The sequence below is a fragment of the Acinetobacter sp. ABJ_C1_1 genome (genome assembly GCF_044684115.1).
In the GTDB taxonomy this organism is placed as follows: Bacteria; Pseudomonadota; Gammaproteobacteria; order Pseudomonadales; family Moraxellaceae; genus Acinetobacter; species Acinetobacter nosocomialis_A.
The window spans coordinates 1-115,343 of sequence record NZ_JBITPU010000013.1 but is presented as its reverse complement, the minus strand read 5'-3'; the positions used below and the strand labels follow the sequence as shown (position 1 = coordinate 115,343).

Below are 115,343 nucleotides of genomic sequence, written 5' to 3'. Positions count from 1 at the left end.
GCCGCTTTTAATTCTCTTAAATATTCATTACGTGCATTTACATTTTGGACCCAATAACTCAAAAGAAACTCTGAGACTTGTTTGTAGTGTCCTGCCAGCCGTTTATCTTGAATATCAAGTTGTACAGGTTTAGTCCAGTCTTGGGCCTGATCATAAAGCTGATTCATTTTTTCAGTCATTACCACATCAAACATTTGACTGCTATCTTTGGCTTGCTGCTGTTTTATATGTTGATAGGTAAAAAAAACAATACTCGTAATAACAACCAGACTTGCAATTGCAATCAAAACTCGGCGCATAAACACCTCCTATTTCCATTCTTATAGTTTTGCTCTTTATAGTTATAAAATAGAGCTTATAGCTCTTTATATGCCATTTATTTCACAATACGCAACACTCTATTCTCCATTCAATGCTTTAAATCCGTGTACATCATCCCTATTATGATGGGTAAATTATATTTATGAGATTCTCCCATGCGTGTTGATGTCTGGTCTGATGTAGTATGCCCTTTCTGCTATATCGGCAAAAAACGCCTTGAACATGTCGCTGCCGAGGCAGGTATCGAGCTTGATATTCACTGGCATAGTTTCGAACTAGATCCTGATGCTCCCGCAAAACATGACACTTCAAATACTGAACGTTTAGCTAAAAAATATGGCCGTACCTATGAAGAGATGGAAGAAATGGAACGCAACATTGCGGCCATGGCTGCTTCTGAAGGTATTGACTTCCAATGGCAAAAAGCCAACTCAGGCAATAGCTTTAATGCACACCGTATTATCCACCTTGCACAAAGTAAAGGTTTAGGAAACGAAGCAAAAGAAGCCTTTTTCCATGCTTATATGACTGAAGGTTTAGCTATTGGCGAACGTGAAGTCGTAGAGGAAATTGCTTCTCGTATTGGCCTTGATAATGCCGAAGTTGAATATGTACTCGATACGAATGAATTGGCTGACTTCGTTCGTCATGACGAAAAAATTGCACACGAGCAGCTCAATGTAACTGGCGTACCTTTCTTTGTATTTGATCAAAGAATTGCGCTTGCAGGTGCACAGCCTCGTGAAGTGTTTTTACAAGTGTTAGAACAAGCACAGCTCAAAGCAAATGCTGAAGAAATCGAGCAAGATGACGCAGCTGTTTGTAATGATGAAACATGTGATATCCCACAAAATAAACAGTCTTAATTGTAAAGTGTGAACAAATCGTATGTTTTATCACCGTTTTAGCAATAGAGCGTTCTAAAAAAAGAACTATTCAATTGTTTAAAATGTGTTTATGATTGCGACTTAGAATATTCGCGCTGTAATGTTCTGTTTTTTATGTGTTTAATGATCGGAATTTGAAGTTTCCTTGATCTAAAATCCCCCTAGTTTGGGGGATTTTTTTTGCTTAAAAATTCTCGCTAATAGCTTAAACTTTTTAACTTATTTCAAATATGTAAGAAAAGTTAAATTTACTTAACTTTTGTGTCGTCCTCTTGATTTTATTAGAAAAATCAACAAAAGTGACAATAACAACAAAACATAAAAGATAGATATGAAAACATTTCACGTTATTACGTATCGGCAGCTTTTCGCACTTGTAACTTTAGGATTTGGTTCAGTATGCATGGCTCATGCAGAAGTAAACTCTTCTTCAACTCAGCAAGTCAAAGGTTCGTCATCTGGAGTACAAACCGAAGAAAATAAAGATGAAAATCTTTTAGATCAAATACCAAGGTGGATTGATGCCACCCCAACGATTTTTCCGGAACAGTCCAATCAACCTATTGTTCCACCCACCGAGCAAACCGAAGATCAGACTTGGTTTGACCGTAAGCAAAAGAAAATTCGAAATTGGGCTGATCATACATCTGAAAAAATTGATAACTGGTTTGGTGAAGTCGACCCTCAAAAACCAGCTACCGCAACCATCCGTGTAATGGTTGATAACTATTGGAATGAGTACGATAACTTTGAAATCAAACCCAGAATACGCGGGAAGATTAAACTCCCTACGCTAGAAAAACGCTTAAGCGTGGTGTTTGGTGATGACTCTTTAGATAACGAATTTAATAATAGTCCAGCCAATATTAACCAAAACCCAAATCAGGATTCAAATAAGAAACTTGATACTAAACGAACACGAGATGACAACAGCTCAATCGCATTACGTTGGTCAAATTTCTCTAAAAAACTGCCGTTTGAAACAGATGCCGACTTAGGTATCCGTTCTGGAGACGACGTGTATGTTCGCTTAAAAGCATCGAGAAATTGGCAACTCCGTAATGACTTTAAGTTTTATGCTGAAGAAATTTATCGCTATGGTATTCATAGTGAAAATTATTTACGTACTAACCTAGAGCTTACCCATGCTCGTCCAAATCAACCGATCTTATCGAACCAGTTCAGCTTAACGTATGCCGATGATCAAGATGATGATTTGACATGGGAAAACCGAGTTTTCCGCGAACATAGTTTCTTTGCAAATAACCGTTTTAATTATGGTATTTATACAGGTGGCTATTACAACGACAACGATTTACGCTTAAACAGTTGGGGACCATTTGTATCATGGCGTCAGCCGCTCTTTCGTGAATGGTTCTTTGTACAAGGCGACGTCAATTACTTTAATGACCACCGTGAAGACCGTAACCATTTTGTCAGCACATTCTTACGTTTAGAAGCACTGTTCTAATTGCTAAGAATCACCTTGGAGGCTGTCTCCAAGGTGGTGAAAAATAAAATACTTTTAAATAAAAATTTAAGCTTTTTCCCTTACAATACTGAGCTAACTTTTGATTCCTGATTTTCAGAAAAATGAATCAATGCTCTTCTTTTTCATTCGAATATAAATCTAAAGCCTTACTTTGTATTTATAGTTTAGGTATGCTGGTTTTAATTCCTCATACGCAACTTTTCTCTACTTCTTTTAAGCATCAACGCTCTACAAGACGATCTCTACATTCGTCCACCCTATTCATAAGAAATAATAGTCATACACTCTCTTTTTCACCTTCACCCTGTGAAGCAGAAACAAATAATGATTCAGATGCCGCACTTATTCAGGACCTGATGGCGGTGTTTGGAAATGATACGTTATGGAGCCGTGCAACTCAGCCCAAGCACCCTTATAAAACCTTGGGTAAGAAAAAGAAGAAAGCTTCAACACCTCATATTTCGGTTAGTAATCTACTTACAGCAAGCTGGGATACGATTTCAACATGGATGCCTTTCGAAAATAATCTTGATTTAGGCTCAAATTCAGACAGTGATGTTTACGTACAATTTCTTGCCAAGAAAAAATGGAATTTAAGACATAACATAAGCATAGATACCGAACAGGTCTTTCGCTACGGTTCAACCAGCCGAAACTATACGGAAACAACGCTCAACTTAACGCAGAAAATGCAAGACAACACCCTATTCGCTAACAAATTTAATGTGAATAAGAGTGAAAATGAAGAATACAACTGGGGTAATTGGACTTTTCAACAATTTGAGTTTGTAAAAGATAATAGTCTGACTTACGGTATTTATAGTGGTGGCGTATATACCAAAAATGACATGCGGGTAAATAGTTGGGGCCCCTATCTGTCATGGCGTCAGCCTATATGGCGAGATTGGATTTTTATGCAAAATGATCTTAATTTTTTTAATCATATTGATGATGACCCTAAGCATCAACTTAGTGTACAAATGAATCTTGAAGCTAATTTTTAACCAAAAATCATTAAATTGTGGATAACTCTTTCTTTATCCACAAAAAAGCCTCTGACAGTTCAGAGGCTTTTTTTATATCAAAAAATTATTTCAACAATAGGCTATTAATACGCTTCACATAAGCTGCAGGGTCTTCTGGTAAACCACCTTCTGCAATCACAGCCTGATCAAAAATCACGTTTGCCAAATCATCAAACTGTTCTGAACCTTCAAGTTTTTTCACTAAAGGATGCTCAGGGTTAATTTCTAGAATTGGCTTGATTTCAGGTACAGCTTGCCCAGCTTGTTTCAGCATACGAATAAGTTGAGGAGACAACTCACCTTCACTTGTTACTAAACACGCTGGAGAGTCTACCAAACGGGTTGTTACACGTACTTCTTTAGTTTTAGCCTTCAACGAGTCACTTAATTTCTCAACCACAGGCTTAAACTGTTCAGCCGCTTGCTCAAGTGCCTTTTTCTCTTCTGCATCTTGCAAGTCACCTAAATCAACAGCGCCTTTAGATACATTCTTCAATGGCGTACCGTCAAACTCATGAACAAAGTTCATTGCCCACTCATCAACACGCTCTGCCATTAACAATACTTCAATGCCTTTTTTCTTAAACAACTCTAGCTGTGGAGAGTTTTTAGCAGCAGCTAAGCTGTCAGCAGTAACGTAATAAATGGCTTTTTGGCCTTCTTTCATGCGCGCTTTATAGTCTGCAAAAGAAGTTACCACTTCATCATTTGTTGAAGTTGCATAACGTAATAATTTTAAAATACGCTCGCGATTACCGAAGTCTTCACCCAAGCCTTCTTTAAGCACTGAACCAAACTCAGTGTAGAACGTCTTGAATTTTTCTTGGTCTTTTGCATCTTCTGATTTAGCCAAGCCATCAAGCAAAGTGAGTACACGGCGTGCGTTACCTTCACGAATTGTCTTAACGTCACGGCTTTCTTGCAACAACTCACGGCTCACATTAAGCGGTAAATCGGCGCTGTCCACGACACCTTGTACAAAGCGTAAATAATTTGGAATTAAATTATCCGCATCATCCATAATGAATACACGTTTTACATACAGCTTAATTCCCGCTTTTGCTTCACGTGTAAAAATGTCATGAGGAGCTTTGCTTGGAATATAAAGTAACTGGGTATATTCCGTACTACCTTCTACACGGTTATGAGCCCAAGCCAGTGGCGCTTCAAAGTCATGCGTTAAGTTTTTATAAAACTCAACATATTGCTCTTCAGTCACTTCACTTTTGTTACGTGTCCATAAAGCACTTGCAGAGTTAATCACTTCCCATTCGTCAGTTTTGACCATTTGGCCACCTTTAGGTTCTTCACCTTCAGCGACTTCCTCTTCTTGCCAAACTTCTTTTTGCATTTCAATTGGCAAACTAATATGGTCAGAATATTTATTAACGATCTGCTTAACTTTATAAGATTCTAAATAATCAAGCGCGTCATCACGCAAGTGAAGAATAATATCAGTACCACGTGAAGCTTTATCAATTTGCTGAACTTCAAACTCGCCTGTACCGCCACTGATCCAACGCACCCCTTCAGAAGCATCTAAACCTGCACGGCGTGATTCCACCGTAATTTTATCGGCAACAATAAAACCTGAGTAGAAACCAACACCAAACTGACCAATCAACTGAGCATCTGCTTTCTGGTCACCCGTCAATTTTGACATGAAGTCTTTAGTACCTGATTTTGCAATGGTACCTAAGTTATCAATTGCTTCTTGTTGGCTTAAACCAATACCGTTATCAGAAATCGTTAACGTTTTATCTTCTTTATTTAAGCTGATTCGTACATGTAAGTCCGGATCATTTTCATAATATTCAGGATGATTAATTCCTTCAAAACGCAACTTATCACATGCATCAGATGCATTCGAAATAAGCTCACGCAAGAAAATTTCAGGGTTCGAATAGAGAGAATGCGTCACTAAATGTAAAAGCTGGGCTACTTCTGCTTGGAAACTATAATTTTGTGATGCTTGTTCACTCATAAATCACTCCTTAAATTTTGAAGTTTGTTTGTTCTCGAATGCTTTATGAATGGAGTACTTCTAGAATTTTTCAATCCTGAATATTAAAAAATTTTTCTTTAACTAAAATGGACCGTGACTTAATACCCTATCTTGTAAGATAGAATCCAACTGTTGTTGTCTCTGTTGATAAGCTTTGGAAATACAACTTACATTAGCTGCGCAAGCATTTCTTTTTTTCAACCACTGCTGCTGCGTATCTTTTTGATTATCACGACCACCCATTGGCAAAGCATGTAAAACAATTTGATAAGTCGTTGCCATTTTGACATCTGCATCATTTAAAGAACGGTTTTTACAAATACTGAGTTCCGTCTTGGTTTTTGCTGCATCGCAAGAGAAACTAGCAGCCTGCACACTGTGAGTAAAAGCCATACCACTTAAAAGTACTAGGCCTATGGCGAATTTTCTATTCATGAGGTTATTCCTTTAAAGATATATAAAAAATAGTTTAAAAATAAAGGTTGAAAGAATATGTAGAAAACTGTCTGTTTTATGCTTTTTTTAGTGAGAACAATAAAATAAAAAACCTCACATAAAATCTATGTGAGGTGCCTGAGTCTAGGTTTGTTATTATATTTTTTCTATTTATTATTATGCTTAAAATTTATAGCTATAACCTAAAGTGTAAACAAACGGGTTAATATCCAAGTCGAATTTAGCACCATTTGTTAAAGTAACTTCTGGGCTAATATCCGCATAGCGAACATCTACAAATACACCCCAATTTTTTGCATCAGCAGGTTGAAAGTTAAAACCAACTTGCCCAGCTACACCAAAATCTTCTTTTACTTTATCAGCAACACCTTGTTCATCCCAAGGAATAAATGCTGTCGCCCCGATACCAATATACGGTGTAAAACGAGTCGAGTTTTTAAAATGATATTTCGCGGTAATTGTCGGTGGTAATTGTTTAATACGCGCTACTTTCTGACCATCTAATAAAACATCATGATTAACCGGCGTTGCTAATAATAATTCTGCCGAAAAAGGAGATTCGCCAAAAAAGTATTCAACTGATGGTGTAAATGCATATTCATTATCAGCCTTTACCACACCTAAAGCAGTTGTTGTATCTTCAGATGGAGCAATAACACTACCACCAAATTTTACTTGCCAATTACCAGCAAAAGTAAATGAAGACATCCCCATTAATGCAATAACCAACGCTTTTTTGAACACTTTAATATCTCCAACCTTATTTATATTTATAATAAACATTTATTTTAAATTGATGCAACACCCATTATAAAATTATTTTTATATTTATTTTTAAATAACTGTTTTAAATAAAATTATATATTAACCAACCATTTTAATTGGTTTTTATTCCAACTTAATTAATCAGAATTATTTTATATAACCAACCTTTTTAATATACTTTAAATTCCGAGTATTTTAATATAATTTATTTTAAATGCATGTTTTATTTATAACATAAAAAAACCTCTTTAATGCTTATCTTTAGATAATTGTTAAGGAGGTTTTAATTCAATATATTATAAAAACTTATAAAACCATGGCTGCAATCCAACCAAAAACGAGTAGAGGAATATTAAAGTGGATAAATGTTGGAATCACAGTATCCCAAATATGATCATGCTGCCCATCTACTCCTAAGCCAGCTGTAGGTCCTAAAGTTGAATCGGAAGCTGGAGACCCTGCATCACCTAAAGCCGCTGCTGTTCCAATCAGTGCAATCGTTGCTAATGGCGAGAAGCCAAACTGTACACATAAAGGCACATAAATAACTGCTAAAACAGGAACACTTGAGAAAGATGAACCGATACCAATCGTGACAAATAAACCAATACAAAGCATTAAGAAAGCTGCAAGCGCACGATTATCCCCAATGATTTCAACCACACCTTTTACCAGTTGATTGATATCCCCTGTATGCGTCATGACTGATGCGAAACCCGCAGCGGAGATCATAATAAAGCCCACTAGAGCCATCATTCGCATGCCTTGTACAAAGACATCATCTGCATCTTGCCACTTAAAAATGCCTGCTGTAGACAAAACTGCAAAGCCTACTAAACCACCCAAAATCATTGAGCCAGAATAAAGCTGTGCAACTAAAGTGAGGCCTATCGCCAGTAAAGCCATGAAAATTGTTTTCTTGGCAATTACAGGGCCTTGCTCTGCTTCATGTTTAAGTTCTTCTGCATCTGCTTTTAGATCTGCTGTTTCATCTTGCGCTGTTGCACGCAGAGGTTTATCTAAATCGATGGTGGTTACAGGAGTAATGGTACGATCTGCATAAATTCTTGGCTTACGATAACTAATAAACACCGCGACCAAAGTACCTAAAACCATTCCTAGAACTGGAATTGCCATGCCAATTGGCATCATGCCTCGTTCTACATGCAAACCATAAGCAGCACCAATTTTGTTGATATTTCCCATTAAGATTTGTTCAAGGAAAATCGCACCAAAGCCGACAGGTAGAAAAATATAGGTACCCACTAAACCTAAAGTCAAAACACAAGCTGCTGCGCGGCGGTCTAGTTTTAAATGATTCATGACTCGTAATAATGGCGGTACAAGTACAGGAATAAATGCGATATGAACCGGTATCAGGTTTTGAGAGAAAATGGCAGCAATCAGTAAAATACCTAAGAGTAAATATTTTACTTTGGTTTCACGGCTTTTCCCCGCTTCCATTCCCAAAAGACCAATAAGCTTATGAGCAAGTAGGTCGGGTAAACCTGATTTAGAAAGAGCAAGTGCAAATGCGCCTAATACGGCATAAGCGAGAGCAACTTCGGCACCATCACCTAGCCCTGCATTAAAAGCTTCAACCGTTTGAGAAAGACTTAAACCCGCGACAAGACCACCAACAATGGCAGAGACCACTAATGTCAATACGACAGAAACGCGTGCTAGTGAGAGTAAAAACATCACAGCAATCGCCACAACAACAGCATTCATGAACAAATTCAGAACAAAACAAAAGGCGATATTCTATCAGATTCGCATCTACGAAGCCGAAAATATCGCCGAATGAGCAGTTTCGTATATTAAACAGTCACTTATTTGCTTTGTGATTCAATAAACTGACGAATGTGGCCTGCCACTTTTTCAGCCTGACTCAAAATAGCCCAATGGTTTGCTTCAAGCTCAACATACTCAAAGTTTTCAACCCATTTTGGCATTGCTTCCGTAATATATTCAGGACTCACAAAAGTATCGTATTTTAAAATTATTGCTTTGACTGGACACTGTGCATAACGCTGGCGAGGAGCTGTTAAGCGAGGAATAAAATTAGCACGGTATAAATTAATCCCATATTTACCGTCAGCAGAAATATTACTATTTAACGGTAAATTATCTTTTCGCTCTAAGTCTTTTAATATTTTGCCCCATTTTTCTGGACTAAACAGAGACCATACTGTTGGAGCAATTAATGGTAAATGGAACGCACCGATATACCATGATTTCGTTAATATTTTTAAGATTTTTGCAGGATCTGTTTTAAATTTATCTCTTAAGAACAGTGCAGCGTGATCTAAACAAGGACCGGAGATGGTCGTGTACGATAACAAGCGACCTTTAAATTTAGGTTCAGTTGCAGACTCCCAAGATTGAATTGAGCCCCAATCATGTGCGGCCATATGGAACTGTCGGTTTGGGAGTACTTCATCGACAATTTCTTGTAAATCTAAAGATAAACGCTCTAAACGATAATCTCGTATTCGTTTAGGAATAGATGACAAGCCCGCTCCACGGACATCATAAGTAACAATATAAAAATCATTGATTAAATGCTCAACGACCGATTCCCATACTTCCTGATTGTCAGGATAACCATGTACTAAAACTAATGGAGTATTTTTCTCATCACCCCAAGCCTTGGCACATAGAGTTTGTTGATCACTTGTTGTTACTGTATAAATCTTTGGCTGCATAATCATTTCCTATTTTGTTTTTCAATCGATCATGTCGTTAATCGGATAAAGCATTGCCATCAATATAAAAAAGATGATACTTATCTAGTATGACCAGTGTTGCAATAAAAAAAATTGACTATTATGGCTATTTTAAAAAAACTTCAGAACATTCCTTCAATTTCTAAATTCTTATTTAACCACTACCCACCTTATCGTGGAGCAGGGATTTATATTGAAGTCATGAACTTAGAACTTTGTCATGTTCGGGTAAAAATGCCGCTGACCTGGAAAAATCAAAATCTGGTAGGTACTCATTTTGGTGGAAGTCTTTACTCGATGGTAGACCCGTTCTATATGCTGATTCTTATGCATCACTTAGGATCAAAATACATTGTCTGGGATAAAGCGGCTGAGATTAATTTTTTATCACCTGGCCGAAGTACTGTTTATGCCGACATCCGAGTTGATTTAGCAGAAATTGAACAGATTCGAGAACTCGCCGAAAACTATGCTCCTGTACTCAGAACATATCATCTAAATATTTTTGATGAATCAGGTGTGAGAATTGCTGAAGTACAAAAGACTCTCTACATTCGCCGTAAAAAAGCAAAAGCTTTTCAACAATAAAATAAGCGCTCTAAGGCGCTTATTTTATTTCAGTAAATTTTATTTCTTTTCTTCAATCGCAGCGCCAGCACCACCCCCAATTGCGCCACCAATTGCAGCACCAGAGTCACCACCCAATATTGCTTTACCTACCACAGAACCGATACCAGCTCCGATCGCACTCTTGGTCGTGGTTTGCTTACTGCCGCCTTGGCTATTTGAACCTACACCAGCACCTGCTGCTGCACCGACACCCGCACCTATACCACCCCCCACATGGTTACCAACTCCACCACCAACAGCACCGCCTAATGCAGCTGCGCCAATACGCTGGTCAGATGGACTCATATTCTGACAACCAGTGAACATAAATGCAGATAACATTAAAGTAGAAATTAAACCAATTGTTTTTTTCATGACCGTACTCACTCCTTTGTGCTCTTATCAAAGCATAATCTTCTTTTATGAGTAATTTGATCAGTTTGTGTTATCGCACTGTGGCAATCGATTGATATTTTGTAAAGGCCTTCAATGTAGAGTTAATTATTTAAATTTCAATCTACTAAGGAGACAAAAAAGAAGCTCTTATTTAATGAAGAGCTTCTTTTTTAAATATCTTAAAGGGTAATTTTAGTATTTCCCTTTTTTCTCTTCATAAGCCGCACCTGCACTACCACCAAGCGCCCCTCCTGCAGCAGCGCCTGAATCACCACCAATGATTGCGCCACCTAATACAGCACCCACACCGGCACCAATCGCACTATTACGTACAGTTTTACTACTAGACCCTTTTGCATTGGCTGCCACACCTGCGCCAAGCGCCGCGCCTAAGCCTGCACCAATATTACCGCCCACATGTTTACCTACAGCACCACCTGCACCACCGCCAATAGCGGCTGAACCAATACGTTTGCTTTCTGGACTTGCATTTTGACAACCCACAAATAGAGTGGTTGACATCAAACCCACACCTGCAATCATCATCATTTTTTTCATTCGATTTACTCCAGTCTTCATAAGCAGGTAGCCTAATGGGTTTTTGTGGAGTCTTTATCCTGCTTAAGTAATAAAATAATGGCTCTTTAATGTGTTTATGTAATTACAACTTTTAATTGTTAAAAATGAATATAAATAAAAAAGGCACCCTGAGGTGCCTTTTTTTATTGTCAGTCTAAACTTAGAATTGCTCTGAGTTTAATGCTTGGCTGAATGCTTGGTCTACTTCGCTGAAGTCATTATGAAGCTCATGTTCTGCAGCTTCTGCTTCTTGACGACGACGCTCTAAGTGGTATGCAAGACCAGTACCAGCTGGAATCAAGCGGCCCACAACAACGTTTTCTTTCAAGCCACGTAAATCATCTTCTTTACCTGTTACAGCAGCTTCAGTTAACACACGAGTTGTTTCCTGGAACGATGCAGCAGAGATGAACGAGTCAGTAGAAAGCGATGCTTTCGTAATACCCATCAATTGACGTTCAAACTTCGCAGGGAACTTGTTCTGAGCCAAGACAGCTTGGTTCTCTTGAACAACACGGATGTAATCCACTTGTTCGCCTTTAATGAAGCTTGTATCACCACCATCGATGATATCAACTTTACGCAACATTTGACGTACGATAACTTCAATGTGCTTGTCGTTGATTTTTACACCTTGGAGACGGTAGACGTCTTGAACTTCGTTCACGATGTAGTTAGTTAAAGCAACTTCACCTTTCAAGCGTAAGATGTCATGTGGGTTTTGTGGACCATCAGAAATGGTTTCACCACGGTTCACATGTTCACCTTCAAACACGTTGATTTGACGCCATTTTGGAATCAACTCTTCGTAAATTTCAGAACCGTCATCTGGAGTAATTACTAAACGGTTCTTACCTTTAGTCTCTTTACCAAAGCTTACGATACCAGATACTTCTGCCAAGATCGCATGTTCTTTCGGCTTACGTGCTTCGAACAAGTCAGCAACACGTGGAAGACCACCGGTAATATCACGAGTACGTGAAGATTCTTGTGGTACACGACCAATAACGTCACCCACACCAATTGTTTCGCCATCACGAACGGTAACAATCGTGTTTTGTGGTAAGAAGTAGAACTGTTCACCACCATCAGCCGTATCCAATACGATTGCTGGACGTAAATCTTTACCAGAAGCAGGACGTGCTGTTACAGGCAAGATTTCAACAGTTGTCATACCAGTTGCATCATCAGTTTTCGATGTTGCAGTTACACCATCAGCGATTTGGCTGAAACGTGCTTTACCAGCAACTTCTGTTACTAATGGATGTGTATGCGGATCCCAAGTTGCAACGATACCACCTGCCTCAACGACTTCACCATCTTTCAACAAGATGCTTGCACCGTAAGGAAGTTTATAACGCTCACGCTCACGGCCTAACTCATCAGCAATACCAATTTCACCTGAACGTGAAACTGAAACCAAGTGACCTTTCGCGTGTTGTACAGTTTTCACGTTGTGGAAACGTACAGTACCTTTGTTACGTACTTGAACACTGTTTGCAGCAGAAGTTCGGCTCGCAGCACCACCTACGTGGAACGTACGCATCGTTAACTGTGTACCTGGCTCACCAATTGATTGCGCAGCCATTACACCTACTGATTCACCTGGGTTCACCAAGTGACCACGTGCAAGGTCACGACCATAACAACGAGCACATACACCGAATGTAGATTCACAAGCGATTACAGAACGTACTTTAACTTCATCGACACCAGCTTCTTCAAGCTGAGCTGCGATTTTCTCGTCAATTAACGTACCGCGAGGTAATACAACTTCATCATCAGATGCACGACGTACATCTTCAGCAGTTACACGACCTAATACGCGGTCACGTAATGGCTCGATGACATCACCACCTTGAATGAATGGAGTCATTACTAAACCACCCGCTGTACCACAGTCAGGCTCGGTAATTACTAAATCTTGCGCTACATCTACAAGACGACGAGTCAAGTAACCAGAGTTCGCAGTTTTTAATGCTGTATCGGCCAAACCTTTACGCGCACCGTGTGTTGAAATAAAGTACTGAAGTACTGTCAAACCTTCACGGAAGTTCGCTTTAATCGGTGTCTCAATAATCGAGCCATCCGGTTTTGCCATCAAACCACGCATACCAGCAAGCTGACGAATCTGTGCCGCACTACCACGGGCACCAGAGTCAGACATCATATAGATGCTATTGAATGATTTTTGCTTCTCGTCTTCACCTTGTTTGTTTTTAACAACAGTGTAAGACAAGTTATCCATCATCGCTTTCGCAACTTGGTCGTTTGTACGCGCCCAGATATCGACAACTTTGTTATAACGCTCACCAGCAGTTACGAAACCTTGTTCGAACTGTTGTTCGATTTCACGAACTTCTGTTTCCGCTTTATCAATAATTGTGTGTTTCGTAGGTGGAATTAACATGTCTTCCATACCTACAGATACACCTGAACGAGTCGCTTGACGGAAGCCCAAGTACATTAACTGGTCAGCGAAGATAACAGTATCTTTCAAACCAAGTTTACGGTAGCAAGAGTTGATTAACTTAGAGATGTTCTTTTTAGTCATCTCAAGGTTGATCATGTCAAAACTTAAACCTTGTGGAACAACTTCCCAAAGTAAGCAACGACCTGGTGTTGTATCAACGATAATAGTTTGGTGTTCACGTTCACCATTTTCATTGATAACAGTTTGATGCACACGCACTTTAACACGCGCATGAATCGCAACTTGACCAGTTGCAAGTGCACGGTTTACTTCGTGAGTATCCGCAAACACCATGCCTTCACCTTTCGCATTTACTGCATCACGAGTGATGTAGTAAAGACCCAAGACAACGTCTTGAGATGGAACGATGATTGGCTCACCGTTTGCAGGTGACAAGATGTTGTTCGTTGACATCATCAATGCACGAGCTTCTAACTGTGCTTCAAGTGTCAATGGAACGTGTACCGCCATTTGGTCACCGTCGAAGTCGGCGTTGAACGCAGCACAAACGAGTGGGTGAAGACGGATTGCCTTACCTTCAATAAGAATAGGTTCAAATGCTTGAAGACCTAAACGGTGAAGTGTTGGCGCACGGTTCAACATCACTGGATGTTGACGAATTACAGATGCAAGAACGTCCCAAACTTCCGGAGTCTCGCGCTCAACCATTTTCTTCGCAGCTTTAATGGTTGTTGCCTGACCTGAAGCTTGTAATTTCGCGAAAATAAATGGTTTGAATAATTCAAGTGCCATTTTCTTCGGAAGACCACATTGGTGAAGACGTAAAGTAGGACCTACAGTAATTACCGAACGACCAGAGTAGTCAACACGCTTACCTAACAAGTTCTGACGGAAACGACCTTGTTTACCTTTGATCATGTCTGCCAAAGATTTTAATGGACGTTTGTTAGAACCAGTGATTGCGCGACCACGACGACCGTTATCAAGCAATGCATCTACAGACTCTTGTAACATACGTTTTTCGTTACGTACGATAATGTCTGGCGCTGCAAGGTCAAGAAGACGCTTCAAACGGTTGTTACGGTTAATCACACGACGATATAAATCGTTCAAGTCAGAAGTCGCGAAACGACCACCTTCAAGTGGAACTAATGGACGTAAATCTGGTGGAAGCACCGGAAGTACATTCATTACCATCCATTCTGGCTTGTTGTTCGAGTCTTTGAATGCTTCCATCAATTTCAAGCGTTTAGATGCTTTTTTCAACTTCGTTTCAGAAGTTGTTTGAGGAATTTCTTCACGTAAACGAGCAATTTCAGCTTCAAGGTCAATGTCTTTCAACAAGTCTTGAACTGCTTCCGCACCCATTTTCGCAACGAACTCGTCACCGTGCTCTTCTAAAGCTGTAAAGTATTCTTCGTCATTAAGAAGTTGATACTTTTCAAATGGTGTCATACCAGGATCAGTAACAACGTATGATTCGAAATACAATACACGTTCGATATCACGAAGTGTCATATCAAGTAATAAACCGATACGGCTAGGTAACGATTTTAAGAACCAGATATGCGCAACTGGAGAAGCAAGTTCAATGTGACCCATACGTTCACGACGAACTTTCGCTGTAGTTACTTCAACGCCACATTTTTCACAAATGACGCCTTTGTATTTCATACGCTTGTATTTACCACACAAGCATTCGTAATCTTTTACTGGACCAAAGATTTTGGCACAGAATAAACCATCACGTTCTGGTTTGAACGTACGGTAGTTGATTGTCTCAGGTTTTTTAACTTCACCATGAGACCATGACTTAATCATTTCTGGTGACGCAAGACCAATACGGATACGGTCGAACTCAACTGGCGCATGACCATCTGAATCCGTTTTCTTACGCATGATATCGAGCAAGTCTTTCAATTTTTTTCTCCGTGTGTCGGGAAGCCTCGCTTACCCGACTGGGTCACAAATATTGTTTTTTCCTAAAAAATCGTGAGTCTTACGACTTAGTCACCATTTTTCAGTTCAATGTTGATACCTAAAGAACGGATCTCTTTGGTCAATACGTTGAACGATTCAGGCATACCCGGATCCATATAATGGTTACCATCTACAATATTCTTATAGATGCGAGTACGTCCTTCAACGTCATCCGACTTCACTGTGAGCATTTCTTGAAGTGTATATGCTGCACCGTATGCCTCAAGTGCCCATACTTCCATCTCACCGAAACGCTGACCACCGAATTGTGCTTTACCACCAAGCGGTTGTTGTGTAACTAATGAGTAAGAACCAGTTGAACGTGCATGCATCTTGTCATCAACCAAGTGGTTCAACTTCAACATGTACATGTAACCAACAGTTACTGGACGGTCAAACTGTTCACCTGTACGTCCGTCAAACAATACTGTTTGACCTGTACGTGAAATGTCAGCCAATTCAAGTAAATCTTTAATTTGACTTTCTTCAGCACCATCAAATACAGGAGTAGCCAAAGGAACACCAGCACGTAAGTTGCCTGAAAGTGCTAGGATTTCATCATCAGTCAAGCTATCAAGATCTTCTTGCTCGCCACCGACTTTGTTATAAATCTTGTCTAAGAATTCACGTAGCTCTAAAACTGTACGCTGTTCTTTCAACATTTTTTCGATTTTGTCACCAAGCCCTTTAGCCGCCATACCCAAGTGAGTCTCAAGAATCTGACCCACGTTCATACGAGATGGTACGCCCAACGGGTTCAATACGATATCTACCGGTACACCATTCGCATCGTGTGGCATGTCTTCAACAGGTAAGATGTTAGATACAACACCCTTGTTACCGTGACGACCAGCCATCTTATCACCAGGCTGAATACGACGTTTAACAGCTAAGTAAACCTTAACAACTTTCAATACACCAGTTGTTAACTCATCACCTGTTGCAAGCTTACGTTTCTTCTCAGCGAATTTCTCATCAATTTCTGCGCTCTTCTCTTTCAAGAACACTTGAATTTGAGTTAAACGCTCAGCGATTGCTTCATCTGTCGGTTGAATTTCAAGTAAATCAACAAGCTCTAAACCAGACAATAAATCTTCAGAAAGTTTATCACCACGTTTAGTTGAACCACCGCCATTAGACTCTTGGCCTTTAAGTAAACGAATTACACGCTCACGAGCCGCTTCTTCGAAGATTTTGTATTCTTCTTTCAAGTCTTTACGGTAAGAATCAAGCTGTGCTTTTTCAATCGCTAATGCACGGTCATCTTTCTCTAAGCCATCACGAGTGAAGACTTGAACGTCGATAACTGTACCTTTAGTACCAGATGGAACACGTAAAGATGAATCTTTAACGTCAGCAGCTTTTTCACCAAAGATTGCACGAAGCAATTTTTCTTCAGGAGTTAACTGAGTTTCGCCTTTAGGGGTTACTTTACCAACTAAGATGTCACCAGCAGTAACTTCAGCACCGATATAAACGATACCTGATTCATCAAGTTTAGAAAGTGCAGCTTCACCTACGTTAGGAATATCGGCAGTAATTTCTTCTGCACCTAACTTAGTATCACGTGCTACACATGACAATTCTTGAATATGAATAGAAGTTAAACGGTCTTCTTGAAGAACACGCTCAGATAACAAGATCGAGTCTTCGTAGTTGTAACCATTCCATGTCATGAACGCTACACGCATGTTTTGACCAAGCGCAAGTTCACCCATGTCTGTTGATGGACCGTCTGCCAAGATGTCACCACGAGCAACTTTGTCGCCCAAATTCACGATAACATTTTGGTTAATACAAGTATTTTGGTTCGAACGTGTATATTTGATGAGGTTATAGATATCTACACCTGCCTCACCTGCAACCATTTCATCTTCGTTTACACGAATAACGATACGAGAAGCATCTACATATTCAATTGCACCACCACGGTTTGCGATTACACACACACCTGAGTCACGTGCTACGTTCGCTTCCATACCTGTACCGACAAGTGGCTTGTCAGCACGTAAAGTAGGAACAGCCTGACGTTGCATGTTCGAACCCATCAATGCACGGTTCGCGTCATCGTGTTCAAGGAATGGAATAAGTGATGCAGCAACAGATACAACCTGCTGTGCAGAAACGTCCATATGCGTCACTTTTTCAGGTGGCATACGTACAAATTCACCTTGGTGACGAACAGAAACGAATTCTTCTGTTAAGTTGCCATCTTTATCTACAGCAGAGTCGGCCTGTGCAATAACAGTACCTACTTCTTCAATAGCAGATAAATATTCAACTGCATCAGTTACACGACCATCTACTACTCTACGGTATGGTGTTTCCAAGAAACCGAAGTCATTCGCTTTTGCATATACAGAAAGCGAGTTGATCAAACCAATGTTTGGACCTTCAGGAGTTTCAATTGGACAAACACGGCCATAGTGAGTTTGATGTACGTCACGTACTTCGAAGCCTGCACGCTCACGTGTTAAACCACCAGGACCAAGCGCAGATACACGACGCTTATGTGTAATCTCAGATAATGGGTTGTTTTGGTCCATGAACTGAGATAACTGGCTTGAACCAAAGAATTCTTTGATTGCAGCAGCAACTGGTTTAGCGTTAATCAAGTCTTGTGGAGACAAGTTATCTGTTTCTGCTTGGCTTAAACGTTCTTTAACAGCACGCTCAACACGAACCAAACCAACACGGAATTGGTTCTCTGTCATTTCACCAACAGAACGTACACGACGGTTACCCAAGTGGTCGATATCGTCCACTTCACCTTTACCGTTACGGATTTCAACCAATGTACGTAATACATCGATAATATCTTCGTGCGATAAAATACCTTCAACTTCACGTGACTTCTGGTCAGTACCAACTTCGTAAGGACGACCTAAACGACGGTTGAACTTCATACGACCTACTGGAGATAAGTCATAACGCTCAGAAGAGAAGAACAAGTTATTGAATAAATTTTCAGCAGCTTCTTTTGTTGGTGGCTCGCCCGGACGCATTACTTTGTAGATTTCTACTAATGCTTCTTCACGTCCCGCTGTTGTGTCTGCACGTAATGTATCAGCAACAAAAGAACCACGGTCGATGTCGTTCGTGAACAGGATGTTAAATTGCTTAACACCACCTTCTGCCAACTTCACCATTACTTCATGGCTTAACAACGTATTCGCAGCAATCACTTCACCATCACGTAAAGTAATGTCTTCAGCAGTAATACGCTCATATAAGTATTCATCAGGAACTGAAAGTTTAGTTAAACCTGCAGCTTCCATTTGACGTACGTGACGCGCATTAATACGTTTACCTTGCTCAACAATGACTTTACCTTCATTGTCAGCAATATCAAATTGAGCCATTTCACCACGTAAACGCTCAGGAACAAGGTCAATTTGATAACTGCCCATGTCAAGATACACAGGTACTTTTTCGTAGAACAAATTCAAGATTTGTTCATTGTTATAACCTAGTGCACGTAACACAACAGTAGCAAGTAATTTACGACGACGGTCAATACGTACGTAAACAAGGTCTTTTGCATCAAATTCAAAGTCTAACCATGAACCACGGTAAGGAATGATACGTGCTGAATACAACACTTTACCACTTGAGTGAGTCTTACCTTTGTCATGATCGAAGAACACGCCTGGTGAACGGTGTAATTGAGATACGATTACACGCTCAGTACCATTGATAACAAAGGTACCATTTTCAGTCATCAGTGGGATTTCACCCATATAGACTTCTTGTTCACGTACGTCTTTAATTGATTTAGTTTCGCGATCTTTAATAATCAAACGAATTTTAACGCGCATTGGTGCCGCATAAGTCGAACCACGAAGAATACATTCGCGTACATCGAACTCAGGTTTACCAAGGCTATACTCAACAAATTCTAAAGCAGCATTGCCAGAATAACTTTCGATAGGAAAAACTGAACGAAATGCGGCTTGGAGACCGATATCTTCGCGGTTTTTTGGAGTTTTGCCATCTTGCAAGAATGTTCTGTACGAATCGACCTGGATCGATAATAAGTACGGTGCATCCATTACTTGGGGCAATTTACCAAAATTCTTACGGATCCGTTTCTTTTCGGTATATGAGTATGCCATCTGGAGTCCTCGGAAAGTAAACTAAGCCCGCCTGCAGAACGGGCTCAGAAGGAATTACGCAGGCCGATATGGCCACCACTGTTTACAAATGCTGCAATTTTTAGTGGTATAAAAACGCTTAACAATATTTTTAAAAATGAAAAATATTGGTAAACATTTGAAATTTCTTGTTTTATTTAGATTTTTCTAAAAATCAAACAAAACTAACAAAAATCGAGCCGATTATTGTAACGCAAAAAGGCTGATGACCCAAGAGCCATCAGCCATTTTATGGAGCCGATTTAAAAACCGACTCCTTTTACAATTACTTAAGTGTAACTGTAGCACCAGCTTCTTCAAGTTTCTTCTTAAGTTCTTCGCCTTCTTCTTTAGAAACGCCTTCTTTAAGAACTTGAGGAGCACCTTCAACTAGGTCTTTAGCTTCTTTAAGACCAAGGCCAGTTGCTTCACGAACTGCTTTAATTACAGCTACTTTGTTAGCACCGAAAGAAGTCAACTCAACGTTGAATTCAGTTTGTTCTTCAGCAGCAGCAGCAGCGCCACCAGCTGGAGCAGCAACAGCAACAGCTGCAGCTGAAACGTTGAATTTCTCTTCGAAAGCAGAAATTAATTCAACAAGTTCAAGAACAGTTTTTTCAGCAACTGCGTTTAAGATTTCTTCGTTAGTTAAAGCCATGAGAATAACTCCAAATGGATATTGAATGGTGTGTAAAATTGATTAAGCAGCTTCTGACTCGTTTTTCTCTTTGAGCGCTGTAATGAGGCGACCCAATTTCGAAATAGGAGCTTGAAGAACAGAGGCAAGCATAGTAAGCGCTTTCTCTTGGTTTGGAAGATTAGCAATAACGCTAACATCAGCACCTTGATAAACTTTGCCGTCAAATGCAGCAGCTTTTAATTCAAATGCTTTGTTAGTTTTTGCAAATTCTTCAAACAAGCGTGCAGCTGCACCCATGTCATCTTCAGAAGTTGAAAAACCTAGAATTGTTGGACCAACAAGGTTGTCGTTCAAGATATCAAATTGAGTACCTTGGAATGCGCGCTTAGCCAAAGTGTTACGTACGATACGTGTAGTTACACCTAACTTACGAGCTTCAACACGAAGTGTTGTTAATTGCTCTACGCTTAAACCTTGATAGTCAGCAACAACGGCTGCAAACGCTTTAGAAGCAACTTCACTTACTTCTGAAACGATCTGTTTTTTGTCTTCGATAAGAAGAGCCATTGTAAAACCTCCTAAGGTGATTTATGCACCCAATGGGCACACTCCCAATTCGTAAGCCTTTCGACTTACACGCGGAGGAGGAACAAATCACACCACCGCGTCTACGCAGGCTGGGTTATTAAGAAAAGTCGCTATTCGAAAATAACACCTTCTCGCCTGAGGTCTTTGACGCTGATAAATTCTCATTCATCAATTCAAAGTCCGCCTGATAAGCAAGAGTCAAAGCGTTGCTTTGACTGCGCAAAAATAGAAACTTATTTCTATTTTTGCTACCTACTCAATCAGGACTTTAAAATTCTGTACAGAACTAAGTTAAAACTTAGTTAGAAACGTTGTTTACATCAACAGTAAGACCAGGACCCATAGTTGAGCTCAAAGTGATCTTTTTGATGTATACGCCTTTAGAAGTTGCAGGTTTTAACTTTTTCAAGTCAGCAACTAAAGTTTCAACGTTTTGACGGATTGCAGCAGCATCAAAGCCAACTTGACCAATCGCAGCGTGGATAATACCCGCTTTGTCTACACGGTAACGAGCCTGACCAGATTTTGCGTTTTTAACAGCATTCGCAACATCAGGAGTTACAGTACCTACTTTAGGGTTTGGCATTAAACCACGTGGACCAAGAATTGTACCGAGCTTACCAACAACACGCATAGCGTCTGGAGCAGCGATTACAACATCAAAGTCAAGGTTTCCACCTTGGATGCTTTCAGCAAGGTCATCAAAACCTACAACATCAGCACCAGCTTCTTTAGCAGCTTCTGCTTGAGCGCCTTGAGCAAATACAGCTACACGTACAGTTTTACCAGTACCTGCAGGTAATGTAGTAGCACCACGAACAACCTGATCAGATTTACGTGGATCTACGCCAAGGTTTACAGAAATGTCTAAAGATTCTTTGAACTTTGCAGCAGGTAAGCTGTTAAGAACCTGTACTGCTTCTTCCAAAGTGTAAACTTTGTTTGCTTCTACAGCAGCAGCAATGGCTTTTTGACGTTTAGTTAACTTTGCCATGTCTTATAGCTCCACTTCCAAGCCCATAGAACGTGCAGAACCAGCGATGGTACGAACACGCGCGTCTAAATCAGCACCAGTTAAGTCTGGTTCTTTAGTAGTCGCGATTTCTTCTAATTGAGCACGAGTCAACTTACCAACTTTAGTTTTGTTAGGTACAGATGAACCCTTTTGGATACCAGCAGCTTTCTTAAGAAGAATAGAAGCTGGAGGAGTTTTCATGATGAATGTGAACGACTTGTCGTTGTACACAGTAATCACTACAGGAATTGGAAGACCTGGTTCAACTTTTTGTGTAGCAGCATTGAATTCTTTACAGAATGCCATGATGTTTACACCACGTTGACCTAGTGCAGGACCAATTGGTGGAGATGGATTTGCTTTACCAGCTGGAACTTGCAGCTTGATATAGCCGTCAATCTTCTTAGCCATTTTAAAATACCTCTGGGTACAGGCGCCGTTAGGCTCCCCAATTTCTACGTAACAATACTGTTACAACAACAATGCCCGATAAAATCGGGCGCTTTTCAACCAATTAAGATTAAATCGTTTTTTCGACTTGGCGAAATTCGAGTTCAACCTGAGTTGGTCGATTAAACACGTTAATCGTCAACGTTAAACGTGACTTGTCGTATTGAACCTCTTCCACCACACCTTTAAAGTCTGTGAATGGACCGTCAATAACGAGTAATTCTTCACCTGGTTCAAACATCGTCTTAGGACGTGGAGCTTCACCAGTATTACGTACACGCGCAAGAATCGCATCTGCTTCACGTTGAGTGATTGGCGCTGGTTTTTCAGGTGTACCACCGATAAAACCTAATACTTTTGGACATTCTTTAACAATGTGCCAAGTATCATCATTCATTTCCATTTCAACTAACACATAGCCAGGAAAGAATTTACGCTCAGATTTACGTTTCTTACCATCCTTCATTTCTACCACTTCTTCGGTAGGAACCAGGACATCACCAAAGCTATCGGCAACAGCGCTACGCTGGATTCGTTCTGTAAGTGAACGCATCACTTGTTTTTCATAACCAGAGTAGGCATGAATAATGTACCAACGTTTCATAGCTCTTTTACCCGATAATCAACTTAATTAACCAACCCAAACCATAGTCAAAGCACCATAATACTAACGATGCAACAACTACAACCAATAGAACCTGCCACGATGTAGTGACTGTTTCTTGTTTTGTTGGCCAAGTTACTCGACGCAATTCGACTCGTGCATCTTTCAGCAAACGAACGAAGCCTTTACCTTGATGGGTGGCGTATAATAAACCTAAAGCCACAACGATACAAGCAAAAATTACCCCAACGCGCACCCATACATTATTTGCAGGGGCCCAATACGCTGGTAAATGCTGATTCACCATGGTAGCTGAGAGCAATAATGCAATTGCTATCACCCATAGAACAATATCTAAAGGCGAACCAGTACGAACAACTTCAGCAGAATTATTTCTTTGAGGAATTGGCGCGTCGCTCAATGCGTCACGCGATTTATCATTCGACATTTTTGTACTCGTCGTAGAACTCGCGACTTATTATATGAACAACTAAGCCAGCATCAAGCTTTTTATTTCAAAATATGGCAGGTCAGGAGGGACTCGAACCCCCAACATTCGGTTTTGGAGACCGACGCTCTACCAATTGAACTACTGACCTATAAAGCAAGTTGAGAGCCAAAGCTCTCAACTTGAGACGTAATTCGTCACTATATTATGCTTATGCAGTTACTTTCGCAACAACACCAGCACCTACAGTACGACCACCTTCACGGATCGCAAAACGTAGACCTGGGTCCATTGCGATTGGGTGGATTAATTCTACTGACATTTCAACGTTGTCGCCTGGCATTACCATTTCAACGCCTTCTTTCAACTGGATCGCACCAGTTACGTCAGTTGTACGGAAGTAGAACTGTGGACGGTAACCATTTAAGAATGGAGTGTGACGACCACCTTCTTCTTTAGAAAGTACGTATACTTCTGCGTCGAATTTAGTGTGCGGCTTGATTGTACCTGGTTTAGCAAGTACTTGACCACGTTGTACGTCTTCACGCTTAGTACCACGAAGTAATACACCACAGTTCTCGCCTGCACGGCCTTCGTCAAGAAGTTTACGGAACATTTCTACGCCAGTTACAGTTGTTTTAACTGTATCTTTAATACCAACGATCTCTACTTCTTCACCAACTTTAACGATACCAGATTCTACACGGCCTGTTACTACTGTACCACGACCAGAAATTGAGAATACGTCTTCGATTGGCATTAAGAATGCTTTATCGATAGCACGTTCTGGTTCTGGGATGTAAGAGTCAAGAGCTGCTACAAGAGCAAGAACTGATTCTTCACCGTAAGGACCTGCTTCACCGTTAAGAGCAGCAAGAGCTGAACCACGGATTACTGGAGTGTCATCACCTGGGAAGTCGTAAGTAGAAAGAAGTTCACGAACTTCCATTTCTACTAATTCAAGTAATTCTTCGTCGTCAACAAGGTCGCACTTGTTTAAGAATACGATGATGTAAGGTACACCAACCTGACGAGAAAGAAGGATGTGTTCACGAGTTTGTGGCATTGGACCGTCAGTCGCAGCACATACAAGGATCGCGCCGTCCATCTGAGCAGCACCAGTGATCATGTTTTTAACGTAATCGGCGTGGCCCGGGCAGTCAACGTGTGCGTAGTGACGAATTGGAGAATCGTATTCTACGTGTGAAGTATTAATTGTAATACCACGTGCTTTTTCTTCAGGTGCTGAGTCGATTTGTGAGTAATCTTTCGCTTCACCGCCGTAAGTTTTTGCACAAATAGTTGCAATCGCAGCAGTTAAAGTTGTTTTACCATGGTCAACGTGACCGATTGTACCCACGTTTACGTGTGGTTTATTACGTTCAAACTTGGCTTTAGCCATGATGATCTTCCTCGTTTACGTCGAACCAACTACAAATGGCACTGAGCTAACTCAGCTTATCGACATATCGCCTAAAAAACAGACACCCAATACTTGAAAAGCAGACTATATAGCCTGCTTTTTGAAAACTTTGTGGAAATCCACTCAAACTTTAATATCTGGAGCTCTTATCGAGATTTGAACTCGAGACCTCTCCCTTACCAAGGGAGTGCTCTACCACTGAGCTATAAGAGCGACTATCCTTCGATGGAGCGGGAGACGAGGATCGAACTCGCGACATGCAGCTTGGAAGGCTGCCGCTCTACCAACTGAGCTACTCCCGCAACGTTGGTAATAACCACTTCATTCGAAGTTTAGGATGGTGGTGAGAGAAGGATTCGAACCTTCGAAGCTTTCGCAACAGAGTTACAGTCTGCCCCCTTTGGCCGCTCGGGAATCTCACCAATATCGCACTTATCTACAGTGCTGTTCTTTACTCATTCAACTTAACACTTTAAAATGGTGCCGGCACACGGATTCGAACTGTGGACCTACTGATTACAAGTCAGTTGCTCTACCAACTGAGCTATGCCGGCGTTTCTTAGTGTTTCGTACGTTTCGTATCGGAACGGTGTGCAGTTTAGCAAAACTTCCAAACGATGCAAGCGGTTTTTTAAAAAAAACCGCTAAAAACTCATAAAATCAATCCGTTTGATGATAATTCAACCGCTTTGATCACTGCGCGAGCTTTTATTTGGGTTTCATTCCACTCAGATTCTGGATTTGAGTCAGCAACGAGCCCTGCTCCAGCTTGCACATACACTTTTTTATCACGGATAACGCAAGTACGGATTGCAATCGACATATCCATTTCACCATGCCAACCTAAATATCCCACTGCTCCACCAAAGACACCTCGTTTCACAGGCTCTACTTCATCAATAATTTCCATTGCACGAATTTTTGGGGCGCCCGATAACGTTCCTGCTGGGAATGTCGCTTTAAACACGTCAAGCGCGTCGATATCATCACGCACTTCGCCTTGTACATTTGAAACAATATGCATGACATGTGAATAGCGCTCAATCACCATTTGATCCGTTACTTGGACCTTACCTATTTTTGATACGCGTCCCACATCATTTCGACCAAGATCAATCAACATTAAATGTTCAGCAATCTCTTTTTCGTCAGAAAGCAAATCTTTTTCTAGTGCAATATCTTCTTCTTTAGTTTTGCCGCGTGGTCTGGTTCCCGCTAAAGGCCGAACTGTAGCAATGCCGTTTTCTAAACGAGATAAAATTTCTGGTGAAGAACCAACAATATGAAATGGTTTCTTATCAGTAATCGTTTGCCCTTGTACCAAGAATAAATAAGGCGAAGGATTTAAATGACGTAATGCACGGTAAACCTGTAAAGCTTCACCATCAAAATCAGAAACCATGCGCTGCCCTGGAACAACTTGCATCACATCACCAGCACGGATGTATTCTTTAACTTTTTCTACTGTCTCTAAGAATTTTGCTTTACCAGTAATAGATTCAAAATGAGGAGGTGTATGTGGCTTCGCTTGTAAACTGACTGGTGTAGCCAACAGTTGTTCTAATTGATCTAATTTTTGCTGTGCATCAGCATAGGCATTACTCTGCTCTGCATCCGCATGAACAATTAAAAATAACGTATCTTTAAGATTGTCAAAAACGATAACTGTTTTTGAAAGCATCAACCACAAATCTGGAAGCGTAATTGGATCGGCTGTAGGAACATTCTTTAAACGTGGCTCGATATAGCGGACTGCATCATAACCCAAATAACCTACTAATCCGCCAGTAAAGGTTGGCAAATCCGGTAAGAGCTCGGCTGGAGGTACTTTAAATTGTTTTTGGAATTCACGAATGTATTGGAACGGATCTAGACAATCTTGTTGTGTAATTGACCCATCAGCATGCTGTATAGATAAAACACCAGCATTGCAGGAAAAAACTGTCGATTCACCCAATCCGATCATAGAGTAGCGCGCCCAATTCTCTCCACCCTCAACCGACTCAAATAAGTAAGCTTGTGTTTGGTCTTTAAAGCGGGCAAAAACTGATAATGGGGTTTCTGTATCTGCCAAGCGTTGGCGATAAACTGGAATAGTGTTGTAGCCAGCAGCCTTAAGTTGCTCAAATTGCGCTAATGTTGTCATGAATCATCTCTAATATGGTTTCGATTTAAAAGTGTGTTTTTCTAGATTCGATTTAGACACGCCATCGAAAAACCATACGCTTATTCATTCTTATCTCCATTTTCTTCATTAGACAATTAACTCAGCAAGACTATCAACAACTTGCTGAGGTTGGCAATCATAGATATTTTCTCCATGATTATAGCCATAGCTAACCACAATACAATCAATTCCGGCACGGCGTGCAGCTTCAATATCATTACTTGAGTCACCAATCATTAACGATTGTGAAGCAGATGTTTTTAGGCTTTCCATGCAATGTAATAATGGCAGTGGGTGTGGTTTTCTTTCAGGTAAGCTATCTCCTCCAAGTACAACTTGGAAATAAGGAGAAAGCTCTAATGCATCTAGTAACCCTTGAGCAAGTTTGACAGGCTTATTGGTCACACATGCCATTTTAATATTCAAAGTTTGGCAATGTTTTAAAAATTCAGGTACACCAGGGTAAATTTGAGTATTCACACAAAGCTCTGCACCATATATGTCTAGAAACTTTTGCAGTAAAATTTTATGTTGTTCAGCATCTAGTTTCCCAAACAAATGAAGCAAGACACTTTCACAAAGTTTTGAAGCACCCTTACCTACCCATTCACGTATTTGTGCTTCTGTTACTAATGGCCAACCGAGTGTTTGCAGACTTAAATTCATAGACCGATATAAATCGGCAGCGGAATCCACCAAGGTTCCATCCAGATCAAATAAAATTAAATCGCGCTTACTTAGTTGTGCAACAGACATTTTCTTCTACTCAAAATTAAAAAGGCATGCGTTTAGCATGCCTTGATTGTAAAAGCACCAACGAATTATTTAAAGAATAACCATGCTAATACAGCCAAAATCACTAAAATAATAATAGTGATTAAACCAACCGAAGCATTCTTCTGCTGCTCTTTTTCTTCAGCAACACGAGAAACAGGCTCATCAAAAGTAACAGGTGATGGTTGTTTTACATTGACATCCACACCCTCTGGAATAGGTGCAGGCTTTGGTATAGAAACATTCTGCGGCATACCATCGCGGCGAACTTCTGTTTCTGCAGCACGCTCTGCAAGGCTTGGCATTCCTTGATCACTTAAGTCTTGTGTTGGTGCAGCGGTTTGCACTGGTTCTGCTTCAATTTCAGGTAAATCGAGATTTTCTTGAGCAGGTGCTAAAACTGAGAATTTAAAACTCGCAAACTGAACAATATCGCCATCATGAAGCTGCTTTTCTTGCTCAATACGAATATCGTTTACAAACGTACCATTTGATGAATTAAGGTCTTGTACCCATAGCAATTGGTCTTTTAAAAGCAATGCTGCATGGCGACGTGAAATTTCAGCGGCTTGTAATAGCAAATCGGCATCTTGGTGACGTCCCACCAACATATCACGATCAACACTAATTTCTTGACCAGTAAATTCACCAGTAATTGCTTGTAGTTTCCAAGTCATGCCTATGTCCTATTCATTTTTTATCAATCATAACATGCTACTACGGCACTGTGCTTGGACGCAGTGTCGTAGTTGTTACTGTATTTTTAGTTCGATTCACTTCTGGATCAGGTAATTGCAAAGTTTGCTTTTGAACTGCTGGCTCTACTGCTACGGGGGTTATTACTGTCGTCGTTTTTCCGCCTGAAGGAACTTGTTGATAATTTTTTGGCTGAGAAATAATACCTGGAGGTGTCATTTTTTGATTGTAAACATCATCAACCTGCTCAGGTAGTTTTGCAAAATTACCGTTCTTATCCATAGCTAATTGCAGGCTATACAGCTGGTTATAGCGCTGCTGAGTCAAACGACGTACATCATTTGCGTCACCAACAATCGTCGGGTGAATAAAGACGAGAAGATTACGTTTTACATTACTTCTGTTATCTGATCGGAACAATCGTCCAACATAAGGGATACTGCTTAATCCAGGTATGCCTTGTCTTGAAAGTGATGTGTCATCTGATACCAAACCACCAAGCACTACAGTTTGTCCATGTTCAGCTAAAACAGCCGTTTTAATAGCACGCTTACTCGTCACCAAGTCAGCTGCTTGTCCACGACTATCTTGAACAGCAGAGACTTCTTGCTCTACCTCCAGACGAACCGTACCGCCTTCACCAATATGTGGAACAACTTTTAATGTCACACCAACATCTTTGCGTTCAACAGTTGTATAGGGATTGATACCTGTACTATTGGTAGTGACCGACCCAGTGACAAATGGAACGTTCTGACCTACAACAATATAAGCCTCTTCATTATCCATCGTCACGATAGATGGTGTAGAAAGTAAGTTTGATTTTGTATTGGCTTTGAGAGCCTGAATTAATGCACCATAGGCCTTACGAGAGTTATCAAAATTACCCAATCCTAAAGTTGCACCATTACCTTTATTAGCTCCATTAGCGATAGCAGATGCAGCTCCAGCCGAACCACCCGATAAATAACCAGCAGCGATAGAAGATAAACTCGCCCCTACATTACTAAAGCTAAGTAAACCAATCCCACTAGATAAATCACCGAGTGCCCATTGAATTCCAAGTTGATCTGCATCATCTCCAGATACTTCAATAATTGCGGCCTCAATAAGCACTTGTTGACGACGAACGTCTAGTTGTTGAATCGCTGATTCAATTTCACGCATTAATTGTGGATCAGCCTTAACAACCAATGAGTTTTGAGCACTATCTGCAATGATGCTTACACCATTTTGGCTAAAGCTAGAGATATTGTTCTGATTATTATTGTTTGAATTACCATTTAGGTTAATTGATGGAGTAGATATTGAACTGCCATTTGAACCTGATGTGTTTGAACCAGAGTTCTGATTATTCCCAATCAAATTATTCATCGTATTCGATGAGTTAGATGAATTCTTGTTATTACTCGATGAAGATACTGCCTGACCAGTGACTAAACCTTGCAAAATTTCTGACAGGCTTTTAGCACTTGCGTATTTCAAACGGAAAACTTTTAAACCACCTAAACGGTCAGCAGAAGGTACATCCAGCATTTCAATCATGTGGCGAATACGCTTACGTGTTCCTGGATCGCCTTTGACTAAAATACGGTTGGTTCGATTATCAGCAATAATACGAATACGAGCACCACTGAAATCTTTCGATGCTCCTGTTGCACTCATCGCTTCAAGTTGAGTGATAATTTCTTCTGCTTGGCTCGACTGAAGGTTGATGGCTTCAATATCGTTCTGCCCAGTTCCGTCTAAGTTACGGATAATATTTTCAAGCTGATAGATATTTGCCGCACGGTCCGAAACAATTAGTGCATTAGTCCCTGCAATCGCAGCCATATGCGCAAATTGAGGCATTAAAGGGCGCAGTGCTGGAATTAAGTCATTTGGATTGGTATTTTCAAGCCAAATCACTCGTGTAACGATTTGATCACCGCGAACTTTATTTCGAGAATCGTAAGGAATTCCTGAGTTTTTAACATTGCTATCTGGCACAAGCTTAATCGTATTACCAGAAGGAATCGCAACAACCCCATTTACATTTAAAACCCCAAGAAATAGGTCATAAACCTCATCTTTATTTAATGGTTTATTCGAAATGACTGTGACATTACCACGCACTCTTGGATCTACAGCGAAGTTCTTTCCTGTAATGTCTGCAACTTCATTAATAAAGGCAGTTAAGTCAGCATCACGTAAATTGATCTTCCATGTTTGGGCATAGGCACTGCTACTCACTGTCGCAATCAATGGGGCTGCTGCAAGTAATGCCCAAAGTGGACGTTGATGATTCAATAAAGCCATAACTCGCGATATTTCCTAACTCTTATGGTGACGTGTTATCACTAAAAATTTTGTTGTATGGTCATCACTTGATCACCACGTTTTATTTCTATTTTTACTTGTCCTGCTCTACGAGCTTGTTCAAGTAATTGCACATCCGTTTGCCCTTGCCCAACCGTTTGACCATTTAAAGAGACAATTCGATCGCCAGGCCTTAAACCTAACTTATTTCTAAGCGCAGACGGTGTACGTTCTGTAACTTCATAACCTTCACTTGAGTTGCCACTGACCCCCATATCTTTGAGGTACTGCTCTCGGTTACCTTGCATCTGCTGAATCGCTTGCCCTAGAGCCTGTTGAGTCGTATTTACAGATGCCGTAGGTTGAGACGGTGTAGCAGCAGGTTGTTGTTGTGAAGCATCTGGCGTCATAGGTTGATATAAACCATTTGGCAAACCTTTAAACTCAAGTTCGCGACTACTGCCATTTCCTTGACGCAATACCACATGATCCCAATAAACTTCTGCCAGTTGGTAAGAAGTAGAACCAATAGTTTCACCAACTCGATAACGCTCAGCAGTATTATCAATTTTAATAACAGCTGAAGAAAAGCGGTTTGGATAACCCACCATCACGCCTTGTAATTCTAGATTCACATTTTCCTGAGCCGCATTGGCAGAAGGTTCATTAAAAAGTGAAAAAGTACTAATGTTTGGTATTTGTGGCTGCTGGGAACCGAGTTCTACCCGATCAAACTGCATCATTTGTGGAGGAGCAATCACCAACCAAAAAAATGAAGCCAATTTCCAACACAACCATAAAATTAAAATGGCTAAGACGACTACACTGAGTCGATCTAATTTTTGCCATTGTAATTGCTGTAATTTATCAAGCCATGCTTTCATTAGTTACCACCTTGTAATAATGGTTGGCGAGAACTAATGACAAAAGTATCTAAACCAGCTTTTCCGTCATAAGATGGAACATTAAGCAATAAACGCTGTGTGAGTTGAACATCAAGCATCATATTGGCATCAAGTAAAAGATTCGCCATTTTTTGATTTCGCTGATCACGGATGTCAACTTGTAGCTGTCCATTGTGGTCAGCCAACTGCCCACTTAAAGAAGGCATGTTCATACGATCTTGACGATCACCAATATTATAAACTAGTGCTCCGCCACCCCAATGCAATTGCCCATCAACCGCTGCAAAGCCCTGCTCTTTTTTATAATTAAGTTGGATATCTTTAAGTTGAATGCTGTTTACAGGCCATTGCCAGTTCACAATCTGCTTCAGTGTTTCTGGAGCAACTTGACCATTCATATTTCGTACAATTACTTTTTTGCCAAAACCATATGCCATGATTCCTGCTAATTGCGTATTACCACTATGAATATCAACATCTGCAGCAAAGCGTAATAAAAGTAAATCTAGCGGTCTGGTTTTCCAGTGGATGGTTCCTCGTAAAGCACCACGATGCCAGTCAGCTTGCCCCTGCCAGATATTGCCACTTACATTATGGACAGTTTGATTATTCTTTGAAAATTTAGAGATAAGCCAAGTCGCCGGAATCTGTAAAATAATAAAAATTAAAAATGCAATGAGGGCAAAAAACCACCACTTCCATTGCTTAGACTTTTTCTTCATTCAGCCTTACCAACATGCAAATTATCGTCCTTATATGAGAGTTCCTCTCTAGTCTGACATTATGCATACTTTTTCAACATCGCCAATTCACTTCATATAAAAAAACCAAGCAATCAGGCTTGGCGTCTTCTTAAAGACTATAAGTTGTACGTATGACAAAATCATGAAAATTGACGATTGATCTTACTAAATGCAAATTTAGTCTCAACAATGTATTTATTTAGGAATTTAAACACTTTATTGAATACTTCATTTTTAAAATAAAAGTTTTAATTTTTTTTAAAATAAAAAAGCCAAACTAAATCGCTTGGCTTTTTAAGAGGCAATACAATTAGATTAAGAAATCTTCAAGTTTTGCACCTTTTTCAATTTCAGCAACTAACCAACGTGGTTGTTTACCGCGACCAGTCCAAGTCTCTTCAGAGTTGTTTTTGTTACGGTAGCGTGGCTCTACAGATTTACGTGTTGTTTTCTTACGTTTTTGAGCACCAAACTCAAGAAGTTGTTCAACACTAAAACCTACATTTTCTGCAATCTCGATAATTTGATTATAAGCATCTTCGATTGCTTGATCTTTTTTGCTTGCAATTAAAGCTTCTGCTTCTTCTTGTAAGCGTTTTAACTCTTCAACAGATAATTCACTAATATCCGGTTTCATTAATAAATACTCCAGTCTTACAGACAATTCAAATAATACAGACAAAATTTAAAAACATTAAATCATAACCAATAGTATTTATAATCTATTCAATAAGCAATAGTTTGAAAGACAAGTTCGTCAGAATAATGCTATAAATTTACTTTTTAATTACATTAATAATTATAATTGAAATATATTTTCTTAATATTTATTTAAGCTAAATGTATTAAGTCATGTCCTACTGATTTTTCTAATTCAATAATTTTACTTTTTACTTCATTTGGTATTTCACATTTTAATCCTGTCATTTTATCTATACAGACCATTACAGCTTCACCTGTAGCAACGATTTGCTGTTGTGCCTCACTCCATAATATATAAGCCATACGGAATGCGCTATTGCGCATCTCCTCTACGCGAACCCCTACTTTTAATACATCTGGATAAAACACGGGTTTTAAATATTTGCACTGACTTGAAGCAACAACAGTATATATATTTGGGGTCAATATATTTACATTTTCCATATATAAAATACGTGAGCTTTCAATATATCTATAATACTGTACATTATTGACATGACCAAAAGCATCCATATCTCCCCATGCTACTTTCTGGTCGTATATTACAGGGTAGACAGACAGTTCTTTCATTTTTACCTCAAATTTTAAATTTTAAAAAATTCGCATCATTTTCAAAGATTAGGTTTAACTGTTTGATTAACTCATCATCTTCTTTTAAGGTTGATTTAATACGTAAATAGCTCATTAAAATATTATCTGGGTATAAACTTAATAATATTTCTGCTTCAGCTTGACGCTCAGTTGCCATGTAAACATGCCATTTTGCAAATGTTAAAACCGGCAAACTCATATATTGAGATTCAAATTGATTAATCTTTTCCTCAACATCCGCATAGTCAGGAACCTGCTTAAGCAATTGCTGCTGAAACCACAAATAAAACACTTCTGGATCAAATTGCTCTTTGAGAAGATGCAAAGTTAATGTTTCATGCTGAATACTCATTTCCGGCATACGCGCCAAGAGTTTTAGCCATAGTAATTTACTGCTATAAGGTCGAGTTTGAATTTCAGACTCTAAATCTAGATAGCGCTGTTGCAGAGCATGTAAGTCATCAACTGAAGCTTGATCGAACTGTTGAAGAAGTTGCTGTAACCATAAATCACGATGCTCAGCGTCTAATAATCCATATTTCATCGAACGCAAATATAACCATGGTTGCTGTAAAGCAAGCTGCCCCCATAACGCAGTTAATCGCTGTTGATATGCGGTCTCGATTTCTTCAAGCCATGGTGATAATTGATGCTGATATAAGAACTCAAGATGAGTTAATGCACGCTCAGCTTCATTTTGGGCTAAAAATATTTCAATACGCTGTAATTCTGCCAATTCAAAAGCCATAGGTGGAGACTGATCCAAAGCATCTAATGCTTTTTGATAATCTCCACTTAAAACCAAGAACTTGGCATCAATAATATTTTTTAAAAGTCCTGACTGGGTAAAAACCCGTTCGATAAAGACGCGTTGGTCTTCGGCAGCTTCTAATAGCCAGACGATACCTAATTGCTCATAAGGATGAAGATTTTTAAACTGAAAAATATTTTCTCTTTTTCTTTGTTCACGAGAAGAATAACGTTTAATCCACAGCCATATTAACTGAGCAATAAAACTCATTACGACAAAAGTAAGGACTAATCCCCACACATTTGTTTGCAATTGCAATTGGCGCCAGTAGATATAGACATAACCCATACCGTAGCCATAGCTCAATAAAGCTAAGGCCGCAAAAAGTACCAAGCTAATGACAAGATAAACCCATAGGAGATGTTTCATATGTCCTCCTTATGAGCCAAGCAGGCCAAGAGTCGATAATTTAGGCACAGGCACGATAGATAAGTGAGACACTTTAGCAATACGATTTTTCAACTGCTGACTGGTCGCATCTGGCATTTCATTTAATTTCTGCATTACTGATTGCAGCTCATTTTGATACTCTGCCATTTTTCCTTGATTTAATGCCTGCTCAGCAATTAATAATCTTAATTGCACCTCTTTCAGCACCACACTTCGATTCATTAAATTAATAGACGGCGTTTCTACTTTTTCAATGCGGAACCACTTCTTCCACCAAGATACCGACTCGGATTGGTCCATCTCAAGTTTAGGCCGAGCTAATGCTTGCTGGATATTTTTATCAATAGTTTGTAATAAATCATCAATCAATTGATGACGCTGGTTTTGAGCAATTACGTATTGTTGTATAGCCTGTTTATCCTGTTCAATTGCCTGATTTAAGCTGTGTTGCAATGCTGGGGCAATTTCATATTGAGGCAAGGATTGTTGTAGCTGAGTTAAATGATCTACCGCATAAATAAACTGCTGTTGATCAATCGCAAACTGAATTAAATCTAATTTTTGCTTAATGACTACCGTTGGCGTAATACCTGAATGAATAATCTCATTATTTGTTGAAGGTGCTGTTTGAACACTACTACTCGGCTGGGACTGTATTTGTCTTTTTAAAGCCACCAATTGATCATTCAAATTGGCATATTGTTGTTCCGATTGCAGTAAACTTTGCTGAAGCTCTGGAACAGTACGAGAAATTTGCCACATATCGTAACTGAGCTTAGCCAACCAAGCGATGCTCAGCAAAATGATGATAGAAACAAGTTTTCTCATACAAATCCTTATAATGCCTGAATGTGATGAATCATCCCCGAAGGCGATAAATTTTCAAGTTGAATAATGTGAAAATGAGCCTGTTGCTGATCGCGATATTTTTTAACAAGTTGAAAAAGACGTGGTCCTAAAACCAAATATACACAATCAGGTTGTACATTATTTTTTAAACAAAGCTCTAACCAATATTTCCAGCTTGCCTCACTGGTAATTAAGACAAGCCATTTTTCTAAATTATAATTTGAATTCTGTGTCAGATGTTTGAATGTTGAATATGAAACTTCTGGACACTGCCGATGATATAAAACAAAATTTAAAATCTGAATCCCTTGCTGCTGCAAAGTATCCATCATAAATTGGCGGCCGCCTTCTCCTCTCCAAAAAGCCAAACTACCCATCTGCTGCATATTATAGAGAATAGGTAGTGTGAGCATGCCTTCGGAAGTTTCTACATCTGGAACATGCGCGTCAATTCCATATTCATGGAGACGATTCGCCGTGGCTTGTCCGACCGCAATCCACTGAATATGTTTTAAGTCATCTAGCTTTAAACCACTTTGCGTTAAGTACTGCATACCTACTTCAACAGCAGTAGGACTCACAACGACTATCGCTTGTGCCCCGACTAGCTGTTGATAGAGTTGAAAGAGTGAATCTGAAAAAGGTTGAGCAACCAGCTCTAAAAGCGGTAAAGACTCGACCTGATACCCCTTATTTTGCAAAGCTTCCGTTAATTCAGCTGCACGTGAGTCAGGTCGGGTATTAATAAACAACATGGCGTTAGTAAAGAGCCTTTAATAAATCGCCCGCACCTTGTTCAAGTAAGTTTCGAGCAAGGTTCTCACCTAACTGCTGAGCATTGTGAGCTTCATCTGTCATTTCAGCACGTAATAATGTTTGCCCATCAGGACTTCCGACGCGACCTTCAATATGAATTTTGCCATCTTGCAAGGTTGCATAACCTGCAATCGGTACCTGACAACCACCTTCAAGATAGGCATTAAATGCACGCTCAGCACGTACACACACATCAGTCTCTGGGTGTAAAAGAGGTTGTATTAAAGCTAATACTTCTTTGTCATCTGCACGGCATTCCAAACCAAGAGCACCCTGCCCAACAGCAGGTAAGCTTACATTTGGCTCGATACAATGACGAATACGTTGTTCCAACCCTAAACGTTTCAAACCAGCGCTCGCCAAAATAATCGCATCGTATTGACCATCATCTAGCTTAGATAGACGAGTTCCAACATTGCCGCGCAAATCAATAATTTGTAGATCTGGACGTTGTTTTAAAATTTGTGATTTACGACGTAAGCTTGATGTGCCAACTCTAGCTCCTTGCGGTAAGTCAGCAAATTTTTCAAAAGTATTTGAAACAAAAGCATCTAATGGGTCTTCACGTTCGCAAATGACTGCCAAAGTTAAACCTTCTGGTAGTGCCATTGGCACATCTTTCATTGAATGTACAGCGAGGTCCGCACGACCATCTAAAAGAGCAGCTTCCAACTCTTTAACGAACAAGCCTTTACCACCAATTTTTGCTAAAGGTGTATCTAAAATTTTATCGCCCTGCGTGACAAACTTGACCAGCTCTACCGTTAAATCCGGGTGAAGCTCCTGTAAACGGGCACGAATATGTTCTGCCTGCCAAAGAGCAAGTGGGCTTTGTCGTGTAGCAATTTTCAAGGTTTTCATAAATTCAAGCATGGGCTGGTCAAACAATACACCCTAAACTTAACTTGATCCCTTAAAATTGCAAGTAAAATCTCACCAGCAGAAATAAGATAGCTACAGGTTAAAGCTGATGTATCCGCTCTCTAAGCGTAGATAAATGGCGACGGCTAACGGAAAGTCTTTCATCAAGACCTCGCAATCGAACCTGATATTGGCCTGAGCTGACAAGCTCTAAACCATCCAAATAAGCAATTGAGACCAAAGCGTTTCGATGAATACGGATAAATTGATCTGCAAATTCAGTTTCAAGTTCTTTCAGTGTTTCATCAATTAACACACTGCCATTTTTATGACGTATCGTGACATATTTCTGATCTGCCAAAAAGTAATAGATATTTTCAACAGGAATCAGTTCAACCCCACGATAGGTTTTAGCAGCAATTTGATGTCTTTGTGTTTTTAAATCCTGTAAAAGTTCAGGATTCGGCAAAGCATTAAGCTGTGCTTGAGTAAGTTGGGTTAACTGCTTAAAAACTTGCTCAAGTTCTACTGGATCAATTGGTTTAAGAAGATAAGCTTGTGCTTGTGACTTAAACGCCTCTAAAGCATGCTGATCATAGGCTGTGCAAAATACAATAGCAGGTCGAGGGTTAAGCTGACTTAGCTGCTCCGCACAGACGAGACCATTCATACCCGGCATTTGGATATCAAGTAAAATCACATCCGGTTGATGAAGCCGTGCCTGTTCCAAGGCATCTTGGCCATGATGAGCTGTTGCGACAACCTCATGTCCCATCTTTGAAACTAAACGTGACAATCGTTCCACTGCAAGTGGCTCGTCATCACAAATTAGCACCTTCATTCATCCTCCTTGTCACCGTTAACTTGGTCCATTTTTTTATGGTTAACTCTGACTGACTTATTATTTTGATTGGTATTGATAGCTCATAATAGTGGTATATAAAGTTTCACCCTTATACACCTGGAACCTAACTGAATTCCCATAATACGCCTTCAAGCGCTGCTTAACATTTTCAAGAGCGATTCCATGCCCTTTCCGTGATTTTATTGTATCGTCTGTATAAGGGTTGGTAATGACTATACTGACCTGATTTTGCAATATTTCAACCAATACCCCAATGGTCGCTTTACCCATCATTGGTTCCACCCCATGAAAAATACTATTCTCTAACAAAGGTTGTAATGTCAATAAAGGAATCGTGACCTGCTTTAATTGCAAAGGATCAAGCTCCACTTTCCACTCGACTTGTAAACGCTCACCTAAACGTATTTGTTCAATCATTAAATATTGTTTACTGAGCTCAATTTCTTCATGCAAGCTTACCAATTTTAATTCTTGAAAACTCGCTCTAAATAAACGCGACAGGCTAATCAGCATACTTTCTGCTTTATCTGGGTCTATCGTAATTAAACTCACCACATTATTTAAACTATTAAATAAAAAGTGAGGATGAATACGTGCCTGCATAGCCTGAATACGCGCATTTAACTCAGCATATTGTTGATGTAACCATTGTTCCCGAACATATAAATAGCGCAGACAAAATGCACCGAGTAATATTCCATAACTTAAATATAAAGGGACATTGGTAAAATAAATGCTCCAGTCCTGCGCTATAAAAGTTGTTCTTTTCAAAATTCCAAATTGAAAAAAATTGCTTATTAGGGTAGTCACCACCACAATCGCTTGCAGCATAACAAAGCCAATTGCCAAAGCATATTTTTGCTGAAGCTGACTAAAAAAATTTTGAAAATATTCAACTAAGGCAAAAAAAGACAAAATCACCCAGTTAATAAAAATCATATACTGTAAAAGGCGTAACCCGCTTAAAGCATGCCAAGATTGCGCTTCAGCCAATGCTAAAACCAGTGCCAAAACATTACTTGCGATAATTAATTCTAATAAATGTTGCCAACGATCAATTTTCGTAAAAAAATAGGAGGAATTTTGATTTCGATATGCTGTAGAAAACAACTTTGTTTGTTGAGCTTCGGCAAGTGATATACTCTTTTTTATTTTACTGAGCCACCATGACCACATCTTCAAATCCCCCTAATTCAGCAGCCCCAAACCAAACCTCTGGTATGTGGGGTGGTCGTTTTTCTGAAGCGACAGACGCTTTTGTAGCAGAATTTACTGCCTCTGTTCAGTTTGACCAACGTTTTTATAAGCAAGACATCGCTGGTTCGATTGCGCATGCTACCATGCTTGCGAAAGTTGGCGTACTGACAGAAGCAGAACGAGACGACATTATTGAAGGTTTAAGCACCATTCGCGCAGAAATTGAAGCTGGAAACTTTGAATGGCGTATCGATCTTGAAGATGTTCACATGAACATTGAATCACGTTTGACTCAACGTATTGGCATTACAGGTAAAAAACTTCACACTGGTCGTAGTCGTAATGACCAAGTTGCAACTGATATCCGTCTTTATCTACGCGACGAAATTGACGACATTTTGGGCTTATTAGAGCGTTTACAAAAAGGCTTGTTAGGCTTGGCTGCCAAAAATGTAAATACCATTATGCCAGGCTTTACACACCTACAAACTGCTCAGCCTGTAACTTTTGGCCATCACTTATTGGCATGGTTTGAAATGTTGGTTCGCGATACTGAACGTCTTCAAGACTGCCGTAAGCGTGTTAACCGTATGCCTCTTGGTTCCGCGGCTCTTGCAGGTACTACCTACCCGATTGACCGTGCTTACACAGCAGAATTACTTGGTTTCGAAGCGGTATCTGAAAACTCTCTCGATGCTGTATCTGACCGTGATTTTGCCATTGAATTTAATGCAGCCGCATCTTTAATCATGATGCATTTATCACGCATGTCTGAAGAACTGATTCTTTGGACTTCTGCACAGTTTAAATTTGTGAACATTCCTGACCGTTTCTGTACTGGCTCGTCAATCATGCCACAGAAGAAAAACCCAGATGTTCCAGAACTCATCCGTGGTAAATCTGGCCGTGTATTTGGTGACTTAATTAGCTTACTTACGCTCATGAAAGGTCAACCATTGGCGTACAACAAAGACAACCAAGAAGACAAAGAACCTTTATTTGATGCAATCGATACGGTTCGTGGTTCACTCATGGCATTTGCAGATATGATTCCTGCATTGGTTCCAAATATTGAAATCATGCGTGAAGCTGCGCTTCGTGGATTCTCAACTGCAACTGACCTTGCTGACTACTTAGTGAAAAAAGGCGTTGCGTTCCGTGATGCGCATGAAATTGTAGGTAAAGCGGTTGCATTAGGTGTTGCTGAAGAAAAAGATTTATCTGAATTAACACTTGAGCAATTACAACAATTCTCTGACTTAATCACAGCAGACGTATTTGATAAAGCATTGACACTAGAAGCTTCGGTAAATGCACGTGATCATATTGGCGGAACTTCACCAAAACAAGTTGAAGCTGCAATTGCTCGTGCCCATACACGTCTAGAACAGTTATACGCTTAAGGATACAAAATGAGTCGACAAGTATTTTGCCGTAAATATCAAAAGGAAATGGAAGGATTAGACTTTGCTCCGTTTCCTGGTGCCAAAGGCCAAGAATTTTTTGAAAATGTTTCTAAGCAAGCATGGCAAGAGTGGCTACAACACCAAACTACGCTGATTAATGAAAAGCGTTTAAACGTGTTTGATCCAGAAGCGAAAAAATTCCTTGAAGAACAACGTGAGAAGTTCTTCAATAATGATGAAAGCGTTGAAAAAGCAGAAGGTTGGAAGCCGGAATAATTCGTTTTTTCTAAGCCCATCATCATTGAAAAGGCAGGTTTATATACATAGACCTGCCTTTTTTTACGTGAAACTTACACAAACATATAAAGCCTTACATAGAGCGCACAGGACTCTACATGACATGAATTGGTTGCAACCTTATTATCAATTCATAGCAAGTGAGACATGATCCCTGTCGTGTTTTCTCTTAATGCACTTGATTTTCTGTCCTGAACTTCCCCCCAAAGTTCGGGACATTTTTTTTATCTATTATTTTAAAAAAATAAAAAGGCCTTGTTTCAAACAAGGCCTTTAGATATTTCAGCTCAATTATTACTTTTCGTGAACTTTCGCTTCAATTTCTTCAATTTTAGTATGGCGAGCATCAAAGCCTTTTGCCATATAAATCACTTGTTCAGCAATGTTACGTGCATGATCGCCAATACGCTCTAATGAACGTAAAACCCACATCACGTTAATCACGCGAGCAATATGACGCGGGTCTTCAATCATATAGGTCATTAATGTACGTGTTGCTGATTGATATTCACGGTCAATGTCCGCATCAGCTAAAAGTACACGTAAAGCTTGATCTGCATCTAAACGTGCAAAAGCGTCAAGTGCATCGTGAATCATGACACGTACTTGGTTACCAATATGACGGGTTTCCATGTAACCGCGAGGTGATCCACCCTCTTCACAAAGGTTCTGTGCAATACGAGCAATTTTTGCAGCTTCATCCCCAATACGTTCAAGGTCAGTATTGGCTTTGCTCATAGCAATCACCATACGCAAGTCAATTGCGGCTGGATGGCGACGCGCCAAGATGAGTGTCAGACCTTCATCAATATCACGCTCATATTGATTGACTGCATTGTCTTTAAATTGAACATCAATTGCTAAATTCGCATCTGTATCAAGCAAAGAATGAATTGCATTGGCAACCTGTTGTTCGACCAAGCCACCCATGGTCATAAACTTTGTGTTCACATCTTGCAAATCTTCATTAAATTGAGAAGAAATATGATGGCTTAACACCGGATTACTCGGACTCAAGGGAAGCCTCCAACATGATGGCGCAGGGATAAAATGATTGAGCATTAAAACACATCAATCATTAAATTTTTATGACAAAATTAAATTTCAGATAAAAGCATTTTTTATTACTGATACGTTAACCAGCTGTTTAATTCGACCAGATCTTTTTCACCTAATTGACCTACAGCAGCTTTTAAACGCAGTACATTTAATAAATAGTCATATTGAGCATTAAGATAATCCTGTTTTGCAGAAAAAGCATTACGCTGCGCCAATAAAACATCGACCATACTTTTTAAGCCTTCGTTATAACTTGCTTTTGAAGCTTGAGAAACAAGTGCTGATGAGTCCATTGCCGCCTTTCTTGCTTCAAGTTTTGCTCGATCGGTATCTACCTGCATAAAAGCACTTTTTACATCAACATTGGCACGGCGAATGGCTGCATCGAGTTGGGCTTGTGCTTTATTTAACTCTACACTGGCTTTTTTAATAGAGGTTCGGGTCTGTCCTCCATTAAATAAATTCCAGTTCATCTCTACGCCCACCTGGTCAAACTTTCCGTCAGTCGAAATCAGCGTTTCTGGGGTTTGTTTGGTATAACCATAACTCGCAACTGCGTCTATCTGTGGATAAAGTGCAGCTTTTTCCACACGACGTTGATCTTCAGCATATCGTCGTTGTAAACGTGCTTGCTGAATCTTTAAATTTTGTTGTTGGGCTAAACTTAACCAATCATCAAGCTGGGCTGGATAAGGTTTTTGAAAAGTAAAATCACTTCGCAGTACGGCAAGCTTATCCTGATAAGGGCCAATATATTCAGATAGTTGCTCTTGAGCTAATAAAATCTGTACATTGGTCGCAATACGGTTGGCTCTGGCACTTTGATATTGGGCATTTGCTTCACTGACATCGCTACGTGCTACCAAACCTTCTTTAAGCTTGGCATTCATCATATTGAGCTGTTCAAGCAAAGCTTTTTCTTCTTGTAAATATGCAGCAGTAAGTGCTTGCTGACGAAGTACATTAAAATAAGCTTCTGCGACATTTAAAACATGATCTTGTTTTTGCAGTCTTAAGGTAATTTCACTTAAGGCAACCGAGGTTTTAACCTGTTTATAACCTTCCCATGCATCCATACGAAAAAGAGGCTGACGAGCAGATAAAGTTGCTTGTTTGGTGGTCGATGTATTACTCACCAAAGCATCTGACAACCCTTCTTGATCAACACCTGGAAAATTTGAACGTTTTACGGTTTGGCTATTACGATTAATTTTTCCAGACAAGGTAACTGTAGGTAGTAAAGCACCCGTTGCTAAGCCTAAATTGAGCTGATCTGCTTCAAATTGTTGTTGATTCGCTTGCCATGTCGGATCATTTTGTTTCGCGCGCTCATAAGTTTCAACTAAATCTAGAGCAAAACTCGACGAGGTAAAACTCCATAAACCCGCCACAAGCATTAATTTTATTTTCATTGTTTAAATCAACGATAAAACTTGGCTTTAAGACTAAGAAAAATTCGAATCAAACTCAAGCCATTAAAAGTTTTAGTTTTTTTAAGTGTTCTGAGTTTTTGATAATATTAAAATACAAATAAAAATCAAAAACATGCCTATCCAACCCAACCATGAAACATGCTCACCTACCAACACAATGGCAAAAATCGCAGCAACTAAAGGTTCAAATAAAGTTAAGGTGGTCGCTTTGCTGGCATTTACCGTTTTTAATCCAAAGCCAAAAAGTAAATAACCCAAAAACATAGGAATCAGCATCATATAGCCAGCTACAAGTAAATTGGTTGAGCTTTCTAATAACCCTCCACCTGTAACCAACAAAGTAGGAAGCAAAATAACCGCCCCGCCGCCCATAATCATGCCCATTGCAGCTTTAGAGGCAACACCCCGATCTATTAATCTTTTTGCAGCCCATGAATAAAGCGAATAAGTTGTAGCTGCGACAAGCCCAAGAAAAATACCGAAGTATTTATTCCATTGATTTGTACTATCTTGAACTGCATGACTTTCACCCATCGACAACATCGTTACGCCAAGTACACCGCAAATAAAACTCAGAAACCAGATGGCAGACAAAGCTTTGCGATCAAAGAATCGTTCTAAAATTGCTGCGATCAGTGGAGCAGAACCAATTGAAACCACAGTACCAATCGTAATGCCGGCATAATGCATTGAGGAATAAAAAGCCAAAGGGTAAATACCAACCGCCGCTACCCCCAAAAGCAGTATTAAAAGATTTTTCCTTATAAATTGTCGGTTTTCACGTATCGCTCGGGATGCAACTAAAGCTTGTAAAAGCCCCCCTCCACCCATCGCTGCGGCACCAATAGCAAGTGGGCCAAGTGTCGGTGCAAATGCGGCCGCAGTACCTGTTGTTCCCCACAAAACAGAGGCAACTAAAATCGCAATTGTGCCGCCATAACTACTATTTTTAATGAGGCTAATCATGTGGGCATTCTCGATCTAAAATATCTTCTGCCATTTGCTTTGCTAATAGAAGTTGACGACTGTTACCTTCTAAGCCTGCTCTTGCCATAGAGCCTTCTAAAAGAAATGAAAGCTGCGTAGCCACATAGTTAACACGCTGTGAGTCTGGTATTAATTTTTTTAAATGCTCAGCAACAATAGCCTCAACTTCTTCTTTATGTTGTCTTACCGAACTTCGCCCTGAACTATTCGCAGGAAACTCTGCAGCAGCATTTAATAGCCCACATCCTCGAAAGCCTTTTTCATAAGCAAATTCCGCATGATCTTGATAGGCATCAAATACGGCCAAAATAGCTTCTTTAGCTGTTTTTGTTGTTGCTAAACGGTTTTGGTAAAGGTCTAGCCACTCTTGATGTCGCGCAGCAATATAGGCATCGACCAACTCACCTTTTGAAGCAAAATTATTATAAAGCGACATCTTGGCTACATCTGCTTTAGTCGTAACTGAGTTAATGCCAGTTGCAGTAATGCCATCGTTATAAAACAAAGTTGAAGCGGCATCGAGAATTTTCTGTCGTGCTGTTTTATCATTCATAGCTTTTTAATTAAGTAGACCGACCTACCTAATAATAAAGATTTCTAACAGTGATGCAATCTTTTTAAGCGTTATAATTTGAGCAATGTTTACTTTGATAAAAATATAAAGATGAAAAAAGTTCTAATGATGAGTATGTGCAGCGCACTACTTTTAGCTGGATGTAATAAAACATCAGAGCAAGATCAAGTTGTATCTAAAGAACAAAAATCAACTGAGCAAAAGGCCACTCAAAAACAAGACAGTAGCTGCTTACAAATTATGGTAGCTATGTACACGATTAATCAAAATAGTAAAATAGAGGACCTAAATCAAATTAATGAAAAACTCAAAACCTGTGTCCCATTATTAAAAAATGATGAACAACTGAAGCTGATTAATGCTTCAACCGCCATGTATCAGCGTTTTCTAAAACAAGAATATAATGAAAAAACAGCAAAAGCGTTTGAAGCTTTTGGCTATGCCATTTTAGAAAAAGAACCATTAGATGCGAAAAAAACAATGAAAACCAAGAAAAAGTTATTCGATCAGCTTAGTACTCGTGATCAATATCTGATTCAACATGAAGGCCAAGCCTATATTGAACTACTTTATCAAGGTGAAGGTATGTTTACTTATCGCCGTCAGCCGAACTATTTAGTTGATGTTTTTGCTAAAGCCCTACCCGCTGACCAAAAAGAGTTCTTAACGCGTATGGCAAAAGACAATAAAGACATTTTCTATGACGATGGTGCTTTGGCTATTTCATGGAAAGAGCTCACCGAACGTGCATTGTTTTGGGAAAAATTTATTCAAAAATATCCAAAGAGTTATTTTATTAGTGATGCAAAATTATTATTTAATGAGTACCGATATTTTATTTTCTTTGGTCTAGATAATACGCCTGTGTCCGATGAGTTTGCTCCAAACACATGGATTGATAAAGATGCGCTTAAACAAATCCGTTTCTTATCTACACAAAACCAATCTAGCTTAGCAAAACCCGCCCAACAATTTTTGAAGTTTATTGCCACTCCTGTAGATGAGCGTAATACTCAATTTAAGACAGATTTAACTGATGAAAATGGGCAAAAGAAATCTACCTATCAGATTGTGCATGAACAGCTTGAGCAGTTATTAAAACTAGAGTCACCATGGAATACTCAAAGCTACCGCGACTGTCACATGGATGCGGTTTGTATAGATACAAATTGACAATGCCAGCCAACCTAAAACATGTTAGTCTTTAAATCGCTTGACGGAGCGCGAGTAATAGCTCGCTGAGATTGTGTAAATTCCGTGTTATCGCAACACAAGTTTGATCACAAGTACCGTTGAACCTGATCAGGTTAAGACCTGCGTAGGAATCAAGCCATCTGAAAACTTACAGCCCTTAATTTATCTCGTAAAGATAAATCCGCCATCGTTTTTGGTCGTGCTTGATTCGTTGATGTTATTCATAAGGATCATGTGATGAACCAGTTAACGAATCTTTCTTCTGCTGAAATTTCAGCACAACATGAACAAGATGCAAAAGATTTAACCCGCATCTTACCCGCTTCAAAAAAAGTTTATATTGAAGGCTCTCGTCCCGATATTCAGGTTCCAATGCGAGAAATTTCTTTAACCGATACCCCTACTGGTCTTGGCGGTGAACATAACCCTCCTGTTATGGTGTATGACACTTCAGGTGTTTATACCGACCCGAATGTTCAAATCGATTTAAATAAAGGTTTACCTTCAGTTCGCCAAAAATGGATTGAAGAACGTAACGATACTGACGTACTTGCTGGTTTAACTTCAAAATTTGGTCAAGAACGTTTAAAAGATATTCGTACCGCTGACATTCGTTTTGCTCACATTCAAAACCCACGCCGTGCTAAAGCTGGCAAAAATGTCACGCAAATGCACTATGCCAAGCAAGGTATTATCACGCCTGAAATGGAATATATTGCGATCCGTGAGAATCAGCGCCAACGCGAAGCTGTAGATATGCGCCAGCACCCAGGTCAAAACTTTGGTGCAAAAAATTTAAAAGAAATTACGCCTGAATTTGTTCGCCAAGAAGTTGCTGAAGGCCGCGCTATTATTCCTGCCAACATTAACCACCCAGAACTTGAGCCAATGATTATTGGCCGCAATTTCTTGGTTAAGATTAATGCCAATATTGGTAACTCAGCGCTTGGCTCTTCAATTGATGAAGAAGTTGCAAAAATGACTTGGGCAACTCGTTGGGGTGCAGACACCATTATGGACTTGTCGACAGGTAAAAACATTCATGAAACACGTGAATGGATTATTCGTAACTCACCTGTTCCAATCGGTACCGTACCAATTTATCAAGCACTTGAAAAAGTGGATGGTGTTGCAGAAGACCTAACATGGGAAATCTTTAAAGACACGCTGATTGAACAAGCCGAACAAGGCGTTGACTACTTCACGATTCACGCAGGTGTATTGCTTCGTTATGTTCCACTTACAGCAAACCGCTTAACAGGTATTGTGTCTCGTGGTGGTTCAATCATGGCACAGTGGTGTTTAGCGCATCATGAAGAAAACTTCTTATACACTCATTTCGACGAAATTTGTGAAATCATGAAAGCCTATGACGTGTCATTTAGTTTAGGCGATGGCTTACGTCCGGGTTGTATTCAAGATGCAAATGACGAAGCGCAGTTCAGCGAACTTAAAACACTGGGTGAGCTGACTCACCGCGCATGGGAACATGATGTTCAAGTCATGATCGAAGGTCCGGGCCACGTACCAATGCATATGATTAAAGAGAACATGGACTTGCAGTTAGAAGTGTGTAAAGAAGCACCATTCTATACGCTTGGGCCTTTAACTACAGACATCGCTCCGGGTTACGACCACATTACATCTGCGATTGGTGCAGCTATGATTGGTTGGTATGGCACAGCAATGCTTTGCTATGTAACACCTAAAGAACATTTAGGTTTACCAAACAAGAAAGATGTGAAAGACGGAATTATTACCTACAAGATTGCAGCACACGCAGCCGATCTTGCCAAAGGTCATCCGGGTGCACAGGTGCGTGATAATGCCTTGTCTAAAGCCCGTTTTGAATTCCGTTGGGACGATCAGTTCAACCTAAGTCTAGACCCAGATACAGCGCGCAGCATGCATGATGAGACTTTACCAAAAGAAGCACATAAATCTGCACACTTTTGCTCAATGTGTGGTCCGAAATTCTGTTCAATGAAAATCACTCAGAATGTCCGCGACTATGCCAACAATCTCACCAATAGCGATTCAGAGGTTGAAGAAGGCCTCAAAGCGATGAAAGAGGTTTATCAAGAGCAAGGACAAAAACTGTATCATAAAGTGTAAATATTCAAAAAAAACACTTGCCTAGCCATGATTCTCGGTTAGGATGAAATAAATAGATTTCGTCCTGATCGAATCATGAGTATTGTCGAGCGTCCAAGTTATACATCTAAAGATGTCGAAGTAACATCACGTGAATCTCTGTTCCGTGGTTTTATTCAAGTTGAAAAAGTCAGCCTTCGACATCGTCTATTTAATCAATCTGAATATACTCCTGTATTGCAGCGCGAACTTGTACATCGGCCTGAAGCGGCTGGAGTACTACTCTACAATGATCAAAAACAACAATTTGCCCTGATTGAACAGTTTCGTGTTGGTGCTTTAGACGACTCTCAATCGCCGTGGCAACTCGAAATTATCGCGGGTGTGTTAGATGGCAATGAGTCACCAGAAAGTTGCATTCGACGCGAGAGCCTTGAAGAATCAGGTTGTGAAGTTCAGGATTTAGAACATCTATTTAGTTTTTATCCATCAGCAGGCGCATGTTCAGAGCTATTTCATCTGTATGTTGCCGAAACCAATTTACCCGCTGAAGGCGGTGTTTTTGGAGTAGATGATGAGGGTGAAAATATTCAGCTGCATTTGTTTAGTTATAGTGAAATTCAAACACTACTCGACAGCGGACGTTTAAGAAATGCCCCTGTTATTATGGCATTACAATGGCTGGCTCAACACAGCAAAACGATAATAAATCCGAAGAGGTAGGACGGTGACTTTTCAAGTCTCAACACTTTCACAAAAAAATCATGTCATCATACAAATTACCGATACACATTTATTGGAGTATCCACAGCTAGAATTTGTGGGGATGAATCCTGAAGAAAGTTTCCATGCCATTATTCAACAGATATTAAAACAACATCCCGAAGCTGATGCGATTATTCATACTGGAGACCTCGCGCAAGCACCAACACCTGTTACTTACAAACGTTACCTCAACTTTATGCAAACCTTGGGCCTGCCATTTTTCCAGACTCTCGGCAATCATGACAATGTTGACCACTTTCCATTGCATAACGAAAACCATCAGGAACCTGTGGTTGTCGGTTTAGGCAACTGGCGGGTGATTATGCTTAATAGCGCGGTAAAGGGAAAAGTGGATGGTCATTTGTCTTCGGAGCAATTAGAAAATTTAGCAAATCTACTTGAGGAATTTGCAGATCATCCAGTTTTACTGGCTTGTCATCACCATCCATTTGCAATGAAATCAAAATGGATTGATCACCATAAGCTTCAAAACTCGAATGTTCTTCTTGATACGTTAAGCCCATTTAAAAATGTAAAAGCTTTAGTTTGCGGACACGTCCATCAAGACTCTCTTAATATTTGGCAAGGCATCGAATTTTTCTCGACACCTTCCACAAGTGTACAGTTTAAGCCGTTTAGTAATGATTTTGCACTCGATCAAAATGCACCGGGTTATCGTTACATTCGTCTGAATAACGATGGTAGTTTTGAAACAAAAGTGTTTCGACTTGAAAATTTTAAAACCCGTATAAATACTGATATTTCAGGCTATTAGCCCTATTTTTTATATGCTTATATAGAATTATGACTAGTGCAAACACGTTTTGAAAATATTTACGGGTCGGAATGACTATCATCTTGCAGGAAAAATCTATATGATGACGACCCGATGGAAAAATCCATCGATGGTTTTCTATAAAAACACTTGCATATCACCATATTTTTTGCGTATAGATAATACGTGTATGATGAGGAATGCCCTATTATGGCGAATGACAACCACAACCAAGTTTTGGATGAACATACAGAAGTTGTAGTAGAAGGTGATAAAGCTTCTGCAAAACGTGCACGTAAAGTGAAACCTAAAACTTCTGACGTAGGCACAACTGCAAGTTTATTTGGTATTGCACCTTATCAACCTAAGAAAAATGAAGAGTACATGTCTGAAGGACAGCTCGAGCATTTCCGACAAATTCTGCAAGCATGGAAAGCTGAATTAATGTCTGAAGTTGATCGTACTTTAAATACGATGCAAGACGAATCAACTGCATTGCCAGACGTAAATGACCGTGCTACCCAAGAAGAAGAATTTGCAATTGAATTACGTACACGTGACCGTGAGCGTAAATTAATTCGTAAAATCGAACAATCTATGGAAGCGATTAAAAATGAAGACTACGGTTTCTGTGAAACTTGTGGTATCGAAATCGGTTTACGTCGTTTAGAAGCACGTCCAACTGCAACGTTATGTATCGACTGCAAAACTTTGGCAGAAATTAAAGAGAAGCAAAATAACGGTTAATATGACCGCTGTAGCTACTCAAGAAAAGCCCAGCTTTTCGTATTCAGGCCGGTTTGCGCCCTCGCCAACCGGCCCTTTACATTTCGGATCACTCATTACAGCTGTTGCCAGCTATTGTGATGCCAGAGCTCATCAAGGGCGATGGGTAGTTCGTGTTGAAGACACCGACATTCCCCGCATCTACCCCGGTAGTGAAGACCATATACTCGCATCACTTGAAGCTTTTCAGTTCGATCCAGATGCCGAGATTATCTTTCAGAAAGACCGCCTAGACATTTATGAAAGTGTATTAGACCAACTTAAAAAAGAGGGTCTGGTTTATGCTTGTCAGTGCACCCGTAAAATGCTCGGTTCAAATGCAATCTATGCAGGTACCTGCCGTGATCTGAATCTTGATTTCCACGGTCAAGCGATTCGGGTAAAAGTACAAGATCAGCAAATCTGTTTCGATGACCGCCTACAAGGACGTCATTGCTCCAATCTGCAATACGACCTTGGAGACTTTGTTCTTAAACGCCGCGACGGCATTATTAACTACCAACTTGCTGTAGTTGTAGATGATTATCTACAAGGTATTACACACGTTGTTCGCGGCGCAGACCTCTTAGATAACACCGAACGTCAAATCTGGCTGGGTCAGCTCCTTGGTTATCCTAAACTCAGCTATATGCACCTCCCACTCGCTATGAATGATCAAGGACAAAAGCTTTCTAAACAAAATCTTGCTCAAGCACTCGATTTAACTAAAGCTCCTCAATTACTACAACAAGCCATACAAGCACTAGGCCAACCAAACGTTGATTTAGATCAGCCTAGACTGATGCTCAAGCAAGCTGTAGCTCAGTGGAATGTAGATTTAATTCCTCACGGACAAGAGCTTGGCGGAATATATCTATAAATAAAAAGCCCGATTTGATATCGGGCTTTTTATAACAACTGAAATACTTTAGAAGTTTGATTCTTCTCTTTCAGGGTTCACTTCTTGAGTTGATGCATCAATCTTTAAGATCAAGCTAATCATAGCTGCACACATCATTAAAGACGTACCACCATAACTAATAAATGGCAGAGTTAAACCTTTGGTTGGCATTAAGCCCATATTCATACCCGCATTTACCAAAATTTGGAGTAAGAAAATAATACTAATACCGTAAGCCAAATAGCCTGCGCGAAGATAATGATGTTTCAAAGCACGGTGACCAATTTTGATACAACAAGCCAACATCAAGAAAGACAAGCCAATGACAATCGAAATACCAAAGAAGCCAAACTCTTCGCCTAACACAGCCAACATAAAGTCAGTATGCGCTTCTGGTAAATAAGATAGCTTTTGAACACTATGCCCTAAACCTGTTCCAAACCATTCACCACGGCCAAAAGCCATGAGTGCATTTGATAACTGATAACCCACACCTAATGGATCTGCCCAAGGGTCAGTAAACGAAATCAAACGTTGGAAACGGTAAGGCTCAAATAAGATCAAAAACACAATACCCGTGACAATCGCACCAAGCATAATCAAGAACTGTGTTGGCGGCGCACCTGCTAAAAAGAACACCCCAACCATCATCATGACGATAACGATCGTAGCACCCAAGTCAGGCTCGGCAATAATCAAACCGACCGTAATTGCCATCACACCACTTAAACGCAGTAAACCTTTCCAGTGCGTACGTACTTCTTTGGCACGGCGTACCACGTAGTCTGCTGTAAAGATTGCCATCATGACCTTGGCAACTTCTGTAGGCTGCAAGGTAAAACCACCGATTTTAATCCAACGAGTAGAACCATTGACTTCCGAACCCACCGCCAGAGCAGCAAGTAACAGCACCATAGTTAACAACCACAGCGGGAAAGTGTTTTTAAACCATGTATTGAGTGAGATTCGGTAGGTCAAATACGCCACTACCCCAGCAACCGCAATAGAAATTGCATGGCGGATGACATAGTGAAACGGGTTCTCATGCATATATTCTGCATAAGGCATCGAAGCAGATGCTACCATCACCGAACCGATACATAACAATGCAACGACACAGAAAATCAAGACATTACGTGGCGTCACTTCCGTTGGCCATTTCGGCAATATCCGTTCATACCAATGATTGATTTTCTGGATTGTGGTCTGAGCTAAGCCTGCCATACTACATTCCTAATCATATTTTCTTTAAACCAACGAATTGACGCAGGCAACAAATTGCTGACCACGGTCATTATAACTTTTAAACATATCAAAACTTGCACATGCTGGTGATAGCAATACCACATCTTCAGCTTGTGTTTCTCGTTGACACAGCTCTACAGCTTCTTTAAGCGTTGCTGCATGTAAAATTTTTGTTGCACCTTGAATGGCTTGCTCGATGACAGGAGCATCTTCACCAATCAATACCACAACTTTGGCATACTTTTCGATAGAAGAACGTAAAGGAGCAAAGTCTTGACCTTTACCCTGCCCACCTAAAATTAGGGCAACTTTACCTTTTTTCACTTCAATCGCAGCACCTAAACCATCAATTGCTGCAAGGGTCGCCCCAACATTAGTTCCTTTAGAGTCATTGTAATAACGTACATCATGCACAGTCTTTACATACTCACAGCGATGCTCTAAACCTTTAAAGTGTTTTAAAGTTTCAAGCATAGAGTCCATAGGTAAACCAATTGCTTCACCTAATGCTAAACACGCTAAAGCATTGGCTACGTTATGCATACCTTGAATATATAAGTCTGAGCTTTTAATTAAACGCTGCAAGCCACGAGCAAGCCAAAGTGTACCGTCAGCATCTCTTAAAACGCCGTACTGATTTAAGTCAGGTGCATTTAGACCAAAGCTTTGCATTGGAGTTGTATCAGGTACTAGAGGACGGCTCAAAGCATCATCACGGTTAAATACAACTTTTTTAACACCTTGGAAAATACGGTGTTTTGCTTGGTGATAACCCAACATGTTGCCATGACGATCCAAGTGATCTTCACTCATGTTCAATACCACAGCCACCTCAGCATTTAAGTGAGATGTGGTTTCTAACTGAAAACTTGATAACTCAAGTACCAATAACTCTGGTTGATCTTTTAATAAATCTAGAGCTGGGCGACCAAGATTGCCACCAACGGCAACTTTCTTACCTGCATCTTTCGCCATTAAGCCCATTAAAGTAGTAACCGTACTCTTCGCATTAGAGCCTGTAATCGCAACAATCGGCACATCAGTTGCACGGCGAAGTAACTGAATATCCCCTACTACAGAAATACCCTGAGCAATAGCGGCCTGAATCTCTGGTAATTGTGGTGCAAGGCCCGGGCTTAAAATAATTTCTTCTGCTTGTAGTAATAATTCTTGGTCGAGTTGACCAAAACTGGTCTTCACATCTGCAGGAATTTGATCATGACCGGGAGGTGTGGGGCGAGAATCCGTTACTGCAACTTGGTAGCCTTGTTCATGCAGGAAATTTACAGCAGAAACACCTGATATACCCAAGCCTGCTACAACTTTTAACCCACCACGTTGTATTAACATTTTTGCCCCACAATTTATCAATCGACAGAATGGCAAAAATGTTAGCACTTTGCTGTTTTGAATACTTTTTCAGTTTGACTTTTATTCTACTTTTTTTGTGTCAGTGCGTAAAAAAGCCATCATTCGATGGCTTTTTATACAGAAAAATTAACGCCACTTCACCGTTTGTACTGGAGCGGACTTTTGTGCAGGAGCATCATCCCTAGAACAACCACAATTGCCGCCACAACCAGCAACTTGTTTAGGCTTCAGCCATGTCGCCAAACGCTGCCAGCCCAACCGTTGACACTGAGTTGATAGGGCAAGAAATACTGAAGCGGAAGTTTGAGGAAATACCTTTTTAAAGACAACAATGGCACTCCACAACACCAATACAGCAACAATAAGGTAATCAAACATAAGCGCCTCCTATTAACCCCAAATGCGTGATGCAATTTGGTAAGTTAAAAATGACATGAGATAAGCCAAACCAAATAGATAAGCTGTCATGACTGCCACATGTTTCCATGAACCTGTTTCACGGCGTACCGTTGCCAAAGTTGCTAAACAATGTGGTGCATAAACAAACCAGACCAATAAAGACAAGCCTGTAGCCAGTGACCAGCCTGTGCCATTTGCACTAATCAAATGGGCAAGCCCTTGTGCAACAGCATTATCATCAGCACCAGACAACGCATATACCGTACCTAATGCTGCGACCACAACTTCACGAGCAGCCATCGCAGGAATTAAAGCCACCACGATTTGCCAGTTAAAGCCAAGCGGTGCAAATAAAGGCTGAATAAAGTGTCCCGCCATACCCGCAAAGCTATAATCAATTGCCGGTAGCGTTGCACCTTCTGGTGCTTGAGGGAAAGTACACAAGAACCAAAGAATAATGGTTAATGCAACAATAATCCCACCTACACGACGCAAGAAAATCTTTGCGCGTTCCATCAACCCAATAGCAATACTTTTTGGGTCAGGAAAACGATAGCTTGGCAGCTCCATTAATAAGGCATGTTGTGATTTGTCTTTACGCAAGAACTTCATCACAAAGGCAACACAAAGCGCACTTAAAATACCCGCCATGTATAAACCAAACAGCACCAGACCTTGTAAGTTAAAGATCCCTAAAACAGTTTGACTTGGAATAAATGCACCAATTAACAAGGCATAGACAGGCAAACGTGCCGAACATGTCATAAGAGGTGCAACCATGATCGTGGTAAAACGATCACGCGAATCACTGATACTTCGGGTTGCCATAATGCCGGGAATCGCACAGGCAAAACTCGACAATAATGGAATAAAAGAACGGCCACTCAAGCCAGCTTTAAACATTAATTTATCGAGCAAGAACGCAGCACGCGGTAAATAGCCTGATTCTTCGAGCACCAGAATAAAGAAGAAAAGAATCAAAATTTGTGGCAAGAATGCCAATACTGTACCCGCTCCCGCCAGAACACCATCTACCACTAAACTGCGTAGCACAGGCTGATGAATAGCTCCATTTAACCATTCACCTAACCATGGGATTACGCCGTCTTCAATTGCAGCTTTAAAGGGTTCAGCCCAAGCAAATACCGCCTGAAAGACAATAAACATCATCACTGCCAAGCTGAGTAAACCCAACACAGGATGCAAGAAAATTCGATCCAGAAAATCAGTACGCTTATCATCATGATCAACAAAATTGACCACATCTTTAAAAATCATTTCGATTTTCTGATGATGCCCACCACTTAAACCACTCAGTTCAGTGTGCGGTACGGTATATTTCTCTTGGTCAAGCGCATGCAATAAGTTTTCAATGCCTGAGTTACGTACGGCAACTGTTTCAACAACAGGAACACCTAAACGCTCAGAGAGTTTCTGCGTATTGATCTGGATACCACGACGACGCGCTTCATCCATCATGTTCAACACAACCAGAACTGGACGACCTAATTCAATAATTTCAAGCACCAAACCCAAGTGCAGTTTTAAGTTGGTCGCATCGACAATACATAAAAAAGCATCTTGCTGTCCCTCTTCGGCAATTTTGCCTTGGCAGACATCACGGGTAATTTCTTCATCTGGACTGGTTGCCTGCAAACTATAGGTACCTGGCAAATCCAGTACACGAACTGCACGACCTGAAGGTAACTGAAAGTTACCGACTTTACGCTCTACAGTTACGCCCGCATAGTTAGCAACTTTTTGTCTTGTTCCAGTTAGATGGTTAAACAGAGAAGTTTTACCGCAGTTCGGGTTTCCCACAAGGGCAATACGTAGCGCATCACTCATGCGGGTACTCCTTCTAACTGAATCTCGATTTTTTCCGCTTCCGCCTTACGTAAAGCGAAACGAGTAAAGCCAATTTGGATTAAGATCGGATCACCACCAAAAATACCCTTGGTAATCACTTCCACTCGAGTACCTGGTACAAAGCCCAAGCTTTCCAAACGAATTGCGACCAAATCTTGTTGCTCGGACGTTTGTGTCATCCGATCTACTTTGGTGATGGTAGCCGCTTGCTTCACTTTCAACGCTGATAAACGCACCGCATCCGATCCTAAACCTTTTCTTCTAGTATACATATAAATGAGAATAATTACCAAATAAGGTTAGATTTCAATTCTCACCTACTTTAATCGACAAATCTTAAAGTTTCTTTTAAAGTACAGTGGTTTAGAGGATATTGTTTATGATAAATAAAAAACCGCGTATTCCAAGCCCTGTTCAAATTCCTGAACATTTGAGCTTTTTACAAGGTTTTCGCGACTATTTAGTTGCACAAACAGTGAGTCCGCATACGCGAAATGCCTATTTATCTGACCTTATTCAATGCAGTGAACTTCATAAAAAAAATAGTTTGCCGAAATGGTCGAGCGACGACATTTCTGATGTGCTGATTGAACTTACCAAAATAGGAAAAAGTCCACGCTCAATTGCACGTTGTTTATCTGCCTTACGTCAGTTTTATAAGTTTCTACGTGAACAAAAATTACGAAGCGATAATCCTGTAGCGACTCATCACTCACCCAAAATTGGCCGAGCTTTACCGAAAGATTTATCAGAAGAAGACGTCGAAGCACTTATTCAAGCACCTGACATTACCACAGCCTTAGGCTTACGTGACCGGGCAATGTTTGAAGTCCTTTACGCTTGTGGTTTACGTGTTTCTGAGTTAATCAACTTACGCTTAGAGCTGATCAATTTAAAACAAGGTTATTTACGTATTACAGGCAAAGGTAATAAAGAACGTTTGGTGCCTTTAGGGCAATATGCTTGTGACTGGGTAGAGCGCTACTTGCAGGATGCTCGGCCTCAACTCTATAAAAGCTCTACTGACTATCTCTTTTTAACCCAACATGGCGGAATCATGAGCCGTCAGAACTTTTGGTATGCGATTAAACGTTACGCCTTACAAGCCAATATTCAGGCTGAGCTGTCGCCTCATACCTTACGCCATGCCTTTGCAACGCATCTACTTAATCATGGCGCCGATTTACGCGTAGTACAAATGTTACTGGGTCATAGTGACTTATCTACCACCCAAATCTATACCCATGTAGCACAAGTCAGAATGCAACAATTACATGAAAAACATCACCCTAGAGGTTAAAAATTTTTAAACGAATTATTTGAAACTCATCAAACAATCGTTTGATTTCGTTCACAAAGGTTAAGAAAGTTTTAACAATACATACTAGATTTTTTGTTATGCTTAGCAGCTTCTGACTATAAATACTGATGAAATAAGGGTTATCTATGTCCTTTACCCGATCTCAAATTTTTCTTGCCTGTGCTTTGGCTTCTAGCTTGTTGTTCAGTGCTTGTTCTAAAGAAAACAAACCACAAAAAGAAGATGCGCTCACAGCGACCGCACCTGCTACTGGGGAAGCTTCAACTATTATTGAACGTAATGCTAAACAGCGTTTAATTGAAACTTTGCAAAAACAATTTAAGAATGCAAATATCAACGCCAAAATTTTAGACATTAAGCCTACTGAAGTTCCTAATTTATATTGGGTAAATCTCGAAGGCATGACGTCGATTTATACAACTAGTGATGGTAAATACCTTATTCAAGGTGATGTCATCCGTTTAGGCGGTAAAGAGCTACATAATATTGGCGATAACCTGCAAGCTTCAGAAAATAAAAAGCACCTTGCTGCTTTAAAAAATGAAGATTTGATTGTTTACCCAGCCAAGGGTGGTAAGGCTAAACATGTGATTTATGTGTTTACCGATGCAAGCTGTCCTTATTGCCATAAACTACATGAGCACATACCTGAAATTAATGAAAAGGGTATTGAGGTTCGTTACATTGCTTGGCCACGTGGCGAACAATTCATGCCAACCATGGAAGCCGTTTGGTGTAGTGCAGACCGTAAAGCTGCATTTAACCAAGCTGTACAAGGCGTTAGTATTCCACCTGCGCAATGTAAAAACCCTGTTCGCGAACAATATCAACTTGGTTTAAACATGGGCGTAAATGGTACTCCTGCAATCTATAATGTTGATGGCGAGTACTTGGGTGGCTACTTAACACCAGATGAATTGGTTAAAAAACTGGATAAATAACATCCATTAAGCTGATGAATGATTAATCAGCTATCTCTTCAACAAAGCGCTGCTCTTATCGCAGCGCTTTGTTTTTCCAATAATTAATACTTTTTCTATCAGTGTTTAAAGACTGATCTACTCTGCTTTTCCGAACATCGCACTCTAATTGATTGAACAGGCACGAAAAGCGCTAGAGTCTGGCGTTTTTTTTAGCTATGATCTAGCTTCAACTAAATGATTAAATGATGATATGGAGTGTGACGTGAAACCAGTTCGCCTGGCAATACTCGGTTTAGGAACCGTAGGTGGAGGAGCCCTTAAACTATTACAAGAAAATGCCGCTGAAATTAAACGTCGCACCGGTCGAGAAATTCAAATTACCCACGTTGGAACACGCCGCCCTCGTCCAGATCTTGAATTAGAAGGGATTAAACAAAGCGCAGACTTACTTGATATCGTTCGTCAACCCGATGTAGATGTGGTTGTAGAAGTGATGGGTGGTATTCACCCTGCTTACGAAGTCATCATGGAAGCAATCAAACACGGTAAGCAAGTTGTTACTGCAAACAAAGCGTTACTCGCTGAACATGGCAATGAACTATTTAAAGCAGCTGAAGACAATGCTGTGCAAATTGCTTATGAAGCAGCAGTAGCTGGCGGTATTCCAATTATTAAAGTAATCCGTGAAGGCCTTGCTGCAAACCATATCGAGTGGCTTGCAGGCATTATCAATGGTACAGGTAACTTTATTCTCACTGAAATGCGTGAGAAAGGTCGTGCATTTGATGATGTATTAAAAGAAGCTCAAGAACTCGGTTATGCAGAAGCAGACCCAACTTTTGACGTTGAGGGTATTGATGCTGCACACAAGCTTACAATTTTAGCGTCTTGTGCTTTTGGTATCCCTCTTCAATTCGATAAAGTTTATACCGAAGGTATCAGCAAAATTACTGCACAAGATGTGAAGTATGCCGAAGAGCTTGGCTTCCGCATTAAACATTTAGGTATTGCCCGTCGTGCTGAACATGGTATTGAATTACGTGTTCACCCAACACTTATTCCAGATGAGCAACTTATTGCTAACGTAAACGGTGTTAAAAATGCTGTTTTAGTTCAGGCAAATGCAGTTGGTCCAACGCTGTACTACGGCGCTGGTGCTGGTGCAGGCCCAACAGCTTCTGCAGTTGTTGCCGATGTGATTGATATTGTTCGTGACATCTCATATACAGAAGATGGCGCAGGTACAATTCCTCAACTTGCTTTTGAAGCATTAACAAATATGCCAATTTTAAGCCGTGAAGAAATGACCACAGGTTATTACATCCGCTTAAATGCTGAAGATCAGACTGGTGTACTTGCAGATGTAACGACCATCTTAAGCCGTGCCGGAATCAGTATTGATGCCATCATGCAACAATCACGCTTAAAAGACCTCATTCCAATCGTAATTTTGACCGATCCAATCGTTGAATCAAAAATGGATGACGCTCTTGCGCAAATTCAAGCATTACCTGCAATTCGTGGCGAAATCGTAAGAATTCGTTTAGAATCGCTCGATAGTTAATCAGGTTGAGGGAAAGATTCCCTCTCCCGCTTCACCTCATAATTGGAACACCATCATGTCTAATGCCAATCGTTATACTGGTCTTGTAGATCGTTATCGTGACCGTTTGCCAGTTTCGGCAACTACTCGTGCTATCTCTTTGGGTGAAGGCAACACCCCTCTCATTAAACTTGAGAATATTCCACGTATTATTGGCAAAGACGTTGAAATTTATGTGAAATATGAGGGCTTAAACCCGACTGGTTCATTTAAAGACCGTGGTATGACCATGGCTGTAACCAAAGCAGTTGAAGAAGGTTCTAAAGCGATTATCTGTGCATCTACGGGTAACACTTCTGCTGCTGCTGCCGCATACGCTGCGCGTGCTGGTATCAAAGCATTTGTTTTGATTCCAGAAGGCAAAATTGCGATGGGTAAAATGGCTCAAGCCATGATGTATGGTGCGATCACTATGCAAATCCGTGGTAACTTCGATGATGGTATGCGTCTAGTAAAAGAAGTGGCTGATCAAGCTCCTGTAACGATTGTAAACTCAATCAACCCTTACCGTTTGCAAGGTCAAAAAACCATTGCTTATGAAATCGTTGAAGCTTTAGGCCGTGCACCTGATTATCACTGCTTACCAGTAGGTAATGCAGGTAACATCACCGCTCACTGGATGGGTTATACAGAAGCTGTAGCAAACCAACCTGCTGATCAGTTCGAACAAGTTGTTTATGATGCTGCGACTGATCAATTCACTGGTCCTAAACCAGAAGGCTTACCAACAATGGTAGGTTACCAAGCTTCTGGCGCAGCTCCATTCTTACGTGGTGCTCCAGTTGAAAATCCTGAAACAGTTGCAACTGCAATCCGTATTGGTAACCCACAAAGCTGGAACCATGCAAAAGCTGTAGTACGTGACTCTAAAGGCTGGTTTGATGAACTTCAAGACAGCGAGATTTTAGAAGCTCAACGCTTACTTTCTATGTATGAAGGCGTATTTGTTGAGCCTGCATCTGCTGCTTCTATCGGCGGTGCAATCCGTGACATTAAAGCAGGTAAAATTGCAGAAGGTTCTGTCATCGTATGTACAGTAACTGGTAATGGCTTGAAAGATCCTGACACTGCAATCAAACAATGTGCTGATGCAGTGATGTTGTCAATTGATGCAACAATGGACCAAGTAAAAGATTCGATTTTATCTAATATGTAAGATCTGAGTTTTTATAAAAAACGGCTGTTTAATACAGCCGTTTTTTTATGCTTTTTTAAATGCTATAAAAAAACGCTTCTTAGTAGAAGCGTTTTTAAAATATTGAACTTAAATACGTTTTGGCAAATTACTCAACCAACCTAATAAGTTAGTTGCATCGTTATTACGCGCCTGTGTACTTGGCTCACCAAGCAATACAATCACTGCTGGACGTGAGTTTACAGTCGTGTGCATCACAACACAGCGGCCTGCTTCATTAATATAACCAGTCTTAGATAAGTTGATATTCCAACCACCATTACGCACTAAAGCATTGGTGTTGTTTGACTTAAGAACACGGTAACCTAAATTAAAGTCATAGGTTGGTGTTGTCGAGAATTGACGGATCAAACCATACTGAGATGCTGTACTCGCCAAAATCCCTAAATCACGCGCAGAAGAAACATTGCGTGGGTCTAAACCAGTTGATTCATAATAATGAGTTGCACTCATACCCAAAGAACGTGCTTTCGCATTCATCGCTGCTACGAATGCAGGACGACCACCCGGATAAGTACGCGCTAAAGCTGCCGCTGCTGGGTTTTCAGACTTCATTAAAGCAAACAGAAGAACTTCTGCACGGTTCATCTTGTCGCCAACACGTAAGGTTGAGCTTGAGTTTTTACCATTTGCACCAGCAAAATCGATTTGCTCAAGTGTAATTTCTTCTGACATGTTTAAACGCGCATCTGCCGTTACAACTGCTGTCATTAATTTGGTAATAGACGCAATCGGTACCGATGCGTTGGTATTTTTACTATAAAGGACCTCACCTGTTTGTGCATCCATCACAAGTGCAGCACGTGCACTGACACTCGGCTGGGCGTTATAACCCCCAGTATCACGGATTGGAGCAACTCTAGGTGTAGAGCTAATAACTTTTGGCGCATTACCGCCACGCAAAGTTGTAGTTACGGAAGTTGAACCTTGCGGCGTCGGCTCATCATCTTCATCATTTAAAAGTTGACTAGCATCCGCTGCTGACCAATTTAAACTTGCAGTACCAGTACTCCCTGAGGACGGGTTATTGACGAGTTCTGCAAAGCTTGTTGAACTCAAACTAAGCAAAATTGACATGCTTAGCACATGCATTAAAGACTTTTTAGAATTTTTCACGGCACAATACTCGACTCAGGGTGACACACATTTGCGCTTACTATCATTATGCCTTACATTTGGGATATAAGGTATAAAGCTTTACCGACACAATTGTGCACAACTATTCGCTCACTATAGAAGAATAGGATTGCTAATTTTGTCATTCCATTGCAAGCTTATTTTGCTTTATGTAACAAAAAACTTGTTTTTTGAAAGAAAGGAGGTCTTCTTGATTACAGTTTTAGTTGTCGATGACCATGAACTGGTACGTACGGGTATTTGCCGTATGTTAGAAGATCATGCAGATGTTGAGGTAATTGGACAAGCCGAATCTGGGGAAGAAGCAATTGCTATCGTTCGCCAGCAACATCCGCAAGTCGTACTACTTGATGTCAACATGCCGGGCATCGGTGGTGTAGAAACAACTCGTCGTTTATTACAAACAGCCCCAGAGACCAAAGTCATTGCTGTAAGTGGCCTTGCAGAAGAACCCTACCCATCTTTATTGCTAAAAGCTGGTGCAAAAGGCTATATCACCAAGGGTGCGCCAATTGCCGAGATGGTACGAGCAATTAATAAAGTCATGCAGGGCGGTAAATATTTTAGTGCCGATATTGCCGAGCAGCTAGCAAGCTCTTATTTATCCGATACTCAACAATCCCCTTTTGATTCTTTATCGGAGCGGGAAATGCAAGTTGCAATGATGGTCGTCAACTGTATTAGCGCACAAGAAATTGCCGATAAACTTTTTGTGAGTGTGAAAACTGTAAATACTTACCGTTATCGTATTTTTGAAAAGTTAGGAATTGATAGTGATGTAAAACTCACACATCTTGCGATTCGTTACGGTCTGATCAAACCCTAATCAGACTTACATGCACTCTCCTTTAAATTCATCCCTGTCCCATACGATTTTTCGTTTGGGCACTTGGTATGGTTTATACCGTCTTATTATTGCGGTTAGCCTGACTATTATTTTGGTTTCAACCAATGCGCAAACCGACAATAGCTTGCAGCACCCTGCTTTATATTCTTACGCACTACTCGGCTATTCGCTCTTAAGCCTTGTCCAGTTGTTATGCTTTAAATTGGTTGCGACTCAGGCAACACGCCAGCTTGCTTTATTTTTTATTATCGATGTTATTTGTTTGAGTTTACTGACTTTTTCTGTTGGCGAACCAAATTTACAGCTTAGTCTACTTTATGTAATTGCAATCTTTACCTCGGCAATTTTGCTCAGCGCAAGAATGTCTTTGATCATTACCTTACTTGCGATCATTGCGGTTATTTACCAGCGCTTCGTGGGTAGTTTGTTCGACTACAATAATCTAAACACGATCGGTAACAGCGCCCTACTGGCCTTCTTATTTTTTGTGGTGCATGGTATTGGGCAAATTGCCGTGCAGCGTTTTAAATTACTTGAAGCACTCACCTTTCACCAATCAATAGAACTTTATCAATTACAAAATATTAACCGTTATATTTTAGAACAAATTGAAGAAGGCTATTTAGTTTTAGATGAAAACTACGACATCGTTGTCAGTAATCCGGCCGCTTGCTCACTGCTTGGCATTCCTCCCCAGTTTGCCAATGAAAAATATCCTTTGGCTAAATGGCATGCTGATTTATTTGAAATATTGAAGTTTGGTGACTTACAAGAAGGTGACCGATTTATTTTTGAGTCTCGGCTATCAGCCTATTCTATTAACATTAAAGTGCAGCATCTTTTAGTTCCGCAACAAGCGCTAACACTGCTTATTTTACAAGATGCCCAGCAAATTAATCAGCAAGCACAGCAGCTCAAACTTGCCGCTTTAGGGCAACTCTCAGCAAGTATTGCGCATGAAATTCGCAATCCCCTTGCTGCAATTGTTCAAGCAAATGAGCTACTTAAAGACAGCGACCCAGAACAACAAAATACTTTACGCCATATGATTGGCAAACAGACCAAACGCATTGATAGTATTGTTCAAGACACCTTAGGACTTGCTCGTAGTGAAAGAACACACCCCATTCAGATTGACTTAAACTACTTTATAAATACATTACTCGATGAAGATTTATCTGACGTTAAGCATTCTATTCAGCTCAAAATTTCTGATCGCTCTTTAAAATTTTTATTTGACGAAAAACAATTAAGACAAGTCATGATCAATCTGGTGCGAAATGCTCTACGGCACAATGCCCCCGACTCACCGAATGTCATGATCGACATTCATTCACAAACAAATAAAATTTATATTGATGTGATCGATTACGGTGAAGGTGTTTCAAAACGTGATATATCTCAATTATTTAAACCATTTTTTAGTACCGAAATTAATGGAACTGGTTTAGGATTATACTTGTCTCATAGTTTTTGTGAGGCAAACCATGCAAAGCTCACCTATGTAGAGCAAAAACAAGGGGCATGCTTCAGAATAGAATGCCCAATAATATATTGATTTTTTTATTAGGTTTTTGGGGAAATGGCAGAACAGCAACCACTCGTTTTGCTTGTAGACGATGAAGAAGATTTGTGCCTTTTAATGCAAATGACACTTGCACGAATGGGGATTAAAACACATCTTGCTTATCGGGTTGAACAGGCCAAACAACTCTTCACACAGTTTCATTACGATGCATGTTTAACCGATTTAAACCTACCCGATGGAAGTGGGTTAGATTTAGTCAAACATGTCTCTCAAAATTACACCAACACACCCATTGCGGTTTTAACTGCCTACGGCAATATGGATATTGCAATTGCAGCATTAAAAGCAGGTGCTTTTGATTTTGTAAGCAAACCCATCAACCAAGTACATCTAGATCAGTTATTACAGAAAGCCTTGAATCGGCAAAAAGCAGAGCATGATTTTGCCGAGAGTGCTTTAGAAAACAAATTATTAATCGGTCGTTCTCTACCTATTCAACAATTACGCATCGCAATTAAAAAAATTGCTCGCTCTCAAGCACCGGTATTTGTTACGGGTGAGTCTGGAACAGGTAAAGAAGTCGTTGCTAACCTAGTTCATCGACTGAGTAACCGTAGTGAAGGTCCTTTTATTGCGATTAACTGCGGCGCTATTCCAACCGAACTCATGGAAAGTGAGCTGTTTGGGCATAAAAAAGGGAGCTTTACCGGTGCCACGCAAGACAAACAAGGCCTAATTTTATCGGCTCATGGCGGTAGTTTGTTTTTAGATGAAATTGCCGAATTACCATTAAGTATGCAGGTTAAACTACTCCGTGCAGTACAAGAGAAAAAGATTCGTCCTGTCGGTTCCGATCAGGAAATTGATGTTGATTTTCGAGTAATTAGTGCGAGTCATCAAGACTTAGATTTATTGGTTAGACAAGGCAAATTCCGTCAGGATTTATTCTTCCGTATCCACGTTATGGACCTGATGTTACCGCCTCTACGTGAACGTGGTGAAGATGTCTTGTTACTTGCAAATCACTTTATTCAGAAAATTTGTATGGAGTGGGAAACCCCACCTAAGCAATTAACCGAAGCAGCTGAAACTTACTTGTTACAGCAGCACTTTCCGGGCAATGTTCGCGAATTAAGAAATATGATTGAGCGAGCAATTACCTTAAGCGACGATGCCAAGATTGATATACCACATTTGCATCCTGCACCTTTAAGAGCAAATATTCCTCATCCAATAACATCGGCATCTCAAAGCTTACCGAGTCCGGTAACTGCTGCTCCACAGACTGTAAAGAAATTGCCTACTGAGGGCTTGGAGCGTTATTTAGAAAGTATTGAAAAAGATATCTTGCTCAATGCACTCAATATGACCCATTGGAATCGAACCTTAGCAGCTAAAAAACTAGGAATGACTTTCCGTTCTTTACGCTATCGTTTGAAGAAATTTGGATTAGATACTGAAACTGAACAGGAAGTATAAAGCTTACTTCCTTTTTAGAAGTAGATCGGCAACACGATCTAAATAAACTTCTTCTTTCATTTCTGGAGGTAAGGGATAGGTCTGATTAGGCTGAATACCTTGCCCTTCAATCATATTACCGTTCGGTGTGTAGTAATGTGAGACCGTCATTTGTAAGGCTGCCCCACTTGGTAAAGGGAAAAGCTTTTGTACAACGCCCTTTCCATAACTTTTCTCACCAATGACCCAAGCACGTTGATGCTCTTTCATTGCAGCAGTAAAAACTTCTGCTGCTGATGCAGATCGGTGATTAATTAAAATACCAACTTTTATATTTTGAAAATCATTCCCGGGTAAAGCCTGAAATTGCTGATTGCCTTCCGAACGACTTTTTGTAGAAACAATAATGCCATGATTTAAAAATAAATCGGCTGACTCAACAGCAGCAGATAACAGCCCACCTGGGTTATTTCGTAAATCAATTAATACGGCTTTTAAACGCGAAGAACTATTTTCTTCAATTAAACGTTTAATCTCATTGGCAGTATCTTGCTGGAATACTCTAATTTTTAAGACCAATACCTGATTATGTAACATGACAGGTTCAATATCGGTTTCAATCTTTTTATTACGAACCAAACTGATTGGGGTATTTGACTCTTCTGTCTGTACTTGAAGTGTTGACCCTATCGATCCATAAAGCAAACCAAATACTTGATCTTGCGTCAGATTCTTAAGCTCTTGATTGTCGATCTTTAAAATAGTTTGGCCATTTCTTAAGCCTAATTTATATGAGTCTGAACCCACCTTCAGGTCACGAATCATCCATTTATGAATATGTGCTTCTGGACTTAACGCGAAATCAACCGAAGCAAGATCACCTTCGGTATATTGAATGAGTTGACGATATTCTTCAGCTGACAAATAACGGGAGTAACGGTCTAGACCACTAACAAGGCCTTTAATTGCTTGTAAAAATAAAGCGTCGTCCGACTTTTCATCGACATAGTTATCGCGAACAATTCCGTAAATTTGTACAAACTGCTGAATCGACTCAATAGGGACTTCTGCATAACTTTCTTCAGATTCTTGTGAATCAGCATGCTGAGGCGATAATTTTTCTTTTACAACAGGAGCAGCAAGAGCGAGGTGGCTGCAACACATCAATACACTACCAAAAAAAGCTTTATATATATTGTGTTGCAGCATTTAGTCACCTATCGCTTATGCAGATAATGTAATCAGATTACGACCTTGCATTTCCGCAGGTACAGGAATCTGCATTAGATTAAGGATGGTCGGTGCAACATCTGCAAGTACACCACCTTCTGCAATAGTCGCTTGTGTTGGACCAACATAAATAAACGGTACAAGCTCTGTTGTATGTTGAGTATGAACCTGACCACTTTCGTAGTCCTGCATTTGCTCAACGTTACCATGGTCAGCAGTAATAAGCATGTGGCCTTTTTTCGCCATCACAGCTTCGTATACACGACCTAAACATGTATCAACTGCTTCAACGGCTTTAACCGCAGCATCAAATACGCCTGTATGACCTACCATATCACCATTGGCAAAGTTCACAACAAGTAAATCGTACTCACCTGAGTTAATTGCCTTAACGAGTTCATCAGTTACTTCATAAGCACTCATTTCAGGCTTCAAGTCATATGTTGCAACGTTTGGTGATGGAATTAGAATACGCTTCTCACCTGGGTATTCATCTTCACGACCACCACTAAAGAAGAATGTCACATGAGCATATTTTTCTGTTTCAGCAATACGTAATTGTGTTTTGCCAAGAGAAGATAAATATTCACCAAGTGAGTTTTTCAACTCTTCAGGCATATATGCCACAGGTGCATCAATACTTGCCTGATAACGCGTCAGCATGACAAATTTAGAAAGGTTCGGTACAACTTTACGCTCAAAGCCAGCGAAGTCTTTTTCGACAAATGCACGAGTAATTTCACGAGCACGGTCAGCACGGAAGTTCATGAAAACAACGCTATCGCCGTCTTGAACTTTGGCCACATCACCAATACGAGTTGCTTTTACAAACTCATCATTTTCATTAGCTGCATAGGCAAGCTCTAAACCTTCAACTGCAGTATTTGCAGTACGAACTGCTTCACCTTCAGTCAATAAACGGTAAGCCTGTTCTACACGGTCCCAACGATTGTCACGGTCCATTGCAAAGTAGCGACCAATCATGGTTGCAATGCGCCCTTTGCCTTCATATTGAGCAAATAAAGCATCTAATTTTTCTAATGAAGGTTGAGCACTACGTGGAGGAGTATCACGACCATCAAGGAATGCATGAAGGTAAACTTTTGCACCACGTTTTAATGCAAGCTCACACATTGCCACAATATGGTCTTCGTGTGAATGAACACCACCTTCAGAAAGTAGGCCCATAATATGAACTGCACCACCTGCCGCTTTTGCTTTTTCAACAGCGTCAATCAACACTTCATGTTTGAAAAAGTCGCCAGTACGAATGTCTTTAGTAATACGGGTAAAATCTTGGTACAACACACGGCCAGCGCCAAGGTTCATATGGCCAACTTCGGAGTTACCCATTTGTCCATCAGGTAGACCTACATCTTCGCCAGAACCAGAGATCAGACTATTTGGATGCTTTGCTTTCATTGCAGTTAAATTCGGGGTTTTTGCTGCAAGAAAAGCATTATCTTCAATCGCTTCACGGTGTCCAACACCGTCCATAATGACCAGAACGTGAGGGATCTTGCCAGCAGTTGCATCCGTCATAATCAATTTCTCTTTTGTCTACAATTTCATCGCAATATCTTACCGAATTTTCGGTGAAGACTCTATTTTTTCCTATGGCTTTCACCAATGCAGATCATTGAGAAAGCCATTCATATTCTTTCAAATTAGCGGGCACGGTAAAGTAAGTAACTTCCGGCACCAAACATTAAAATAATAGGTACAAGTACAAACCAAGCTGGAGAAGGTGCATATACCAAACTTGCGTAACCCAAGAAATCTTGCAAGTAATAGAAGCCTAAACCAATAAAGAGTGCGATCACCAAACGGAAACCCATTGACTGTTGACGTAGTGGACCAAAAATAAAAGAACACGCCACTAATACAAGCGTAATCAATGAAAATGGAGAGGCAACTTTTTGCCAGAAAGCCAATTGGTAAGTTTTAGGAACTTGGCTATATTCCTCCATATAGCGCATAAAACTAATGAGCTGACTTGGAGATAAGTCTTCAGGGTCTAAAGTCACCATGTGTACATATTTAGGTTGTAAAGCCAACCCTAAAGACTGCTGATCATGGTTATTTTGTATTGAATTACCATCTGTAAGAATGTCGGTCTGGCTGGCTTTTTGCAAAGACCATTGACCATCTTTGATAAACTTTCCTTGCTCTGCATTAATTACTGACTGCAAGTGATATTCTTTATCAAAGTCGACAACCTGAATATCTCTTAGATTCCCTTGCGAGTTTGCATAATCAATATAAATAAAGCGCTGCCCTTCTCGCGACCAATAGCCTTTCACTTCGCCTAAAGCCGCTACTGAACGATGGCTTTTGATACTTTGTGCTTTCTCATTGGTATAGGGAACAACCCACTCGCTTAGCGCAAAAGATAAAACAATGAGTAGCAAAGCTGAACGCATCACCCAGCCTACAATACGCCATAAACTAATCCCGACTGAGCGCATCACGATGAGTTCACTGTTGGATGCTAAAGCACCCAACCCAATCACAGCACCAATTAAGGCCGAGATAGGCAAAATTTCGTATAGATAACGAGGAGCGCCCCATAATACATAGATAAAAGCTTGCCATGCATTATAGTCAGGCTTTAACTCACCCAACTCACCCAAATAGGTAAACAAGACTTGCAAAACAGATAAGACAATGGTGGTACCAAACATTGCAAGCGCAGTGGTTTTCGTCACATATTTGGCGACTATTCGACGTGCTAACATTATAATTTCACTCGCTTGATCTGTTTCTTGATTTTCGGCCCTAATTTCTGTTTACGTGAAAATAAGGCAGCTGCAATTGCATAAACCAATAAAGCCGCTGGATAAGCCCAAATATCCAATTCACCTTTACTAATACGAGTCTTAATCGCAATCATAAGCACAATCAGGCTCGCGAAAATAAAAATAGATGGAATAAGACGATAATAACGACCTTGTCGAGGACTCACCTCAGACAATGCAACCGACATCATTAGGGCAACAATAATGGTAAACGGACCAAATAAACGCCATCCCAATTCACTTCTAATGACTGGATCATTAGTTTTAGCCAATAGCTTAGAAGTTGGAAGTGCTTCTACTTCGCTACTTTCAAATTTGACGTCTTTATCATTTTCTAAACGCAGACGATAAGACTGGAACTCTGCTTGCGTATATTTAGGTTGTCCCGGATATATTTCATAACGGCGACCTTGAACCAGATCGACAACATTGGCTGTATCATTAGCCATCTCAACACGTGTTGCCTCTTTTGCCAAAATCATGACATCTGGCTTGCCTTCTTTGGTCGCACGTTGATAAAAGAAAATATCCTTGAGGTTTTTACGGTCTTCCGACAATGAGCCTGCATAAATCGTATAAGGCCCTGAAGAAATAAACTCTCTTGGTCGAACCAAGTCAAAGCCTGTCCGTACAGCTTGGGTCGTCGTTAGTTTTTCAAATTCACGTAGTCCCCACGGCGTCATCCATAGCATAAGTACAGACTGACAAACCATATAAACCAGTGTCATTGGAATGAGTAAACGCGCTAACTGATGACGGCTTACCCCACTACCATTCAAAACAGCCATTTCATGGTCAACATATAAACGACCAAACACCAACATTAAACCAATAAAAAATCCCAGTGGTAAAATGAGTGTTAAAAATTCAGGTAAACGGTATCCAATGATGCTAAATAAAATACTTGCATCTAAACGCCCCTGTGCCGCCACACCAAAGTATTTGATCAGACGACCACCCATCATGATTAGGGTCAATAATGCAATGACCACCAATGAGGTAGAGACAACTTGCTTGACGAGATAACGCCGAATAATCAAATTAATACTTCCAAAAGGCTAAACGGGACGAACGCTAGTTTACCCGAATGTTAAAAATATAAAACCGCACATTGCAACGCTATGCTTGAAAGTGTTTCAATGTTTTAATCCAACATAACTTTCTATAGGCAATCACGGCAGCCATGAAATTTACAACTTATACAACTTTTCCTGAACAAACATCTAATGAATCTTTGTGGGTTTTAGTTGATTCAGAACAGCTACAAAGCAACCTCAATACATATCAAATCAATAACCTAGAAAGTATTCTTACGGCGACTCAATATAAAGCTAACTTCAATGAGACACTGCCATTATTTGGTCAGCTTAGCACTCAACCTCACAGCCAACTACTTGGTTTAGGAAAAGCAGCTGAACTTCAAGCAGTTAAGTTAGCTAAATTGGCACAAACCATTATCAAATCGACACAAAATAAATTTAAGCATATCGCAATTGATATTGCTGCATTACCTGTCGAATACCATTATTTATTCGCCTTAAGCTTAACTCAAGCAGCTTATGGTTATGATGAGTTTAAATCGAAAAAAAATGAATTTGTGTTACAACAAGTTGATTTAATTAGTCCACAAACCAGTCTTGATGAAAATCAACTTGCGTTAGTGCACGCAGTACAATCTGGTCAGTCTTTTGCTCGTGACTTAGGAAACCGTCCAGGTAATATCTGTTTCCCTGAATATTTGGCTGAACAGGCTTTAGCTTTAGCTGCCGAATTCCCTGATTTACTCAAAGTGACTGTCTTAAATGAGCAGCAAATGGCTGACTTAGGCATGTATGCTTTCCTTGCAGTCAGCAAAGGATCTGAGCGTCCAGGTCGTATTGTTACTCTTGAATACCAAGCACAGCTTGAACAAGCCCCTGTCGTACTTGTCGGTAAAGGCGTTACTTTTGATACAGGTGGTATTTCTTTAAAACCAGGCCTTGGCATGGATGAAATGAAATTCGATATGTGTGGAGCAGCCTCTGTACTCGGCACAATCCGTGCATTATGTGAAGCACGCCTTCCAATCCATGTGGTGGGCGCGATTGCAGCAGCAGAAAATATGCCTTCGGGTAAAGCGACTCGTCCGGGTGATATCGTAACGACCATGAGTGGTCAAACTGTTGAAATTTTAAATACGGATGCAGAAGGCCGTTTGGTTCTTTGCGATACGTTAACCTATATCAAACGTTTCAACCCGGCAGTCGTTGTTGATATCGCAACATTAACTGGTGCTTGTGTAGTTGCATTAGGTAAAGTGCTAAGCGGTTTATTCTCTCCTGACGATGCCTTAGCAGCTGAGCTTCAACAAGCAGGTGAGCAGTCATTTGACCGTGTGTGGCGCATGCCAGTGATTGATGATTATCAAGAACTATTGGACTCACCTTTTGCAGACATCGCTAACATTGGTGGACCACATGGTGGTGCAATTACAGCGGCCTGCTTCCTTGAGCGTTTTACTCGTGACTATCGTTGGGCTCACCTAGATGTAGCAGGAACAGCTTGGTTATCAGGTACAGCAAAAGGTGCGACTGGCCGTCCAGTACCACTACTTATGCAATTCTTGGCTAACCGTGTAAATACGAATGGCTAAAGTTAGCTTTTATCTGTTTGAAACCAGTGAAGAACGGCAAGTCGATAGTGCTTGCCGTTTATGTCGGAAGATTTTGCTGAAGCATTCAAACATCTGGTGGTATTGCCCAGATGTACAGTTACAACAAACACTTGATGAAAAATTGTGGAGCTTTGATCCGACCAGTTTCATTGCACATGGGATTGATCAGGCAGACGCCGCCGTATGTATTTCGGCTAAACAACCATCTGAACAAGGCTGGTTGGTATTTAATTTTAACAATCATGCACTTGAACAAGTGAATCATTTTAGCCACATTATAGAAATTGTTGAAAATAATGAAGCAGCCAAGCAAATTGGCCGAGAAAAATTTAAAATGTATCGTCGTTTAGGTATAGAACCTCGAACCTTTAAATTATAACGCGCTAAAATGTAGATACTGTTGAACAAAGGAGAACTGTGGTGGCATTAAATGTCGGGCAAGATTTTAAAAAAAGATGGTTAAATGCGCCTGAAGCTGTCCGTCATGCCTATCAACAGGATTTGGCACGTATTTGTGATTTATTAGAGCCTCAGACGCCTATTCAACTTTGGGTACTCAATGACGAGAAGGCCCAACTAGAGTCACAGCAAAACATTGAACAAGCTTATGCTGACTTAAAAGCAGAGTTAATCGAACAGGCACGTATTCGTCGTCAGCTTGCTTTAGAAAAGTCTCTTGCAGATAAGCGCGCAATGGAAGCAGCTTATGCTGCTGAATTACAAGCAGACGAAGTTCGTAAATTTAGTGAACAAACAGAAGCTCTACAAGCTTTCCGCAGTCACCTAGAACAAGAAGTTGCAGAACAAACTGCGCGTTATCAGAAAAATCCTGAAACACCAGCAGTTAACTACTCTTCTGGCGTAAAACTTAGTATTACCGATGATCAAATCTTATCTGAGCTTGAAAGTTTACGCATTCGTTTAGAACTTGAAGCTGAGAGCTTAATTGAACAATCTGTAACGGCTTTCCGAGCTAAGCTAAATTCGGCAGCTCAAGAAGAAATTGAGTACATTTTAAAGAATTCTAAGTTTTCTGATGAAAAAATAGAAAAGTAAAGTTTGTAAAACCCTCTTTGTCATCAAAATGACATTTAATTGTCACAAAATGGTCATGCATAATATTCTTTTAGTTCAAATAATTATTAGAATAACGCATGGTTATTTATGAAAATTAATGAGGGTAAAAATGGACATTCCACATCAGATTTCAACGCAACTTGAGCAGCTTAATCAGGGTGAGCAATGGACATTTTCAGCACAAGAACTTTATATGAGTCACAACGACTTTAATTCACTTTCAATCTTGCTTACACGAGCGTCAGAAAAAGGTGAGTTTTCAATTACACGCACCCAGCACAATAAACCATGGGTCGGTACACATTCGGTTACTCTCACCAAGCATTAATTTTTAAAATAAAAAAACCGGAACAAGCGTCCGGTTTTTTTATTTTGGCGATTTAAAATTTTATTTTAAAAAACCATTTTCAGCCAAGAAAGCCATACTAATATTTGACTCGGTCTTCTGTTCAGCAGCTTTATCACCCAGTAATAAACGCTCGATATAACGTGCTAATACATCGACTTCAAGGTTAACTTTGCTACCTACTTGCCATGTTCCAATATTGGTACGTTCTGCTGTGTGTGGAATTAAGTTCAAACTTAAAATATTACCGCGCAAATGGTTAATGGTTAAACTAATACCATCTACAGTTACAGAACCTTTCTCTGCCAAATATTTAGCAAGTTCTACAGGCGCTGTCACTTCATAATAAATTGAGCGAGCATCTTCACGTACTACGGTAATTTCACCTACGCCATCAACGTGACCACTAACAATGTGTCCACCAAAACGGGTTGTCGGCAGCATCGCTTTTTCAACATTGACACGTTGACCCACTTTCCAGTTACCCAAAGTAGTACGGTTTAAACTTTCGCGAGAAACATCTGCTGCGTACCAATTGTCACCCCACTCAATCACGGTGAGACAGATTCCATTGGTTGCAATTGAGTCACCCAAATGTACATCAGACATATCCAAATCGGTTTGAATACGTAAACGCACATCGCCACCTACACTTTGCAGGCTTTCTACTTTACCTAAACTTTCAATAATGCCTGTAAACATGGCTCAATCTCCAAATCTTTTACACTGCTTAAATTGCAGCGCTTACCAAAGTGCGAGCTGCGTACTGTTACCTGAAGTATCTACACCACCTAGCTCGGCAAAGTGGTAAAGCTGGCCTAACAATTGACGTAATGGCGGTCCTGGTTTGGCATGAGTATCGGTAATCACAATAAACTCAAGCACACGTGCGCGCTCTGACTGTCGTTGTTTACTTACGCGATAACGTGGAACATCTTGAGTCAGTAAAGTGACTTTTCCACGTTCCAAATTGGCCATCAGTAAATCTTTTGGCTCAATGTTACCATCGGTCGAATAACTGGTCAGAATATAACGTGCATTGATGGTTGAAAGTAATTTTTCATACGCATCTTTTGCATGTTTAGACGAGTTGTACGGACTTGGACGCTCTTTACGCCATGCACGGTCAATACCACTCTTATAGCCTTTGGTATCTGGCGGTGGTAAATCGACTTGATCCCATAACGTCAATGCATTTAAAACGTGGTAGTTACTACTATAAGCATGCTGGTTATAAGGTGGATCAAGATAGGCTACATCTACTTCAAAACCACTCATCTGATTTGCTAGATGCTGAGCATCTACGCACCACATTTCAGCAGCTGGGCGTTTACGGTCACCGATCTCACAAAAACGGCTAGGTGTAAGCCACAGCAATGATTCAATACGTTCTAGTGCCGTTTGTGTACGTCCGCCCCACCCTTGATGGAAGCTTTTAAATACACCACTGGTATTACTCACAAAACTTGCTGAGTAGAGTAATGGTGCAAGTAAAGCACTCATTTCTACATCATTGATTGCGCCTTGGGCCTGCCATGTTGCAATTTGCTGGCGAATCGCATCGATGCGCATACCATTACGACGCTTAAAGAACAAACGGTCACGCGACGGATCATAGACATCATCGTTACGAGGGCAAAGGTTATGCGTTACCCAACCTTTAACCTCAGGTAAGCGATTTAAATAATCGATGGCTTTCTGATACCCACCAAGCTCTTTAAAGGCTGGTGCATCGACACAAGCTAAAATCGCATGATTTAACGCATGGCTATAAGGTTCCCAGTCATTTGCAATCACACGGTAACCATTTTGACGTGCCAAACGAGACACTACACCACTACCAGCAAAGAAGTCGGCAAAAATCGGAGGATTCTTTTTCTTGCTATTCAGCGTCCCTGTAATTTCCAGAGCTTCTAAAATCAAGTGGAGCAATCGGCGCTTGTTACCCAAGTATGGTACAAGCTGATGAAAAAGATATTCGTCTGTCGTGCGGGCTGCATGACGACGTTTGTGGTAAACCGAAGGCTCTGAATTCATACTTTCTCTTGCGTAGGGATTAACCTTAAGCGTATATCTTGATCAAGTTGTATTACATCAAGAAGTTTAAAACGAAGTTGCTGTGCCATATATTCAAAATCTGCGTTGAACATGGCTCTTGCACTTTGCCCCAATAAAGTCGGGGCAACATAACTGATCATTTCATCCACCAAACCTTCTTGCAAAAAGGCGGTAGACAATGTTGCGCCAGCTTCAACCAGCACATCATAAATTTGGTATTGCTTAGATAAGGCCTGTAATAGTGTTTTTAAAGGCTGAATTTCTAATTGTATCACGCCTAAGTCAGCAAGTTCCTGACGATATGGCCCCATCACCATGACAGTTTCAGGATTTTCTAAAATTTTAGCGGTGAGCGGTAAACGCCCTCTCCGATCTAGAATTACTCGTTTTGGCTGAGCAACCGTCTCGATATCAATATTATGGAGTGAACGTACATTCAGCTGGCAATCATCAGCAATTACAGTATCAATGCCTGTAATCACTGCACCTGAAATGGCACGCCAATGTTGAACATCTTGACGGGCAGCAGAACCCGTAATCCACTTCGACTCACCAGATGCCATTGCAGTACGCCCATCTAGACTTGAGGCGACTTTTAAACGTACATATGGCATGCCCGTAGACATCGCTTTTAAAAAGCCTTGATTAAGTTTGGCTGCTAAGTCTTCACAAATACCGATTTCTACTTCAATACCAGCATTTCTTAAAATTTGAACACCTTTACCTGCAACAAGCGGGTTTGGGTCGGGACATGCCACAACCACTTTTTTAACTTGTGCCTTTACAAGTGCCTCAGCACACGGAGGTGTTCGTCCATAATGAGCACACGGTTCAAGCGTTACATAAGCGGTTGCGCCTTGTGCCTGTTCACCCGCCTCGCGTAAAGCAAAAACTTCAGCATGGGGCTGACCAGCTTTAGGGTGAAAACCTTCACCAATCACCTGATTATCTTTGACGATGACACAACCAACATTTGGATTAGGCTTGGTCGAATAGAGTCCTCGTTTGGCAAGTTCAATGGCTTGCTGCATCCAGTATTGATCTTGTTTTAACTCAGACATAAAAATCTCAAATGATTAGTGCTCACGTTGTTGCATTTGCTCAATTTGGCGGCGAAACGCTTCAACATCCTGAAAGTCTTGATAAACCGAAGCAAAACGAACATAGGCAACGTGGTCAAGTGCAAATAAAGATTGCATGACAATCTCACCAATCGTTCTGGATTTCACATCACGCTCACCCAAACGGCGAATTTGCAATTGAATATCACTTAAAACTGTTTCGATCTGCTCTTGTGTCACTGGACGTTTTTGTAAGGCATGCATAAGCGAACGACGTAGCTTCGCCTCATCGAACGGTTCATTTTTTCCATTCGATTTGATCACACGGGGCATCACCACTTCATAGCTTTCAAAAGTGGTAAAACGTTCACCGCAACTTACACACTCACGACGTCGACGAATCTGACAGCCTTCTGCGGCTAGACGCGAATCGATGACTTTACTATCTGCGGCGTTGCAAAATGGACAATGCATAGCGGACTTAATAGGGTCAATTACTTTGACCTAGTGTAGCAAAATTTCTACACTTACAGAACCAGCATTCTATGAGACAAAAAAACAGTCCTGAGCCAGATCAAAGCATCGCTTTGATTACAGCGCAAGACTGTTCTTTTTAAGACAGCAGATATATTACGAATTATTCAATACGTTCGCCATGTTGGCTTAAATCCAGACCCATACGTTCATCATCGGCATTAACACGCAGACCAATCACAATATCAATCACTTTAAGAATAATGAAGGTTGCAATACCACTGTAAACCATAGTTGCAAGTACACCTTCAACTTGTACCCACAATTGACCTGCAAATGTTGGAGCTAAAGTCACACTAGCTGCTTTGATGATTTCATCACTATAGAACACGCCAGTTAAAATTGCGCCGACAATACCACCTACCGCATGTAAACCAAAAGCATCCAATGCATCATCTGCTTTAAGTAAACGTTTAAGTGCTGTAATACCCCAGAAGCAGACCACACCACCAATTAAGCCCATCACTAAAGCTCCGCCGACACCGACGAAACCAGCTGCTGGTGTAATCACAACCAAACCAGCCACAGCACCAGATGCACCACCTAATACAGAAGCTTTACCACGAATCATACGTTCTACAACCAACCAAGAGAACGCAGCAGCAGCGGCAGCAACTTGAGTAACAAGAATTGCCATACTTGCACGAGCACCAGCGCCTAACGCACTACCACCATTGAAGCCGAACCAACCCACCCAAAGTAAGCTTGCACCGATTACAGTTAAAGTTAAGTTATGCGGTGCCATAGATTCACGGCCAAGGCCAATACGTTTACCAAGCATGTAAGCTGCGACTAAACCAGCAACACCAGAGTTGATATGTACAACTGTACCACCAGCAAAATCTAATGCACCTGCTTTAAATAACCAACCATCTGTTGCCCACACCCAGTGAGTAATTGGCGCATAAACCACAAGTACCCAAATTGTAATAAAGGCCATGAAAGCTGAATATTTCATACGATCAGCAATCGAACCACTCAAAATTGCGACAGTAATGATGGCAAAAGTCATTTGGAAAATAACAAACAAGCTTTCAGGAATTGTTCCACTTAGTGCATTAAAGCCTACACCATTGAGCATAGCTTTAGACAAGTCACCAAAGTATGCACCTGTGCCAGAGAACGCGATTGAATAACCCGCAATCACCCAAAGCAAACTTACCAAAATTGCAGCAGAAAGGCTGAACATCATGGTACTTAAGACGTTTTTCTTACGGACCATACCGCCGTAGAATAATGCCAAGCCAGGAATCGTCATCAACAGTACTAAAGCTGTTGACACTAAAATCCAAGATGTATCGCCGGTATCGAGTTTTGGTGTCGGTGTTGGAGCTGCCGGAGTTACTGCGGCGGCTGGTGCTGCTGCAGTTGTTGCAGGAGCTGCAGACGTTGATGTTGCTGTAACCTCAGATGTCGGTGTTGTTACAGTCTCTTCTGCCCAAGCGGCAGTACCACCCAAAAGTGCGCCTGTTAGACTCAGCGCCATAAGCATTTTTTTCATTCGTGTCCCCCAACCTCATTTGCGAGCTATTTATTGCTCAGCAAGCTTTGTGCCAATTTAGACAGCATCTGGTCCTGTTTCACCCGTACGGATACGGATGACTTGTTCCAGGTTAGTCACAAAAATCTTACCGTCGCCGATTTTCCCAGTGCTTGCCACACGAGTAATTGACTCAATTACTGCGTCGACCATTTCATCGCTAATCGCAATTTCGATTTTTACTTTAGGTAAGAAATCAACCACATACTCCGCGCCGCGGTAAAGTTCTGTATGCCCTTTTTGACGACCAAAACCTTTAACTTCAGTTACGGTAATCCCTTGTACACCAATGTCAGAGAGTGCTTCACGCACATCATCCAATTTAAACGGTTTTACAATTGCAGTTACAAGCTTCATGTTTGTTTCCTTCGGCTTCTTTTCACCAGTAAGGTTTTATGTTCAATTTTCATGCCAATATTTCAAAGGTTGGAGGAGATGAATCTTTTGCATGAGCTTTCTTTATAACCTATTTAGTTATCAAGATGTAGATGAGCTACTAAAAATAAAATGAATTTGCAGTCCTGTTTTTATTTCGTTTTATCGTTATCCAATATGGAAAAGCCGAGAAGCCTATATCCGAGGTTCAAGCAGTGTTAAACTGGCAAGCATAAGGTAATACAACAGTTTGGATATCTCATGCTAGAAACTCTATTACAGGCTATTTTGGAACAAATTGACGAGCCTAAAAAAGATTTAGAAAAAAACTTACGTGCATTATTAAATGAAACTGTCGAGAAATTAGACCTCGTGTCTAAACAAGAAATCGAAAGACAAAAAACCGCACTTCATTTAGCCAACCAACGTTTAGAAGAGCTACAAAAACAAGTGAGTCTATTAGAAGAAACTTTAAAAAATAAAAAATAAGCACCAATGTAGCGCACTTACACTTTACAACGATTAAAAATTAAGCACCATAATGGAACAATAAGATGTCTTTTTCTAAAATTTATACTCGGGGACTTTTAGGTTTGCATGCCCCTCTCATAGAGGTAGAGGTGCATGTGAGTCAAGGCTTACCCTCTCTGACGATTGTCGGGCTAGCTGAAGCGGCAGTGAGGGAAAGTAAAGACAGGGTTCGCTCAGCCATTATTAATAGTGGATTTCAGTTTCCGACTAAACGGCTGACCATTAATCTTGCTCCCGCAGATTTGCCCAAAGATGGTTCACGTTTAGATTTACCGATTGCATTAGGGATATTAATTGCCTCAGGTCAGCTTCCAGAGAACTGCACAGAAGACTTTGAATTTATTGGAGAGTTAGCACTAGACGGTCATGTAAGACCTGTATCAGGCGCCTTAACTTTAGCAATGGCATGCCAGCAAGCCCAGCATAAAATTGTTTTACCAGTCGATAATAGTCAGGATATTAGTCATTTACCAAATCTTGAGTGTTATCCGGTGGGCCATTTAAAAGAAGTTTGTGAACACTTTTTAGGAAATACCAAGCTATCTCAGGTGCAATCATCTTCCCGCTCAAATGACATGCCGTATAAATTTGACCTTGCAGATGTAAAAGGTCAGCTACGCCCACGTCGTGCACTAGAAATTGCAGCCGCTGGAGGGCACTCCTTGCTCTTTAAAGGGCCACCGGGCACAGGTAAGACTTTACTCGCCTCACGTCTTCCTTCAATTTTACCGCCTCTCTCTACTCAAGAAACGCTTGAAGTTGCTAGCATTTATTCTATCTCAAATACGCCTCATACTTTTGGACAGCGTCCTTTTCGTGCACCCCACCATACAGCATCAGCAATTGCACTAGTTGGGGGCGGTTCTCACCCTAAACCGGGTGAAATTACATTATCGCATTTAGGTGTTCTATTCTTAGATGAATTGCCCGAGTTTGATCGCAAAGTATTAGAAGTCTTACGCCAGCCGCTCGAGTCAAAAGAAATTATTATTTCACGAGCAGCTCGGCAAATTACTTATCCTGCAAACTTTCAACTCATTGCAGCGATGAACCCCTGCCCATGTGGTTACGCATTTAATCAAGACAGTCGTTGTCAGTGTTCACCAGAGAGTATTAAACGTTATCAAAATCGTATATCAGGACCTTTACTTGACCGTATCGATTTACATATTGATGTACCACCTTTAAAAGCTCAGGAACTACAAGATCCAACGCCTGTTGAAGGTTCTACGGCTGTAAGACAGCGTGTAATTTCAGCTTATGAACAACAAATGCAAAGACAAAATTGTTTAAATCAAGCGCTTTCGCCTAAACAATTAGAGCAGTTCGCTATTCTGGATGACACGTCACAGCGAATGATTGAAATGGCTCAGCAGCGTTTAAATTTATCTGCACGTGCTTATCATCGGGTTTTACGAGTAGCACGGACCATTGCCGATTTGGCTCAAAGTGAGATGATTCAAAGTCCTCATCTCACAGAAGCACTCTCTTATCGAGGCAATCATTCTTAAAATAAAAAAGCGGATCGTGTATCCGCTTTTTTAATATGTTATGAGTTGTTCATTAAAGAATTTATTAATGCCTATATAAAAAGGCAAAAAGAGGACGCTATGAAAATTTTGGCTATCTCCGGTAGTGCAAGAAAAGTATCTACCAATACAGCGCTATTAAAAGCAATGAAGGATATAGCACCGTCCATTATTGAGTTTTCAGTTTTCGATCAAATTAATAGTCTTCCTATCTTTTCTCCAGATAATGAAGGAGAAAAAACGCCTACTGTAGTGGAAGATTTCATCAAATCGGTTTCTGACGCAGATGGCATTATTATCTCAAGTCCTGAATATATTCGTTGTATTCCGGGCGGTCTTAAAAATGCAATTGATTGGATGGTTTCCCGTACCGAAATCATAGACAAGCCCATTGTTCTAGTTCATGCATCTAGTCGCGGTGACGACATGCTAATCTCTTTAAGAAGAGTACTTTCGACAGTGAGCAGCAACTTCTTTGAAGATTTATTTTTACGCTTCTCTCTTCTTAGCAAATCGCCTGAACAAATTTTTGAAATGCTACATACTGAAGAATATAAGTCACAAGTTACACCGTTCCTGCTTAGCTTTGTCTCAGAAATTCAAAAGTATCACGATCAATTAGAGTGAACTTTCTTAAAATGAAATAGCGGATTATGAGTTCATTGTTCTTTTATTAAGAATCTCATTTAGCTTCTCGATTAAAGCAGTAATTTCTTTCTCTGATAAAGCAGCAAAACCCAAGCGAATACAACAATTAGAAGACCCAATTTGTTTAAACTTATGCTCTGTATCAATATTGAGTTCTTTTAACTTTATAAGCTGATCTTGAGTAAATGGTTTCTGGAACTTCACCCATAAAGCCATTCCGCCCGCAGGTAGTTGTATCTGAATAGACTCAGCAAAAACTCGCTGAAACTCAGCTAAGGCATGGTCACGGCGTAGTTGATATATTTTTTTCATTTTACGGATGTGTCGTTTGATCTCCCCTCGCTGCATTAAATCTGCTAACGCAAGTTCCGTAATGTTATTACCTTGCCGATCAATCAATAAAATATCTTCAGTAATGGATTGAATGATTGGTGAAGATGCCACGATGTAACCCAAGCGAATACCGGGTGCAAAAACTTTAGACAATGAACCCACATGAATGACTAATTCAGAATGAGGCAAACTTGCTAAGGGTGGCATAGGCCGGCTGTCATAATGGAATTCGTGGTCATAGTCGTCTTCAATAATATAAACCCCCCATTTTTTTAAAAGCTCTAAGAGTTGAAGACGGCGAGACATGGTCATGGTGACAGTTGTAGGATATTGGTGATGCGGAGTTGTATAAATGGCAGCAACTGAGTGCTCTTGTAAAATCCGTTTTAGGTCGTCAATGACGATACCTTGTTCATCTAATTTGACAGAAACCACTTGAAAGCCATTTGATTGAAATGCTTTAAAAGCAGATGGATAATACAATTCCTCAATAACGATAACGCCCTGCCGATTGGGTAATGCTCGAGAGGCAAGAAAAATTCCCATCTGGCTACCACGTACAATACAAATCTCATCTTCAGCAACATTCATAAAACGTTCCATTGACAACATTTGTTGTAAAGCCTGTCTTAGCTCAACCATACCTCGTGGGTCACCATATCCCATGTACTGGTTTTGCGTAATTTTAATCAGTGCATGTCGATAGGCCCTCGAAAATAATTCGTAGGGAATAAGCCGTGGATCTGGCACACCATCGTTATGTGGGTATAAGGCAGCTTCTTGAATAATCGGCTTATCATTAAATTTTCGCTCAGATACTAGCTCTATTTGAAACTGTTTTTCTGGCAAAACATCTGCCACAAATGTGCCTTTTCTGGGACGAGTCACCAGCCATCCTTGTGCTTCTAATTCTTCATAGACTGCTTGTACTGTTTTTCTATTAATCCCTAGTTCTTTTGACAAGCTACGAGACCCTGGCAACATAGTTCCTTGCACCAAACGGCCACTTAAAATTTCCTGACTAATCAAGTTAGTAAGCTTTAAAAAAACTGTTTTTTCTTCTCTTTCATCGATACGAAAATGTACTTGCCAAGGTCTTAGCATATTTGCCCCATCTGGACCATATAACTTATAAAAACTGGATGTATTGATTCATCCAGTTATTTTCTATTCTGCCTTCACCTACTTAATTTGGTCAACTGGACTGGAGAAGAGATGAAGACTGCTTCTATAAATAAACAAGAGCTGATGCAACACGCACAGCAAGACATGCAAAAGTGGATTAGCGACTCAGATTTAACTGACCGCCAAAAGCTTGCACTCACTTGTCGTATTTTATTTGACCATGGCCATGATGCTGGCTTAGCAGGTCAAATCACTTGCCGCAGCCCAAATAAAGATTCCTTTATTACCCAACGTTTTGGTTTAGGTTTTGATGAAATTACTGCCTCAAACTTACTTGAGGTAAATCAAGATTTAGAACCAATCAATCAAGAAGGAATGGCAAACCCAGCTAACCGTTTTCACACATGGATTTATAAAGAACATCCCGAAGTGAACTGCATTATCCATACACATCCTACCCATGTAGCTGCTCTTTCCATGCTTCAAATGCCGCTCATGATTTCTCAAATGGATGTCTGTGCACTTTACGAAGATTGCTCATTTGTAGGCCATTGGCCGGGTGTTCCTGTAGGCAACGAAGAAGGTATTTTGATTTCTTCTGCTCTGGGTAAAAACCGCGCTGTTTTGTTGTCTCACCACGGTCAACTGGTCACAGGAAAAACTATCGAAGAAGCCTGTAACTTGGCTCTTTTAATTGAACGCGCAGCTCAACTGCAACTTTTAGCCATGTCTGCCGGGCAAATTCAGCCGATCCCACACGATTTAGCCACAGAAGCTCATGACTGGGTATCTACCGATAAACGCAACAAAGTCAACTTTGCTTACTACGCACGTAAAGCTTTGAAAAAACATTCTGACTGTATTTAAAAAGAGATTTCGACCATGAAACTAAACGGCATTATTGGCTACCCTGTTACTCCATTTTTTGATGACAACACCATTAACCTTCCTGTTCTAAAACAGATGCTCGACTTGCTTATTGAAAATGGCTGCGACGCGATTGCACCTTTAGGCAGTACAGGCGAAAGTGCTTATCTTGAATGGGATGAATGGTGCTTAGTCGCTAAAACTTCAATTGAAAGCATTAATAAACGTGTACCTGTCATTATTGGAATTTCAGAACTCACGACGGATCAAACCATCAAAAAAGCGCAGATCGCGCAAAGCTATGGTGCAGATGCACTTATGGTGATTCCTGTATCTTATTGGAAGCTAACAGATCAAGAGATTTTTGAATATTATCAATCGATTGCACAAGCAACGACTTTGCCAATTATGGTGTATAACAACCCTGCAACGAGTGGTGTTGATATGTCTCCAGAATTAATCGTGCGCATGTTTAACAACATTGCAAACATCACGATGGTAAAAGAAAGTAGCGGTGATATTCAGCGCATGCATAAAATTTATGAGCTCTCAAAAGGAGAACTTCCGTTTTATAACGGATGTAATCCTCTAGCTTTAGAAGCTTTATGTGCTGGAGCAAGTGGTTGGTGTACAGCAGCACCAAATCTGTTAGGTCAACAACCTCAACAACTTATCGACCATGTAAAAAATGGTGAATTAGAACAGGCCCAAAAATCATTTTATCAACAACTTCCTCTACTACGCTTTATCGTAAATGGTGGATTACCAAAAACAATTAAAGCAGGTTTACAGCTACAAGGTATTTCTGCTGGTTTACCACGTAAACCTTTATCTAAAGCCACGGATGTTGAACTTAATCAGTTAAAACAACTACTTTCTGAAATAGAAAATTAATTAAAAAAAGCGGGTTATTTACCCGCTTTTCTGCAGGATAAACTTAGAAAGTTTTAGTTAAACTAAACACTAAGCCAGCGTCATAAGGTTTTTTCTGAGCGTCTGTCATACCAGAAGTACTCACATCAGTACCCACTACGTCTAGCTCAGCCAAAATACCTAAGATGTTACGATTTACACCAACTTTATAATCGATATAGCTGTCGTCCGTACCAGGACCACCCGCAACTACAGCTAAAGCTTCTTTATTTTTAAATTTGTTATAACCAACTGATGCAAGCCCAGTAAATCCAGTGTTTGCAATTGGCGCTGAATAACCAACATTAAAATACCAGAACTGTTTAGAGTTAGCCCAGTAATCATTTGAATAGTTAACGCCTACACTAAGTGCATCGCCTTTAAATAAAGAGTCGGCAAACGTTAACTTACCGTACACTTCATTAAAATCTAATCCGTTTTTGCCATCGTAACCGATACCGTTACGGTCAAAACTATGGCCCGAACCGATGTAACCATAATGGATTACACCTACATCATAAGTTGGTGCAAGTTTATCGGATAACTTTAAAGTATTGGTATAACCCAAAGCGACATCTGTTTCAGTTGAGTTGCCTGTTACGCCAAAATCAACACTCGAGCCCCAAAGTGATAAATAAGCACCTGATTTATGAGTAAAAGTAAAACCACCTTGAATGGCAGGGTTATTTGAGGATTGAGTAACACCACGGAAGCGATAGTCTGTGGTCGCTGCTACACTACCCGTTGTCGTGATTCCGTAAAAAGATGATGGAGCATTTTCAGCCATAACCATGGTTGAACCTGCCGTGAGTACGCCGAATGCTACTGCTTTAAGTGCAAATTTCATCATTTTGATCTCCCCCACAATGAACGCACGATTTAATTGAATTAAACAAATTTTGTTACTTAAGCTTTAGCAATTGCTGTGCCAAGTCCATATTTCGTATCGCCCTGTTGCATGAGTTTTGAAATCAAATTCTTTTTAAAGTGAAAATATCGCCTAACGCTTATAAAAATATATTTATAAAAAACAATGCAATAAAATAAAGTTATTACAAAGCTAAAAATGCTCAACATAGAAAAACCCCTTATCGGAAATTATTACCGAGCTTAGAAGTATTCATTTGATGTGCGTAAATTTTCTATTTAGATCTAAAGCCGAAATATAAAAAGTACGTAAATTATTGAGGACCGCACTTGTAATGATCTGTGAGTGAGCATTTTTACTTACTTCATTTCTTTATTTATTTCTGAGTTAAAACTGGTGAACTATTTTGGGTCTTTTTTAAGCGATAATATAAACAAAAAGAGTACTGCACAGAATTTATGCAAAATATCGCACTAATTTTGATCAGCTTAATTAAATTGTATTGGCTTTTTATAACAATCCACTGTTATACATTGCGCTTTAAAAATAATGTTATATTGTAACAATTTAAAGGATGTTTAAAATAAATCGTTGAAAAAATCAACTCAAAACAAGGTTAAAAAGTAAACATATCCAGTAAAAATGGATAAAAAACGAACACAAGAATCAACTATTTTTTGAAGTTTGAATATAAAATAAATGGTAAAAATCAACTAAAAAATAAATTACTTTTTTTATTTTAAACAATAGATTAAGTATAAAAGACTAATGGTAAATTTACTAAATAACCAGTAGCACATTAATCAATTTCTGCATAGCATATATAAAATAAAATCAACAAAAATATATCTTTTTTATAGATTACTTATACAATTGATGGAAATCCTAGGCCCTGAACTATAACAAGGCACAGGATTTATCGTTTTTATGAGGTTCTTTAAATATGCTAAATGCACAAAAACTTACATTAGCAGTTCTCATTTCTGCGGCAATAATTTCCTCAGCTCAGGCAAGCGAGCAAAGTGAGGCAAAAGGATTTGTTGAAGATGCGAACGGTTCTATTCTCTTCCGTACAGGTTATCTAACTCGCGACAAAAAACAGGGCGCGAAAGATACTAGCTCAGTTGCTCAATCGGCAATTGTAAATCTTGAATCTGGCTTTACCCCTGGTATTGTTGGTTTCGGTGTAGGCGTTGTTGGTGACGGTTCATTTAAAATCGGTGAAAATAATCATGCTGGCAACCAAATGATTCCTAAGCACAATGATGGTTCAGCTTATGACCATTGGGGTCGTGGTGGCGGTAGCGTTAAAGCTCGTTTCTCAAATACGACTGTACGCTACGGTACTCAAGTACTCGATTTACCAGTTTTAGCAAGTAATACTGGCCGTATGGTTCCTGAATACTTTACAGGTACTTTATTAACAAGCCATGAAATCAAGAATCTTGAATTAGTTGCTGGTAAATTCACTAAAGACCAAATGTCTGATCAAATTAATACCGATGCTGATGTAAACGGTAATGGTCTTGATCGTGCAATCGTTTGGGGTGGTAAATATAAGTTCAATGACAACTTAAATGCCTCTTACTATGGCTTAGACAGTAAAAATGCGCTTGAACGCCATTATGCTAATGTGAACTTTAAGCAACCTTTAACAAATGACAGCTCATTAACTTATGACTTTAGTGGTTATCACACTAAGTTTGATAAAGATGCTATTACTTACTCAGCAACTGGAGCAGTAGCACCAAATTATGGTAAGACTGGTGTAGCTGGCGAAGAAAAGACCAATAATATTTGGGCAGTTTCAGGAACTTATGCAACTGGCCCACATAGTGTTATGCTTGCTTACCAACAAAACACTGGTAATGTTGGTTATGACTACGGTCAAAATGCTGATGGTTTCCAAAGTATTTATTTACCAAACTCTTATATGTCTGATTTCATCGGTAACCACGAGAAATCTGCACAAATTCAATACAACGTTGATTTCGGTAAATTAGGTGTATTACCTGGTTTGAACTGGACAACTGCATTTGTATACGGTTGGGACATCAAAGTTCGTAATGTAACTGACGATGCTCAAGAGCGCGAATTCTTCAACCAAGTAAAATACACAGTACAAAGTGGTTTTGCTAAAGATGCAAGCCTTCGTATTCGTAACTCTTACTACCGTGCAAGTGATGCTTACCAATCTAATGCGTACATCGGTGACACAAACGAATGGCGTATCTTCCTTGATATTCCTGTGAAATTATTCTAATTCATAGATCTATCAAGCATAAAAAAACCTACCTCTGGCAACACAGGTAGGTTTTTTATTGAGCCTAGAATATCAATTGTGACACTCTAGGCTCATAAAATCAGAGCTTATTTAGCAGCTTCGATTGCTTTCAATACTTCAGCTTTAGCAACGTCAGCACCTTCCCAACCACTGATTTTTACCCATTTGCCTGGTTCTAAATCTTTGTAGTGGCTGAAGAAATGCTCAACTTGGCTAATCAACAACGGAGGAAGATCTGTATATTCCTTCACGTCTTTGTAAAGTGGAGATAATTTCTCGTGTGGAACTGCGATTAATTTCGCGTCGATACCACCGTCATCTTCCATGTTTAATTTACCAACTGGACGGCAACGAATTACAGAACCAGCAGCAACAGGATGTGGAGTTACAACAAGTACGTCTAATGGGTCGCCATCTTCAGACAAAGTATTTGGTACATAACCATAGTTTGCTGGATAGAACATTGCTGTGCCCATGAAACGGTCTACAAACAATGCATCAGAATCTTTGTCAATTTCATATTTAATTGGCGCTGCATTTGCAGGAATTTCAATGATGACATAGATGTCATTTGGTGCATCTTTACCTGCTGGGATATTGCTGTAACTCATATCAATACTCTTTCGTTATGAAGTCAGATGTAAAATCCACTCGATTATAACGTGGATATCATCAAAATGATGCCGATTATACAATGCACACACGCGAAAGTTGATATGAATGGCGACAGAATGACACTCAAGTCAGCTTAATTGTCACGATCAATAAAAATATTGGGCATAACAATGATAAAAACCAGACAATCGAACGCAAAGTTGCCCAATTACTTAAGTAACAAATGCCATAAATCACGCGCAAAATAATATATGCCCAGCCCAATCTCAAAATAAAGTACTCAGGCACCACCATATATTCAGCCATCAAAATAGCTGTTAAAAATAAAGGTAAACTTTCAAAACTGTTTTGTTGTACTGCATTTGCCCGAGCAGCGATACCCTTTGTATTAGCAAGAAAATCTCTTGGGTTATGATTATCCGAGGGCTGAAAACCACCCTTAAATTTTGCAATTACGGTAAATGCGTATGGCAGCAAACATGCCACTAAAATAATATAGATAATGCTGCTGATGCCGTGCATAGTGCCATCCATCACTGAAAATACTGTTGATCATGCTATCATAACTCATCGTTTTTACCTGAAATTTTATGCAATCGCATGTCATCACTGATTTATAGGGCTATGTATGCAACAACCTGATCAAAAAGAATTGCTCGAGGTCTTAGAAAAGCAAAAGAAGAACCAGCTTCAGGTAGATCTTATATTCAAAATTGTATTACCCATCGTCGCTTTTTTACTGAGTGTAATTTGCGCGAATTTTAATTGGCAATCGACATTAGGTACTTTTGTCATTTTGACAATTACTTTTATTGCGGTGGGTGTCAAAAGACTTCCTTTATGGCATTGGCTCATTGTAGTTACCGTATACTGTCTTATAGATAATTACCTCAGCTATGGCCAACTTGACTTATCTCACTTGCGCTTACAACTTGGCACAATGATTGTTTTTGTGGGTATGGTTGGAATCGGCCGTCCTTATGTAGACCGCTGGTTTATGAAAAGCCACTAAATAAAAAAGCGCCCTACGGCGCTTTTTTATTCACTAACGATTAAGCAGGTTTACGTAAGTCTTTACGTAAAATTTTACCTACATTTGATTTTGGTAATTCATCCATAAACTCAACATAACGAGGGCGTTTGTAGCCTGTTAAGTTTTCTTTAGCAAAGTTCAAAATTTCTTCTGTGGTTAAACTTGGATCTTTTTTCACAATAAAGAGTTTTGGCACTTCACCTGATTTTTCATCAGGAACACCAATTGCAGCAACTTCCAAAACTTTTGGATGTTTAGCAATAACTTCTTCAATTTCACTTGGGTAAACGTTAAAGCCTGAAACCAAAATCATATCTTTTTTACGATCTACAATTTTTGTATATCCACGGCTGTCCATTACACCAATGTCACCAGTACGGAAGAAACCATCGGCTGTCATCACTTTAGCGGTCTCATCTGGACGGTTCCAATAGCCCTTCATGACTTGCGGACCACGGATTGAGATTTCGCCTTGTTCACCTAAAGGTACTTCTTTACCGTCATCATCTAAAATAGCAACTTCTGTTAAAGGTAATGGAATACCAATCGTGCCACTAAATTCAGTAGAAGCTGGAGGGTTTGCAGTCGCTACCGGAGAAGTTTCCGATAAACCGTAACCTTCAATAATGGTTGTGCCCGTAATTTTCTTCCAAGCTTCTGCTGTAGAAGGCAGAACTGCCATACCACCGCCCATCGCCATTTTTAAATTGCTATGGTCAAGCTGCTTGAACTCTTCATTATTCACTAAGGCATTAAATAACGTATTTACTGCAGGGAAGAAAGAAGGTTGATATTTACGTAACTCCTTAATCACGGCTGGTAAATCACGTGGGTTTGGAATCAAGATATTTGCCTGCCCTTTGTACATACCGTACATCGCACAAACCATGAACGCAAAAATATGGTAAAGAGGTAATGCACAAACAATACGATCGCCTTTAGCACCCTCATTTACACCAAATTTACTTTGGAAAATACCGTCACACTGTAAAAGGTTAGCAACTAAATTACGGTGAGTCAGCTCAGCACCTTTTGAAACACCTGTTGTACCACCGGTATATTGAAGCACGGCAGTATCACTTAGAGTTAAAGTCGGGCGCTTATAATTGCTTGGATTTTCTTTATTCAATGCGCTATTAAACTTAACATGACCAGGAATGTTCCAAGCTGGAATTTGTTTACGCACTTTGCGTAAAACAAAGTTCACTAAAGTACCTTTCAGTGTTCCTAGCATATCTCCAACAGAAGCAACCACGACGTGTTTGACCGGAGTTTTTCCTAAAATACTTTGGTAAACACTCGCAAAGTTCTCAATAATGACAAGAACTTCCGCACCTGAGTCGTTTAACTGATGCTCAAGCTCACGCGCAGTATACAGCGGGTTAACATTCACTAAAATCAAGCCAGCACGGAAAACCGCCAATGCCACGACAGGATACTGCAATACGTTTGGCATCATTACTGCAACGCGCGTACCTTTTGCTAACCCCAAATTTTGCAAATAGGTCGCGAACTTACGGCTTGCAAGTTCCAACTCGTTAAATGACATGGCTTTATCCATAAAGATAAAGGCATCACGAGAACCAAATTTTTGGAAATTACGCTCAAAAATATCAACAAGTGAGGTATTTTCTGCAGGCAATGCTACTGTTTCTGGAATCCCTGTCTTTTGGTATTCTGCAAACCAAATCTTTTCCATAATGCCATTATCTCCGATTCGTAATCCTTAGTAATAACTGTTATTCAATGCCCCAGCTATTCTTTAGCTTCTTGGTGCCAGAACATATTTAAAACTTATTGGCACATTCATGACACTTTCGAACAAGATTATGAGACAGAAGTTTTGACAATTTGACCCTGCCAAATTTTTTGCATGGAGTACAAATTATGTACTCCAAATTGCTGCCCTTTTAATCATTATTCCATACCAACAAGTTCAGTTCATTGCTTGAACTTGTTGCCATATATAGCGTATTTATGTTGCCAGACGCTAGCTTTATCTCTGAATCAACAGTTTATTTGCTTTTTGATATCCACGTGGTAAGAGCTGACCTTTCGAAGCACGTTTACCCATGTATTTTTGTAGATCATCACCTTTTAATTTTAGATGTTGTTGACCTGCAACCACCTGAATTATTTCATCTAAGTTCAGGGTTGTCATGGATAAAATCTGCTCTTTGGCTTCAAGTTGTATCAACTTATTACCTTTACCTTTATTTAAATTTGGTAGTTCTGCCAAATCTAAAATTAACAAACGTCCTGCCGAGCTCAGCACAGCCAAATGCGTCATGTTTTGGGCGGAGATGAGCGGTAACGCTTTTGCCTTATCAGGTACCGTTAAGAATGTCTTACCAGCTTTAGCATTGGTATCTAATTGTTTGACTTGAGTTTTAAAACCATAACCCGATGAGCTTGCAGCAATCAGTTCAGATTCTTCATCATCTAAATAAGCCTGAATAAACGCTACGCCACTTGCTGGTGACAGTTTCGAACTTAATGGATCGCCTAAACCTCTAGCCGAAGGTAAGCTGCTAATTGGTAAGGCATAACTACGCCCTGTTTCATCAAGGAAGTAAACCCGTTGATTGGTTTTACCTACAGCATGACTTAAATATTGGTCCCCTGCACGGTAGTTCAGGTTTTCAGCATCAACATCTGCGCCTTTTGCCGCACGAACCCAACCTGCTTCAGACAACACAACGGTTACCGTTTCAGCTGGCATTAGATCTTGTTCTTTAATTTGAACCGCTTCAGCACGTGCAACAATTGGAGAACGGCGTTCGTCACCAAACTTTTTCGCGTCTTCTTTTAATTCACCAATAATCAGATTTTTTAGAGATTCAGGATTTTCCAACTGTTCACGAATAATGGCAGCTTTCGCAGAAAGCTCATCTTGTTCTTGACGGATTTCCATCTCTTCAAGCTTTGCCAAGTGACGTAATTTAAGTTCTAAAATCGCTTCAGCCTGTATCTCATCAATATTGAAGTGTTCCATCAACACTGGTTTAGGCTGATCTTCTTCACGAATAATACGAATAACAGTATCAATATCGAGATAAGCAATTAAAAGACCTGCCAAAATATGTAGGCGCTTTTCAATACGGTTTAAATGATACTGCAAACGACGAGTGACCGTATTTTTACGGATCTCAATCCATTCAAGCAAAATACGACGAATTGATTTCACCTGAGGGCGACCATCTTCGCCAATCATGTTCAAATTGACACGATAGCTTGATTCTAAATCGGTGGTCGCAAATAAGTGACTCATCACCGCTTCAGCATCGATACGGTTAGAGCGCAATACAATCACGAGTCGTGTTGGGTTTTCATGATCCGACTCATCACGTATATCCACCACCAAAGGCAGCTTTTTCGCCTGCATCTGGTCAGCAATTTGAGTAATCACTTTAGAACCAGAGACTTGATATGGTAGCTCAGTGATTACGATTTCATGCTTTTCAACGGTATAAACCGCTCGCATGCGGTAACTACCACGACCAGTCGTCTGGATTTTAAGTAGCTCTTCTGGTGGAGTAATAATTTCAGCTTTGGTTGGTAAGTCTGGCGCCGGAATATATTCAGCTAATTTTTCGTCTGAAGTTTGTGGGTTACGGATTAAAGCAATTGTCCCCTTCACAACTTCACGCAAATTATGCGGAGGAATATCAGTCGCCATACCCACAGCGATACCCGTTGTACCATTCAAAAGAATATTCGGTACACGTGCAGGTAAAGTAATTGGTTCTTTTAACGAACCATCAAAGTTATCTTGCCATTCACTGGTACCCTGACCTAACTCACTCAGCAACAACTCACTATAAGCCGAGAGTTTGGCTTCGGTATAACGCATCGCAGCAAATGACTTAGGGTCATCGGGTGAACCCCAGTTACCTTGACCTTCAATTAAAGGATAGCGATAACTAAATGGCTGAGCCATGAGTACCATGGCTTCGTAACATGCCGAGTCGCCATGTGGGTGGTATTTACCAAGTACATCACCCACTGTACGCGCTGATTTTTTTGGCTTGCCACTATTTTTTAAGCCTAGCTCGCTCATGGCATAGACAATACGGCGCTGTACAGGCTTTAAGCCATCACTGATATGCGGCAATGCACGATCCATAATGACGTACATGGCATAATTCAAGTAAGCCTGTTCAGTAAATTCGGCTACAGAGCGGTTTTCTGTCGCATGATGCGCAAGGCTGGTCATAGTCAGCTTATCTTCCAAATCAGTCGTTATTTTAAGTGTGTATTATGCTAAGTGGGCTATGTTACAGACACAAGAGGGACTCTGTCACCTGAGCGTCAAATTATGTCTTATCTCTCTATATTTTTAGTTACTTGCTATAAAGTTAGGCAGAAACTATAGCCCAATCGACTCTAGTCTTTTACCTTGAGTCTCTTCACCTAATATCAAAATTACTAAGGCTACAGCAAGTAAAACAACAGTAAACATCATAAAAACGTGATTAAAGCCGTTTTTGGCAACCATCATATGGGTCACAACCATTGGCGCGACAATTCCACCAATACGCCCCATTGCCGATGCCCAGCCCGAACCAAAGGCACGAATATTGGCTGGATATTGTTCAGGTGTATAAGTATATAACACGCCCCATGCACCCAAATTAAAGAATGACATGAGACAGCCCCAAAACATAATGCTATTTACGCTGTCGGCTTGTCCAAAGAAATATGCCGACAAAGCACAAAAACCGATAAATGCCGCGAGTGTAATTTTTCGACCTAAACGTTCAACAAACCAAGCCGCCGCCAAGTAGCCCGGTAGCTGTGCCAAAATCATAAGCAATACATATTCAAATGATTTAACGATATCGTAGCCTTGTTTCACCAATAAACTCGGCAACCATGTGAAAATACCGTAATAGGAATACACAATTCCAAACCAGATCAGCCAGAGCATTAAACTTCTACGAGCAAATTGACCACTCCAGAGCTGTTTAAATGAAACTTTTTGTCGCATCGCCACAGGCACGACTTCGATATGATGCACAATTTGTACGCATGCTTCGGCTTCTAGTTTTTGTACCAGTGCATGTGCTTCTTCAATACGACCACGGTTAATCAAATACGGTATCGACTCAGGGACTTTTTTCCAAATGACTAAAATATAAATAAGTGGTAGACCACCCATAAGAAAGGCAATATGCCAGCCAAATTTAGGAATAATAAAATAAGAAATAAGCGCTGCGACTAGCCAGCCTAATCCCCAAAAGCTTTCAAGAAGAACGATAAATCTTCCACGAACATGAGCAGGAACATATTCACTGACCAGTGTGACTGCTACAGGTAACTGACCACCGAGTCCTAGCCCAACAATAAACCGAAAAATTAATAGCCACTTTAGATCTGGAGCGAAAGCACATAAAGCTGTAGCAATACTATAGATTGCCATCGTGATCGCAAATACAGTTTTCCGGCCAAAACGATCTGCCAAAGCACCAGAACAAACTGCACCAATAGCCATGCCTACAAAGCCAATACTGACAATCCAACCGCTTTCAGCTGGTGTTAATGACCAGTCTTTAACAAGGGTTGTCATAATAAAAGCGATAATGCCGGTATCCATCGCATCAAACATCCAGCCTAAACCCACTACCCATAAAAGTGTGTAGTGAAATTTGCCAATTGGAAGATTTTGTATACGTGAAACCAGATCCATAGCAGTAACTCTACTGGAAAGAATAAGTGGACAAGACCATATATAGAATTGTTATATCATGCCCACATGAAATTCTGCATGATTAATGTTCGTCGGTTGAAGAAGCCGACTCTGCATCATCATCTTTATAAATAAATTTAGGCATTTCTAAACCAAAATAAATGGCAATTAAACGAAGCGTAAAACCAAATACTAAGGTTGAAATAACGGTAAGTTCTAAACTCAAACCTAAGTCTAGACAAACCCAATAGCAAATGACTGCAACAAAAGAAATACTTGCATACAGCTCACGGCGGAAAACAAACGGGACATCGTTACATAAGATGTCTCGTAAAATACCACCCGAAACTCCAGTCAAAACACCTGCTACAGCCGATACGACAAAACCATGCCCCATTTGTAAGGCAATCTGGCAACCAATAATGGTAAATCCAATCAAACCTAAAGCATCGAGCACCAAGAAAATGTTATGTAAATGACGCATCCACTTGGCAATGATGATGGTAACAAAGGCAGCACAACACGTTAAAACTAAGTATTCAGGATGCTTTACCCACGTTAAAGGATAGTGCCCAAGTAGTACATCACGTACAGAACCACCACCCAAGGCCGTTACACAGGCAATCAGTACGACACCGAACCAGTCCATACTCCGTCGCCCAGCAGACAATGCTCCTGTCATGGCTTCAGCAGTAATCGCAATAATATAAATAACGGTGAGTAACATTGCCCTTTCCTTCAGGCCAAACGGTGGGCGTATTTTAAGATAAAGTTATAGGAATTGTGCACAGCATTGCTTAAATTTTTTTCCTGAACCGCATATGCACGGCTGTTTCATGGTGACCTGCATATCGACTGTTGGATCAAGGAAAAACCATTGCTGCTGGTGATATACAAAATGTGAAACTTCATGATGGATTTGAGCACTTTTTCCATCATGATAATGAGCCTTAAACTCCACCTGTGCATGGGCCTTATCCAATTTTTCTTTGGCTTGGATGACTTCCAAACCGAGCCATTGATTTTGTTTACTCCAATCTGTAATCGCCTCTTTATCAAGAGCAACTTGTTGACCTAAAGCCGTGGTTTGAACAATATAATCGATTTGTTGCAATGCAAATGCGCTATAACGCGAACGCATCAGCTGCTCCGCCGTGAGAGCTTTTGCTGTGCCTAAATGTAAAGGCTCACAACATTCTGAATAGCTGCCTTTTCCACATGGACAAGTGTGTTGAGTCATTCTGTGTTTCTCAAATAAAAAAATAGCTCAGAGTTGAGCTATTTTATGATGTTTCTAGACTTAAAATGTCATTTAATCTTTTGATTCATCTTGTTCGATAGAAACAATATGAACTTTCTCGATTTTATGGCCTTCCATGGTTACAACTTCAAAGCGATAACCATCCGCTTCAACAGTTTCACCATTTTCAGGTAAACGACCTAAATGGAATAACAAATAACCCGACAAAGTAGAATATTGTTCACTTTCATCTACCAAATCACGACCAAGTAAAAGAGATACATGGCGAATATCGGTTGAACCTTCAAGTATTAACGAACCATCTTCTAAGCTTTCAGCTGCTGCATCTAGTTCATCTTCATCAGGGAACTCACCAGCAATTGCTTCTAAAATATCAATTGGTGTCGCAATACCTTCAATTGAACCATATTCATTTAGAACAATCGCCATTTGCAAAGGAGCCTGACGTAATTGTTCCATTACCATAAGCACTTGAGCATTTTCATGCACAATGACTGGCTCACGTAAGTACTTTTGAAAATCAACAACGCCTGTTTCAATGAAGCCATTTAAAACTTTATGTGTAAGCGCGATACCTTCAATATTATCAAGTTCACCACGAGCAACGATTAAACGTGAATGTGTCATCGACATTAAACGTTCTTTTAAAACTTCCGGTTCATCGTCTAAGTCAATCCATTCCAGCTCAGGTCGTGGAGTCATTACCGACTTTACTGGACGTTCAGATAACCCCAGTACGCCCTGTACAAGTACACTGTGGTAAGCACCATTTTCTTCATCAAAGACTTCATCGGCAAAAGCTTGAGTAGCCAATACATCTTCTTTATCAGCCGTTTGGGCATCTGAAGTAGAACCGCTATTTTTACTGCCTAACATACGTAAAACAGCAGAAGCTGTGCGATAACGTAAATCTGTAGTAGTCACTAGCTTTTCTTGATTGCGGCGCATGGTTTGGTTGATCATTTCGACTAAAATCGAGAAACCAATCGCAGCATATAAGTAACCCTTCGGAATATGGAAACCAAAACCTTCCACCACCAACGAGAAACCGATCATCATTAAGAAGCCAAGACACAGAATAACGACTGTTGGGTGCTTATTTACAAAGTCCATGAGTGGTCTTGAAGCCCACAACATGATACCCACAGCAATCACAACAGCAACCATCATGATTGACAGCTCTTTCACCATACCCACAGCAGTAATTACACTGTCTAATGAGAATACGGCATCAAGCACTACAATCTGAACGATAACCATCCAGAACGCAGCATGGACTGGATTATCTTCTTTATGAAGCTGTTTACCTTCCATCCGCTCATGTAATTCCATGGTGCCTTTAAATAACAAGAACACACCACCGAATAACAAGATCAAATCACGGCCAGAGAATGGATGGTTAAGAATATGGAAAAGTGGTTGGGTGAGTGTCACGACCCAAGCAATTGAAGCTAAGAGGATAAGACGCATTCCCAAAGCGAGTATTAAACCCACTATACGTGCCTTAGTACGTTGTTCTGGTGGCAACTTTTCAGCCAAAATGGCAATAAAGACGAGGTTATCGATCCCTAGTACGATTTCAAGAACAATTAATGTAGCTAAGCCTACCCAAGCAGACGGATCAGACATCCATTCAAAGATCATTGATCCTGCTCCTGTGCTGGGTGGATTTTATCTTTATTGGACAACGCAACAAGCGTGCCTAGACAAAGGGGGAATAATGTTTTTTTAGGACAAGAAATTAAAACGGAGCGACTACAACCACTACCCATATTTGTTCATATGTTGTTAAACGAATTTTCAGTATAGGCAAGATTTAACATAAATTCATCATTTTTATTTGATCATTATATGTATTCACCAAACCCATACAAAACATGAATCTTTCCTATAAAACTGCTTATAAAGTTGTCATATTTTTTGCTTAGTGTAGACAAGAAATATGAACGTGATAAGGTGAAAATAAAGCAATGAATAGCGTATTAACAATGGCAGTAAATGATTCACCAATAACAGCTGTAAAAACAACACAACCTCTTATTGCATTATATTGTGGCTCACGAGCAGGAAATAACCCGATTTATCGCGAAAAGGCAATTGAATTAGCTAGCGGAATTGCTGAACAAGGTTTTGGTCTGGTCTACGGCGGTGCCAGCATTGGTTTAATGGGTCAAGTCGCTGAAAGTGTACTTGCACATGGTGGAGAAGCTGTAGGTGTCATTCCTGAATTTATGCTTGATTATGAAGTCGCACATGCAGGGCTGACCGAATTACATGTGGTAGAAACCATGCATGAGCGTAAAGCCATGATGGCAGAGCGCGCGAGTGCGTTTATCGCGCTACCTGGCGGTTTAGGAACATTCGAAGAAATTTTGGAAATTGCGACTTGGGGTCAACTCAATCAGCACCAAAAACCCATGATTTTATATAACGTAAATGGTTTTTATAATGCATTAATTGCTCAGTTAGACCATGCAGTTCAAGAAGGTTTCCTTCCTCTTCAGCACCGAGCTAAATTAATTGTATGTGAAGAAATCGATCAAATTTATAACGTCATTCGAAACTTAAAAATGCCAAAGAGATTTGTTGTGTAAAATCCCCTATCTCAATAAAAAAGCGGTTCTTCCGCTTTTTTTGTTTTAACTATTTTCACCGATGCCTTCAAAAGCAATTAGATTTAGTAAAGGGGTACTCAACATTGCCTTACTCTTTTTACTTTCAATTTGTTTTACACTAAGCGAAAACGTTAATTTTCAAATGTTATGAATGCCACGCCGACTCATCAAGCTTTGCAACCTGAATATCGCCTATTGGTTCTTTTGGTTTCCATTGGCTTTTTTATGCAGGCATTGGATACCACCATTGTAAATACTGCTATTCCTGCAATGGCACATCATTTAAATGAAGATCCATTACGTATGCATAGCGTGGTGGTGGCTTATGTTTTATCTGTGGCGGCCTGTATTCCTTTAAGTGGATGGCTAGCCGACCGCTTTGGTGTCAGAAATACGTTTTTATCAGCAATTGTTATTTTTACACTTGCATCTTTAGGTTGTGGTCTTTCTCAAAGCCTTAATGAGCTTTTATTTTTCCGTGTCATTCAGGGTGTTGGGGGCGCGTTATTACTCCCCGTTGGTCGTTTATCACTTTTAAAAATTATTCCCCGAACTCAGTTCTTAGCTGCCATGAGCCTCATGAGTCTGGCAGGTTTACTTGGTCCTTTAGCGGGTCCAACTCTAGGTGGCTGGCTCGTTGAAGTGGCAACATGGCACTGGATTTTCCTGATTAATATTCCAATGGGTATACTCGGTATATTAATGACATTGAAGGTCATGCCAAATGTAAAAGAGCCTACCGTTAAAACCTTTGACCTTATTGGGTTTGTGCTTTTGGTTGTTGCAATGATTGGCTGGTCATTGGGTATTGAACATCTTGCCTCACGTGAGTATTCAAAATGGTTCAGTATTTCACTGTTAGTTGTCGGTGTAATCGCAACGCTCTGGTATGCCTATCATTCACATACCCATCAAAATGCATTATTCCGCAGCCGATTGTTTAAAAATAAAATATTTGCCATTGGTATTTTAGGTAATTTCTTTGCCCGTTTTGGTGGCAATGCCTTGCCTTTTGTTTTACCGCTTATGTTGCAAGTGGCTTTTGGTTTTGAGCCATTCATTGCGGGTTTAATGATGATTCCACTGGTATTAGGATCGCTTTTTTCTAAGCCGATTGTTAGACCTATTATTCAGAAAATGGGTTATCGCCGCTTTCTGTTAATTAACACCACATTAGTCGGTCTATGTATTGCATCTTTTGCCATTATGACGGTCGATACACCTACTTGGTTTAGAGCCCTACACTTTTTCTTATTTGGTACATTAAACTCATTACAATTTGTAGGTATGAATACACTTACCTTGAAAGATTTGCCTCAACAAGATGCGAGTAGCGGGAATAGTTTCCTATCAATGATTATGATGCTTTCAATGAGTATTGGTGTTGCACTAGCAGGTACCCTCATTAATGTATTTACCGATTACTATGGTACAGCACATGTGACTACCGCCTTCCATGTCACCCTTATTTGTTTAGGCTGTATTAATGTCATTACTGCGCTTATCTTTTGGCAAATTCCAAAAAATACGCCTGTGTAAGCAGTTGCATTTTTAGCATGGTTTCTCGCTCGCGAATCACGCTATGATGTGAGCTTCATATTGATACTGAGTTTTGCATGACCAAGCTGGCAAAAACCTTTTCTACACCACGCTACAACACCCTCATTGGGATTGTTTTAGCTTGTGTTATGGGGGTTCTCACTTACTTCGGTCTGTTCTACCAACAAAAAGCAATTGCTCAAGATTATCCGGTTCAAGGCTTTGATGTTTCTCATCATCAAGAGGATATTAACTGGAAAAAAATATCACCCAAAAAATTCCAATTCGTCTATTTAAAAGCAACGGAAGGCGGTGATTATAAAGATCCAAAATTTCAAGAAAACTGGTTAAAAGCACGCGAACATGGCTTTCATGTTGGGGCTTATCATTTTTACCGTTTATGCCGTGATGGCAAAACACAAGCTGAAAATTTTATTGCAACCGTACCCAACAAAGCTGATGCCCTTCCTCCTGTTATTGATCTGGAATATGACGGCAACTGTATTAATGCACATACCAAAGAACAACTACTTAAAGAAATAGGCATTATGCATGACCGCCTAAAACAGCATTATGGCAAACAGCCTATCTTTTATATTTCCAAAACTTTTTACCACATTGTGTTAATAGGAAGTTTCCCTAATACCCCACTTTGGGTCAGAGATTACGAAGGAAAACCTGAGCTGAAGGACAAGCGAAAATGGCTCTTTTGGCAGCATAGTAATCAAGGTAAAATTGAAGGCATGACCAAGCCAGTAGACTTAAATGTCTATGAAGGTTCAGTCAAAGAATGGCACCAATTTTTACAGCAGCAAGGCATCGTGAAAGCACAATAATATGCGCAAAATCATTCATATCGATATGGATGCCTTTTATGCATCGGTCGAATTGCGAGAGCGTCCTGATCTAAAGCATCTTCCCGTCGTTATTTCTTCGCATCATCCGCGTGCTGTAATTGCGGCAGCTTCTTACCCTGCCCGTGAGTTTGGCTTACGCTCTGCCATGTCCATGAGCCAAGCAAGAAAACTATGCCCTCAAGTTGTTATTATTGAGCCTAATTTTGAAAAATATCGTGCCATCTCGGCTCAAATTCATAGTATTTTTCAACAATACACCACTCTTATTGAACCTTTATCACTTGATGAAGCATACCTTGATGTTACTGAAAATTTAAAACAAATCGCAAGTGCAACCGAAGTGGCTATGCATATTCGGGAAGATATTTTCAGGTTAACAGGACTAACTGCCTCGGCTGGTGTAGCACCCAATAAATTCTTGGCAAAAGTCGCATCTGACTGGAATAAACCGAATGGCCTGTTTGTTATAAAGCCCTCTCAGGTGGCCAGTTTCATTCAGGACTTACCCTTAAAAAAAATTCCGGGGGTCGGTAAAGTTACCCAAGAAAAACTCCAACAGCTTGAGTTACATACGCTGGGTGACTTACAAAAAATTGAAGAAGCTGTTTTGGTTCACCACTTTGGTAAATATGGGCAACAACTTCATTTATATGCTCAAGGTATTGATAATCGCCCTGTTCAAGCTGAACGTGCTCGTCAGCAAATTTCAAAAGAAACTACATTTGATAGTGACTTTACCCTAGCACAGTGCCAACCCTACTGGCATGGCTTAGCCGAAAAAGTCTGGCAAAGCTTAGAGAAAAAGCAACTTAATGCTCGTGGTGTAAATATTAAGCTCAAACTTAAGAATTTCCAGACACTCCAACACAGTAAAAGTTTTAAAAACCCAATTCATTCTCAACAAGACCTGATTCAAGTTTTATTCTTGCTTTTAAATGAGATGCATATTCCCGAAAACTTCCAATTTCGGCTGATTGGTATTGGCGTTTATCAATTACAAACTAAAGCTGACGACTTTCAGTTGTCCTTATGGTAAGTGTTGTTTTTTTATCCAAATGAGCAAGTTTTAAACAAAAACAGTTCCCTTTTGATCAAAATTTGAAGTAATCTAATCAACGCATATTCATTACCCATGTATTTGCAACGTGCCAAAGCAACCTTACTTTCGGCATATCGTCCTGTGATTGGCGTGACGACCAAATCCGAATATTACAGGGCACTTAAAGTACATGGGACTCTACCCATTCTTATAAATCACAACAATAATCTACCGAAATTCCTTTGCACTTGCTTGCGCCTGCCTAGTAACTCTTCATAAAATCAAACTATTCAATAAAGACACTTTAGAGCATTTTTATGACGGTAAAACGTTTACACGTGACTTCACGCTACTGCGAAGTGGCGATTTCAGGTAATTTAGTCCATTTAGCAGGACAACTCGCTGATGACACCAGCGTAGACATTACGGCGCAGACTCAACAAACTTTAGACAATATTGATCGCTTACTTGCTGAAGCAGGAACCGACAAAAGTCATATTCTTTCTGTCATGATTTTTCTAAAAGATATTGAAACAGACTATGCAGCCATGAATGCTGTATGGGACGCATGGATTAGCAAAGAGCATCCACCTGCTCGTACTTGTGTCGAATCTAAACTTTATGCACCTGATGTACTTGTAGAAATGACTGTCGTTGCGGTACTTCCTTAATTCTTATTGATTTTAAGCAATAAAAAACTGAGCAATATTGATCAAGATAGTGCTCAGTTTTTTATGTTTCTAGAAGTTTTAATTTCAGCATTTTATTCAAATCTTCTTTAATGAGTCCTAAAATTAAATTGCTATAACCTCTATTTATAACTTCTAAGACTTCACAAAAGCATTTGAGATTCTTTCTAACTGCGGCGTGGCAGGTAAAGTTGCCATCTCTGATTCAGGGGTTAATAAATCTCTTCTTAAATCATGATAATCAGGCACACTACCATAGCGAAGCACACGATAACCTGCAAGTTGCAATAAACGGCGCTCATATTGCTGATGTGCTCGGCGTAAACCATTTTCCTCAAGCATAACCACCACAAAAACTTGGTAATTTTGATCAAGTACAACAAAATCAGCCGTCATATTTTGATATTTGCGACGTGTGTGAGCATATTTAGTTGTTAATAAAGCATCAAATGAAACATGGGCTAATACGGTAAATTTAGGTAATACTGTTTGTAAACGAGTAAGTGTCATTTGTTCATGACTGCTTAATACGGCGCGGCGCTTTAAAGCACTGTCTTGTTGATGCTTTCTGGAGAGACTTTTTGCCGCCATAACGACAGTCAAAAAGAGTAATAAGATCGTAATTAAATAATACATGGGCCTAATCCTTTAAGTTTTTTATAATGATTTTGCTAGATCACACTTTGTTTTAATTGATAACGACACAGCCGTTTTTTTAAAAGGTTCACTTAGTAATTTCACTTGTAGTTATCAAGCTTGGCTTAAATTTAGCCACCCTCACATTATTTATAATCATAGAATCAATAACAATCAAGTGCAGCTCGTCAGATTTTTAGCATTTATCATTTTTCATTACATTTTTTAGGCTAAAAATTTCAAAAAATCTCACTATACGATTTAAACAAGCTCGTAAAAAACAAAAAAGGCTCTGTTTAAGAGCCTTGTTTATCATTATTTGTGAGCTTTTGACTTTGGTTTACTTTTCCCACCAAACGGTCTCTTCTCACCTGTTTCACGAGGAGGCAAGCCCGTATGCTGAGTAAGTACTTGACCTTTTTGTGGACGCTTCTGATTTGAATGATTATTCGTTTGCTGGTTATTTCGTTTAACCGAATCCCCTGCTACAGACGAGTTTTTCTTACGTGCAGATTTATATTCCCCTTCTGTGTCTTTTGGCTGATAAGTCGGAATTAAATGCTGCTTTGAATTACCAATCAAATCGGCACGGCCCATTTCTTTTAAAGCTTCACGAAGTAATGGCCAGTTATTTGGATCATGGTAACGTAAGAATGCTTTATGCAGACGACGGCGTTTCTCACCTTTTACAATATCAACCTTTTCAGTATAACGAGCGACTTTAGCAAGCGGGTTTTTGCCCGAATAATACATGGTTGTTGCAGTTGCCATTGGTGATGGATAGAAAGTTTGTACCTGATCGGCCCGGAAACCATTCTTTTTCAACCAGATCGCAAGGTGCATCATGTCATAATCTGAAGTACCTGGATGCGCAGCAATAAAGTAAGGAATTAGATATTGCTCTTTTCCTGCTTCTTTACTAAAGCGATCAAACATTTGTTTGAAACGATCATACGTACCAATACCCGGTTTCATCATCTTAGATAACGGGCCTTGTTCAGTATGTTCAGGCGCAATTTTTAAATAACCACCCACGTGGTGTTGCACCAGCTCTTTGACATATTCAGGGTTGAGTACAGCAAGGTCATAACGTAAACCTGAACCGATCAGAATCTTCTTCACACCTTTAATTGCACGTGCTTTACGGTAAAGCTGCACTAAAGGCGCGTGATCGGTATGTAAGTTTTGACAAACGCCCGGATAAACGCAGGAAGGTTTACGACAGTTCTTTTCAATTTCAGGGTCCTTACAATGCAAACGATACATGTTTGCCGTTGGACCACCTAAATCTGAAATAATGCCGGTGAAGTTTGGTGCGGTATCACGGATTTTTTCAATCTCACGTAAAATTGAGTCTTCCGAACGGTTTTGAATAATACGACCTTCATGTTCCGTAATTGAACAGAATGTACAACCACCAAAACAGCCACGCATAATGTTGACTGAGAATTTGATCATATCAAATGCAGGGAAACGCGCATCACCATAAGTAGGATGTGGCAAACGTGCATAAGGTAAATCAAATACATAGTCCATTTCCTCAGTAGTTAGAGGAATTGGAGGTGGGTTAATCCACACATCACGCTCACCATGGCGTTGCACCAACGCACGAGCATTACCCGGATTAGTTTCAAGGTGCAAAATACGGTTTGCATGTGCATAAAGCACTTGGTCATTCGCCACTTCTTCAAAAGAAGGTAAGCGAATAACCGCCAACTCTCGTGGTGGTAATTTGTGTTTAATTGCTTTTGATGGTGCTGGCTTTAATTGAACGATTTGAGTGTCGTCATCGAGTTTGTCGCCTTCACGCACAATCGGATTTGCAACAATCTCTTTTTGGAAATTTTGATACTGAGCTAAAGAATTACCCTTTTCTTTTTCAACCTCACAGCCATCAATATCTTCTGTCATGACATATGGGTTAATAATTGGGTCAACACGCCCAACCGTATCTACATCATTACTCGCAACTTCAACAAACTTTGCTTTTGATGCTTTGTTATGTTTATTAATAATAAATGCCGTACCACGAACATCTGTAATCTCGTGGATTTTTTCACCTTTAGCCAAACGATGCATCACATCAATAATGGCACGCTCACCATTACCATACATGAGTAAATCAGCTTTTGAGTCCATCAAAATCGAACGACGGACTTTATCTGACCAATAATCGTAGTGCGCAATACGACGTAAACTACCTTCAATACCACCTAATAACACTGGTACATCTGGGAATGCTTCACGACAACGTTGGCAATAAACTGTTGCAGCACGGTCAGGACGTTTATTTGGTTCATTGTTTGGAGAATAAGCATCATCAGAACGGATTTTACGATCTGCCGTATAACGGTTAATCATCGAATCCATATTACCTGCGGTTACACCCCAAGCAATCGTTGGCTTACCTAAAACGCGGAAGCTTTCAACATTGGTCCAATCTGGCTGCGCAATAATTCCGACACGGAAACCTTGTGCTTCAAGTACACGCCCAATCACACCCGATACAAATGATGGGTGGTCAATATAAGCATCGCCACAGACTAAAATAAAGTCACATGCATCCCAGCCGAGTTGGTCCATTTCTTCTCGTGACATCGGCAAAAATGGCGCTGGTTCAAAACACGACGCCCAATATTTGTCGTAATCAAACAGCGCTTTTGGCGCAGTTTGCATGGTATAAGCGGTAGACATGGCTTGCGAATCTCGGCTAGCAGATGAAGGAGAGACATCTAAAGATGAAAGCCGATCATTTTAACATGAATTTCATTCATTTTCCTTGTTTATAAAACATACGAAAACAATAATATAGAAATTAATTTGATCAAAGTTTATCCAATATTTTATTCTCAGAATAAATACGGCGGAATAAAATCCGCCGTAGTCTTAACATAATTTATTTATAGGTATTAGAACAAAGTTTTTGGCAAACGAATCTGAATAATCTCGTTATCATCAGCCAGTTTTGCATTACGTCCTGTTGAACCAGGGAAGTTATTGTCATTTAGTACCGTGAGCGTTGTGCCATTTTCAATAATCACATCTTCAATGGTTTCAAATGGGAAAGCAAAAACCTGTCCCGTACCAATATCCCCTGCTCTAGCTGTGCCATACAACATATTCGGGTTAGCAATTTTAATTAAATCGACTAAATCTTCACGACTAACTAGTTGACCTGATTCATTTAATTTAATACGAATTAATTTTTTATAGCCGCCTAAATTATTCTGGGTGGCATCACGTTCAATAATGATCCCTTCTTTATCATTAAAGAGTTGGAAGTCACCAATATTGGTTGCCTTACTGTCTAACTGGAACCAATAATATTTTCCTGTATACGCTTTTTTCTTCACATCAAATTGAGAAATCAATAATTGTCTTTCTGTTTCTCGAATTGATTTAATTGGCTTTTCTATAAGAGGGTAAAGATACTGCCCATCTGGCGAAATCGCCATTCCTTCAAAACCACCACTTTGTTGAACTAGAGGTTCTACAAAATTAATTTGCGCTTTATTAAACTGATTTTGTGGTGAACGTAATTCTTGAGTCGGATTTAACGGATTTGGTAGAGCAATCGGTGCATCTACTAACACGCCATCTGCTGAAAAATGAAGTAAATAAGGTCCAAATTCATCCCCAATCCAGTAGGTCCCGTCACTAGTACGTTGCATTGACTCTGGGTCAAAATCAGCACCCGTTAATAAACGCTCAGGCGTATTACCGTTCACGATATTAAAAGGAATTAACTTGTTTGGATCACGCAATTGAATAAAGCTTTGTACGGTAACTTGCCCTGTACCTTTGGTTTTAGTTTTGAAATCAGGTTTTAATTTATAAATACGAAGTAAAAAGTCTGCTGAATTATCTTGGGTACCAAAGCCATTATCGGCCATTGCCATATAGCTGCCATCTTCATTTTTTAATGCAGCAGAAAAACCTTGTACAGGCTGGCCTTTAAATGGAGGATAAATTCCATTTGCACCTTTTACATATGCACCAGAGTCTGGGCCAGCAGCATAGGTTTCTACAGGCAATTTGGCAAAAGAAATTAAAGTTGGTTCGGTAACGTTTTCAGTAGGTGATGTTTGATCTTGATCGTTATTATCATTACATGCCGTCAATCCTAAACTGGCACAGCATAATAATGCGACTAAAGTTTTTTTGCTCATGATTTTATACAGTTGGTAAAAAATTAAGCAAATTTAATCAAGCTTGTATGAAGTTTTTGCTTCAAAAATATGAAATCTTTATGGCGAAAATATGACAAGCCTATTGTTTAGCACCCAATAGAAAACTGAACTTGTTAGTAAAGCTAATTAAAGTTTTGTTGGCTGATATTCTCCAGCAATTGCTGCTTTCAAAAAGTTCTGAAAAGTTGGGCATTCCATATGATTTTCAGCAGGACATACAGCAGCATGCTGTAATCCTTGACTAATAAAATGTAAACGCTTTGCCATTTGCTCTAGTTGTTCAGCTTTATCTTTTAGCTTTTGCCGATCAAGATCAGGCTTACCATCTTGTCCAAACATTGTAGCGATCTCATTTAAAGAAAAACCCGCAGCACGTCCTAAAGCAATAAGTGCCAGTTGATCAAGCACCTGCTTACCATACTGCCGACGTAAACCTTGCCGCCCTATCGATTTAATTAATCCCTTCTCTTCATAAAAACGTAGTGTAGCAGTTGTGACTTTTGCCCTCTTAGAAACTTCACCAATATCCATAAACATCCTCTTGACTTCAAGTGAACTTGAACTTGCACAATAAATTTATCACGTTTCATACGTATAAAAGCAAGGTGTAAAAATGAATACTTCCACATTATTCTTTCAAGCTTTATGTCTTGGTGTTGGTGCAACAGTCATTATGGATATATGGCTGTTAATACTAAAAATATTTAAGATCCCTACCTTAAATTTTGCCTTTCTCGGACGCTGGGTGGGCTGGATAGTTCAAGGAAAACTCATCCATCAATCTATAGCACAAAGCCCTCAAATTAAGGGTGAATATTTATTGGGCTGGATTGCTCATTATAGTGTTGGGCTAATCTTTGCATTGAGCTTTCTCTCCGTTGTCGGCTCAGATTGGCTCATTCATCCTCAGTTTTACTCAGCACTACTATTTGGTGTAGTCACTGTTCTCATTCCCTTTTTTATTATGCAACCAGCCATGGGTAGTGGTTTTGCTTCGTCAAAAACCCCGCATCCTTTTCTGAACTGTCTAAAAAGTTTACTGAACCATAGCGTTTTTGGCTGTGGTTTATATCTCACTGCAAAACTATTTCAAATTTAGATAAAAAGGAAACTATCCATGAAAACTGTTGCCATTATTTACTATAGTCGCCAAGGGCATACCCAATTTATCGCTCAGCAAATTCAAACTGGTATTTTGAACCATAAAGATATGAAAGCAGATTTACTCAATGCCGAAGATCTTATCGAGAATCCAGAGACTCTTATCCAATATGATGGTTTAATTTGGGGCTCTCCTACGTATTTAGGGGGTGTATCTTCCAAGTTAAAACAACTCATGGATGCAACGGGTCCATTATGGAAAAAGCAGAGCTTTAAAGGAAAACTAGCGGCTGGCTTTACCGTATCTTCCCTTCCCGCAGGTGATAAACAATCGACACTAATTTCAATTTTTACTTTTTGCATGCAACACGGCATGTTATGGGTAGGCAACCCGATTATGCCAGAACAACACCAAGGTATTCCTTATACTCAAGCAGCCAATCGTCTCGGTTCGTGGTCAGGCTTAATGGCTCAGGCTGAACATGGCAGTAATGCCGATAGGTTTGATGAAGGAGATATTAAAACTGCTCAACAATTTGGAGAAAATTTTGCATTAACCTTAAATGCTTATCAAGGAAGATAAGACCATGAAAGCACAGAAGCTTTTATTCCTCTTCATTTTATCTGGAATGATGTCTTTTATAGTTTCAGGTATTTCAACTTTTAAATTAGTGGGACTAAATCATCATTTCCTTTCATTGTGGGTATCGGCTTGGATTATTGCATGGATATTGGCTTTTCCAAGTGTATTGATTTGTGCTCCTGTAGCCCAAAAACTTGTCGACATCGTATTTAAGTAAGTTGATCTGTAAGTTAAAACGTACAAAAATTGCGGTGATTTGCGGATATTCAGCTTTAGTATTATTTCATAATATATGAATCATAGAGAGACAGGATGTCTCATTGAAGAAGAATAAGAACGCAGGAAGCGGTAGTTGACAGGAGTTAGCTACATAAAGCTGAATACGAAGGAACCTCGACAGGATGTCGGGGTTTTTTCATTTCAACTATACAAAATTCTTACTTTTTAGATGTGCTGAGCAACAGAACTAATATTGATCCGATAAGTACGGCTAAATACCATCATTTTATTTGAAACTTCATTATTGGTTTTGTATTTTGCTTACCCCATCTTTAACCCAAAATCGTTTTGAACCATCACAATTACACATTCTTGGTCTGAAATTTCTCATAATTTTCTTGATGATTATCATGACAGGATGTACAAGCTTAGGCCCTAATAGTGGCTCATTTACTTGGCGTTCAAATAAGCTATCATCTGGTTTACAAAAAGCTTATTCCGTTCCACCGAGTACAGCGAATCGATTGTCTCCTATGATTATTCAAAGTGCTGACAAATATAATGTTCCTCCACTTTTACTCGCGGCAGTTATCAGACAAGAGTCGAACTATAATAGTAATGCCCGCTCTCCGACTGGGGCTGTTGGTTTAACTCAAATTATTCCAAGCTATTGGCAACAAACTTGTACTGGTAATTTGTATGATGAATCTACAAATATCCAATGTGGTGCTTATATTTTAAATCATTACTATCAAACCGCAGATAGTTGGTTTAAAGCCACGGCCTATTATAATGTTGGGCCAACAGGATATGAGCGAAGCTTCTGGACCCGTCACAAAGCGAAAAAATATGCTCGGTCTATTAAGCATCATCAAAAAAATTTAAAAAGTGCCTTATAAATAAGCTTAAACAAAAGCCCATCAATAGATGGGCTTTTTTATACGGTTAATTTTATTCGTCAAATAAACCTTCAAATAATACAGAAGACAGATAACGTTCCCCACTGTCTGGCAGAATAACAACGATGGTTTTACCAGCATTTTCAGGACGCTCTGCAATTTTTGCAGCCGCTGCTAATGCAGCTCCACTTGAAATACCTACTAGAATACCTTCTTGGGTTGCACAGTTTCTCGCCCATTGAATTGCTTCTTCGCTAGTCACTGGTAAGACTTCATCCACAAGGTCCAAATCAAGATTCTTTGGAATAAAGTTTGCACCAATTCCCTGAATTTTATGCGGTGCAGGTGTAATGTTCTCACCATTTTTGGTCTGAGTAATAATTGGAGATTCAGCAGGTTCAACTGCTACTGAATACAATGGTTTATTTTGAACCTGTTCAAAATAACGAGAAATACCTGTAATCGTACCGCCAGTACCTACGCCAGCAATCAAGATATCAACTTGTCCACCTGTAGCTTGCCAAATTTCAGGACCGGTTGTGTCTACATGGATTTGCGGATTTGCTGGGTTTTCAAATTGTTGTGGTAAGAAATAAATATCTGGTTGCTCAGTTGCTAATCGTACCGCTTCATCAACCGCCCCTTTCATACCTTTTGCAGGTTCAGTTAAAACCAAATTAGCACCTAAAGCTTTCAGTACTTTTCTGCGCTCAAGGCTCATACTTGCAGGCATAGTTAGAGTAATTGGATAACCTTTTGCCGCAGCAACAAACGCCAATGCAATACCAGTGTTACCACTGGTTGGTTCAACAATGTGCATACCTTCTTTTAATACACCACGTTTCTCTGCATCTGCAATAAGTGCCGCCCCGATACGGCATTTCACAGAAAATGCAGGGTTACGGCTTTCCACTTTTGCTAATACGGTTGCGCCCGTTTTAATCAAACGGTTAATACGTACTAAAGGTGTATTACCAATAGCTTCGGCATTATTGGAATATACCGCGATACCTAAATTGTTAGGAGTTGGAAATTGCTGGTCGGTAGACATGTTATATCCTTATTAAATTTGGAATGATTCTGAACCATTATAGGCTTGTCAAATAAACAAGAAAGTAGAAAAATTAAGCAATATAAAAAGACTCTTATATTAGTATCATGTTGATTTAATTTACTAACTCGATAAATATAGACCAGCATGAAAATAAAATAAGAGGCTCTAAATTAAAGATAATATAAAACATATATTTATATCTTTACAGTACTCATATTTTAGGTGAAAAAGCTTATCTTTCTATAAGATTAAAAATCATGTAGTTACGACTACCAAGGTTCACCCTCTCGCCATTCTGCGCAAATACTATCGTCCTCTGAACAGTGTGATAGTAGATCTTTCATATAGTTACTCAAAGGATATAGCATAATTTCATAGTCATCAGTCAGATAAGTAGATGTATCTTGTTTGATGTACAAATCACCCCACCAAGTAGTCCAACCTAATTTTTTATAAAATGCTTCATTTTCCGGCTGTAATGCAGCAAGTCCATATTCCAAGTCAGTTAATGCTTCAACTAAATGTTTTAATAATTGTGATGCCAGCCCCTTACCTCTCATCGTGTAATCAGTGGTCACATACTCTACATAAGCTGTTTTTACATCGAAGCTACCATTTATAGTAAAAACTCTATCCGTCCATAAGGCATGTGAAACAATTTGATTGTCCAATATACCAAGGACATGGATAGCTTTTTGCATGAAAGCATATTGACTCCATGGATCTTCATCAAAAGCAGAAAAACATAACTCAGCAATCTGATGACGTTGATTTTTATCTAGATCTTGGGCTGTGATAATTTTGAACTGCATAGATGAAAACTCAAGTTTAACTATTTACAGATTAAGCAAATATTGGAATATTCTGAAATGTTTTTTATTACAAGATAATTTAATTGAATTAAGAACCACTATATATCTCAAAATATTATCACTGTGCAAATCTGATTTTAGATCTGTGCCTTGTATTTATTTCACTCAATAAGAAACACCTTCAACTTTTGGTTGAGGATGTTTGAAATAATGGGCTAGTGATTACTTAGTTTCACATGGATAACCCCACACCACCATCATATAGCTCTACTTTTTATTTATTCTTTCATAAAAGCTATTAAATTTACTTTTAATAATTAAAAATTTTTATCTAAAATTAAATTTATTGTATAAGCTTTTGCCGAGTACATTCATTATGCATTGGCCCAAAAGCACAAATAATAGCATCTTTATTAATAGTATCAATAATCCATGCAGCAGTTCCATTACCCCATTTAGCAACTCCCACGGGTAAATAATTTGGTTTATTACTACTTGAGTTTGGAATAATTAATGAACTGCACTCGTTAGATGGCCCATGACTACACAATATAACTTTATCATCGACCGTATCAATAATCCAAGCAACTGAACCACTACCATGCTGTTCAGCCCCTATTACCTTATATCTATTTTGCACAGATTCTTCAGCTTTAACTTCGAAAAAACTCATATTTATAATAAAAAATAATACAACTAAAAGATGTTTATTAAACTTATACATAGGAATTTCCATATTTTATATTTTTATAAATTATACATTTTTGATTTGATGTATATTATCTCTTAAGTTCAAATGTTGTTTCATAATATTTCCACACAAAAAAACACCCCAATCTCTTTCGAGACCGGGGTGTTTAGAATAATGAGCTGGCGATGACTTACTCTCACATGGGTAACCCCACACTACCATCAGCGCTAAGAGGTTTCACTTCTGAGTTCGGGAAGGGATC

Annotated in this window: 107 protein-coding genes, 5 tRNA genes, 1 rRNA gene, 1 pseudogene and 1 riboswitch (1 of these 115 running past the window's edge); of the genes and pseudogenes, 39 read left to right on the top strand and 75 right to left on the bottom strand. The window is 39.9% G+C overall.

What is annotated here, in order from left to right; genetic code table 11:
• Nucleotides 1-299 carry the 5' portion of a hypothetical protein gene (locus tag ACG59Z_RS14550; protein ID WP_086263171.1) on the bottom strand. It extends 460 nt beyond the left edge of the window, so the window shows 299 of its 759 coding nt (coding positions 1-299); its start codon is at nt 297-299; the stop codon falls past the left edge of the window.
• A gap of 177 nt (nt 300-476) precedes the next feature.
• Between ACG59Z_RS14550 and ACG59Z_RS14545 the strand changes: the two genes are divergently transcribed.
• From ACG59Z_RS14545 to ACG59Z_RS14535, 3 genes are all read left to right on the top strand, one after another.
• A complete protein-coding gene (locus tag ACG59Z_RS14545; protein ID WP_400199952.1) occupies nt 477-1,187 on the top strand; it encodes a DsbA family oxidoreductase in 711 nt (236 codons plus the stop codon).
• 352 nt (nt 1,188-1,539) lie between these two features.
• Nucleotides 1,540-2,679 carry a hypothetical protein gene (locus ACG59Z_RS14540; protein ID WP_396480253.1) on the top strand — a complete coding sequence of 380 codons (1,140 nt, stop codon included), beginning with the start codon at nt 1,540-1,542 and terminating at the stop codon, nt 2,677-2,679.
• A 122-nt stretch (nt 2,680-2,801) separates the two neighbouring features.
• Entirely contained in the window at nt 2,802-3,704 is a 903-nt protein-coding gene (locus ACG59Z_RS14535) for a selenocysteine synthase (RefSeq protein ID WP_400199949.1), read from the top strand.
• 85 nt (nt 3,705-3,789) lie between these two features.
• Here the strand turns inward: ACG59Z_RS14535 and htpG are convergent, their stop codons facing one another.
• The 5 genes from htpG to ACG59Z_RS14510 form a co-directional block, all read right to left on the bottom strand.
• Nucleotides 3,790-5,709 carry a molecular chaperone HtpG gene (gene htpG / locus ACG59Z_RS14530; protein WP_400199948.1) on the bottom strand — a complete coding sequence of 640 codons (1,920 nt, stop codon included), beginning with the start codon at nt 5,707-5,709 and terminating at the stop codon, nt 3,790-3,792.
• Between the two features lie 102 nt (nt 5,710-5,811).
• The gene (locus tag ACG59Z_RS14525) at nt 5,812-6,165 is read right to left on the bottom strand and encodes a lysozyme inhibitor LprI family protein (protein ID WP_400199947.1); all 354 of its coding nucleotides are present in this window, start codon (nt 6,163-6,165) and stop codon (nt 5,812-5,814) included.
• 183 nt (nt 6,166-6,348) lie between these two features.
• A complete protein-coding gene (locus ACG59Z_RS14520; protein WP_263612774.1) occupies nt 6,349-6,930 on the bottom strand; it encodes an OmpW family outer membrane protein in 582 nt (193 codons plus the stop codon).
• A 327-nt stretch (nt 6,931-7,257) separates the two neighbouring features.
• Nucleotides 7,258-8,682, bottom strand: coding sequence for a Na+/H+ antiporter NhaC family protein (locus ACG59Z_RS14515; protein WP_263612773.1), 1,425 nt, complete (start codon nt 8,680-8,682; stop codon nt 7,258-7,260).
• Nucleotides 8,683-8,783: 101 nt separating this feature from the next.
• Nucleotides 8,784-9,665 carry an alpha/beta fold hydrolase gene (locus ACG59Z_RS14510; protein ID WP_400199945.1) on the bottom strand — a complete coding sequence of 294 codons (882 nt, stop codon included), beginning with the start codon at nt 9,663-9,665 and terminating at the stop codon, nt 8,784-8,786.
• A gap of 117 nt (nt 9,666-9,782) precedes the next feature.
• Between ACG59Z_RS14510 and ACG59Z_RS14505 the strand changes: the two genes are divergently transcribed.
• Nucleotides 9,783-10,268: a DUF4442 domain-containing protein gene (locus ACG59Z_RS14505; RefSeq protein WP_263612771.1), complete on the top strand. Its 486-nt coding sequence runs from the start codon at nt 9,783-9,785 to the stop codon at nt 10,266-10,268.
• A 39-nt stretch (nt 10,269-10,307) separates the two neighbouring features.
• Here ACG59Z_RS14505 and ACG59Z_RS14500 read toward each other — a convergent pair whose 3' ends face one another.
• The 30 genes from ACG59Z_RS14500 to ACG59Z_RS14355 form a co-directional block, all read right to left on the bottom strand.
• On the bottom strand, nt 10,308-10,664 hold the full coding sequence (locus tag ACG59Z_RS14500; RefSeq protein WP_311087016.1) for a DNA transfer protein p32: 357 nt from the start codon (nt 10,662-10,664) through the stop codon (nt 10,308-10,310).
• 213 nt (nt 10,665-10,877) lie between these two features.
• Nucleotides 10,878-11,243 carry a DNA transfer protein p32 gene (locus ACG59Z_RS14495; protein ID WP_162281026.1) on the bottom strand — a complete coding sequence of 122 codons (366 nt, stop codon included), beginning with the start codon at nt 11,241-11,243 and terminating at the stop codon, nt 10,878-10,880.
• 181 nt (nt 11,244-11,424) lie between these two features.
• On the bottom strand, nt 11,425-15,618 hold the full coding sequence (rpoC, locus tag ACG59Z_RS14490; protein ID WP_311087017.1) for a DNA-directed RNA polymerase subunit beta': 4,194 nt from the start codon (nt 15,616-15,618) through the stop codon (nt 11,425-11,427).
• Between the two features lie 86 nt (nt 15,619-15,704).
• Nucleotides 15,705-19,793, bottom strand: a complete 4,089-nt coding sequence (gene rpoB, locus ACG59Z_RS14485; RefSeq protein ID WP_263612767.1) for a DNA-directed RNA polymerase subunit beta — start codon at nt 19,791-19,793, stop codon at nt 15,705-15,707.
• A gap of 304 nt (nt 19,794-20,097) precedes the next feature.
• Entirely contained in the window at nt 20,098-20,469 is a 372-nt protein-coding gene (gene rplL, locus ACG59Z_RS14480; protein WP_174728237.1) for a 50S ribosomal protein L7/L12, read from the bottom strand.
• Nucleotides 20,470-20,511: 42 nt separating this feature from the next.
• Nucleotides 20,512-21,018, bottom strand: a complete 507-nt coding sequence (gene rplJ, locus ACG59Z_RS14475; RefSeq protein ID WP_002157004.1) for a 50S ribosomal protein L10 — start codon at nt 21,016-21,018, stop codon at nt 20,512-20,514.
• 319 nt (nt 21,019-21,337) lie between these two features.
• Nucleotides 21,338-22,033 (bottom strand): 50S ribosomal protein L1, encoded by a 696-nt coding sequence (gene rplA / locus ACG59Z_RS14470; RefSeq protein WP_002156922.1) that lies wholly within the window; start codon nt 22,031-22,033, stop codon nt 21,338-21,340.
• Nucleotides 22,034-22,036: 3 nt separating this feature from the next.
• Nucleotides 22,037-22,465: a 50S ribosomal protein L11 gene (gene rplK, locus ACG59Z_RS14465; protein WP_001074682.1), complete on the bottom strand. Its 429-nt coding sequence runs from the start codon at nt 22,463-22,465 to the stop codon at nt 22,037-22,039.
• Between the two features lie 109 nt (nt 22,466-22,574).
• Nucleotides 22,575-23,108 (bottom strand): transcription termination/antitermination protein NusG, encoded by a 534-nt coding sequence (nusG, locus tag ACG59Z_RS14460; protein ID WP_002115092.1) that lies wholly within the window; start codon nt 23,106-23,108, stop codon nt 22,575-22,577.
• 7 nt (nt 23,109-23,115) lie between these two features.
• Nucleotides 23,116-23,556, bottom strand: a complete 441-nt coding sequence (gene secE, locus ACG59Z_RS14455; RefSeq protein WP_002157045.1) for a preprotein translocase subunit SecE — start codon at nt 23,554-23,556, stop codon at nt 23,116-23,118.
• A gap of 75 nt (nt 23,557-23,631) precedes the next feature.
• Nucleotides 23,632-23,707, bottom strand: a tRNA-Trp gene (locus ACG59Z_RS14450).
• A gap of 60 nt (nt 23,708-23,767) precedes the next feature.
• Nucleotides 23,768-24,958 (bottom strand): elongation factor Tu, encoded by a 1,191-nt coding sequence (tuf, locus tag ACG59Z_RS14445; RefSeq protein WP_002157016.1) that lies wholly within the window; start codon nt 24,956-24,958, stop codon nt 23,768-23,770.
• A gap of 159 nt (nt 24,959-25,117) precedes the next feature.
• A tRNA-Thr gene (locus tag ACG59Z_RS14440) sits at nt 25,118-25,192 on the bottom strand.
• Between the two features lie 13 nt (nt 25,193-25,205).
• Nucleotides 25,206-25,281: transfer RNA gene (locus ACG59Z_RS14435), tRNA-Gly, on the bottom strand.
• 36 nt (nt 25,282-25,317) lie between these two features.
• Nucleotides 25,318-25,401: transfer RNA gene (locus tag ACG59Z_RS14430), tRNA-Tyr, on the bottom strand.
• Nucleotides 25,402-25,457: 56 nt separating this feature from the next.
• Nucleotides 25,458-25,533: transfer RNA gene (locus ACG59Z_RS14425), tRNA-Thr, on the bottom strand.
• A 98-nt stretch (nt 25,534-25,631) separates the two neighbouring features.
• Nucleotides 25,632-27,125, bottom strand: coding sequence for an anthranilate synthase component I (gene trpE / locus ACG59Z_RS14420; RefSeq protein ID WP_031952251.1), 1,494 nt, complete (start codon nt 27,123-27,125; stop codon nt 25,632-25,634).
• 108 nt (nt 27,126-27,233) lie between these two features.
• The gene (locus ACG59Z_RS14415; RefSeq protein WP_396519921.1) at nt 27,234-27,902 is read right to left on the bottom strand and encodes a phosphoglycolate phosphatase; all 669 of its coding nucleotides are present in this window, start codon (nt 27,900-27,902) and stop codon (nt 27,234-27,236) included.
• 65 nt (nt 27,903-27,967) lie between these two features.
• Entirely contained in the window at nt 27,968-28,597 is a 630-nt protein-coding gene (locus tag ACG59Z_RS14410; RefSeq protein ID WP_263612764.1) for an FHA domain-containing protein, read from the bottom strand.
• 40 nt (nt 28,598-28,637) lie between these two features.
• Nucleotides 28,638-30,914: a type II secretion system secretin GspD gene (gene gspD, locus ACG59Z_RS14405; protein ID WP_400199935.1), complete on the bottom strand. Its 2,277-nt coding sequence runs from the start codon at nt 30,912-30,914 to the stop codon at nt 28,638-28,640.
• Between the two features lie 41 nt (nt 30,915-30,955).
• Complete coding sequence (locus ACG59Z_RS14400; RefSeq protein WP_400199933.1) at nt 30,956-31,798, bottom strand: type II secretion system protein N; 843 nt, start codon at nt 31,796-31,798, stop codon at nt 30,956-30,958.
• On the bottom strand, nt 31,798-32,541 hold the full coding sequence (gene gspN / locus ACG59Z_RS14395) for a type II secretion system protein N (protein WP_400199931.1): 744 nt from the start codon (nt 32,539-32,541) through the stop codon (nt 31,798-31,800). Before gspN ends, ACG59Z_RS14400 begins: the two co-directional genes overlap by 1 nt.
• A gap of 331 nt (nt 32,542-32,872) precedes the next feature.
• Complete coding sequence (locus ACG59Z_RS14390; protein ID WP_002053185.1) at nt 32,873-33,199, bottom strand: H-NS family nucleoid-associated regulatory protein; 327 nt, start codon at nt 33,197-33,199, stop codon at nt 32,873-32,875.
• Nucleotides 33,200-33,393: 194 nt separating this feature from the next.
• The gene (locus ACG59Z_RS14385; protein WP_263612760.1) at nt 33,394-33,834 is read right to left on the bottom strand and encodes a thioesterase family protein; all 441 of its coding nucleotides are present in this window, start codon (nt 33,832-33,834) and stop codon (nt 33,394-33,396) included.
• A 7-nt stretch (nt 33,835-33,841) separates the two neighbouring features.
• Nucleotides 33,842-35,035 carry a heme biosynthesis protein HemY gene (locus ACG59Z_RS14380; protein ID WP_263612759.1) on the bottom strand — a complete coding sequence of 398 codons (1,194 nt, stop codon included), beginning with the start codon at nt 35,033-35,035 and terminating at the stop codon, nt 33,842-33,844.
• A gap of 9 nt (nt 35,036-35,044) precedes the next feature.
• Entirely contained in the window at nt 35,045-35,884 is an 840-nt protein-coding gene (locus ACG59Z_RS14375) for a hypothetical protein (protein ID WP_400199928.1), read from the bottom strand.
• A gap of 8 nt (nt 35,885-35,892) precedes the next feature.
• Entirely contained in the window at nt 35,893-36,660 is a 768-nt protein-coding gene (locus tag ACG59Z_RS14370) for a uroporphyrinogen-III synthase (protein ID WP_400199926.1), read from the bottom strand.
• A 4-nt stretch (nt 36,661-36,664) separates the two neighbouring features.
• A complete protein-coding gene (gene hemC / locus ACG59Z_RS14365) occupies nt 36,665-37,582 on the bottom strand; it encodes a hydroxymethylbilane synthase (protein WP_400199925.1) in 918 nt (305 codons plus the stop codon).
• Nucleotides 37,583-37,682: 100 nt separating this feature from the next.
• Complete coding sequence (locus ACG59Z_RS14360) at nt 37,683-38,423, bottom strand: LytTR family DNA-binding domain-containing protein (protein WP_151983946.1); 741 nt, start codon at nt 38,421-38,423, stop codon at nt 37,683-37,685.
• A 60-nt stretch (nt 38,424-38,483) separates the two neighbouring features.
• The gene (locus ACG59Z_RS14355) at nt 38,484-39,623 is read right to left on the bottom strand and encodes a sensor histidine kinase (protein ID WP_400199924.1); all 1,140 of its coding nucleotides are present in this window, start codon (nt 39,621-39,623) and stop codon (nt 38,484-38,486) included.
• Between ACG59Z_RS14355 and argH the strand changes: the two genes are divergently transcribed.
• Nucleotides 39,614-41,047, top strand: a complete 1,434-nt coding sequence (gene argH / locus ACG59Z_RS14350; protein WP_087605894.1) for an argininosuccinate lyase — start codon at nt 39,614-39,616, stop codon at nt 41,045-41,047. The two genes, ACG59Z_RS14355 and argH, sit on opposite strands and share 10 nt — an antisense overlap.
• A 9-nt stretch (nt 41,048-41,056) precedes the next feature.
• Nucleotides 41,057-41,326 (top strand): oxidative damage protection protein, encoded by a 270-nt coding sequence (locus ACG59Z_RS14345; protein ID WP_002053140.1) that lies wholly within the window; start codon nt 41,057-41,059, stop codon nt 41,324-41,326.
• A 315-nt stretch (nt 41,327-41,641) separates the two neighbouring features.
• Here ACG59Z_RS14345 and phoU read toward each other — a convergent pair whose 3' ends face one another.
• The 4 genes from phoU to ACG59Z_RS14325 form a co-directional block, all read right to left on the bottom strand.
• The gene (gene phoU, locus ACG59Z_RS14340; RefSeq protein WP_000075183.1) at nt 41,642-42,364 is read right to left on the bottom strand and encodes a phosphate signaling complex protein PhoU; all 723 of its coding nucleotides are present in this window, start codon (nt 42,362-42,364) and stop codon (nt 41,642-41,644) included.
• A 107-nt stretch (nt 42,365-42,471) separates the two neighbouring features.
• On the bottom strand, nt 42,472-43,803 hold the full coding sequence (locus ACG59Z_RS14335) for a TolC family outer membrane protein (protein WP_263614936.1): 1,332 nt from the start codon (nt 43,801-43,803) through the stop codon (nt 42,472-42,474).
• Nucleotides 43,804-43,899: 96 nt separating this feature from the next.
• Nucleotides 43,900-44,805, bottom strand: a complete 906-nt coding sequence (locus tag ACG59Z_RS14330) for a DMT family transporter (RefSeq protein WP_400199920.1) — start codon at nt 44,803-44,805, stop codon at nt 43,900-43,902.
• Complete coding sequence (locus ACG59Z_RS14325) at nt 44,798-45,379, bottom strand: TetR/AcrR family transcriptional regulator (RefSeq protein WP_311086976.1); 582 nt, start codon at nt 45,377-45,379, stop codon at nt 44,798-44,800. The genes ACG59Z_RS14330 and ACG59Z_RS14325 overlap by 8 nt, the downstream gene beginning before the upstream one ends.
• Nucleotides 45,380-45,490: 111 nt before the next feature.
• Here ACG59Z_RS14325 and ACG59Z_RS14320 point away from each other — a divergent pair, with 111 nt between their 5' ends.
• The 6 genes from ACG59Z_RS14320 (at nt 45,491) to gluQRS (ending at nt 51,873) form a co-directional block, all read left to right on the top strand.
• A complete protein-coding gene (locus tag ACG59Z_RS14320) occupies nt 45,491-46,573 on the top strand; it encodes a hypothetical protein (RefSeq protein WP_400199918.1) in 1,083 nt (360 codons plus the stop codon).
• A gap of 34 nt (nt 46,574-46,607) precedes the next feature.
• A riboswitch (TPP riboswitch) is annotated at nt 46,608-46,742 on the top strand.
• An 89-nt stretch (nt 46,743-46,831) separates the two neighbouring features.
• On the top strand, nt 46,832-48,709 hold the full coding sequence (gene thiC / locus ACG59Z_RS14315; RefSeq protein WP_151762841.1) for a phosphomethylpyrimidine synthase ThiC: 1,878 nt from the start codon (nt 46,832-46,834) through the stop codon (nt 48,707-48,709).
• Nucleotides 48,710-48,784: 75 nt separating this feature from the next.
• Entirely contained in the window at nt 48,785-49,411 is a 627-nt protein-coding gene (locus ACG59Z_RS14310) for an NUDIX domain-containing protein (RefSeq protein ID WP_400199915.1), read from the top strand.
• A gap of 4 nt (nt 49,412-49,415) precedes the next feature.
• The gene (gene cpdA / locus ACG59Z_RS14305) at nt 49,416-50,228 is read left to right on the top strand and encodes a 3',5'-cyclic-AMP phosphodiesterase (RefSeq protein ID WP_400199913.1); all 813 of its coding nucleotides are present in this window, start codon (nt 49,416-49,418) and stop codon (nt 50,226-50,228) included.
• A gap of 210 nt (nt 50,229-50,438) precedes the next feature.
• Nucleotides 50,439-50,975: an RNA polymerase-binding protein DksA gene (dksA, locus tag ACG59Z_RS14300; protein WP_263612749.1), complete on the top strand. Its 537-nt coding sequence runs from the start codon at nt 50,439-50,441 to the stop codon at nt 50,973-50,975.
• 1 nt (nt 50,976) lies between these two features.
• Nucleotides 50,977-51,873 (top strand): tRNA glutamyl-Q(34) synthetase GluQRS, encoded by an 897-nt coding sequence (gluQRS, locus tag ACG59Z_RS14295; protein ID WP_400199910.1) that lies wholly within the window; start codon nt 50,977-50,979, stop codon nt 51,871-51,873.
• Nucleotides 51,874-51,921: 48 nt separating this feature from the next.
• On the opposite strand, the gene ftsW is transcribed toward gluQRS, so the two are convergent.
• The 5 genes from ftsW to ACG59Z_RS14270 all read right to left on the bottom strand — a co-directional run bounded on the left by ftsW (nt 51,922) and on the right by ACG59Z_RS14270 (nt 57,014).
• A complete protein-coding gene (gene ftsW / locus ACG59Z_RS14290; RefSeq protein ID WP_191012483.1) occupies nt 51,922-53,118 on the bottom strand; it encodes a putative lipid II flippase FtsW in 1,197 nt (398 codons plus the stop codon).
• A 24-nt stretch (nt 53,119-53,142) separates the two neighbouring features.
• Nucleotides 53,143-54,489: a UDP-N-acetylmuramoyl-L-alanine--D-glutamate ligase gene (gene murD / locus ACG59Z_RS14285; protein ID WP_400199907.1), complete on the bottom strand. Its 1,347-nt coding sequence runs from the start codon at nt 54,487-54,489 to the stop codon at nt 53,143-53,145.
• A 147-nt stretch (nt 54,490-54,636) separates the two neighbouring features.
• Nucleotides 54,637-54,888 carry a DUF6587 family protein gene (locus ACG59Z_RS14280; RefSeq protein ID WP_400199906.1) on the bottom strand — a complete coding sequence of 84 codons (252 nt, stop codon included), beginning with the start codon at nt 54,886-54,888 and terminating at the stop codon, nt 54,637-54,639.
• 12 nt (nt 54,889-54,900) lie between these two features.
• Nucleotides 54,901-56,757 (bottom strand): ferrous iron transporter B, encoded by a 1,857-nt coding sequence (locus ACG59Z_RS14275; protein ID WP_400199904.1) that lies wholly within the window; start codon nt 56,755-56,757, stop codon nt 54,901-54,903.
• A complete protein-coding gene (locus ACG59Z_RS14270; RefSeq protein ID WP_002053176.1) occupies nt 56,754-57,014 on the bottom strand; it encodes a FeoA family protein in 261 nt (86 codons plus the stop codon). The genes ACG59Z_RS14275 and ACG59Z_RS14270 overlap by 4 nt, the downstream gene beginning before the upstream one ends.
• Nucleotides 57,015-57,157: 143 nt before the next feature.
• Here ACG59Z_RS14270 and xerD point away from each other — a divergent pair, with 143 nt between their 5' ends.
• From xerD to thrC, 4 genes are all read left to right on the top strand, one after another.
• Nucleotides 57,158-58,078 (top strand): site-specific tyrosine recombinase XerD, encoded by a 921-nt coding sequence (xerD, locus tag ACG59Z_RS14265; RefSeq protein WP_311086984.1) that lies wholly within the window; start codon nt 57,158-57,160, stop codon nt 58,076-58,078.
• Nucleotides 58,079-58,224: 146 nt separating this feature from the next.
• Nucleotides 58,225-59,040 (top strand): DsbC family protein, encoded by an 816-nt coding sequence (locus ACG59Z_RS14260; RefSeq protein ID WP_311070214.1) that lies wholly within the window; start codon nt 58,225-58,227, stop codon nt 59,038-59,040.
• Between the two features lie 244 nt (nt 59,041-59,284).
• Entirely contained in the window at nt 59,285-60,586 is a 1,302-nt protein-coding gene (locus ACG59Z_RS14255; protein WP_263612743.1) for a homoserine dehydrogenase, read from the top strand.
• Between the two features lie 55 nt (nt 60,587-60,641).
• Nucleotides 60,642-61,781, top strand: coding sequence for a threonine synthase (gene thrC, locus ACG59Z_RS14250; protein ID WP_077165241.1), 1,140 nt, complete (start codon nt 60,642-60,644; stop codon nt 61,779-61,781).
• A gap of 108 nt (nt 61,782-61,889) precedes the next feature.
• On the opposite strand, the gene pbpG is transcribed toward thrC, so the two are convergent.
• A complete protein-coding gene (gene pbpG / locus ACG59Z_RS14245) occupies nt 61,890-62,936 on the bottom strand; it encodes a D-alanyl-D-alanine endopeptidase PBP7/8 (RefSeq protein ID WP_311070215.1) in 1,047 nt (348 codons plus the stop codon).
• A 211-nt stretch (nt 62,937-63,147) separates the two neighbouring features.
• On the opposite strand from pbpG, the gene ACG59Z_RS14240 reads away from it, so the two are divergent.
• From ACG59Z_RS14240 to ACG59Z_RS14230, 3 genes are read left to right on the top strand one after another with little or no spacing between them, the layout of a single operon-like run.
• On the top strand, nt 63,148-63,783 hold the full coding sequence (locus ACG59Z_RS14240) for a response regulator (RefSeq protein WP_000633799.1): 636 nt from the start codon (nt 63,148-63,150) through the stop codon (nt 63,781-63,783).
• A gap of 10 nt (nt 63,784-63,793) precedes the next feature.
• Nucleotides 63,794-65,362 carry a sensor histidine kinase gene (locus ACG59Z_RS14235; protein ID WP_400199900.1) on the top strand — a complete coding sequence of 523 codons (1,569 nt, stop codon included), beginning with the start codon at nt 63,794-63,796 and terminating at the stop codon, nt 65,360-65,362.
• Between the two features lie 24 nt (nt 65,363-65,386).
• Nucleotides 65,387-66,811 (top strand): sigma-54-dependent transcriptional regulator, encoded by a 1,425-nt coding sequence (locus tag ACG59Z_RS14230; protein ID WP_400199898.1) that lies wholly within the window; start codon nt 65,387-65,389, stop codon nt 66,809-66,811.
• A 3-nt stretch (nt 66,812-66,814) separates the two neighbouring features.
• Here ACG59Z_RS14230 and ACG59Z_RS14225 read toward each other — a convergent pair whose 3' ends face one another.
• The 4 genes from ACG59Z_RS14225 to lptF all read right to left on the bottom strand — a co-directional run bounded on the left by ACG59Z_RS14225 (nt 66,815) and on the right by lptF (nt 71,858).
• Nucleotides 66,815-67,999 (bottom strand): S41 family peptidase, encoded by a 1,185-nt coding sequence (locus ACG59Z_RS14225; RefSeq protein ID WP_396519955.1) that lies wholly within the window; start codon nt 67,997-67,999, stop codon nt 66,815-66,817.
• A 15-nt stretch (nt 68,000-68,014) separates the two neighbouring features.
• The gene (gene gpmI / locus ACG59Z_RS14220; protein ID WP_002048914.1) at nt 68,015-69,562 is read right to left on the bottom strand and encodes a 2,3-bisphosphoglycerate-independent phosphoglycerate mutase; all 1,548 of its coding nucleotides are present in this window, start codon (nt 69,560-69,562) and stop codon (nt 68,015-68,017) included.
• A 125-nt stretch (nt 69,563-69,687) separates the two neighbouring features.
• Nucleotides 69,688-70,758 (bottom strand): LPS export ABC transporter permease LptG, encoded by a 1,071-nt coding sequence (gene lptG / locus ACG59Z_RS14215; RefSeq protein WP_039249061.1) that lies wholly within the window; start codon nt 70,756-70,758, stop codon nt 69,688-69,690.
• Nucleotides 70,758-71,858 (bottom strand): LPS export ABC transporter permease LptF, encoded by a 1,101-nt coding sequence (lptF, locus tag ACG59Z_RS14210; protein WP_205200467.1) that lies wholly within the window; start codon nt 71,856-71,858, stop codon nt 70,758-70,760. Before lptF ends, lptG begins: the two co-directional genes overlap by 1 nt.
• 143 nt (nt 71,859-72,001) lie before the next feature.
• Here lptF and ACG59Z_RS14205 point away from each other — a divergent pair, with 143 nt between their 5' ends.
• From ACG59Z_RS14205 to ACG59Z_RS14190, 4 genes are all read left to right on the top strand, one after another.
• Nucleotides 72,002-73,450, top strand: coding sequence for a leucyl aminopeptidase (locus ACG59Z_RS14205; protein WP_396519957.1), 1,449 nt, complete (start codon nt 72,002-72,004; stop codon nt 73,448-73,450).
• Nucleotides 73,443-73,850, top strand: a complete 408-nt coding sequence (locus ACG59Z_RS14200) for a DNA polymerase III subunit chi (RefSeq protein ID WP_006581179.1) — start codon at nt 73,443-73,445, stop codon at nt 73,848-73,850. The genes ACG59Z_RS14205 and ACG59Z_RS14200 overlap by 8 nt, the downstream gene beginning before the upstream one ends.
• Before the next feature lie 38 nt (nt 73,851-73,888).
• Nucleotides 73,889-74,527: a hypothetical protein gene (locus ACG59Z_RS14195; protein ID WP_022575135.1), complete on the top strand. Its 639-nt coding sequence runs from the start codon at nt 73,889-73,891 to the stop codon at nt 74,525-74,527.
• A 130-nt stretch (nt 74,528-74,657) separates the two neighbouring features.
• Complete coding sequence (locus ACG59Z_RS14190) at nt 74,658-74,876, top strand: hypothetical protein (RefSeq protein ID WP_004883640.1); 219 nt, start codon at nt 74,658-74,660, stop codon at nt 74,874-74,876.
• 60 nt (nt 74,877-74,936) lie between these two features.
• Here the strand turns inward: ACG59Z_RS14190 and ACG59Z_RS14185 are convergent, their stop codons facing one another.
• From ACG59Z_RS14185 to glnK, 6 genes are all read right to left on the bottom strand, one after another.
• Nucleotides 74,937-75,596, bottom strand: coding sequence for a riboflavin synthase (locus ACG59Z_RS14185; RefSeq protein WP_004710964.1), 660 nt, complete (start codon nt 75,594-75,596; stop codon nt 74,937-74,939).
• A 42-nt stretch (nt 75,597-75,638) separates the two neighbouring features.
• Nucleotides 75,639-76,931: a DNA adenine methylase gene (locus tag ACG59Z_RS14180; protein WP_001083669.1), complete on the bottom strand. Its 1,293-nt coding sequence runs from the start codon at nt 76,929-76,931 to the stop codon at nt 75,639-75,641.
• A complete protein-coding gene (gene ribD, locus ACG59Z_RS14175) occupies nt 76,928-78,013 on the bottom strand; it encodes a bifunctional diaminohydroxyphosphoribosylaminopyrimidine deaminase/5-amino-6-(5-phosphoribosylamino)uracil reductase RibD (protein WP_400199889.1) in 1,086 nt (361 codons plus the stop codon). The genes ACG59Z_RS14180 and ribD overlap by 4 nt, the downstream gene beginning before the upstream one ends.
• 15 nt (nt 78,014-78,028) lie before the next feature.
• On the bottom strand, nt 78,029-78,487 hold the full coding sequence (nrdR, locus tag ACG59Z_RS14170) for a transcriptional regulator NrdR (RefSeq protein WP_000543541.1): 459 nt from the start codon (nt 78,485-78,487) through the stop codon (nt 78,029-78,031).
• Nucleotides 78,488-78,650: 163 nt separating this feature from the next.
• Nucleotides 78,651-80,048, bottom strand: coding sequence for an ammonium transporter (locus ACG59Z_RS14165; RefSeq protein WP_400199886.1), 1,398 nt, complete (start codon nt 80,046-80,048; stop codon nt 78,651-78,653).
• A gap of 57 nt (nt 80,049-80,105) precedes the next feature.
• On the bottom strand, nt 80,106-80,444 hold the full coding sequence (gene glnK / locus ACG59Z_RS14160; protein ID WP_000780326.1) for a P-II family nitrogen regulator: 339 nt from the start codon (nt 80,442-80,444) through the stop codon (nt 80,106-80,108).
• 279 nt (nt 80,445-80,723) lie between these two features.
• Between glnK and ACG59Z_RS14155 the strand changes: the two genes are divergently transcribed.
• The 3 genes from ACG59Z_RS14155 to ACG59Z_RS14145 all read left to right on the top strand — a co-directional run bounded on the left by ACG59Z_RS14155 (nt 80,724) and on the right by ACG59Z_RS14145 (nt 83,149).
• Nucleotides 80,724-80,951, top strand: a complete 228-nt coding sequence (locus ACG59Z_RS14155; protein ID WP_002048939.1) for an accessory factor UbiK family protein — start codon at nt 80,724-80,726, stop codon at nt 80,949-80,951.
• 65 nt (nt 80,952-81,016) lie between these two features.
• Nucleotides 81,017-82,504 (top strand): YifB family Mg chelatase-like AAA ATPase, encoded by a 1,488-nt coding sequence (locus tag ACG59Z_RS14150; protein ID WP_400199881.1) that lies wholly within the window; start codon nt 81,017-81,019, stop codon nt 82,502-82,504.
• A 99-nt stretch (nt 82,505-82,603) separates the two neighbouring features.
• Nucleotides 82,604-83,149 carry an NADPH-dependent FMN reductase gene (locus ACG59Z_RS14145; RefSeq protein WP_400199879.1) on the top strand — a complete coding sequence of 182 codons (546 nt, stop codon included), beginning with the start codon at nt 82,604-82,606 and terminating at the stop codon, nt 83,147-83,149.
• 24 nt (nt 83,150-83,173) lie between these two features.
• Here ACG59Z_RS14145 and ACG59Z_RS14140 read toward each other — a convergent pair whose 3' ends face one another.
• Nucleotides 83,174-84,607, bottom strand: a complete 1,434-nt coding sequence (locus ACG59Z_RS14140; RefSeq protein WP_400199877.1) for a PLP-dependent aminotransferase family protein — start codon at nt 84,605-84,607, stop codon at nt 83,174-83,176.
• 111 nt (nt 84,608-84,718) lie between these two features.
• Here ACG59Z_RS14140 and ACG59Z_RS14135 point away from each other — a divergent pair, with 111 nt between their 5' ends.
• Both ACG59Z_RS14135 and ACG59Z_RS14130 read left to right on the top strand, forming a co-directional pair.
• Nucleotides 84,719-85,495 (top strand): aldolase, encoded by a 777-nt coding sequence (locus tag ACG59Z_RS14135; RefSeq protein ID WP_400199875.1) that lies wholly within the window; start codon nt 84,719-84,721, stop codon nt 85,493-85,495.
• Nucleotides 85,496-85,510: 15 nt separating this feature from the next.
• Nucleotides 85,511-86,389 (top strand): dihydrodipicolinate synthase family protein, encoded by an 879-nt coding sequence (locus ACG59Z_RS14130; protein WP_400199873.1) that lies wholly within the window; start codon nt 85,511-85,513, stop codon nt 86,387-86,389.
• Between the two features lie 43 nt (nt 86,390-86,432).
• On the opposite strand, the gene ACG59Z_RS14125 is transcribed toward ACG59Z_RS14130, so the two are convergent.
• A complete protein-coding gene (locus ACG59Z_RS14125; RefSeq protein WP_311070231.1) occupies nt 86,433-87,257 on the bottom strand; it encodes a TorF family putative porin in 825 nt (274 codons plus the stop codon).
• 961 nt (nt 87,258-88,218) lie between these two features.
• On the opposite strand from ACG59Z_RS14125, the gene ACG59Z_RS14120 reads away from it, so the two are divergent.
• Nucleotides 88,219-89,538, top strand: a complete 1,320-nt coding sequence (locus ACG59Z_RS14120) for an OprD family outer membrane porin (protein WP_311086995.1) — start codon at nt 88,219-88,221, stop codon at nt 89,536-89,538.
• 107 nt (nt 89,539-89,645) lie between these two features.
• On the opposite strand, the gene ppa is transcribed toward ACG59Z_RS14120, so the two are convergent.
• Together ppa and ACG59Z_RS14110 are read right to left on the bottom strand one after the other, a co-directional pair.
• A complete protein-coding gene (gene ppa / locus ACG59Z_RS14115; protein WP_002121243.1) occupies nt 89,646-90,170 on the bottom strand; it encodes an inorganic diphosphatase in 525 nt (174 codons plus the stop codon).
• A gap of 127 nt (nt 90,171-90,297) precedes the next feature.
• Nucleotides 90,298-90,696: an MAPEG family protein gene (locus ACG59Z_RS14110; RefSeq protein ID WP_213064718.1), complete on the bottom strand. Its 399-nt coding sequence runs from the start codon at nt 90,694-90,696 to the stop codon at nt 90,298-90,300.
• 106 nt (nt 90,697-90,802) lie between these two features.
• Between ACG59Z_RS14110 and ACG59Z_RS14105 the strand changes: the two genes are divergently transcribed.
• On the top strand, nt 90,803-91,186 hold the full coding sequence (locus ACG59Z_RS14105; protein ID WP_311070232.1) for a hypothetical protein: 384 nt from the start codon (nt 90,803-90,805) through the stop codon (nt 91,184-91,186).
• A 40-nt stretch (nt 91,187-91,226) separates the two neighbouring features.
• Here the strand turns inward: ACG59Z_RS14105 and ACG59Z_RS14100 are convergent, their stop codons facing one another.
• From ACG59Z_RS14100 to ACG59Z_RS14075, 6 genes are all read right to left on the bottom strand, one after another.
• Nucleotides 91,227-92,906, bottom strand: coding sequence for a long-chain-fatty-acid--CoA ligase (locus tag ACG59Z_RS14100; protein WP_311070233.1), 1,680 nt, complete (start codon nt 92,904-92,906; stop codon nt 91,227-91,229).
• A gap of 297 nt (nt 92,907-93,203) precedes the next feature.
• Entirely contained in the window at nt 93,204-95,423 is a 2,220-nt protein-coding gene (gene parC, locus ACG59Z_RS14095) for a DNA topoisomerase IV subunit A (protein ID WP_396519984.1), read from the bottom strand.
• A gap of 153 nt (nt 95,424-95,576) precedes the next feature.
• Complete coding sequence (locus tag ACG59Z_RS14090; RefSeq protein WP_396480175.1) at nt 95,577-96,896, bottom strand: MFS transporter; 1,320 nt, start codon at nt 96,894-96,896, stop codon at nt 95,577-95,579.
• 82 nt (nt 96,897-96,978) lie between these two features.
• Nucleotides 96,979-97,623: a trimeric intracellular cation channel family protein gene (locus ACG59Z_RS14085; RefSeq protein ID WP_002048969.1), complete on the bottom strand. Its 645-nt coding sequence runs from the start codon at nt 97,621-97,623 to the stop codon at nt 96,979-96,981.
• Between the two features lie 45 nt (nt 97,624-97,668).
• Entirely contained in the window at nt 97,669-98,136 is a 468-nt protein-coding gene (locus tag ACG59Z_RS14080) for a YchJ family protein (RefSeq protein WP_400199867.1), read from the bottom strand.
• A gap of 72 nt (nt 98,137-98,208) precedes the next feature.
• On the bottom strand, nt 98,209-99,801 hold the full coding sequence (locus tag ACG59Z_RS14075; RefSeq protein ID WP_263612722.1) for a TerC family protein: 1,593 nt from the start codon (nt 99,799-99,801) through the stop codon (nt 98,209-98,211).
• Nucleotides 99,802-100,127: 326 nt separating this feature from the next.
• On the opposite strand from ACG59Z_RS14075, the gene ACG59Z_RS14070 reads away from it, so the two are divergent.
• From ACG59Z_RS14070 to dinB, 4 genes are all read left to right on the top strand, one after another.
• Complete coding sequence (locus tag ACG59Z_RS14070; protein WP_263612721.1) at nt 100,128-100,751, top strand: TIGR00730 family Rossman fold protein; 624 nt, start codon at nt 100,128-100,130, stop codon at nt 100,749-100,751.
• Nucleotides 100,752-100,919: 168 nt separating this feature from the next.
• On the top strand, nt 100,920-102,311 hold the full coding sequence (mdtD, locus tag ACG59Z_RS14065; RefSeq protein ID WP_311086999.1) for a multidrug transporter subunit MdtD: 1,392 nt from the start codon (nt 100,920-100,922) through the stop codon (nt 102,309-102,311).
• A 77-nt stretch (nt 102,312-102,388) separates the two neighbouring features.
• Nucleotides 102,389-103,147, top strand: a complete 759-nt coding sequence (locus ACG59Z_RS14060) for a glycoside hydrolase family 25 protein (RefSeq protein WP_263612719.1) — start codon at nt 102,389-102,391, stop codon at nt 103,145-103,147.
• A gap of 1 nt (nt 103,148) precedes the next feature.
• A complete protein-coding gene (gene dinB, locus ACG59Z_RS14055; protein ID WP_212285677.1) occupies nt 103,149-104,204 on the top strand; it encodes a DNA polymerase IV in 1,056 nt (351 codons plus the stop codon).
• A gap of 58 nt (nt 104,205-104,262) precedes the next feature.
• On the opposite strand, the pseudogene ACG59Z_RS14050 reads toward dinB, so the two are convergent.
• Nucleotides 104,263-104,325, bottom strand: a pseudogene (locus tag ACG59Z_RS14050) (hypothetical protein); the annotation flags it as partial.
• Between the two features lie 199 nt (nt 104,326-104,524).
• Between ACG59Z_RS14050 and ACG59Z_RS14045 the strand changes: the two are divergent.
• A complete protein-coding gene (locus tag ACG59Z_RS14045) occupies nt 104,525-104,878 on the top strand; it encodes a RidA family protein (RefSeq protein WP_004711002.1) in 354 nt (117 codons plus the stop codon).
• A 153-nt stretch (nt 104,879-105,031) separates the two neighbouring features.
• Here the strand turns inward: ACG59Z_RS14045 and ACG59Z_RS14040 are convergent, their stop codons facing one another.
• The 4 genes from ACG59Z_RS14040 to ACG59Z_RS14025 all read right to left on the bottom strand — a co-directional run bounded on the left by ACG59Z_RS14040 (nt 105,032) and on the right by ACG59Z_RS14025 (nt 110,253).
• Nucleotides 105,032-105,532 (bottom strand): DUF2726 domain-containing protein, encoded by a 501-nt coding sequence (locus tag ACG59Z_RS14040; protein ID WP_311078089.1) that lies wholly within the window; start codon nt 105,530-105,532, stop codon nt 105,032-105,034.
• Between the two features lie 315 nt (nt 105,533-105,847).
• Entirely contained in the window at nt 105,848-108,226 is a 2,379-nt protein-coding gene (locus ACG59Z_RS14035) for a YgiQ family radical SAM protein (RefSeq protein ID WP_400199862.1), read from the bottom strand.
• Between the two features lie 215 nt (nt 108,227-108,441).
• Complete coding sequence (locus ACG59Z_RS14030; protein WP_400199861.1) at nt 108,442-109,701, bottom strand: esterase-like activity of phytase family protein; 1,260 nt, start codon at nt 109,699-109,701, stop codon at nt 108,442-108,444.
• Between the two features lie 147 nt (nt 109,702-109,848).
• Nucleotides 109,849-110,253 carry a helix-turn-helix domain-containing protein gene (locus ACG59Z_RS14025; protein ID WP_174723867.1) on the bottom strand — a complete coding sequence of 135 codons (405 nt, stop codon included), beginning with the start codon at nt 110,251-110,253 and terminating at the stop codon, nt 109,849-109,851.
• An 82-nt stretch (nt 110,254-110,335) separates the two neighbouring features.
• On the opposite strand from ACG59Z_RS14025, the gene ACG59Z_RS14020 reads away from it, so the two are divergent.
• The 4 genes from ACG59Z_RS14020 to ACG59Z_RS14005 all read left to right on the top strand — a co-directional run bounded on the left by ACG59Z_RS14020 (nt 110,336) and on the right by ACG59Z_RS14005 (nt 112,524).
• Nucleotides 110,336-110,821, top strand: a complete 486-nt coding sequence (locus tag ACG59Z_RS14020; RefSeq protein ID WP_400199858.1) for a DUF2938 domain-containing protein — start codon at nt 110,336-110,338, stop codon at nt 110,819-110,821.
• A gap of 18 nt (nt 110,822-110,839) precedes the next feature.
• Nucleotides 110,840-111,406: a flavodoxin family protein gene (locus ACG59Z_RS14015; RefSeq protein WP_400199857.1), complete on the top strand. Its 567-nt coding sequence runs from the start codon at nt 110,840-110,842 to the stop codon at nt 111,404-111,406.
• Nucleotides 111,407-111,410: 4 nt separating this feature from the next.
• Nucleotides 111,411-111,623, top strand: coding sequence for a DUF2798 domain-containing protein (locus ACG59Z_RS14010; RefSeq protein ID WP_004699330.1), 213 nt, complete (start codon nt 111,411-111,413; stop codon nt 111,621-111,623).
• 403 nt (nt 111,624-112,026) lie between these two features.
• Nucleotides 112,027-112,524 (top strand): lytic transglycosylase domain-containing protein, encoded by a 498-nt coding sequence (locus tag ACG59Z_RS14005; RefSeq protein ID WP_400199855.1) that lies wholly within the window; start codon nt 112,027-112,029, stop codon nt 112,522-112,524.
• Between the two features lie 52 nt (nt 112,525-112,576).
• On the opposite strand, the gene cysK is transcribed toward ACG59Z_RS14005, so the two are convergent.
• The 4 genes from cysK to rrf form a co-directional block, all read right to left on the bottom strand.
• A complete protein-coding gene (cysK, locus tag ACG59Z_RS14000) occupies nt 112,577-113,575 on the bottom strand; it encodes a cysteine synthase A (RefSeq protein ID WP_400199853.1) in 999 nt (332 codons plus the stop codon).
• Nucleotides 113,576-113,847: 272 nt separating this feature from the next.
• On the bottom strand, nt 113,848-114,390 hold the full coding sequence (locus ACG59Z_RS13995; protein ID WP_400199851.1) for a GNAT family N-acetyltransferase: 543 nt from the start codon (nt 114,388-114,390) through the stop codon (nt 113,848-113,850).
• A gap of 343 nt (nt 114,391-114,733) precedes the next feature.
• Entirely contained in the window at nt 114,734-115,114 is a 381-nt protein-coding gene (locus ACG59Z_RS13990) for a hypothetical protein (RefSeq protein ID WP_400199849.1), read from the bottom strand.
• A 144-nt stretch (nt 115,115-115,258) separates the two neighbouring features.
• Nucleotides 115,259-115,343, bottom strand: a 5S ribosomal RNA gene (gene rrf, locus ACG59Z_RS13985); the annotation flags it as partial.

Excerpts from the sequence above, each read along its gene's own strand:
- ACG59Z_RS14545 (WP_400199952.1), top strand. The coding sequence starts at position 477 with ATGCGTGTTGATGTCTGGTCTGATGTAGTATGCCCTTTCTGCTATATC.
- ACG59Z_RS14540 (WP_396480253.1), top strand. The coding sequence starts at position 1,540 with ATGAAAACATTTCACGTTATTACGTATCGGCAGCTTTTCGCACTTGTA.
- ACG59Z_RS14535 (WP_400199949.1), top strand. The coding sequence starts at position 2,802 with ATGAATCAATGCTCTTCTTTTTCATTCGAATATAAATCTAAAGCCTTA.
- htpG (WP_400199948.1), bottom strand. The coding sequence starts at position 5,709 with ATGAGTGAACAAGCATCACAAAATTATAGTTTCCAAGCAGAAGTAGCC.
- ACG59Z_RS14525 (WP_400199947.1), bottom strand. The coding sequence starts at position 6,165 with ATGAATAGAAAATTCGCCATAGGCCTAGTACTTTTAAGTGGTATGGCT.
- ACG59Z_RS14515 (WP_263612773.1), bottom strand. The coding sequence starts at position 8,682 with ATGAATGCTGTTGTTGTGGCGATTGCTGTGATGTTTTTACTCTCACTA.
- ACG59Z_RS14510 (WP_400199945.1), bottom strand. The coding sequence starts at position 9,665 with ATGATTATGCAGCCAAAGATTTATACAGTAACAACAAGTGATCAACAA.
- ACG59Z_RS14505 (WP_263612771.1), top strand. The coding sequence starts at position 9,783 with ATGGCTATTTTAAAAAAACTTCAGAACATTCCTTCAATTTCTAAATTC.
- ACG59Z_RS14500 (WP_311087016.1), bottom strand. The coding sequence starts at position 10,664 with ATGAAAAAAACAATTGGTTTAATTTCTACTTTAATGTTATCTGCATTT.
- ACG59Z_RS14495 (WP_162281026.1), bottom strand. The coding sequence starts at position 11,243 with ATGAAAAAAATGATGATGATTGCAGGTGTGGGTTTGATGTCAACCACT.
- rpoB (WP_263612767.1), bottom strand. The coding sequence starts at position 19,793 with ATGGCATACTCATATACCGAAAAGAAACGGATCCGTAAGAATTTTGGT.
- rplL (WP_174728237.1), bottom strand. The coding sequence starts at position 20,469 with ATGGCTTTAACTAACGAAGAAATCTTAAACGCAGTTGCTGAAAAAACT.
- rplJ (WP_002157004.1), bottom strand. The coding sequence starts at position 21,018 with ATGGCTCTTCTTATCGAAGACAAAAAACAGATCGTTTCAGAAGTAAGT.
- rplA (WP_002156922.1), bottom strand. The coding sequence starts at position 22,033 with ATGGCAAAGTTAACTAAACGTCAAAAAGCCATTGCTGCTGCTGTAGAA.
- rplK (WP_001074682.1), bottom strand. The coding sequence starts at position 22,465 with ATGGCTAAGAAGATTGACGGCTATATCAAGCTGCAAGTTCCAGCTGGT.
- nusG (WP_002115092.1), bottom strand. The coding sequence starts at position 23,108 with ATGAAACGTTGGTACATTATTCATGCCTACTCTGGTTATGAAAAACAA.
- secE (WP_002157045.1), bottom strand. The coding sequence starts at position 23,556 with ATGTCGAATGATAAATCGCGTGACGCATTGAGCGACGCGCCAATTCCT.
- tuf (WP_002157016.1), bottom strand. The coding sequence starts at position 24,958 with ATGGCTAAAGCCAAGTTTGAACGTAATAAACCACACGTAAACGTGGGT.
- trpE (WP_031952251.1), bottom strand. The coding sequence starts at position 27,125 with ATGACAACATTAGCGCAATTTGAGCAACTTAAGGCTGCTGGCTACAAC.
- ACG59Z_RS14415 (WP_396519921.1), bottom strand. The coding sequence starts at position 27,902 with ATGTCTGTTGCACAACTAAGTAAGCGCGATTTAATTTTATTTGATCTG.
- ACG59Z_RS14410 (WP_263612764.1), bottom strand. The coding sequence starts at position 28,597 with ATGACTTGGAAACTACAAGCAATTACTGGTGAATTTACTGGTCAAGAA.
- gspD (WP_400199935.1), bottom strand. The coding sequence starts at position 30,914 with ATGGCTTTATTGAATCATCAACGTCCACTTTGGGCATTACTTGCAGCA.
- ACG59Z_RS14400 (WP_400199933.1), bottom strand. The coding sequence starts at position 31,798 with ATGAAAGCATGGCTTGATAAATTACAGCAATTACAATGGCAAAAATTA.
- gspN (WP_400199931.1), bottom strand. The coding sequence starts at position 32,541 with ATGAAGAAAAAGTCTAAGCAATGGAAGTGGTGGTTTTTTGCCCTCATT.
- ACG59Z_RS14390 (WP_002053185.1), bottom strand. The coding sequence starts at position 33,199 with ATGAAACCGGATATTAGTGAATTATCTGTTGAAGAGTTAAAACGCTTA.
- ACG59Z_RS14385 (WP_263612760.1), bottom strand. The coding sequence starts at position 33,834 with ATGAAAGAACTGTCTGTCTACCCTGTAATATACGACCAGAAAGTAGCA.
- ACG59Z_RS14380 (WP_263612759.1), bottom strand. The coding sequence starts at position 35,035 with ATGAAACATCTCCTATGGGTTTATCTTGTCATTAGCTTGGTACTTTTT.
- ACG59Z_RS14375 (WP_400199928.1), bottom strand. The coding sequence starts at position 35,884 with ATGAGAAAACTTGTTTCTATCATCATTTTGCTGAGCATCGCTTGGTTG.
- ACG59Z_RS14370 (WP_400199926.1), bottom strand. The coding sequence starts at position 36,660 with ATGTTGTTTATTAATACCCGACCTGACTCACGTGCAGCTGAATTAACG.
- hemC (WP_400199925.1), bottom strand. The coding sequence starts at position 37,582 with ATGAAAACCTTGAAAATTGCTACACGACAAAGCCCACTTGCTCTTTGG.
- ACG59Z_RS14360 (WP_151983946.1), bottom strand. The coding sequence starts at position 38,423 with ATGAAGGTGCTAATTTGTGATGACGAGCCACTTGCAGTGGAACGATTG.
- argH (WP_087605894.1), top strand. The coding sequence starts at position 39,614 with ATGACCACATCTTCAAATCCCCCTAATTCAGCAGCCCCAAACCAAACC.
- ACG59Z_RS14355 (WP_400199924.1), bottom strand. The coding sequence starts at position 39,623 with ATGTGGTCATGGTGGCTCAGTAAAATAAAAAAGAGTATATCACTTGCC.
- ACG59Z_RS14345 (WP_002053140.1), top strand. The coding sequence starts at position 41,057 with ATGAGTCGACAAGTATTTTGCCGTAAATATCAAAAGGAAATGGAAGGA.
- ACG59Z_RS14335 (WP_263614936.1), bottom strand. The coding sequence starts at position 43,803 with ATGCTTGTGGCGGGTTTATGGAGTTTTACCTCGTCGAGTTTTGCTCTA.
- ACG59Z_RS14330 (WP_400199920.1), bottom strand. The coding sequence starts at position 44,805 with ATGATTAGCCTCATTAAAAATAGTAGTTATGGCGGCACAATTGCGATT.
- ACG59Z_RS14325 (WP_311086976.1), bottom strand. The coding sequence starts at position 45,379 with ATGAATGATAAAACAGCACGACAGAAAATTCTCGATGCCGCTTCAACT.
- ACG59Z_RS14320 (WP_400199918.1), top strand. The coding sequence starts at position 45,491 with ATGAAAAAAGTTCTAATGATGAGTATGTGCAGCGCACTACTTTTAGCT.
- thiC (WP_151762841.1), top strand. The coding sequence starts at position 46,832 with ATGAACCAGTTAACGAATCTTTCTTCTGCTGAAATTTCAGCACAACAT.
- ACG59Z_RS14310 (WP_400199915.1), top strand. The coding sequence starts at position 48,785 with ATGAGTATTGTCGAGCGTCCAAGTTATACATCTAAAGATGTCGAAGTA.
- dksA (WP_263612749.1), top strand. The coding sequence starts at position 50,439 with ATGGCGAATGACAACCACAACCAAGTTTTGGATGAACATACAGAAGTT.
- gluQRS (WP_400199910.1), top strand. The coding sequence starts at position 50,977 with ATGACCGCTGTAGCTACTCAAGAAAAGCCCAGCTTTTCGTATTCAGGC.
- ftsW (WP_191012483.1), bottom strand. The coding sequence starts at position 53,118 with ATGGCAGGCTTAGCTCAGACCACAATCCAGAAAATCAATCATTGGTAT.
- murD (WP_400199907.1), bottom strand. The coding sequence starts at position 54,489 with ATGTTAATACAACGTGGTGGGTTAAAAGTTGTAGCAGGCTTGGGTATA.
- ACG59Z_RS14280 (WP_400199906.1), bottom strand. The coding sequence starts at position 54,888 with ATGTTTGATTACCTTATTGTTGCTGTATTGGTGTTGTGGAGTGCCATT.
- ACG59Z_RS14275 (WP_400199904.1), bottom strand. The coding sequence starts at position 56,757 with ATGAGTGATGCGCTACGTATTGCCCTTGTGGGAAACCCGAACTGCGGT.
- xerD (WP_311086984.1), top strand. The coding sequence starts at position 57,158 with ATGATAAATAAAAAACCGCGTATTCCAAGCCCTGTTCAAATTCCTGAA.
- ACG59Z_RS14260 (WP_311070214.1), top strand. The coding sequence starts at position 58,225 with ATGTCCTTTACCCGATCTCAAATTTTTCTTGCCTGTGCTTTGGCTTCT.
- thrC (WP_077165241.1), top strand. The coding sequence starts at position 60,642 with ATGTCTAATGCCAATCGTTATACTGGTCTTGTAGATCGTTATCGTGAC.
- ACG59Z_RS14235 (WP_400199900.1), top strand. The coding sequence starts at position 63,794 with ATGCACTCTCCTTTAAATTCATCCCTGTCCCATACGATTTTTCGTTTG.
- ACG59Z_RS14230 (WP_400199898.1), top strand. The coding sequence starts at position 65,387 with ATGGCAGAACAGCAACCACTCGTTTTGCTTGTAGACGATGAAGAAGAT.
- ACG59Z_RS14225 (WP_396519955.1), bottom strand. The coding sequence starts at position 67,999 with ATGCTGCAACACAATATATATAAAGCTTTTTTTGGTAGTGTATTGATG.
- gpmI (WP_002048914.1), bottom strand. The coding sequence starts at position 69,562 with ATGACGGATGCAACTGCTGGCAAGATCCCTCACGTTCTGGTCATTATG.
- lptG (WP_039249061.1), bottom strand. The coding sequence starts at position 70,758 with ATGTTAGCACGTCGAATAGTCGCCAAATATGTGACGAAAACCACTGCG.
- ACG59Z_RS14205 (WP_396519957.1), top strand. The coding sequence starts at position 72,002 with ATGAAATTTACAACTTATACAACTTTTCCTGAACAAACATCTAATGAA.
- ACG59Z_RS14200 (WP_006581179.1), top strand. The coding sequence starts at position 73,443 with ATGGCTAAAGTTAGCTTTTATCTGTTTGAAACCAGTGAAGAACGGCAA.
- ACG59Z_RS14190 (WP_004883640.1), top strand. The coding sequence starts at position 74,658 with ATGGACATTCCACATCAGATTTCAACGCAACTTGAGCAGCTTAATCAG.
- ACG59Z_RS14185 (WP_004710964.1), bottom strand. The coding sequence starts at position 75,596 with ATGTTTACAGGCATTATTGAAAGTTTAGGTAAAGTAGAAAGCCTGCAA.
- ACG59Z_RS14180 (WP_001083669.1), bottom strand. The coding sequence starts at position 76,931 with ATGAATTCAGAGCCTTCGGTTTACCACAAACGTCGTCATGCAGCCCGC.
- ribD (WP_400199889.1), bottom strand. The coding sequence starts at position 78,013 with ATGTCTGAGTTAAAACAAGATCAATACTGGATGCAGCAAGCCATTGAA.
- nrdR (WP_000543541.1), bottom strand. The coding sequence starts at position 78,487 with ATGCATTGTCCATTTTGCAACGCCGCAGATAGTAAAGTCATCGATTCG.
- ACG59Z_RS14165 (WP_400199886.1), bottom strand. The coding sequence starts at position 80,048 with ATGAAAAAAATGCTTATGGCGCTGAGTCTAACAGGCGCACTTTTGGGT.
- glnK (WP_000780326.1), bottom strand. The coding sequence starts at position 80,444 with ATGAAGCTTGTAACTGCAATTGTAAAACCGTTTAAATTGGATGATGTG.
- ACG59Z_RS14155 (WP_002048939.1), top strand. The coding sequence starts at position 80,724 with ATGCTAGAAACTCTATTACAGGCTATTTTGGAACAAATTGACGAGCCT.
- ACG59Z_RS14150 (WP_400199881.1), top strand. The coding sequence starts at position 81,017 with ATGTCTTTTTCTAAAATTTATACTCGGGGACTTTTAGGTTTGCATGCC.
- ACG59Z_RS14145 (WP_400199879.1), top strand. The coding sequence starts at position 82,604 with ATGAAAATTTTGGCTATCTCCGGTAGTGCAAGAAAAGTATCTACCAAT.
- ACG59Z_RS14140 (WP_400199877.1), bottom strand. The coding sequence starts at position 84,607 with ATGCTAAGACCTTGGCAAGTACATTTTCGTATCGATGAAAGAGAAGAA.
- ACG59Z_RS14135 (WP_400199875.1), top strand. The coding sequence starts at position 84,719 with ATGAAGACTGCTTCTATAAATAAACAAGAGCTGATGCAACACGCACAG.
- ACG59Z_RS14130 (WP_400199873.1), top strand. The coding sequence starts at position 85,511 with ATGAAACTAAACGGCATTATTGGCTACCCTGTTACTCCATTTTTTGAT.
- ACG59Z_RS14125 (WP_311070231.1), bottom strand. The coding sequence starts at position 87,257 with ATGATGAAATTTGCACTTAAAGCAGTAGCATTCGGCGTACTCACGGCA.
- ACG59Z_RS14120 (WP_311086995.1), top strand. The coding sequence starts at position 88,219 with ATGCTAAATGCACAAAAACTTACATTAGCAGTTCTCATTTCTGCGGCA.
- ppa (WP_002121243.1), bottom strand. The coding sequence starts at position 90,170 with ATGAGTTACAGCAATATCCCAGCAGGTAAAGATGCACCAAATGACATC.
- ACG59Z_RS14110 (WP_213064718.1), bottom strand. The coding sequence starts at position 90,696 with ATGCACGGCATCAGCAGCATTATCTATATTATTTTAGTGGCATGTTTG.
- ACG59Z_RS14105 (WP_311070232.1), top strand. The coding sequence starts at position 90,803 with ATGCAACAACCTGATCAAAAAGAATTGCTCGAGGTCTTAGAAAAGCAA.
- ACG59Z_RS14100 (WP_311070233.1), bottom strand. The coding sequence starts at position 92,906 with ATGGAAAAGATTTGGTTTGCAGAATACCAAAAGACAGGGATTCCAGAA.
- parC (WP_396519984.1), bottom strand. The coding sequence starts at position 95,423 with ATGACCAGCCTTGCGCATCATGCGACAGAAAACCGCTCTGTAGCCGAA.
- ACG59Z_RS14090 (WP_396480175.1), bottom strand. The coding sequence starts at position 96,896 with ATGGATCTGGTTTCACGTATACAAAATCTTCCAATTGGCAAATTTCAC.
- ACG59Z_RS14085 (WP_002048969.1), bottom strand. The coding sequence starts at position 97,623 with ATGTTACTCACCGTTATTTATATTATTGCGATTACTGCTGAAGCCATG.
- ACG59Z_RS14080 (WP_400199867.1), bottom strand. The coding sequence starts at position 98,136 with ATGACTCAACACACTTGTCCATGTGGAAAAGGCAGCTATTCAGAATGT.
- ACG59Z_RS14075 (WP_263612722.1), bottom strand. The coding sequence starts at position 99,801 with ATGATCTTTGAATGGATGTCTGATCCGTCTGCTTGGGTAGGCTTAGCT.
- ACG59Z_RS14070 (WP_263612721.1), top strand. The coding sequence starts at position 100,128 with ATGAATAGCGTATTAACAATGGCAGTAAATGATTCACCAATAACAGCT.
- mdtD (WP_311086999.1), top strand. The coding sequence starts at position 100,920 with ATGAATGCCACGCCGACTCATCAAGCTTTGCAACCTGAATATCGCCTA.
- ACG59Z_RS14060 (WP_263612719.1), top strand. The coding sequence starts at position 102,389 with ATGACCAAGCTGGCAAAAACCTTTTCTACACCACGCTACAACACCCTC.
- dinB (WP_212285677.1), top strand. The coding sequence starts at position 103,149 with ATGCGCAAAATCATTCATATCGATATGGATGCCTTTTATGCATCGGTC.
- ACG59Z_RS14045 (WP_004711002.1), top strand. The coding sequence starts at position 104,525 with ATGACGGTAAAACGTTTACACGTGACTTCACGCTACTGCGAAGTGGCG.
- ACG59Z_RS14040 (WP_311078089.1), bottom strand. The coding sequence starts at position 105,532 with ATGTATTATTTAATTACGATCTTATTACTCTTTTTGACTGTCGTTATG.
- ACG59Z_RS14035 (WP_400199862.1), bottom strand. The coding sequence starts at position 108,226 with ATGTCTACCGCTTATACCATGCAAACTGCGCCAAAAGCGCTGTTTGAT.
- ACG59Z_RS14030 (WP_400199861.1), bottom strand. The coding sequence starts at position 109,701 with ATGAGCAAAAAAACTTTAGTCGCATTATTATGCTGTGCCAGTTTAGGA.
- ACG59Z_RS14025 (WP_174723867.1), bottom strand. The coding sequence starts at position 110,253 with ATGGATATTGGTGAAGTTTCTAAGAGGGCAAAAGTCACAACTGCTACA.
- ACG59Z_RS14020 (WP_400199858.1), top strand. The coding sequence starts at position 110,336 with ATGAATACTTCCACATTATTCTTTCAAGCTTTATGTCTTGGTGTTGGT.
- ACG59Z_RS14015 (WP_400199857.1), top strand. The coding sequence starts at position 110,840 with ATGAAAACTGTTGCCATTATTTACTATAGTCGCCAAGGGCATACCCAA.
- ACG59Z_RS14010 (WP_004699330.1), top strand. The coding sequence starts at position 111,411 with ATGAAAGCACAGAAGCTTTTATTCCTCTTCATTTTATCTGGAATGATG.
- ACG59Z_RS14005 (WP_400199855.1), top strand. The coding sequence starts at position 112,027 with ATGATTATCATGACAGGATGTACAAGCTTAGGCCCTAATAGTGGCTCA.
- cysK (WP_400199853.1), bottom strand. The coding sequence starts at position 113,575 with ATGTCTACCGACCAGCAATTTCCAACTCCTAACAATTTAGGTATCGCG.
- ACG59Z_RS13995 (WP_400199851.1), bottom strand. The coding sequence starts at position 114,390 with ATGCAGTTCAAAATTATCACAGCCCAAGATCTAGATAAAAATCAACGT.
- ACG59Z_RS13990 (WP_400199849.1), bottom strand. The coding sequence starts at position 115,114 with ATGTATAAGTTTAATAAACATCTTTTAGTTGTATTATTTTTTATTATA.